Raw genomic sequence first — 115,343 nt, forward strand, 5'->3', positions numbered from 1 at the left:
CCTGATCGCCATCCCGCTGGTCCCCCGCGACCAGGCGCACCGCGAGCCCGAACCGGTCTCGACGGCCGACTGACCGCCGAGCGGACACTCACGTTCGCCGAGTGGACCGTCAGGTTCATCGAGTGGACCGTGAAACGCATTGAGCGGACATTCGATTGATCGAATGCCCGCTCAATGCAAACAGTTGTCCACTCGGCGCGCGTAAATGTCCACTCGGCGCGCGTAAATGTCCACTCGGCGCGCGTAAATGTCCACTCGGCGCGCGTAAATGTCCACTCGACGAACGTGAGTGTCCGCTCGGCGAACCTGACGGTCCGGTCGCGGAATCAGAGCGCCGCGCGGATCCGGGCGCCGATCTCCGACGTGCTGGCGGTCGAGTCGCCCCGGGACGCCAGGTCCGCCGCCACGGCGCTCTCCACGCGCTCGGCCGCCGCGTCGTCGCCCTGGTTGCGCAGGAGCAGCGCGACGGAGAGGATCGCGGCCGTCGGGTCGGCCTTGCCCTGCCCGGCAATGTCGGGGGCGCTGCCGTGCACCGGCTCGAACATCGACGGGTTGGTGCCGGTCGCATCGATGTTGCCCGATGCGGCCAGGCCGATGCCGCCACTGACCGCCGCTGCGATATCGGTGATGATGTCGCCGAAGAGATTGTCGGTCACGATGACGTCGAACCGGCCCGGGTCGGTGACCAGGTAGATGGTCGCCGCGTCGATGTGGCAGTAATCGGTTGCCACATCCGGGAATTCGGTGCCGACCTCGTTGACGGTGCGCTGCCACATGGAGCCGGCGAACCCGAGAACGTTGGTCTTGTGCACCAGCGTCAGCTTCTTGCGACGCTGCTGCGCCCGCTCGAATGCGTTGCGCACCACCCGCTCGATGCCGAATCGGGTGTTGACGCTGACCTCGGTGGCCACCTCATGCGGCGTGCCGACGCGGATCGCGCCGCCGTTGCCGGTATACGGACCCTCGGTGCCCTCGCGGACGACGACGAAGTCGATCTCCGGGTTGCCGGCCAGCGGCGACTGCACGCCCGGGTACAGCCGACTCGGCCGCAGATTCACGTGATGATCGAGCGCGAACCGCAGGTCCAGCAGGAACCCGCGTTCCAGGACGCCCGGCGGCACCGACGGATCGCCGATGGCGCCCAACAGGATTGCGTCGTGGTCGCGCAAGGCGTCCAGGTCGGCGTCGGACAGCAGCTCGCCGCTGCCGTGGTAACGCCGTGCACCGAAATCGAATTCGGTCTTCTCCACGCCCGGCTTGACGGTGTCGAGGACGGCGAGCGCCTCGGCGATGACCTCCGGCCCGATTCCGTCACCCGGAATGACAGCGAGCTTCACGACAGGTCCACCTGCTCGATCAGGCTGGCGGACACGGCATTTCCGACTGCGGCGACCACATCGACGGGCGCCTCGCGGTCGACGCGCAGCAGCACGGTCGCACCGTCGCCCTCGGCGTCCTGCGACAGGCCGGCGGCCTGGATGTCGATTCCGGCGTCACCGAGCAGCGTGGCGATCTTGCCGAGCGTGCCGGGCTTGTCGCCGTAGCTGACGACCAGGTTGCGGCCCTGCGCACGCAGATCGAAGTTGCGGCCGTTGATGTTGACGATCTTCTCCACCTCGGCCGGGCCGCTCAGCGTGCCGGCCACGTTCTGCGTCGAACCGTCGGCGAAGACGACCTTCAGGTCGACCAGGCTGCGGTGGTTCGGGCTTTCCGGGGCGGTGTTGACCTCGATGGTCACGCCGCGCTCCTCGGCGATGTTCGGGGCGTTGACGAAGGTCACCGGATCATCGATGACGGCCGTGAACAGACCGCGAACGGCGGCGAGACCGAGCACGTCGACGTTGCGGGCCGCGAGTTCGCCGCGAGCCTCGACCGTCAGTGAGGTCGGGGCCTGGCCGGCGAGTGCACCGGCCAGCACGCCCAGGCGGCGCACCAGCTCGAGCCACGGGGCGACCTCGTCGTCGACGGTGCCGCCGGCGATGTTGACGGCGTCCGGCACGAACTGGCCGGCCAGCGCCAGGCGAACGCTCTTGGCGACGTCGGTGCCGGCGCGGTCCTGCGCCTCGCTGGTGGATGCGCCGAGGTGCGGGGTCACGACGACCTCGGGCAGCTCGAACAGCGGGCTGTCGGTGCACGGCTCGGTCGCGAACACGTCCAGGCCGGCGGCGCGGACCTGGCCGCTCTTGATGGCGTCGGCGAGCGCCTGCTCGTCGATCAGTCCACCGCGGGCGGCGTTCACGACGACGACGCCCGGCTTGGTCTTGGCCAGCTGCTCGGCGCCGATCAGGCCGGCGGTCTCCGGGGTCTTCGGCAGGTGGATGGTGAACATGTCGGCGCGCGAGAGCAATTCGTCCAGCGTCACCAGCTCGATGCCCAGCTGCGCGGCCTTGGCCGGGGAGACATAGGGGTCATACGCGATGATCTGCGTTTCGAAGGCGGCGAGGCGCGCGGCGACCAGCTGGCCGATCCGGCCCAGGCCGACGACGCCCACGGTCTTGCCGAAGATCTCGACGCCGTTGAACTTCGAGCGCTGCCAGGTGTGCTCGCGCAGGGTCGCGTCGGCGGCGGGGATCTGCCGCACGGCCGACAGCAGCAGCGCGACGGCGTGCTCGGCGGCGGTGTGGATATTGGACGTCGGGGCGTTCACGACGATGACGCCGCGCGCGGTGGCCGCGGGCACATCCACATTATCGAGCCCGACGCCGGCGCGGGCGACGATCTTCAGCTTCGGCGCCGCGGCAAGGACCTCGGCATCGACCGTGGTCGCCGAGCGGACCAGGATCGCATCGACATCGGCGACGGCCTCGAGCAACTTCGGCCGGTCCGGGCCATCGACCCACCGCACCTCGACGTCGTCTCCCAGGGCGGCGACGGTGGACTCGGCCAGCTTGTCGGCAATCAACACGACGGGGCGGCTCACGATAGGTTCTCCTGTGATCAGCGAATGCGGTGAAATACGGCCCAGGTCTCGTCGTTGAGTCCGCTCCGGCCGCCCCTGAGTGTAGTGGTCGGCCATCCCCCGGGCTCTGCCCGCCCGGTGTGTTCGGGGACGCGCCGATATCCGCGCCGTCGTCACTCCCACCAGCCGCGATGACAGCATCCGCTCCAGTGAAGTGGAAATGTGACGTGCGTTACCGCTAGATTGCTTACTGCTTGTGCCGCCGGCCCCGACGGATTAGAGGTATACGACAAGATGCTGTCCACGATCATCAAGCGCGGAGCGATGAAGCGGATTGGGCTTCTCGCGGCCGCATCCGTGGTCGGCGCCACCACGATCCTGCTCGGCAGCGGTTCGGCCGCGGCCGCCGGCGGGCCGATCCCGATCGGCGGCGGGTCCGGGATCCTCATCACGCACGGTTCCAACTACACCAACGCCTGCACGGTGGCCACCATCGGCCACGACGCGGCCGGCGACCTGGTCGGGTTGACGGGCGCCCGCTGCGGCGGCGCCGGCCAGCGCGTGCTCTCCGAGGTCTGGCAGGACCGCGGCCGCATCGGCGTCATCACCTACTCCAACCCGGTGCTGAACTATGCGGTGATCAAGTTCGATCCCAACGTGGTCATTCCGGTCAACAGCGTCGGCGGGATCACCATCCGCGGTATCGATCCCGCACCGGGACCCGGCCAGATCGTCTGCAAGACCGGCCGCACCATGGGCACCAACTGCGCGTGGACCTGGCAGTCGGACGCCGTCGGCCACACCACCCAGCTGTGCGTCGCACCCGGCGACACCGGAGCCCCCGTGGTGGCCGGAGATCGCCTCGTCGGAATGGTCACCGGATTCGCCGTGCTGGCCTGCATCACCCCGGAAACCGGCACCAATATCGGGACCATCCTGAGCAACGCCGGGCGCAACGGGTCACTTGTCGGATTCCGGCCCATCGGGACATAACGACTCGGGAACTAATTACGCCGATCGCACATCACTCTCCGGGCGGACCGGCCGTCTCGCCGGTATCCTCAGCACCGCACCGACTGCACCTCGTGCAGCCTCAATAGATTCGAAGGACTACATGCGCACCAAACTGTCAGCCGTCCTGGCCGTCGTCGCCGCAATCGCCGCGAGCGTCTCGCTCGCGTTCGGCGCAGGCACGGCCACCGCCGCACCGTCGGTGGCAATCGGCGGCGGTTCGGGCATCCTGCTGCCCCTCGACCAGACCGATGACCTCGCCTGCACCCTGACCACCATCGGCCACGACAGCAGCGGGCGGCTCATCGGCCTCACGGCCGGCCACTGTGGCAACGCGGGCAGTGCCGTCTTCGCCGAGTACAAGCCCGGCGCCGGCCAGGTCGGCCGGGTCCGCTACTCCAACAGCAACCTCGACTACGCGGTGATCGACTTCGACAAGTCGAAGGTCGCCCCGCTGCGCACCGTGGGCGGCATCACCATCGCCGGGATCAACGCCAACCAGCCGCAGTTCCCCGCGATCGCCTGCAAGACCGGCCGGTCCACCGGCAACACCTGCGGCATCACCTGGTTCTCGGACGGCACGGCCCACTACACCCAGATGTGCGTCGATCACGGCGACTCCGGCAGCCCGGTGGTCGTCGGCAACCAGCTGATCGGCATGGTCAACGCGTTCTACTTCGTCGGCTGCTTCGGCCCGGAGACCGGCACCAATATCGGTCCGATCCTCGGCGACATGGGCGCCCACGGGATCCGCGGCTACCGCGTGGCCTAGCGCCTCCGGCTTCCGAAATCCGCGCCGCTTGCGTGGATCCGTGCCAGTTGCAACCGGCGCGGATCCGCATGAGTGGCGCGGATTTTCGTTTACAGCGATACGAAAGACGGCGGCCCCGAACGAATTACCGTTCGGGGCCGCCGTCTTCGGCTGCAGACTAGGCAGTCTCGGTGATCGGCCGGTCGACCCAGCTCATCAGATCGCGCAGCTTCTTGCCGGTGACCTCGATCGGATGCTCGGCGTTCTCCTTGCGCAGACCCTCGAGCTCCTTGTTGCCGCCCTCGACGTTGGCGACCAGGCGCTTGACGAAGGTGCCGTCCTGGATGTCGGTCAGGATCGCGCGCATGCGCTCCTTGGTGTCGGCGTCGATGACCCGCGGGCCCGACAGGTAGCCGCCGAACTCGGCGGTGTCGGAGACCGAGTAGTTCATCCGCGCGATACCGCCCTCGTACATGAGGTCGACGATCAGCTTGAGCTCGTGCAACACCTCGAAGTAGGCCATCTCCGGCGCGTAGCCGGCCTCCACCATGACCTCGAAGCCGGTCTTCACCAGCTCCTCGGTGCCACCGCAGAGCACGGCCTGCTCACCGAACAGGTCGGTCTCAGTCTCTTCCTTGAAGGTGGTCTTGATGACGCCCGCACGGGTACCACCGATGCCCTTGGCATACGACAGCGCCAGCGCCTGGCCCTCGCCGGTCGGGTCCTGGTCGATGGCGATCAGGGCGGGAACGCCCTTGCCGTCGACGAACTGCCGGCGCACGAGGTGGCCGGGGCCCTTCGGGGCGACCATGCCGACGGTGACGTTGGCCGGCGCCTCGATGAGCTTGAAGTGGATGTTCAGGCCGTGGCCGAAGAACAGCGCGTCGCCGTCCTTCAGGTTCGGCTCGATGTCCGCCTTGAAGATCGAGGCCTGCGCGGTGTCCGGGGCCAGCACCATGATCACGTCGGCCCACTCGGCGACCTCGGCCGGGGTACCGACCTGCAGACCGGCCTCCTGCGCCTTCTCCCGCGACTTCGACCCTTCCTTCAGGCCGATACGCACGTCGACGCCCGAGTCACGCAGGCTCAGCGAATGCGCGTGCCCCTGGCTCCCGTAACCGATCACTGCGACCTTGCGGCCCTGGATGATCGACAGATCGGCGTCGTCGTCGTAGAACATCTCGACTGCCACTTTGTTGTTCCCTTCTAGTTGAAAATCATTGGTGTATAGGAATTCGCGGTCTGTTACATCAGGCCCGCTCGCTTCGCTCCCGGCGCCTAGCGAGTCGCTGACATGTTCTTCGGCCCGCGACCGAGCGCCACGACGCCGGACTGCGCGATCTCCCGGATGCCATACGGATCGAGCATCCGCAGCTGCGCCTCCAGCTTGTCGGCGGTACCGGTGGCCTCGATCGTGATCGACTCGGGCGAGACGTCAATCACCTTGGCACGGAACAGATTCACGATGTCGATGACCTCGTTGCGGGTGCTCGCGTCGGCGCGCACCTTGATCAGCATCAGCTCGCGGGCGACCGACGCCTCCGGATCCTGCTCGACGATCTTGAGCACGTTGATCAGCTTGTTGAGCTGTTTGGTGACCTGCTCGAGCGGGAAGTCCTCGACCGCGACGACGATCGTCATCCGCGAGACGCCCTTGATCTCGGTGGCACCGACGGCCAGCGACATGATGTTGTAGCCACGTCGGGAGAACAGTGCGGACACACGCGCCAGGACGCCCGGCCGGTCCTCGACGAGCACGCTCAGCGTATGGGTACTGCTCACTGGTCTGCTTCCTCCCCGGCCGGCTGGCCGGCATCATCGGTGCGCGCGACGTGCGCCGTCGCGTGAATATTCGCCGGCGCCTCGTCCTCGTCGAACAGCGGCCGGATGTTCTGGGCCGCCATGATCTCGTCGTTGCTGGTGCCCGCGGCGACCATCGGCCAGACCTGGGCGTCGGCGCCGACGATGAAGTCGATGACGACCGGACGGTCGTTGATCTCACGCGCCTGGGCGAGCACCTCGGCAACGTCTTCCTCACGCTCGCAACGGAATGCGACGCATCCCAGCGCCTCGGACAGCTTGACGAAGTCCGGGATCATCCGCGAGTGCGTGGCCAGATCGGTGTTGGAGTAGCGCTCCTCGTAGAAGAGGGTCTGCCACTGCCGCACCATGCCCAGGTTGCCATTGTTGATCAGCGCGACCTTGATCGGGATGCCCTCGATCGCGCAGGTGGCCAGTTCCTGGTTGGTCATCTGGAAACAGCCGTCGCCGTCGATGGCCCACACCTCGGCCTCGGGCCGGCCCATCTTGGCGCCCATCGCGGCCGGGACCGCGTAGCCCATCGTGCCCAGGCCACCGGAGTTGAGCCAGGTGCGCGGGTTCTCGTAGCTGACGAACTGCGCGGCCCACATCTGGTGCTGGCCGACACCGGCGCAGTACAGTGCGTCGGGACCGGCAGCCTTGCCGACCTGCTCGATGACGAACTCCGGCGACAACATGCCGTCGCTCGGGCGGTCGTAGCTGAGCGGATAGGTCTTGCGAATCCCGTCCAGGTACTCCCACCATGCGGTCAGGTCGGGCGCCGGGGCGGTGGTCGCGCGCTCGTTGCGGATCGCCTCCACCAGCTCGCCGATGACGGCCTTGCAGTCGCCGACGATCGGCACGTCGGCCCTGCGGTTCTTGCCGATCTCCGCGGGGTCGATATCGGCGTGGATCACCTTGGCATCGGGGGCGAACGAATCGAGCTGACCGGTGACCCGGTCGTCGAAACGGGCGCCCAGCGTGACCAGCAGATCGGACTTCTGCAGCGCGGCGACCGCCGCGACGGTGCCGTGCATACCCGGCATGCCCAGATGCTGCCGATGGCTGTCGGGGAACGCGCCGCGGGCCATCAGCGTGGTGACGACCGGCATCCCGGTCAGCTCGGCCAGCTCCCTCAGCTCGTCCGATGCGTCGGCCTTGATGACGCCGCCGCCGACGTATAGGACAGGGGACGTCGACTCGGCGATCAGCCGGGCGGCCTCGCGAACCTGCTTGCCGTGCGGCTTGGTGACCGGCCGGTAGCCGGGCAGGTCGATCTGCGGCGGCCACGAGAACGTGGTCTGCGCCTGCAGGATGTCCTTCGGGATATCGACGAGAACCGCTCCGGGACGGCCGCTTTCGGCCAGATAGAACGCCTCGGCGATCGCCTTCGGGATCTCCTCACCCGAGCCGACCAGGAAGTTGTGCTTGGTGATCGGCATGGTGATTCCGGAGATGTCGGCCTCCTGGAAACCATCGGTGCCGATCAGCGACCGCGGCACCTGACCGGTGATCGCGACGACCGGGACCGAGTCCATCTGCGCATCCGCCAGCGGGGTGACCAGGTTGGTGGCACCCGGACCCGAGGTGGCCATGCAGACGCCGACCCGGCCGGTCGCCTGGGCGTAGCCGGTGGCCGCGTGCCCCGCGCCCTGCTCGTGACGGACCAGGACGTGGCGCACCTTCTGCGAATCCAGCAGCGGGTCGTAGACCGGCAGCACCGCACCGCCCGGGAGACCGAAGACCACGTCGACGCCGAGTTCCTCGAGCGACCGGACTACCGCCTGCGCACCCGTGCATCGCTCCGGCGCGACGGTGCGCGCAGCAGCCGGGCGTGCGCCGCCGGCATTCGTGGACTTCGGGTCGCTACCTGCCGACTGGCCCGGCTTGGGCGTCGCCGGCGGGTGGGCGGTTGGTGCACTCACGGCACGTTCCCTTCGGTTGCGGGTCTGACACTCGAGAAGAATTCTCTTGTGAGGCAGACCCGGGGGCTGGACAACAAAAAACCCCCGCCAGCAATTGCTGTCGAGGGTGGCGCGTCGATGCTTTCGGAGGTCGGGATACCCGATCAGGCGACGACGCGCCGACCGAGTACGAGAATCTCCTTGTTCATCACGTTGCAAAGGTAGGTCTGACCAGGTCGGGAAGTCAACTTGGCGATGACCGCATCCCAGTATTTGGGAAGTGCGACAATGGACCGGCTAGTGAAAGGGCGGTCCATGGCGACTGATCAAGACCAACGAGCTCAGGACGAGCAGCTGGAAGGCGACACCATCACAAACAGTGAAGGCACAGACACCGCAGACGAGTCGGTGCCGCCGGTACCGCTGCCTGCGACCTTCCGCCTCCCCAAGCTCTCGTACTTCTCGGTCGGGTTCACGCTGTTCGCCGTCTGGATCGTCGCCGGCGCCTCGGTCGCCTATCTCGGTTGGCTCTTTGTCCTTCCGGTGCTGCAGATCGCCTGGATGCTGCGGCTCAAGACGGTCATCACCGAGACCGGGCTCACCGCGGTATCGACCTTCCGCCGCCGCGATGTGACGTGGGATCAGATCACCGGGCTGCAATTCCGCAAGTGGGGTGCGGTGCGCGCGGTCCTCGTCGACAAGACGGAGGTCAAGCTCCCGGCGATCACCTTCCGCGACATGCCGCTGCTGTCGTCGGCGTCGCGCGGACGCATCCCCGACCCGTACGCAGCGGCCCGCGAGGCGATCGAAAAGCGCGACGCGAGCGGCGACGACGCCTGACGGCAGTTCGGCCGCGGGAATCGCGGGCCGCATTTGCGCGTTGCGCGCAGAGTAACCTCTATTTACCAGCCCCTACGCGCCTTCGTCGGCACGTAGTCGTTTGTCCGCCGCACTCGGGTGCGGAAAGGAGATTGTGATGCCACCGCTACGGTCCAGGACAACCACCGTCGGCCGCGAGGCCGCCGGTGCCCGCGCCCTCTGGCGCGCCACTGGAATGACCGATGACGATTTCGGCAAACCCATTGTGGCGATTGCCAATTCGTACACCCAGTTCGTGCCGGGCCATGTGCATCTGAAGAACGTCGGCGAGATCGTCGCCGAGGCCGTCGTGGCCGCCGGCGGCGTGGCCAAGGAATTCCACACCATCGCCGTCGACGACGGCATCGCGATGGGCCACGGCGGCATGCTCTACTCGCTGCCCAGCCGCGAGATCATCGCCGATTCGGTCGAGTACATGGTGAACGCGCACACCGCCGACGCCCTGGTGTGTATCTCCAATTGCGACAAGATCACCCCCGGAATGCTGAACGCCGCGATGCGCCTCAACATCCCGACGGTGTTCGTCTCCGGCGGCCCGATGGAGGCCGGCACGTCCGTCGTCATCAACGGCGTCGTCCGCCCCGGCACCGACCTCATCGATGCGATCTCCGCCTCCGCTGACAGCAATGTCAACGACAAGGAGCTCCTCGAGGTCGAGCGTTCGGCCTGCCCCACCTGCGGTTCCTGTTCGGGCATGTTCACCGCCAACTCGATGAACTGCCTCACCGAGGCCCTCGGTCTGTCGCTGCCCGGCAACGGCTCGACCCTGGCCACGCAGACCGCGCGCCGCGGCCTGTTCACCAAGGCAGGCGAGCTGATCGTCGACATCGCCAAGCGGTACTACAAGGACGACGACGAATCGGTCCTGCCGCGCGGCGTCGCCACCCGCGAGGCGTTCGAGAACGCGATGGCGCTCGACGTCGCCATGGGCGGATCCACCAACACCGTCCTGCACATCCTGGCCGCGGCACAGGAGGGCGAGGTCGACTTCGACCTGCACGACATCGACCGCGTCTCGCGGAACGTCCCGTGCCTGGCGAAGGTTGCCCCGAACTCGCCCAACTACTACATGGAGCACGTCCACCGGGCCGGCGGCATCCCCGCGATCCTCGGTGAGCTCAATCGCGCGGGCCTGCTGAACAGGAACGTCCACCCGGTGCACGCACCATCGCTCGAGGCCTACCTGGCCGACTGGGACATCCGCAGCGGCAGCGCGACCGACGAGGCCATCGAACTGTTCCACGCCGCCCCCGGCGGTGTCCGCACCACCGAGCCGTTCTCGACGTCGAACCGCTGGGAGTCGCTGGACACCGACGCCGCCGACGGCTGCATCCGCGACAAGGAGCACGCCTACACCGTCGAGGGCGGCCTGTGCGTCCTGCACGGCAACCTCGCGCAGAACGGCGCCATCCTGAAGACGGCCGGTGTCGACGAGTCGCTGTGGCACTTCCAGGGCCCGGCGCGCGTCGTCGAGAGCCAAGAGGACGCCGTGCACGCGATCCTGTCGAAGGAACTGCAGGCCGGCGAGGTGCTGGTGATTCGCTACGAGGGCCCCGCGGGCGGCCCCGGCATGCAGGAGATGCTGCACCCGACGGCGTTCATGAAGGGCACCGGCATGGGCAAGAAGTGCGGGCTGGTCACCGACGGCCGTTTCTCCGGCGGATCGTCGGGCCTGGTCATCGGCCACGCCTCCCCCGAAGCCGCGGCCGGCGGCGACATCGGCCTCGTGGAGAACGGCGACGAGATCCTGATCGACGTCAAGACCCGCACCCTGAAGGTCCTCGTCGACGACGCGACGCTCGCCGAGCGGCGCGCCAAGATGGAGGCCTCGGAGCACCCCTGGCAGCCGCAGAACCGCCAGCGGCCCATCACCAAGGCCCTGCGCGCCTACGCTGCCCTCGCCACCTCGGCAGACAAAGGCGCTGTCCGCCAGGTGCCGTAATGCGCTGATACACAGAGAGATCCGGCCCGGTCGAGTAGTCGACCGGGCCGGATCTCTCTGTGTGAACCGCGCTATCAGCCCATCGTCATCTTGGGTGCGTCGAGCGGGTTGGTCTTGTTGAAGATCAGCCAGATCAGGGTGATGACCACGAGGGAGCCGACGAAGAGGTACGGCGCGAACTTGCGCAGCCGACCACGCCACGGGAGAAAAGCGTCGGCGGCGAATGCGCCGGCGCCGGTGAAGATGAGCGCCGAGGAGCCGAGGACGAGCAGCCATTCGGTCTCGAGATCGCCGAAGTTGTAGCTCGACGCCATACCCAGTTTGGTCAACCAGGCGCCGACCATCACGGAGAGGAATCCGGCCGCCGCGACCTGGGTGAGCAGACCCAGCAGGATCGCCACTCCCCCGAAGAATTCGCCGAGGACGAGCAGCGTCGCCATGAGGTCGGGAACCCGCCAGTTGCCACCCATCATGTCGGTGAACTTCGAGATGCCGGGGCCACCGAAGGCGCCGAAGAGCTTCTGGCTGCCATGGTAGATCGCCGACGCACCGACCAGAATGCGCAGGAAGACCAGCCCGATGTCGAGATTGCGGTCTTTGATGTCGAGGTTCGTCATGCGATCAGGATCCTATACGGACCGCGGTCCGCACAAGTTGATGAGACAACCGTCACCGGACCGATACCCAGGTCAGCCGGTGGGATTGCCCGGCGAGTGGAACGGATTGGTGCCGTTGAACAGCAGCCACACGACCGCGGCAGCGGCGATCGCCACCACCAGCCAGGCCACGGAGCCGATCCACGGCCGGCGCGCCCACCCGCGTCCGAAATCGAGCGAGATGCGCCCGGGACCAGTCAGGATGACGGCGGCGGCGGCCGCGCACAGCAGCAGCTCGTACTCGATGCCGCCGTGCTGCGGGCGCCCGTCACGCACCGGATCGCTCGCGAAGAACCAGACGCCCCCGCTCAGGGTCGCCTTGTACGCGGCGGCGATGATCCAGGTGCCGAGGAGCGCCGAGCCGGCGATCGGCGTGGCCAGTCCGAGGATCAGTAGCAGGCCGCCGACGGACTCCGACAGCGCGCCGATCGTCGCCAGCGTCCGGGCCGCGTCGTGATTGAAGCCGATGTTGGTGTTCTGCTGGTTGATCAGGAAATCGCGGAAGCCGCTCAAATGCGGGCCGCTCCACCAGCCGAACAGCTTCTGCGTGCCGTGGATGACGCCGATCGCACCGACCGCCAACCGCAGCACCAGCAGTCCCAGGTCCTGCGTGCCTCGCCGCGATGCCTTGCGCGCTGCGTCGAGCTCGTCCCCCAGCCGACCGCGACCGGTGTCGAGGTCGGCGCCACGCGGTTCCGGCTCCCAGTCGTTGTCGATCGCCGCGGTGTCGGCCGCCCAGCTCGCCGAGGCCGGGTCGGCATACGGCTGGTCTTCGAGACTGCGCTCCCGGCGGCCGTATGCGCGGTGGAAGTCGTCGCGGTCGATCGGCATGCCGGTAGTCTCGGCTTCCGGATCGACCCGCCGGATGGCCGCCGTGTCCTCGTCGCCGATGCCGCCCGGGGTCGAGATTCTGGTCGTATCGGCGGATGTCCCGCTGGGGATCGCCGTCGTGGCACCCTCGGCATCGTCGGTCGACCGCTCGACACCGCGCGGCGGCGTTGCCTCGTCGGTCGACTGGTCGGCCGGGGGCTGCGGCCGGCGGTACGGGGTGAAACCGAGATCGCCCTCGTCCGTCCCGTCCTGATCCCGCTGATCGGCGGAACTGCCTGGTACCGACAGCGCTCCGGTCGGTTCGTCGAACGGGCTTCCCGCGGTCGACGAATCCGGCACGTCGGGGGTCTCCGACTTGTCCTTCCCGCTTTTACGACTCCACACGTCTGCACCATACGACGCAATCGACCACACAGCGGATACCCGGCCCGGCGCGCCTCATCAGTAGGCTGGCGGGCATGCGCAACGCCCGACTGACCGCTCTCGTCGTGGCGCTGCTGACGATCATCCTGGTGAGTACCAGCGCGTGCAGCTTCAGCAAGCAGGACCACGAGCGCGAGGCCGGCCCCTTCACCCCGCAGTTCTCGGGCGGACAGGCACCGGCGACCCCGACGCCGCCCCCGCCGACCTCCCGCGACAAGGGACCCTGCGCCGATCCCGACAACACCGTCATCATCACCTGCCTGGCAAGCACCGCCGCGGTCTATCCGGGCCCGTCGGCGCAGGACGCGTTCGTCGCCGAACGCACCACCGGAAAGGTGCTCTCGACGCTGCCCGGAACCTGGAAGCTGTTGACGCTGGCCCAGTTCGATGTCGACGCCTCGGGCGACGGCGGCCTGATGGATTTCGCGTTCTCGCCGACCTACAGTCAGGATCATCTGATCTACGCGTACATCACCACGCCGAGCGACAATCGGATCGTTCGGATCGCGCCCGGCGATGTCGCCAAGCCCATCCTCACCGGTATTCCGAAGGGCCCCACCGGCAATCTGGGATCGATGATGTTCGTCGGCGACCAGCTGGTGGTGGCGACCGGCGACGCCGGAAACCCCGGCGCCGCAAACGATCCGGGCTCGTTGGCCGGCAAGATGCTGGTCCTGGGGTCGATCAACGTCGGCTCGCCGGCACCGCCGCGGATCCTCGTCTCGGGACTGGGGAACTCCCCGGCGATGTGCCCGGAGGCCGATTCCGACAACTTCTACATCTCCGATCAGGCCGTGGGCGGCGATCGGCTGCAACAGATTTCGCTGCATGCCGACACCGCCTCCGGGAATGTCAGCGTGACCGGTCCGCCGAAGGTGCTGTGGACATGGCCGGATCAGCCCGGGGTCGCGGGTTGCGCCGCCGCCGGCGGCACGGTGATGGTGTCGGAGACCAAGACCCAGCGCATCGAATCGCTGGTTCCGCCGACCGACAAGAATCCGACCATGGAGGCGCCGAAGGTGGTGCTGGAGAAGCGCTTCGGCGCGCTCGGTCGCGGCGCGGCGGGTCAGGCCGGATTCGTCTTCGCCACCGTCAACAAGCAGTACGGAAAGCCGGGCAAGACCGACGACCGGGTGTTCATCATCCCGCCGAGCGCCGGCCAGACCGAGGATCGCGACTGAACGTCAGCTCTTCGTGAGCTCCTCCGCGAGCATCACGAGGATGCCGCTGGGGCCACGGAGGTACGTGAGCTTGTAGACATCCTGATACGTGGCCACGCCCCGCAGCGGATGGCAGCCATGCCGCGCGGCGATCGCGAGCGCGGCATCGATGTCATCGACCGAGAACGCGACCCGATGCATACCGATCTCATTGGGACGCGTGGGTTCGGTCTCGATCGCGTCGGGGTGGATGTATTCGAAGAGCTCGAGACGACCCTGCCCGTCCGGTGTCTGCAGCATCGCGATCTTCGCGTGGTTGCCGTCCAGACCCACCGCCGTATCGGTCCACTCGCCGCTGACGGTGTCGCGCCCCAGGACAGTGAGTCCGAGGTCGGTGAAGAAGGCGATGGCTGCGTCGATGTCCCGGACGGCGATACCGACATTCTCGAGTTTGATGGGCATGCGCGGCATGCTACCGAGCATCGCCGACCGGGACTGGCAACCAGCCATCACTCGTCTTCGACCGCATCCGGGCGCGCTGCTTCTCGATCTCCGCCGCGAGCTCGGTGCGGATGTCCCGCAGAGTCTCCCGCCGCCGATGCGGGTACTTCCGGAGCGTCGTGAACGTCGCGGCGAGCAGTCGAGGCGTCGTGAACAGCTTGGTCGAGGGAACGTCCCGGTTGATCACCTTCAGCAGCGTCGCTCCTCCGGTCGGGTCGTCGGCGATCCGCCGGAGGACCTCGCTGACCAACGGCGACGATGCTCCCGGCCGGCCCAGCTGCATTGCCAGCCAATACATGTCGTAGGAGCTCCGGTCGCGGGCGCGCCACCATTTCTTCGTGGCCTCGTCCTGCGCGAGGGCCGACCCGGTCGCCGACCCGATCGCCGCCGACAGCGACCTCGCCTGACACAGCGCGTCGGAGATTCCCTGTCCCGCGAAGAAGTCCTTGAACTGGCCGGCGTCACCGACCAACGCCCAGCCGGGCCCCGCGGACTCGCGAAAGTAGCTATGCCAGTTGGCCATCACGCGCAGGGGCCCATCACGCTCGGCGCCCCGGACGATGTCGTCGAGCTCGGGCCAGGACTTCAGGGCGTTGCGAAAATTGGCTTCGCGATCGCGATTGAAATCGCCCGCACGGTCGCAATCGACGCCGACCACCGCCATGTACAGGCCCGAGTCGGTCGGACTGGCCAGGAATCCAAGATCCCCTTTGCGGCCGAGGCGGATCCGGGGCTCCTGCGGACCGGCCGCAAAGTACCCCCAGATCGCTATCCGGCCGGCCGGCCGCGCCAGATATTCGCGCGCGCCGACGGATTTGGCCACCACCGAGCCCCGACCATCCGCACCGATCACGAGCCCCGCCTCGATCGGCCCGGTCGCGGTCTCGACGCCGACCACCCTGTCGGCGGACATCCGAACGCCGGCCACCCGGCATCCGGTTCGCACCTCGACGCCCGCGGATGCGGCCGCCTGCTGCAGCGCGTGATCGAGTACCGTCCGCCGGACATTCAGCCCTGGACATCGCAAATCCTCCGGGAGGGCAGCGTCGATCCGGACGTCGTCGTTCACAAAGCTGAGAGTGTCGAGCCGCGCCGCGCCGCGGGCCAGCACCGGATCCAGCACCCCGAGGTCGTCCAGGATCTCGACTCCCCGCGGCTGGATTACGTGGGTCGACGGCGTCTCGCTCGGAAACCTCGCCTTGTCGAGAAGGCAGACCCGCGCTCCCGCCCGCGCCAGGTATATGGCGAGCGCCGAGCCCGCGCACCGGCCGCCAACCACGACCACGTCGAACGACTCCATGCGCACTCTCCGCTCACCCAGAAACGAACTTACCACTGGTAAAACTAACGATGATCTGGGGACTTATCAATGGAAAGATTGTTCGGACAGTATTCTGAAACGATGACCGACGCCGACACCCGCAAGCCGTATCACCATGGCAACCTGCGCGCGGCCGCCGTCGCCGCAGCCGTCGCCGAGGTCGAGGAGGTCGGCATCTCGGCGGCGTCCATGCGTCGGATCGCCCGCCGGGCGGACGTCACACACGCGGCCCTCGCCCACTACTTCGTCGACAAGACCGGCCTGTTCACCGCTGTTGCCGCGGAAGGATTCAGACGCGCAGCGGAGACGATCGGCCCCGCCTCGACCGGTGAGAGGGCTTTTCTGACCGGAGGCCTGGAGTACGTACGGTTCGCGCTCGACAACCGAGGCTTCTACGAGGTGATGTTCCGGCCCGACCTCTGGCGAAGCAGCGACCCCGATCTTCAGCGGGCCAAGGCGGCGGCATTCGACGTCCTTTACGGTGCCGCGCGCAGGAGCCTCATCAGTACCCGCGACCCCGAGACCGTCACCGACGCCGACGTCGCGAGCCTCGTGATCACGGGCTGGTCGATGTCGCACGGCTACGCCACGCTTTTCGCCGCCGGCAACCTCGCCGATCGCCCCGAGGGCGACATCTTCCGCGGCGTCGAACTGCTGGAATCGCTGCTCGCTCGCGCTCGATGACATTGCCGCCGACACTTGTTACGAAATCGTCGGCCACGCGCTTTGCGCGCATTCCCCGGTAATTCCGCGAGTAGCGTCGGCCGGGTGAACGCATCCCAGTCAGCGCCGAACAACGCATACGACCTGATCATCGTCGGGTCGGGCAGCGGAAATTCCATCCCCGACAGTCGATTCGACGATTGGTCCATCGCCATCGTCGATCAGGGAACCTTCGGCGGCACCTGCCTGAATGTCGGCTGCATACCGACCAAGATGTTCGTCTACCCCGCCGACCGCGCCGCCGATGCCCGCGACAGCAGCCGCCTCGGTGTCGATTGCGGAGCCGTCGAGACCCATTGGGAGAAGATCCGCGACCGCGTCTTCGGGCGAGTCGACGCCATCGCGGCAAACGGCCTGCACTACCGACAGGACGATTGCGACAACATCGACGTCTATCAGCAGCATGCGCAGTTCGTCGCGCCACGCGACGACGACACCGGGCTCATCCGGCTGCGGCTGGCCGACGGGACGATCCTCGCCGCCCGGCGGGTGGTGCTGGCGGCCGGCTCCCGCCCGGCGGTTCCGCCGGCAATCGCCCACAGTGGCGCAACCTTCCACACGAACGACACCATCATGCGGCTGCCGCGGCTCCCCGAACACATCGTGATCGTCGGGTCGGGCGCCATCGCCGCCGAGTTCGCGCACGTATTCGGCGATCTCGGATCACGAGTCACCGTGGTCGCCCGCGGCGATCATTTTCTGCGATCGCACGACGAGACGGTGAGTGCGCGCTTCACCGAAATCGCCACCGCCCGCTGGGATGTTCGGTTCTCGACCGAGGTTGTCGGCGCATCGGATACCGACGACGGCGTCGACATCGAGCTATCCGACGGAAGCCGGATAACCGCCGACGTCATGCTCGTCGCCACCGGCCGCATTCCCAACGGTGACCGTCTCGACCTCGCGAAAGTCGGTCTCACGCTCGATGACTCGGGCCGGGTACCGGTCGACCGGTACCAGCGAACCGCCGCCCACAACATCTACGCGCTCGGGGACGTCAGCTCGCCGTACATGCTGAAACACGTCGCCAATCATGAATCGCGGGTCGCCGCACGTAACCTCCTCGACTACTGGGACTCGCCGACCGCCGTCACCGATCACCGTGCGGTCCCGGATGCCGTCTTCACCTGGCCGCAGGTCGCCGCGGTCGGGCTCACCGAGGCCCAGGCACGCGAGGCCGGACTCGATATCGCGGTGGCCGTGAAGGCGTATGGCGATGTGGCCTACGGATGGGCGATGGACGATAGCGAAGGGCTGTGCAAGCTCATCGCCGATCGACATACCGGCACACTGGTCGGCGCGCACATCGTGGGCGAACAGGCGTCCACTCTTATCCAGACGCCTACGACTGCCATGAGCTTCGACATTCCGGTCGCCGATCTGGCACGCGGTCAATACTGGCCGCATCCGGCGTTGCAGGAGGTCATCGAGAACGCCCTCTTGGAGCTGGGCCTCGACAACGCGGGCTGAACCCGCGCGCTGTTACTCGCAGGCCGCGAGGACGAGCTCCTTGACCCGGGCCGGATCAGCCTGTCCGCGAGTGGCTTTCATGACATCACCGACGATCTTGCCTGCGGCCTGCACCTTGCCGCTGCGGATCTTCTCGGCGATATCCGGATTCGCGGCCAGCGCCTCATCGACCGCCTTCTGCAGGGCCGAATCGTCGCGGACTACCTCGAGCCCGCGATCGGCGACGATCTGCTCCGGCTCGCCCTCGCCGTCGAGAACGGCGACGACGACCTGCTGCGCCAGCTTGTTGGTCAGCTTGCCCTCGTCGACCAGGCCGATCACGGTCGCCACCTGGCGTGGGGTGATCGCCAGCCCGGACAGCTCGACCTCCCGCGAATTCGCTTGCTGGGCAAGGAAAGAGACCCACCAGCTGCGCGCGGCCTCCGGCTTCGCGCCCGCATCGACGGTCGCGATGATCAGATCGATGGCGCCGACGTTCACCAGGTCGCGCATCACCTCGTCGGACACGCCCCACTCGGCCTGGATTCGCGCCCGGCGCACCCACGGCAGCTCGGGCAGCGTGCCCCGCAGCTCCTCGACCCATGCCGAATCGGGCTGCACCGGAACCAGATCCGGCTCCGGGAAGTAGCGGTAGTCCTCGGCGGTCTCCTTGCGGCGACCGGCCGAGGTACTGCCATCCGCCTCCTGGAAGTGCCGCGTCTCCTGGATGATCTCGCCGCCCGACTGCAGGACGGCGCCCTGCCGGCACATCTCGTACCGCACGGCCACCTCGACGCTCTTGAGCGAGTTGACGTTCTTGGTCTCGGTCCGGGTGCCGAATTCGCCTGCGTCCTTGGCCATCAGCGACACGTTCGCGTCGCAGCGCAGCGAGCCCTGATCCATCCGAACATCCGAGACGTCCAGCGCCTTGAGCAGATCGCGCAGTGCCGTCACGTACGCGCGGGCGACCTCGGGGGCGCGCTCGCCCGCACCGACGATCGGCTTGGTGACGATCTCGACCAGCGGCACGCCGGCCCGGTTGTAGTCCAGCAGTGAGTAGCTCGCCCCGTGGATACGGCCGCTGCCGCCCATGTGCAGCGACTTGCCGGTGTCCTCTTCCATGTGCGCGCGCTCGATCTCGACCCGCCACTCGGTGCCGTCGTCGAGCACCACGTCCAGGTAGCCGTCGAACGCGATCGGCTCGTCGTACTGGCTGATCTGGTAGTTCTTCGGCTGGTCCGGGTAGAAGTAGTTCTTGCGCGCGAACTGGCTGGACGGCCGGATCGAGCAGTTCAGCGCGAGGCCAATGCGGATCGCCGATTCGATCGCCTTGGCGTTGGCGACCGGCAGCGCCCCGGGGAAGCCGAGGCACACGGGGCACACCTGGGTGTTCGGCTCGGCGCCGAACGCGGTGGCGCAGCCGCAGAACATCTTGGTGACGGTGCCCAGTTCGACGTGCACCTCCATACCCATGACCGGGTCGAAGGCGGCGATGACGTCGTCGTAGTCCATGAGCTCGGCGGTCGCAGTCATGCCGACGAGTCTAGTGCCGCACCACCAGCCGATTGCAGTCGGTCACGCTGCTCAAACCGTGGGCATACGGAGGTGCGGTGGACGTAGTGTCAACCGCCGCCCGCTATGCCCACGGTTTGAGTAATGGCTCAACCGAAGAACGCCGCCGCATCTCGGTAACGAGACTCCGGCACCAGCTTGAGCTGCTTGGTCGCCTCGGCCAGCGGCACCAGGCCGATCTCCTCGCCGCGCAGGCTGACCATCATCCCGTAGTCGCCGTTGTGGGCGGCATCGGCGGCGTTGACGCCGAACCGGGTCGCCAGCACCCGGTCGAACGGCGTCGGCGTACCACCACGCTGCACATGACCGAGCACGGTGACCCGCACCTCCTTGTTGATCCGGTTCTCGATCTCGATCGCCAGCTGATGCGCGACCCCGGTGAACCGCTCGTGACCGAACTCGTCGACCCCGCCCTCCCGCAGCGACATCGCGCTGTCGTCGGCCGGCTTGGCGCCCTCGGCGACGACGCAGATGAAATGCTTCTCGCCCCGCTGGAAGCGCCGTTTCACCTGGCGACAGACCTCTTCGACATCGAAGGGCTGCTCCGGGATCAGCACCATATGCGCCCCGGACGCGATGCCGGAGTTCAGCGCGATCCAACCGGCGTGCCGGCCCATCACCTCCACCAGCATCACGCGCTGATGCGACTCGGCCGTGGAATGCAGCCGGTCGATCGCGCCGGTCGCCACCTCCAGCGCCGTGTCGAAGCCGAAGGTCAGGTCGGTGCAGTCGATGTCGTTGTCGATCGTCTTGGGCACCCCGACGACCGGTACCCCTTCGTTCGACAGCCAGGTCGCCGCGGTCAGCGTGCCCTCGCCGCCGATCGGGATCAGCACGTCGATCCCGTTGTCGTCCAACGTTTGCCGGATCTGGTCGAGCCCGACGCGAAGCTGATCCGGATGGGTGCGCGCGGTGCCGAGGATCGTGCCGCCCTTGGTCAGCAGGCGGTCGTTGCGGTCGTCGGCGGCCAGATGCACCCGGCGGTCTTCCAGCAGGCCGCGCCAGCCGTCGAGGAAACCGACCACCGCCGAGCCGTATCGCACCTCGCTGGTGCGCACGACCGCCCTGATGACGGCATTCAGCCCGGGGCAGTCGCCCCCGCCGGTGAGCACTCCGATCCGCATGAAACCCATTGTGGGCCCCCGCGGTGCACACCGCAGTCCATGCCGGACATCGTCATCGCACGCCGTGCTCGAAGGCGAACACCACCGCCTGGACGCGATCGCGCAGCTGCAGTTTGCCCAACACGCTGCTGACGTGGGTCTTCACCGTCTGCTCGGAGACGAACAGCTCACCGGCGATCTCGGCATTCGACCGGCCGTGCGCGACATGCTCGAGCACTTCGCGCTCGCGCGGGGTCAACGCCTGCAGCAACGGCGACGGTTCGGTTCGGGCCGGTCGGCGGCTGGTCATCTCGGCGATCATCCGGGCGGTGATCGACGGCGCCAACAGCGCATCCCCGGCCGCGACGACGCGGACCGCCCGCACCAGCTCGTCAGCCGGGGCGTCTTTGAGCAGGAATCCCGAGGCGCCCAGCCGCAGCGCCTCGTACACGTAGTCGTCGATGTCGAAGGTGGTTAGCATCAGCACCTTCGACGACACCTTCGCCGGGCCGGAGAGCAGTTCGCCGGTGGCGGCCAGGCCGTCCAGCACCGGCATCCGGACGTCCATGAGCACGACATCTGGTCGCAGTCGGCGCACGCCGTCGACCGCGGCGCGACCGTCGGGCGCGTCGCCGATCACGGAGAGGTCCGGCTGAGCGGCGAGCAGGGCCCCGAATCCCTGGCGCACCATGGCCTGATCGTCGGCGATGAAGACTGTCGTCGGCACCCGGCCAGCCTACGACTGCTGCGGCCGGGCCGGCAGGATCGCCGTCACCCGGAAGCCGCCGCCGTCGACCGCACTCGCCGACAACTGGCCGCCCACCGCGTGTGCGCGTTCGGTCATTCCCGTGATGCCATGGCCGCCAACGACTTCCAGGCTTTCGACGTCCGTGGCGGCTGCGGTGTTCGCGACCGCCAGATGCACCATGTCGCCGATGCGGTCGAGGGTGACCGATACCGATGCCCCCGGGGCATGTCGGGCCGCATTGGCGAGCGACTCCTGCACGATCCGGTACGCGACCAGTCCCGTCGCTTCCGACACCGACGACAACTCAACCGTGTGCCGATAGTCGACCGTGACCCCGGCACCCTGCGTGGAGGCCACCACATCACCGATGTCGTCGAGCCCCGGGCTGGGCGCGGTCTCCGGGGCGTCGGCGACGGCACCGTCGGGGCCGTACGTCGGTCGCAGCACGCCGAGCATCGCGCGCACCTCGTCGAGCGCCTCCCGGGCCACCCCCGCGATCGCCTCGAATTCTGCCACGGCCTCGTCACTGACACCGGCGATCCGGTAGCGCGCGGTCTGCGATTGCACCACCACGACCGACATCTTGTGCGCCACGACGTCGTGCAGGTCGCGGGCGATCCGGGCGCGCTCGGCGAGGATCGCGTTCTCCGACGAAACCGCCTCCGTACGTTCGGTTTCCGCGGCAAGATCGCTGCGGGAGCGGACGACCGCGCGCAGCAGTACCGCGAACACGACCAGCACCGACATCCCGGCGAACCAGCCGACCCGGGCACCATCCGGCGCCACGGCCGTCATCGTCAACGCGGACCCGATCCACACCGCCGGCACCATCGCCAGCGGTGCCCGCAGCACCGCCAGCGCGGTCAACACCATCAGTTCGATGATGTGCGGCACCTGGATTCCGAATTGATACTCGCCGACGGGGTCGAACGCGAGCCACATACCGATCGCCCCGACCACCGAGATCCCCCAGCCCAGCACCGGATTCGCCCAGGCCAGCGCTATCGGGAAGGCCACAATCGCCGCGATCAGCGGCCGCAGCGGCATCATCACGTCGTGCGTCTGCCCCATGGTGGCCCAGGTGACCGGGTACATCACCAGCAGCGCGATCGCGAAGAACACGATATTGGTCCGGCGCCGGAAGAATCCGCTGACCACCGGGTCGGCCGCGATCGGCAGCCGTCGGATCTCCGCGACGATGTCGCGTCCCAGCGTCCGCAGCGGCCGCGGCACCAGGACCCGCGAAAGAGTCTGTTTCACCCGATCCACGGTAGATGTCCCGCTCCACCCGGGCCTCATACTCGCGGGGGATATTCCGCCAATACCGGCGAGGTAGCCGCCGCCACATCCTCCCCACCGAGGGCCAGTCGGTATTCGCTCGGTCGCCCGATCCGGCCCGGCGCACTCGATTCCTAGCGTCGATCCCATGCGACCACGAGCAGCAGCCATGACGGCCCGAATAGTGTTGTGCACCTTCCTGATCCTCATCATCGCGGCGGTCAGCGCCCCGGTCGGCGCCGCCGCGGTGACCTTGGCACCGGCGACGAGCGACCTCCGAACACCGGCCGGTCGCGCGATCACCGCCCTGCTGTCCGACCATCCCGATCGGGCGATCGCGATGCTGCCCGGTGATTTCGAGCATCGGATCGGCTACCGACCGGTGCTCATCGACGGCACCCCGGCGAATCCGGACGGCGGCTGTTCGTCCCCGGTGCCGCTGCCCGGCCGGTTCGAACCACTGTGCAAGACACACGATCTCGGATACGACCTGCTGAGGTATGCCGGACTGACCGGCCAGCCGCTCGGCGGCTGGGCACGTAAAGGACTGGACGCGATGCTGGTCCGGCGTATGCGGGCGGTCTGTCACGATCCGCTGTGCCGGCAGTCGGCCGAGCTCGCGGAGATCGGGTTGCGGTTCAACACCTGGCGCCAGGACTCGGGGGTCCCGGTCGCCGAAACGCCGGTCGATCTGGTGACGACAACGGTCGGGCGAATTGCTCTGGCCGCGACGGGGTGGGTCCGATGATCCGTCTCCCGCATCCCGCAACCACCGCCGGCGCGATGGCCGGATCATGGATCGCGCTGGCGCCCAGCCTGTTACCGCGCTCGGCCGCGGTCGAGGCCGGAATACTGATCCTGCTCACCGCGATCGGAGCGCTGGCCGGCGGCGCGATCGCGCTGGCAGGTCCGCGGCGCTGGCGCCGGCTCGACGGTGGGTCCCGGCGATGGGCGCTGGGCATCGCGATGGGCCTCGGCATCGCGGGCGTCACGCAGGCCGTGCACTGGCAGAACGCCCTCCGAGCCGCGCTGCCGGCACCGCAGGTCGATGCCGGCTGGATCGCGGCCACCGCGATCGCACCGGTCATCACCCTCACGGTCGGCATGCTCGTCACCCACGCTGCCGCCGCAGCCGCGCGATGGTTGTGGGAGCGGCACCGCATGGTCACCGGTGCGATCGCCGCCGCGGTCGGCGTCCTGGCCGCCGCCGTCCCGGGCGTCGCCTCGGCCGCCACGACTGCGGCCGCACCGCACAGCACCGTCGCCGCGGACTTCCGGTCAGCGGCCGCGCGTCCGGGGTCGCTGCGCGTCTATGAGCCGATCACGTCGGCGCCGTACCCGGATCGGGCCCGGAATCTGGTGCGGCAGTGGGAATCGCGCGGCGGCATGCAGCGCCGAGCCGTGGTGATCGCGGTACCCACCGGATCGGGCTGGGTCGACGGCGACGCGCTGGCCGGGTTCGAGCAGCGGTTCGACGGTGATGTCGGGGTACTCGCCATGCAGTACGCCGACGAACCGAGCTGGCGCGCCTTCGTGGGCGGTACCGGGCCCGCGCGGGAGAGCTCGACGGCGCTCGCCCGCGCGGTGGTCGCCGCCGTGAAATCGACGGAACCGCACCATCGTCCGGCGGTCTACATCTACGGCCAGAGCCTGGGCGCGATCGGCGCCGACGCCGCCCGCAGCGCCGTCACCACGGACGGCGACGCGGCCGTGATCTGCCAGACCGTGCTCGCCGGACCGCCTGCAGGCACGGTGCGCCGCCACGATCCGGACACGCTCTACCTGCTCAACGGCAGCGATCCGGTGACGCACTGGCGGCCGTCAATCATCTGGTCGCCGCCGACCGACCCCGCTGCGGCCTCGCACGATCTGCCGCGGCCGCGCTGGCTACCGCTGGTGAGTTTCCTGAGCACCAGCGCAGACCTGTTGGGCGCGTTGTCCTTTCCTGCCGGACACGGCCATCAGTACGGGACCGAGCAGGGCACGCGGGTCCGCGGCTGCGCGGCTGGGGCACCCGGCCGCGGAGTGGTTCAGCCGATCGGGCCGCGGGCCGCCTCGTAGGCCGCACCCACCCGGTACAGCCGGTCGTCGGCCAGCGCCGGCGCCATGATCTGCAGGCCGACCGGCATGCCATCGTCCGCCGACGTGCCCGACGGCACCGACATCGCGCACACGCCGGCCAGGTTTACCGGCAGGGTGCACAGGTCGAACAGGTACATCGCCAGCGGATCGTCGGCCTTCTCACCGATGGTGAAGGCGGTCGTCGGCGTGGTCGGCGAGATCAGCACGTCCACCGACTCGTAGGCCTTGGCGAAGTCGCGCGCGATCAGCGTGCGCACCTTCAGCGCCTGGCCGTAGTAAGCGTCGTAGTAGCCGGCCGACAGCGCGTAGGTGCCGATGATGATGCGGCGCTTGACCTCCGGGCCGAAACCGGCGGCCCGCGTCGCGGCCATCACCTGCTCGGCGCTGTGCTCGCCGTCGTCCGAGACGCGCAGGCCGTAGCGCATAGCGTCGAAACGCGCGAGGTTGCTCGACACCTCCGACGGCAGGATCAGGTAGTAGGCGCCCAGCGCGTAGGTGAAGTGCGGGCAGGAGACCTCGACGATCTCGGCGCCGCGTTCCTTGAGCTGCCCGACAGCGGCGTTGAACGACGCCAGGACGCCCGGCTGATAGCCCTCGCCCTGCAGCTCCGTGACCACGCCCACCTTGACGCCGGAGAGATCCTGCTGCGCACCGGTTTTCGCGGCCGCAACGATATCGGGAATCGCGGCGTCGATGGAGGTCGAGTCGGCCGGGTCGTGACCGGCGATCACCTGATGCAGCAGCGCGGTGTCGAGCACGGTGCGGCCGCACGGGCCGCCCTGATCCAGCGACGACGCGCAGGCGACGAGGCCGTAGCGCGAGACGGTGCCATAGGTCGGCTTCACGCCGACGGTCGCGGTGACCGCCGCGGGCTGGCGAATCGAGCCACCCGTGTCGGTGCCGATCGCCAGCGGCGCCTGGTACGACGCCAGCGCGGCCGCGCTACCGCCACCCGAGCCGCCCGGGATCTTGGTGGTATCCCAAGGGTTTCGCGTCACCTGATATGCGGAGTTCTCGGTCGAGCTGCCCATCGCGAACTCGTCCATGTTGGTCTTGCCGAGGATCGGGATGCCGGCGCCGCGCAGCTTGCCGGTGAGCGTCGCGTCATACGGCGACATCCAGCCCTCGAGGATCTTCGACCCGCAGGTGGTCGGCGCGTCGGTGGTGGTGAACACGTCTTTGAGCGCGATCGGCACACCGGCGAGCGGCGACAGGGTCTCGCCGGCGGCGACGGCCTTGTCCACATCGGCTGCGGCCGCGAGCGCGGCCTCGGAGCCGACGTGCAGGAAGGCGCCGAGGTCGCCGTCGACCTCCGCGATGCGATCCAGATGCGCCTGGGTCGCCTCGACCGCCGACACTTCCTTGGCCGTGATCTTCGCGGCGAGGTCGCTGGCGTCGAGTCCGGTGATGCCCTCCGGACGGGCCGGCTGCTGTGCGGTCACTGCTCGTCTCCCAGGATCTGCGGAACCTTGAATCGCTGCTGCTCGACGGCCGGGGCGCCGGACAGCGCCTCGTCGGCGGTCAGGCAGGCACCGGCGACGTCCTCGCGGACGACGTTGGCCACCGGGACCGGGTGCGCCGTCGGCGGCACATCATCCGCCGCGACCTGCGCCACCGAGGAGACGTGACCGAGGATCGCGTCCAGCTGGGGAGCGAAATGGTCCAGTTCCTCGGTCGTCAATTCCAGGCGCGCGAGATGCGCCAGATGCGCTACCTCGTCTCGCGAAATCCCTGACACGGCGCAGCCCCTTTCGGCCCAGTGGTCTTGTCAAACTCGATCGGGCTCTGCTGCAGCCCGGCGGATCGCCATTCAGCCTAGTGGTCGGCTGTTCGGCCGATAGCAGCCCTGCCGTCCCTGCGTAGAAGCACTGCCGCCGGGCGGTGGTGTCGGTAGTCTTGTCGCCATGCTGATCGTGACCACCAACGATGTCCCTGGCTACCGGATCGCCGCCACATTCGGCGAATGCTTCGGCCTGACCGTCCGTTCCCGCAACGCGTTCTCCAATATCGGCGCGGGCTTCAAGGCGATGGCCGGCGGTGAGCTCAAGGGCATCACCCAGCTGCTGCATGACTGCCGTCAGGAGGCGTTGCAGCGGCTGGCCACCGAGGCCGGTCAGCGCGGGGCCAACGCCGTGGTGGCGTTCCGCTTCGAGACCACCGAGTACGGCGGGTCCGCGGTCGAGGTGTGCGCCTACGGCACCGCAGTCGGCATCGAGCCGATCGGCGGGGGCCCCGTCCCGCCCGCCGCGGTCAACCAGCAGGCCGGGCCGCCGCCCCAGATGACTCCGCCCCAGGGTCCGCCGCCGGGATACCCGGGCGGCCCGCACCCCCAGGGCGGCCAGCCCCAGGGCCCGCCCGCCCCACAGCAGTAGGCGGTGTCGTACCTACTACGCGTCCACCTGCAAGACCGCCCGGGCAGCCTGGGCCTCCTGGCAATGTCGCTGGGATCGGTCGGTGCCGACATCTTGTCGCTGGACGTCGTCGAACGCGGAGACGGCTACGCCATCGATGATGTGGTGGTCGAGGTGCCCCGGACATCGCTGCCGGACACCCTGATCACCGCGTCCGAGAAGGTCGACGGTGTCACCGTCGAATCGATCCGGCCGTATACCGGCGTGCTGGAGACGCATCGCGAGCTCGAGCTCATCGACCATGTGGCGTCCGCCGGCGCACAGCGACTGCAGGCGCTGGTGGACAACACTCCCCGCGTGCTGCGGGTGTCGTGGAGCATGATCGTCGCCCGCTCCGGTGGCGGGGTGCTGCAGCTCTTCGCCAGCCCGGCCGCGCCGGAGACGCCGCTGCAGCAGGCCGACTGGCTGCCGCTCGCCGCACCCACCGAGCTGGACGGATCGGCCGACTGGGTGCCGCAGACATGGCGTGACATCGACACCCGGCTCGCCGCGTCGCCGATCGGCGGCGGCGAATCCGGCACGGCCGAGAAGGCGCTGCTGCTCGGCCGACCGGGCGGACCGGAGTTCCTGCCGGCCGAGATCGCCCGCCTCGGCTATCTCACCCGAATCGTCTCGACCCTGATCGCCTGAGCCGGATCCCGCGGCGAGCTCATCGCCCGACCGCACACGGCCCGGCGTCTACTCGGCGTCGGGCTCCGGCGCGGCGTCCTCCTCCGGCTCGATCTCCGGAAGTTCGCCGGCCAGAAGGAGTTTGAAGCCGTCCTCGTCAAGGATCGGCACGCCCAGCTGCTCGGCCTTGGCCGCCTTCGACCCCGGGGCATCGCCGACGACCACGTAGTCGGTCTTCTTCGAGACCGAACCGGATGCCTTGCCGCCGCGGACGAGGATCGCCTCCTTCGCCCCGTCGCGGGAGAAGTCCTGCAGCGAGCCGGTGACCACGATCGTCTTGCCCTCGAGAGTCCGCTCGATCGATTCATCGCGCTCGTCGGCGGTGCGCACCCCGGCCGCCGTCCACTTGTCGACGATCTCCTGATGCCAGTCGACGGCAAACCAGTCGACGATGCTCTGCGCCAACGCATTTCCGACGCCGTCGACTTCGGCGAGCCTCTCGACGGTCGCCTCGCGGATGGCGGCGAGATCGCCGAATTCGGTGGCCAGCGCCCGCGCCGCGGCCGGGCCGACATGCCGGATCGACAGCGCCACCAGCACCCTCCAGAGCGGAGTGTCCTTGGCGGACTGCAGATTCGCCAGCAGCCGCTGACCGTTGGCCGAGAGCGCACCGTCCTTGGTGCGGTACAGATCAGTGCGCTGCAGATCGTCGGCGGTCAGCGCGAACAAGTCGCCCTCGTTGAAGATGACACCGGTACCAGGCGACCGGGAGCCGTCAGTCGCCGACTGCTCGGATGAACCGGCCGCGTCGACGGCTCCACTCGGGGAGCCCAGCAGCGCCGACGCACCCTCGTAGCCGAGCGCCTCGATATCGAAGGCACCGCGACCGGCCAGATAAAAGATCCGCTCCCGGCGCTGCGCGATGCAGGAATATGCGTTGGGGCAACGGATGTCGGCGTCGCCCTCCTTCTCGAAACGCAGCTCCGTACCGCATTCGGGGCAATGCGTCGGCATCACGAACTCGCGTTCGCTGCCGTCCCGGGTATCGACGACCGGACCCAGGATCTCGGGGATCACATCGCCGGCCTTGCGCAGCGTCACGGTGTCACCGATCAGGACGCCCTTGCGCTTCACCTCGGATGCGTTGTGCAGCGTCGCCGACGACACCGTCGACCCGGCCACGGTCACCGGCTTCATGTACGCATACGGCGTCACGCGACCGGTGCGTCCCACCCCGACCCGGATGTCGAGCAGCGTGGTGGTGACCTCCTCCGGCGGATACTTGTAGGCGATCGCCCACCGCGGGGCGCGACTGGTCGACCCGAGGCGCCGCTGAATGCCGAAGTCGTTGATCTTCACCACGATTCCGTCGATCTCATGCTCGACGTCGTGCCGGTGTTCGCCCCAGTAGGTGATCCGGTCGAGTACGGCGTCGGCCCCGCGCAGCGCCGCGGTATGCGACGACACCGGCAGACCCCATTCCGCCAGCGCGACATACGCATGGTGCAGGGTGTCGGGCGCCCAGCCCTCGATATGGCCGATGCCGTGACAGATCATGCCCAGCCGGCGCTGGGCGGTGATGGCCGGATTCTTCTGCCGCAGCGAACCGGCCGCCGAATTGCGCGGATTCGCGAACGGTGCCTTGCCCGCCTCCACCAGCGACGCGTTGAGCGCCTCGAAGTCGACGATGCGGAAGAACACCTCGCCGCGGACTTCGAGGACGGTCGGAATCGGAAAATCGTCGGTGGCCGTGAGCCGGTGCGGGATGTCGTCGATCGTCTTGGCGTTGAGCGTGACGTCCTCGCCGGTGCGGCCGTCACCGCGGGTCGCCCCGCGCACCAGCTCGCCGTCCCGATACACGAGATTGAGCGCGACGCCGTCGATCTTCAGCTCGCACAGGAACTCCGGCACGCTTCCGGCATCCTCGGACGTCTTGGTGATCCAGGAACGCATGTCGTCAGCGCTGAAGACGTTGTCCAGGGACATCATCCGCTGCAGGTGATCGACGGCCACGAAGTCGGTCGAGAACCCGCCGCCGACGAGCTTGGTCGGCGAGTCTGCCACCGCGAGTTCGGGATACTGCTCCTCGAGCCCCTCCAGCCGCCGCAGCAACGCATCGAACTCGCCATCGGTGATGATCGGAGCGTCTTTGACGTAGTAGCGGAACTGGTGATCGCGAACCTCGTCGGCGAGCTCGTTCCACTCCTGCTGGACCTGCGCATCCACTTCTGGCACGGACAGCAGCCTAGTCGGGATTGCCGACAGGCAGGAACGACATCTGCTCGTTGTTCAACCGAGCAGGCGCACCACGACGCCGTCGGCGAACCGGTAGGGCCGGGCTTCGATCAGGCCGGCCAGGACGCGCCGGAGCCGGGAGATCTCGGCGCGCACCGTGACGACGCGCGTCGGATCACCGAACAACGCCTGCGCAAGTTGTGCGGCCGATCTGCCGGCCGGGGCCGCGGCCAGCATCTCGAGGATCTGCGCGTGACGCGGCGACAGCGCGTGCCGCCAGGTGCCCCCGTCCCCAGCGACCACGACCTCGGCTGACCTGCCCGAGCGCACATCGAGGGTCACCGTCGTCGGCGACTCCTCGGCACGCGCACCGACCGGCTGCAACAGCCATCCGCCCGGCAGCGGATCGAGGAGGCAGCGTCCCAACTCCGGCAGCCAGGTCGTCGACTCATTCACCTGCGCCGGCAACGTGATTCGGCTGCGCGGCGCCATGTCGGACGCGGCGACCACCCAGCCGTCGACGTCGACCGCGACGCCCGGTCGGCCGAGCCGGGCCAGCATCGGCGACGCCAGCCTGCGCAATCGGTCGAGACCGAGCAGATGCGCCTCGCGCAGTTGGGATTCCGCGAGCCGCGCAACGGCCGCGACCAGCGCGACGGTCGTGGGATGCACCCCTGCGGCCGGCCCCGATACGTCGACCACGCCGAGTATCGCGCCGGTCCGCGCGTCCCGGATCGGGGCACCCGCACAGGTCCAGGCGTGGTGGCTGCGCACGAAATGCTCGGCCGAAAAGATCTGCACCGGCGCCCGGGCCGCCAGGGCCGTGCCGATCGCGTTGGTGCCGACCTGATGCTCTGCCCAGCCGGCGCCCGCAACGAAGCCGAGCCGGTCGGCCTGACCCAGCACGCGGGCCGATCCGTGCCGCCACAACACCCGGCCGTCCCGGTCGGCGACGACGAGGATGTTGTCGCCGCCGTCGATCAGTGGCGCCAGACCGGCGCCGATATCGTCGATCACCGCTTCGAGCCCCGATTCGCGACGCCGGCGATCGAGTTCGGACTCCTCGACGCGATCGCTCGGATCCGCATCGGGTCCCAGGCCCACCGCCCGCACCCGCTCCCACGACTCGCCGACAACGGTCCGCGGGCGCGCCGGCGGCCTGGCACCGGCCATCGTCGCGTCATAAACCCGCTCCAACAGCCGCGCGTATTCGCGGGGATCCTCCCCCGGTGCCACAGCGGTTTCAGCGGAATCCATCACGGCGGTCGTCCCTTCCGGGTTCGGACGGCGGCCGCCGAAGTCAGCGGCCTGCATCGCACTCTAAGCACCCCAACGTTGCAGAGCGTTGCATGCGACAACTCGTTGCAACCCCTCGCAACCCTTGTCGCGTCGGGCGTCAGAAGAGTGGTGTGGATCACAGCCATCCACCGGGACGCAAGGAGACGACCATGACCGTGACGCTCGAAGCCGATGTACAGGCCGGGCCGCAGCAGCGCGTCGAGACTTGGCTCGACCGCTTCGGGGCCGCGCTCGCGGCCCAGGACATCGCATCGGCCGCGAACCTGTTCTGCACCACCAGTTTCTGGCGCGACCTGGTGGCCTTCACCTGGAACCTGACGACGGTCGAGGGACGCGACGGGATCTCGGACATGCTCACGGAGCGCGTCGCCGATACCGTGCCGTCCGGATTTCGAACCAGCGAGCCCGCCACCGAGGAGGGCGGCGTGGTCAGCGCCTTCATCGAGTTCGAGACTCGTCTCGGCCGCGGCAAGGGCCATCTGCGGATCCGCGATGAAGACGGTGAAGACCGGGCCTGGACGCTGCTGACGACGCTGCGTGAACTCAAGGGATTCGAGGAAAGCCAGGGCGCGTCACGACCGCTCGGCGCGGTGCATGGCGCGCACAACTCCGCGCCCACCTGGGCGGAACGCCGGGAGGCGGAGGAGGCCGAACTCGGCCGCTCGGTGCAGCCGTACGTGCTGGTCATCGGCGGTGGACAGGGCGGCATCGCTCTCGGTGCCCGGCTGCGCCAGCTCGGCGTACCGGCGCTGGTCATCGACCGGCATGCGCGGCCCGGCGACCAGTGGCGGGGTCGCTACAAGTCGCTCTGTCTGCACGACCCGGTCTGGTACGACCACCTGCCGTACCTGCCGTTTCCTGCCAACTGGCCGGTATTCGCGCCGAAAGACAAGATCGGCGACTGGCTGGAGATGTACACGCGAGTGATGGAGGTGCCCTACTGGGGCTCGACCTCGGCGCTGTCCGCATCGTTCGACGACGACGCCGGGACCTGGACGGTCGAGGTCGACAAGGACGGCGAGAAGCTCACCCTGCACCCCGAGCAGCTGGTGCTCGCGACGGGCATGTCGGGAAAGCCGAATCGGCCGTCGTTCCCCGGAATGGATGTCTTCCGGGGCGAGCAGCAGCACTCCAGCGAGCATCCCGGTCCAGACGCCTACCGCGGCAAGCGGGTGGTGGTGATCGGCTCGAACAACTCGGCGCACGACATCTGTAAAGCGTTGTTCGAGAACGATGTCGACGTCACCATGGTGCAGCGCTCGTCCACACACATCGTGCGGTCATCGTCGCTGATGGAGCACGCCCTCGGCGACCTGTACAGCGAGCGCGCGGTGTCGGCCGGCATGACGACCGACAAGGCCGACATGACCTTCGCCTCGCTGCCGTATCGGATCATGCACGAGTTCCAGATCCCGGTATACGACAAGATCCGCGAGGTCGATGCCGACTTCTACGACCGGCTCACCAAGGCCGGATTCGAGCTCGACTACGGCGAGGACGGTTCGGGGCTGTTCATGAAATACCTGCGCCGCGGCTCCGGCTATTACATCGACGTCGGCGCCTCCGAGCTGGTCGCCGACGGATCGATCAAGCTGGCGCACGGCGACGTGGATCGGCTCACCGAGGACTCCGTGATCCTGTCGGACGGTACTGAACTGCCGGCCGATCTGGTCGTGTACGCCACCGGCTACGGATCGATGAACGGCTGGGCCGCCGATCTGATGGGTCAGGACGTCGCCGATCGGCTCGGCAAATGCTGGGGACTGGGCTCGGACACCGCCAAGGATCCCGGCCCCTGGGAGGGCGAGCAGCGCAACATGTGGAAGCCGACGCAGGTCCCGAACCTCTGGATGCACGGCGGGAATCTGCATCAGTCGCGCCACTACTCGCTGTACCTGGCACTGCAGCTGAAGGCGCGGTTCGAGGGGCTCGACACCCCCGTCTACCAGCTGGCACCGGTGCATCATCTGAGCTGACACCCGCCGAGAATCGGACAACGGGTGCGGCATCGTCCTAGTCTAGGACGATGCCGCACCCGATCATGTTCGAGGACGACGATCCCGTACTCGCCCGGCTCCGCACGATCGCGCTCGCGTTCCCCGACGCCACCGAGCAGGTGGCGCACGGTCGGCCGACATTCCGCTGCGGCAAGCAGTTCGGCGTCTACGGCGGCGGCGTCAAGGGCGGCCACAACAGCTACCCGGCCGGCCTGCTGTTCAAGGCCGACCCGGCGGAACAGCAAGCACTGGAACAGGATCCGCGGTTCTGGGTCCCCGCCTACTACGGCGCCTACGGCTGGCTGGGCCTCGACCTGGCCGTGAAGCCGGACTGGTCGGAAGTGGTCGAGCTGCTCGATGCCAGTTACCGCCAGATCGCGCCGAAGCGCGCGCTCGCCCGGCTGGACGCGGGAGAGGGCCCGACCGGCTAGTCGTCGGCCAGCAGTTCGGCTACCGCCATCCGGCCCGCCAGCACGAGTTCGGCCGGCGCGAGCCGCCATCCCCAGGCCTCCAGGCGGCTGAAATACGGCGCCAGTCCGGCCATCTCGCCGTGCTCCCAGGATCCGGTCGAGATCGTGAATTCGAAGGCGCCGACGATCATCGCCAGCACTGCCCGACGCGGGCTCGGCACCCGCGGCGCGAGCAGGTGGATGTCGACATCGCGCGGCTCCGCATCGAGCCCCAGAATCTCCGCCGTCAGCGCCAGGCTCGCGGGCGACACCTCGGCCGCCATGGTGGTCATCGCGGTGGCGACGAATTCGTCACTCTCGGGCGGATCCGGCTGCGCGACAAGGATTTGCCGCAACCATGCCCGCCGTGCGTCTCGGACGGCCGACTCCTGGGCTCGAATCGCGGCGACGGTACGCCAGTTCGATGAGACCGATTCCGCCGACCACACGCGGGTCGCCTCCCGGCCGCGCGGCGCGCGCGACTCCCGAAGCTCGTCGCTGTCGATGGGCCGTCCACCGGACGAGATGTACCGGGCATGCAGGTCGAGGCCGTACGCGCCGGCGAGATCGGCCAGCTTCCATTCCGGCCGCCACAACCGGCACACCGAACACTGAACGGACCGACTGTCCGGGTCGGTGCGGAAGTACAGGACTCCCAGTATCTCGCGGTCGAATCGACCGCCGGCCACGCCCACCGACCAGCCCGCGAGTCCCGGCACCGCGCGCGAGACATCGAGCAGCAGATCATCGACCGTGGCGTCGGCCGCATAGGTCCAATGCTCTTCATGGCTGACGACATCGTCGCCCATGGCGACCGAATCGCGGTCGAACCGGACCCGGATGACGTCGTCCACCTGCGAATCCGATCCCTTCCACGGCACGAATTCATGCAGCCCGTATCGCATTGCGGTCTCCCGGTTCGACGCCTCGGGTCGTCGAGATCTCCGAGTCTTCGACGTCCTTGGTACCACGCGCGCCGTGCCGTCGACCTGACTCGTGGTTCGTTCGACCGATGGCTACGCCGAGCGCGAGCGGGCGGTGAACCACCGGCGACGATGCCTCGCCGGTGCCGGCACGGTGGCGGTCAGCCGGCCGAATGCCTCGCTGAACTCGACCAGTGCGCGGCGGTCTTCAAGGTCACCCGCCACGGTTCCGGTGCTGTCCCGGCCGCGATAGCCGCCGTAGACCTCGATCGGCACCTCGGTGCCATCGGTGACCGCGAGGGACTCCCAGCACAGCGGTAGGCACTGCGCCGAAACCCGACGACCGTCGAAGACCAGCACGATCTTCGATGTGAACCGCGTTGTCACCGCGCACAGATCCTCGGCGACCTCACCATCGAGCCCGCCCCGCGCAATGAGGAGATCGAGATACACCGGGCACTCCCCTCAACTGGTTGTCTCGGACGCTACTCCGGCACGCGGTCGTTCTCTAGAGCGCCGACGGATCGTCGGCGAACGCGGCGGCCGCCTGCGAACACAGCCGCAGTGCGTGGGCGGCCCACTGCGGATCGGCGCCCGCCAGCCCGCAGGCAGGTGTGACGATCACCTGGCGGGCCAGGACGTCCCGGCTCAGCCCGATGCCGTCGAGGGTACGAACCAGCGGCTCGACGACGCGCTCGACCGGCAGCTCAGCGACCGGCCGACCGGTGGGCACCAGACCGGCGACCAGGGTGCGGCCTGCGTCGAGATACTGCCCGAGCTCGTCCCAGGCCGCCTCGCCGATCCGCGAGAAGTCGACGCTCAGGCCGTCGAAGGTGTTGTTGTGCAGCAGTTCCCACGGGACTTCGGCGCCGCAGTGGTGCAGGATCGCGGGCCTGCCGACGTGGGCGACGAGCTCGCTCAGGGCCTGCGCCACATCCGGTGCGGGGATCGGCGGGTTGACATCGAGTCGGGTCAGCGGGGTGATCCGGCCGGCGATCACCCGGTCGACCAGCGGTTCGTCGAGCTGGATCACCGCGGCGGCGCCGAGGCGCCGTTCCAGATCGGCGGCGACCGCCGCGAGACCTTCGGCCAGTGACCCGAGGACGTCGTTCCAGGCGCCCCGATCGTGCACCAGCTTGTGGCCGCCGCGCAGCGCGACGGCGCCGGCGAGCGTGAACGGTCCGCAGGCGGCGATCTTGCACGGCTGTCCGCTGCCGATCAGGCCCGATCGATGCCAGGCCTCTTCGAGCGCATCCAGATCGGCGGACAAAAATCCCTTGGCCCGCTGCGTGATTCGGCTATTCGCCGCGCTCAGCTGGTAGTCGTTGCCGACGAGATCCAGTGACATGTCGACGAGGAAGGCCGCCGACCGACCGATCATGTCCGCGCCGGGACCGCGGGCCGGTAGTTCGGCCACATGACCGAAACCCAACTCCCCCACAATGATCGACGCCGACTCGGCCGGGTTCTCGCCCGGCATCGATCCGACACCGCTGGCCATGCCGGCCGGCAAGGCCGCCATCAGTGCGCGGCGGTGACGTCGATGCGACTGCTGCCGATCACCCGGTCGCCCCGGATGTCGTCCGCGGCGTACAACACCGCGGCCTGCCCCGGTGCGACCCCGGTCAAAGGCTCCCGCAAAGTGATTCGCACGCGATCGGCTCCGATCGGCTCCGCGAGCGCCGGCGCCAATCCACCATGGGCACGCACCTGCACGGTGCATTCGAATGGATCGTCCGGAATCTGCCCGCTGGTCCAGTTCGCCTTGACCGCATCGATCCGGGTGACCTCCAGATGCTCCGCCGATCCCACCGTGACGGTGCCCGCCGCCGGGTCGATCGCGGTGACATACCGCGGCTTGCCGTCGGTGGCCGGCGCCTCGATGCCGAGGCCCTTGCGCTGGCCGATCGTAAAGCCGTGCACGCCTTCGTGCTCGGCGAGCTTGGCGCCGGTGTCGGCGTCGATCACCGCGCCCGGCCGGATCCCGATGCTGGCGCCGAGAAACGCCTGGGTGTCACCGGTCGGGATGAAGCAGATGTCATGCGAGTCGGGCTTGTTCGCGACCGCCAGCCCGCGCCGCTCGGCCTCGGCCCGGATCTCCGGCTTGGGCGTATCGCCCACCGGGAACATGGCGTGCGCCAACTGATCCGCCGTCAGCACGGCGAGCACATAGGACTGGTCCTTGTCGCCATCGACGGCCCGGCGCAGTTCGCCGTCGGCGAGCCGTGCGTAGTGGCCGGTGGCGAGCGCATCGAAGCCCAGCGCCCGCGCGCGCTCGGCCAGCGCCGCGAACTTGATCTTCTCGTTGCAGGTCAGACACGGATTCGGCGTCTGCCCCACGGCGTAGGCGGCGACGAACTCGTCGATCACGTCTTCCTTGAAGCGGTCGGCGAAATCCCAGACGTAGAACGGGATTCCGAGGACATCGGCGGCCCGGCGGGCGTCGTCGGCGTCCTCCCGGGAGCAGCAGCCGCGCGATCCCGTGCGCAGCGTGCCCGGCGCGGTCGACAGGGCCAGATGCACCCCGACCACCTCGTGCCCGGCATCGACGGCCCGCGCCGCGGCGACGGCCGAATCCACCCCACCACTCATCGCGGCCAACACCCGCATCAGATGTCACCCGCCGCTCGGACGACCTCGGCCGTCGCGCGTCCGGCACCCGAAGCGCCGCCGGCCATTCCGGCTGCCCGGGCCCGGTCGACGACCTCGCCGATCACCTCGCCGACGCGGTCGACATCGGCGACGGTGGTGCTGGGCGCCAGCGAGAACCGCAGGGACCCGCGGGCATCGCCCCGGGTGCGGCCCATCGCCAGCAGCACATGGCTCGCCTGCGCCACCCCGGCGGTGCACGCCGACCCGGTCGAGCATTCGATTCCGTTGGCGTCCAACAGCATCAGCAGCGAATCGCCCTCGCAGCCGGGGAAGCTGACATGCACCACACCCGGCAGCCGCAGCGCCGGATCGGCCGGACCGTTCACCTCGGCGCCGGCCGCCGACAGCACGCCGACCAGCCGATCGCGCAACCGCGCGACCGATGCCGTCGACTGCGGCAGCTCCGCCACGGCCACCTCGAGCGCCGCCGCCATCGATGCCGCGCCCGCGGCATCCGGTGTGCCAGAACGGATATCGCGCTCGTGTCCGCCCCCGTGCTGCAGTGGCGTGCAGTCCACGTCACGGCGCAGCAGCAGCGCGGCCACGCCGTGCGGACCGCCGAACTTGTGGGCCGCGATGCTCAGCGCCGCCAGCCCGCTCGCCGCGAAATCGACCGGCACATGACCGGCCGCGGCGATGGCATCCGAATGCATCGGGACCTCGAATTCGGCCGCGATCGCCGCGAGCTCGCCGATCGGCTGCAGCGTCCCGACCTCATTGTTCGCCCACATGATGCTGATCAGCGCGGTCTCATCGGCATGGACCGCCAGCTCGGCGCGCAGCGCGCCCGGGTCGACGAACCCTGCCGAGTCCACCGGTAGATAGGTGACCTGCGCGCCCTCGTGCCGTTCGAGCCAGCCGAGCGGATCGAGCACCGCGTGATGCTCCACGGCAGATGTGATGATCCGGTGCCGGCGCGAATCGGCGAACCGGCGCGCCCAGTAGATCCCCTTGACCGCGAGGTTGTCGCTTTCCGTGCCGCCGCCGGTGAAGATCACCTCGGACGGACGCGCACCGATCGACCGCGCGATCGACTCGCGCGATTCCTCCAGCAGACGGCGGGCGCGGCGGCCGCTGCCGTGCAACGACGACGCATTCCCGGTCTCGGTCAGCGCACGCGTCAAGACCTCGACGGCTTGGGGAACCATCGGGGTCGACGCGGCATGGTCCAAATAGACCGGGGCTGGTGCAGACATACCGGTCCAGAATAACGACAGCTCAACCGCGTCGTATTCCGCGGTGATCACCCCGACGATCAGGGTGATTCAGCGCACCACCTGACCGACGGCGAGAACGCCCCGCGGGTCGTGCTGGCGGGCCAGTGCGGCGAGCCAGGCAACGGTGTCGTCGTCGTAGCAGGTACGGATCACCGCCGGGTCCGCGCTCGACACGAAGTTCGGCATCCGGCCGCCCGTCGCCCAGGGCCGCATGGCGTCGACCAGCCGATCGGCGTCGGCGACCACGGCCTGCTCGATCGGCCGCACCAGCACCCCGACGGTGTGCAGGTTGTATGCCGCGTCGCGATGACAGTAGGCGCTGTGAACAGCCGGTTCGTCCGCGAGGGCGCCGCCCAGCTGACGCAACTCGACCATCAGCAGGGTCGTGGCCGCGTCCGGTCCGGCCTGCCCGACCAGGGTCTGCACCGCTTCGTCGGTCAGCTCGCCCAGCAGCATGCCCGCCTCGTGCACCGGCATCGGATCGACCGGGTCGGCGTGGATCGCCCCGATCGCGGCATACGGCATCGGTCCCACGGCATCCAGGATCGGCGCCGCCACCGACCGGATCGACGCCAGCTCGGCGGCGGCCGCTGACGCAGGCGCGACGCTCGCATACCGCACCGCGACGGTGAACCGCCCCGCGAGCATCGGCGGTACGCCCGGCAGCTCCGGCAGCCGCATCAGCGCCACCGACGTGGACGCGGAGCGGGACAGCGTCGGCGCCCAGACGCGCCAGGCGTCGAGCACCACGGCGGCATCGGCACCGTCGAAATAGATCGCTCCGGCGTACATCTCGGACAGCTCCGGCAGCTCGATCACGACCTCGGTGATCAATCCCAGCGTCGCCTTGCCGCCCCGCAGTCCCCAGAACAGCTCGGCGTTCTCGTCGGGCGCCGCGCGCCGGATCACACCATCGCCGGTGACGACCTCGAAGGACCGGACGTAGTCGGCCGAGAGCCCGAAGGTCCGCACCAGCGGGCCGACCCCGCCACCGCTGAGCAGCCCGACGACGCCGACACCGGGGGCCGATCCGCAGACGGGCGCCAGACCGTGCGGCGCGGCGGCGTCGATCACCTGCTGCCAGCGCACACCGGCACCGACCCGCGCGGTCCGGTCCGCCGGATCGACCTCGCAGGTGTCGAGAGCGCCGGTGCGCACCAGCAGCGATCGACGATCCGTATCGATCGCCGCATGGCCCGTGGCCCGGACCCCGACCGTCATCCCGTGCTCGCCGGCGAACGCGATCACCGCGGCCACGTCCCGGGCATCGGCGACGTCGATCACCGCCGTCGGCTCGTTCACCGCGGTCACATTGAATCCGACTGTGTCGTAACCCGTTTCGCCGGGCCCATAGACAGCGCCGCGGATCTTCGCGCGGAGCCCATCGAGATCGGCGAGACGGTTGAAGTCGGTGAGATGCTGCTGGTAGGTCATCGTGGTCCTTGCCTTCGGGTAGTGGTGACCGCCCGATCACAGAACCGACCGGGCCGCTGCCCACACCCTCGCAACGGCCGCTTGGCGTGACCTTGGCTCCGCCTTGAAATCGCTATCGTCGCCGGCCCGGCACGACCAGGCGATGCACGATCAGCGGGCGCGGGCCGCCCGCGCCGCGTCCACGACTGCGGACAGTTCCATCCGCCCGGCCTGCGTCTCGATGTCGACGAGTTCGGCCTCCCGTCCGGGCCCGAGGTCCGACCGCACGGCCGCGACCAGCCGGCACTTCAGGAGATCCGGCGCGCCACCGGTGTATTCGCACAGCTCCCTCGCCCGCTTCAACGCCTCGTCACCGTCCGCGTCCTGGCCGAGCAGATAGTGCAGTTGGGCGAGCACGAGATCGACCGGGCCGACGCAGCCCACTTGACCCACCGTCGCGATGTACCCGCGGAACGGGATCAGATAGTCGATGAATCGCGGTGCCCAGTCGGCCATGTCTAGTTCGACGACGATGTTGGCGAGGATCACCGCCTGCGCGAGCGACGTCCAGACCATCGGCTGGGAGTGCGCGATCCAGGCCGTCACCATCGCGCGGGCCAGCTCATCGTCGCCGTGGTCGCGGGCTACGATCGCGACACCCGACGCGAGCAATACCGCCACCCGGTTTTCCGGGGCGACCGTCACCGCCGCCCTGGCCCAGCCGATCCGATCGCCCCGCTCGATTCCCAGCACGTCGTCGCCGATCTCGTCGAACAGGCCGCGCTGTGTCGCCATCGCCATCGTGGCCAGCGCACCCGACCCGGCCACGTACAGCTCGGTCTGGCGATGCACCGCGATGGCGGTGCCGAGATGAGAGCGGGCGAGATCGAATTCGCCGCGCCACACCGCGAGCGCCGCCTGCATCCATCGAAGCTGTGCGCGCAGAATCGGCAATCGCATACGTTCACTGCCGGCGATGCCGCGCCGCAGGTGGTGCTCGGTCGCCTCGATGTCGCCGAGCGTCATCGTCGCCATCGTGATCACCGAGTCGGTGATCACCAGATCGACCGGTGAACCGACGTGCGGCAGCTGCTGGATCGCGCGGGCGAGATCCATGGTCTCCTGCGCCCGATCGGCCGCACCCGCATAGGTGATGAGCCGAGCGAGCATGACATCGGCGGATACGTCCGGATCGTCCAGCGATTCGGCCAGCGCCTCGGCTCTCGCCAGGTAGTCGGCCGGCACGGCGGCGTCCGGGTGGTAGCAGTGTCCGATCGCCAGCGCCCCCAGCACACGCGCGGCGCTCGCGGGATCATCGACGACGCAGGCCTCTGCATCGGCCAACACCCCATGCAGCGAACTGATCTCGGCGGTCGGCGCGATCCACGGCCAGCCGCCGCCGGCGCGCACCAGGGCACTGGCGAGGCGGCCGGCGGTCGCGGTGCCCCCAGCCCGGATCGCCTCACCGAGCCGGGCTTCGACGGTGTCGAGGACCAGCTGGACGCGTCCGGCGCGCGACTGCGCACCGAGCATGTCGATGAGCAATCCGTCCCGCACGGCGACGTCCTGGTCGGCCTGCGGCAGAGATTCGTAGGTCCGCAGCGCCGACTGCAGCCAGTAGGCGGAGTTCTCCGAATCCCACCGCGCCGTCGCCTCGGCCGCCGCCGCCCGGCAGGCCTCGATCGCCTCCGAGGTCTCGACGATCGGCAGCGCGGCCAGCAGATGCCCGGCCCGGCGGGCCGTCACATCCTGTCCCCCTTGTTCTTTCAATATCTCCGCCACCCGAAGGTTGATCCGGCAGCGGCGCAGTGGGCGGATCGACGCCATCGCCTCCTCGCGCAGCAGCGCGTGCCCGAACACGGTTCGGCGACGGCCCGGCTCGGCGACCACGATGCGCTCGTCGGCCGCCTCGTCGAGGCAGTCGGCGATGCTCTCGAGGTCGCGGCCCATCACCTCGGCGACCAGTCGCGGATCGATCTCGTCGCCGATCACCGACGCATAGCCGACGACTTCGAGCACCGCGGGATCGAGCGAGGCCAGCCGGCGGTCCAGCACCGACCGCACCGCGGCCGGAATCACCTCGCGCCGTTCCGAACTCGGCAGTCGCGCATATTCGGATACGTACAGCGGATTGCCGCCGGTGCGGTCGAACAGCATGTCGACTTCGTCCACCGCTACATCGGCGCCGGCGACCTGTTCGACGAGCAGCCGCACCTCGTCCCGGCGCAATGCCGGCACGGTGATCACCCGACCGACGCGCACGAGCGCCGCGCGCAGGCGTTCGACCGCGGGCTCGATCTCTTCTTCGCGGACCGTGACGATCATCCGCAGCGGGCAATCGCGCGTCGTGCCCGTCAGGTACACGAGCAGGCCGAGCGACATCGGGTCGGCCCACTGCACGTCGTCGATGATCACGGTCAGCGGTTGCTGCCGGGCGGCCGACTCGATCAGCGACTGCACCCGCTCGTATACAGCGAAGCGAGCCCCGTCCGCGTCCGCGTCGGCGGGCACCGACAAGACGTCGGCCGGGTCGGCGGCGAGGTCGCGGCACAGCTGGCGCAGCGGCCACCACGCGGGCAGCCCGCCGGCATCCGGGCAGCGGATCCAGACGACTTTGTCACCGGCCGCCGCCGCGATCCGCGCGGCCTCTTGGGCGAGCCGGGTCTTGCCGATGCCGGCGGGGCCGGACAGCGCCAGCCACCCCGCGACGGCCCGATCGGCCTCCAAGAACTCTCGGACCGAACGCATCTCGGAGTCGCGGCCGACCAGCGACCCGACCGCGTCGTCGATCGCCGCCGTCACCGGCGCATCCGCGACGTCGACGGCGATCGCCGGCTCGGCCGCCACTGATACCGTCGTCGAACCGGACCAGTGCGGCTCGCGCGGCCACGCGGCGATCTCCGGATCATGACGCAGGATCGATCCCTGCAGCTCGCGCAGCTCCGTTCCCGGATCGAGTCCCAGCTCCGCGTCCAATGTCTCGGAATGCTCGGTGAAAACGCTGAGCGCCTCGGCGCCCCGACCGGCCCGATAGAGCGCAAGCATGTGCAGCCACACCCCGCGTTCGCGCAACGGATCCTCGCCCCGCAGCGCGGCGATCTCGGCGAGGGCGGCACCGGTGTCGGCCGCCGCGAGCAGCGCCGTGATGTGTGCCTCGGCAACGGCCCGCCGGGTCTCGGTCAGGGCAGAGGCTTCGATGGCGACCCAGTCCTGGTCGCCGGCGTCCTGCAACAACGGACCGCGCCACAACCGCAGTGCGGTCTCGCTCAGCTCGCGTGCCGCGTCCCAGCGCTGTTCCTCGGTCGCAGCCCGCACCTGCTTCGCCAACGCGCCGAACTCCAGCATGTCCACTCGGTCGTCGGCCAGGCTCAATCGATACCCCGGCTTAACCCGCTCGATCGGCGACCGGTCGCCCGCCTGATCGCGCAGGGCCCGCCGCAGGTTGGAGATATACGCCTGCAGGCTGGTCGACGCGGCCGGTGGCGGAGACTCGCCCCACACGGCATCGACGAGACGATCGGTCGACACCACGGCGCCGCGGGCGAGTACCAGCGCCGACAGGACGACCCGCTGCTTCGGCGAACCGAGATCGACCGGGACCCCGTCCTGCCGCACCTCGAGCGGTCCCAGCATCAGGAACTCGCGCATCGAACCCCCTTGTCCGGCTAGCCCGGATTGCCCGGAACGAATAGGGGCACAGTGTACTTCCCGCCCGGGCACTTTCCATGGGACGATCCCCGATCGCATCAACCACGACGGACAAGACTCGTGCGCGTCTCGGCCACGGTCCGCACCGGCGGGGCCGCCAGCGCGCCGTCGTCGGTGGTCGCACGCGCCGATCGCATGGCGACCACGACCACCAGGGCGCCGCACACCGCGATGATGCAGCTGGTCCACAGCGCGGCGCGGAGGCCATCGACATAGGCGGTCGGCGAGCCGCCCTGCAGCACCGACTGCGCCGGGAACAGCGCGCCGAGGGCCGCGACACCGAGCGCGATGCCGGCTTGCCGGAAGACGTCGTTGATTCCGGCGACCAGGCCGGCGTCGTCCCGCCGGTTCTCCGCCAGCACCACTCCGCTGATCACCGGATTGAACAGTCCCGCGCCGATCGATGCGACCACGAAGCCCGGCACCAGGACCCAGCCGCTGGAATCCGGCTCGGCGACCGTCATCCAGAGGAGCCCGGCGGCGACCGCCAGCATCGCCAGCGACAGCAGGATCCACGGACGGATCCGGCCGATAAGTTGGCTGGTGAGTCCCGCGACCATGAACATCGCCAGCGTTCCCGGCAGGTAGACGAGGCCGGCCTTGATCGCCGACATGCCCAGCACGCCCTGCAGGTAGATCGTCACGTAGACGAAGCACGCGAACATCGATGCCGAGATCGCGAAGGTCACCATCTGTGCGCCCGCGAACGACGCGCCCGTGAACATGCCCAGCGGCAGCATCGGCTCTGCTACAACGGATTCGGCCACCAGAAAGGCCAGCAGGGCGGCGACGGCCAGCGCGAACACGGCCACCGTGCGCCCGTCCGACCAGCCGCGGGCGTTGGCTTCGATGAAGCCATAGGTGAGCACCCCCAGACTGACGGTGGCGGTCACCTGCCCCCAGTAGTCGTTGCGGCGCGGCGCACTGCTCCGCGATTCGTCGACCCATCGCGTCCCCACCAGCATGAGCACGCCGACCGGGATGTTGATCTGGAAGATGGCACGCCAATCGAGCAGTTCCGTCAACGCGCCGCCCAGCAGCGGCCCGATCGCGAAGGATGCACCGATCGTCGCGCCGTATGCGGCGAGCGACTTCGTCCGTTCGGCCGAGCCGGGAAACGCGTGCGACAGCAGGGCCAACGATGTCGCGAACAGCAGTGCGGCGCCGAGGCCCTGGGCGACGCGTGCCGCGTTGAGCATCACCATCGTCTCGGCTGCTGCGCATATCACCGAGGCGACGGTGAAAATGATTGCCCCGATGATGAATACGTAGCGTCGGCCGACGCGATCAGCCCAGGCGCCCGCGCTGAGCACCACGGTCGCCAACGCCAGTGTGTAGCCGTCGATCACCCACTTCAGCGCGCCCATCCCGGCATCGAACTCACGCGTGATCGCCGGTATCGCTGTGTTGACGATCGCGATGTCGAGCATCAGCATCGCCGTGGCCACACAGACCACTGCAAGCGTAATACGCTGCCCAACAGTAAATTTCGAGGTTTCCGCCCCGGAGTGAACGCCAGTGCCCGTCATGATTCCGCCATTTCTGTCGATCCATCAGTGACGACAGGATGGCCACGGGCGCTTGGAGCCCCCTTGCGGTCGGCTTGCCGACCGGCTCGTCAGGCCGCCGCGGCGCCGCCGCCTCGCAGATGTCTGACGAAGAAGCGGGTGTCGATCCGGTCGACCGGCACCGTGAAATGACTGCCCGGGAACGCGTGCAGCGTCTTGTCCAACGAACCAAACTCGCCGAACAATGTCAGGCCCGAGTCGCGATCGATCTCGTCGTCGTCCCAGGGCAGCAGGAATTCGATCGGAATGCTGACCTGGCGGGCGGCCCGGATGAGTTCGTCGTACACGAATACGCCGCCGAAGATCGCCGCTGTGATGCGAGGGTCGACCGCAGCCAGCGGGATTCCGATCGCGCTCGCAAGAGTCATTCCCGAGTACCCGATGGGGCCGCCGTCGCCGATCTCGGGAAGTCGGGTCAACGCGTCGATCGTCGCGCGCCACTCCGGCACGGCCCGGTCGGCGAGCGAGGCGTTGTAGGCGGCGATGGTCGACGCCATCGATCGGCCCGCGGCACGGTCGGCGAACATCGCCTCGACCCACCGCTGGTCCTCGGTGGATCGCGGGCGGTCGCCGTGGCCCGGCGCATCGATCGCGGCCACCGCGAACCCGTCGTGGAGCACCGCGTCGCGGGCCCGCCCGACCAGCCTGGCCGATCGTTTGTGCAACCCGCCGCCATGACCCATGAGGACGAGCGGGGTACCCGGCGACGCCGATTCCGGTGACCACAGCACCCCGGGAACGTCGTCGATCAGAAAGTCGCGCTCGACGATGCCGTCGGCGATCGCCTGCGTGGTGAAAAGTGAAGTGTGCATTGGGTTGTGCCTTTCGAAGAATTCATGAGAGGCACTCCCTGCGACCTAGGCCGGTCGCGAGATCGTGAACTCGGAAGGGAGTACCCACGGGGATACGTTGCTCATGGGTCTCACCTCCAGCACGTCACGTCACGAACTACGGGAAAGCGTAGCCACCTCATCCGGGACTGGCGAAGCATTTATCGGCCCCCGCCGATCGACGCCGAGCACCACGCGTTCGCACCGGTCGGCGAGCTCGCGCCTATCCCCCGCCGGCAGTTCCAGTTCGTGGATCCGCACGCGCACCGTGATCGATGGGGCCGCCAGCACGCGGCGCAGGGTGTCGCCCAGGCCGTCGTCACCGATGAATCCGGCCTCGGCAGCCGCCGAACCATCGCGATGGTGGTAGCTGACGGTGATCGGCAGCACCGGCACCGCGGCGATCGTGGCCGCCTCGAAGAATGCCGGGTGAAAGCGGCCGGCGCCGCGATGGACATGCCCTCCGCGATCGACGCCGGGCGCGCCGCAGAAAGTGGTGCCTTCGGGGAACACCGCGACCGACTCATGCAGCTGCAGCCGACCGGTCACCGCGTGGACCGTGGCGGGCAGATCCCGCAACGACTGCCGGCGCAGCGGAATGATGCCGAATCGGCGGCAGAGGAAGCCGGTCGCGGCCGACTCCACCACCTCCGCCTTCGCCACGAACCGGGCCGGGACCACCGCCGCGATCGCCGCGATGTCCAGGAAGGACACGTGATTGGCGACCACCAGGCCGACACCGCGCCCGGCGAAGGGCCGCTCGTCGACCACCTCGATCCGAACTCCGAGCGCGGCCAGCAGCCGTGCTGCGGCGCGGCGCGCGAACCGCCGACGCACGACACCCGGCAGCGGGGCGACCATCACGGCCAGCGCGAGCAGCCAGCCCGCCGTCGCGACCAGCCGGACGACGCGACCGCAGCGCGCGATCGCCGACACCCGCGCCTGCGGCGCGATGCAGCCGTCGCCGCAAGCACTCACCGGAAACCAGCCATGAACGGGTACGAGCGCCGGCGCGGACATCAGATACTGCGCTCCGCAGCGAGGGCCGCCGATTGCAGCCGCTGCACATATCTCTCGTTGGCAGTTCGTCGGTCGAGCAGCGTGACGAAGTCGGCCACGCCGAAGTCCGGATCATGGCCCGGTTCGCCGCAGATCACCGCGCCCATCCGCAGATAGCCGCGCAGCAGCGGCGGGAACTTCAGCAGCCGCGGCGGCTCGATGTCGTCCAGGCGTCGACCGTCGAGCACCACCCGCCGGTGCGGAAACACCTGCCACGGCGCCTGGTGGCGATCGCGGACGTAGTCGCGCAGTCCTCGAACCTGCTCGCCCGGCACGTCCGCGGGATCGACCTGAACGGGGACCGACGTGCAGCCGGCGAGGTAGCGGTAGCCGGTGACGTCGAGGTAGCGCACGATGCCCGACCACATCAGGGCGAGCACGCTGCCCGAGCGGTGCCCGGCCGCGACCGTCGCCCGGCCCATCTCGACCAGCTGCGGCGCAATGGGATCCAGCTCGGCGATGTCGAATTCCGTTGCGGTGTAGAGGCCGCCGGCCGCGATCGCGCCGGGCGGCGGCAGCATGCGGTAGCAGCCGATCACCTCGCCGGTGGGCTCATGCCGGGCGATCAGGTGATCGCAGAACTCGTCGAAGCGGTCGATGTCGCGGCCATCGGTGACACCGGCCATCGCCGACTCGTATCCGGGTTCGGTCGCGAAGACCTGATAGCGCAGTCGCTGCACCGCGGCGATGTCGTCGGGTGCGGTCGTCAGCTCGAGCCGATAGTCACCCGCCTGCGCGAGCACCCGGTCGGCTGCTGTCGTTTCTGTCAAGAAAACGGTCATGCGCTAGGTGTATCGACCGCGTCGGACTGCGGGACCTACGGCGGGTTTCGTGTCCTCACCACCATCGTGAACACCCTCGACGGGTTGGTGAACACCTCTCGAATCGTTTGCCCGCCGCTCGCACAGGTGAACCCGGGCGAAACCGGGGACAACAAAACCCTGGGTCCGACAAACGGCGGTCTCCGACAGCAAAACGGCCCCCGAGTGCGCACTCGGGGGCCGTTCTGTTGACGCTCAGTCAGCGCATCACTTGCGCTTCTTGACCTCTTCGGTCAGCTGCGGCGCGACGTTGAACAGGTCGCCCACGATGCCGTAGTCGGCGATCTCGAAGATCGGCGCTTCCTCGTCCTTATTGACGGCGACGATGGTCTTCGACGTCTGCATGCCGGCGCGGTGCTGGATGGCGCCCGAGATGCCCAGGGCGACATACAGCTGCGGCGACACGGTCTTGCCGGTCTGACCGACCTGGAACTGGCCCGGGTAGTAGCCCGAGTCGACGGCCGCACGCGAGGCGCCGACGGCGGCACCCAGCGAATCGGCGAGCTCCTCGACGACCGAGAACTTCTCGGCGCTGCCGACGCCGCGGCCACCGGAGACGACGATCGACGCCTCGGTCAGCTCCGGGCGGTCGCCACCGACATTCGGCTCGGCCGAAGTGATCTTGACGGCATTCTCGGCCGGGGCCGGAACCTCGACGTCGACCTTCTCGCCGGCGGCAGGCTGCGGGTCGGCCTCGATGCCACCCGGACGGACGCTGATCACCGGGGTGCCCTTGGCCTGGGCCTCGACGATGAACGCACCACCGAAGATCGAGTGGACGCCGACGCCGCCGTCCTTGACCTCGATGACGTCGGCGAGGACGCCCGAGCCCAGGCGTGCGCCCAGGCGACCGGCGATCTCCTTGCCGTCGGCGTTCGCCGGGACCAGGATGCCGGCGGGGCCGACCTGCTCGGCCAGCCCGGACAGCACGTCCACGGCCGGGGTGAGCAGGTACTGGCTCACGACGTCGGACTCGGCGGCGTACACCTTCTCGGCGCCGGCGGCCTTGAGGCCCTCCAGCAACTTGTCGGTGGTGCCCGGGGCGGCCACGACGACCGCGCTCGGGGTGCCGAGGGCACGGGCGGCGGTGATCAGTTCGGAGGTGACCTTCTTCAGCTCACCATCGGCGTGCTCGACGAGCACGAGTACTTCTGCCATTGCTATTGCTCCTGAAAGTTCTGAGATTGAGGGATACGGATGTCGGTCGCCAGATCAGATGATCTTCTGGCCCACCAGGAACTCGGCCAGCTTGACGCCGCCGTCGCCCTCGTCGACAACCTTCTCGCCCGCGGCCTTCGGCGGCTTCGGGGTGGAACTCAGGACGGTGCTGCCGGCGTTCGCCTGCCCGACCTCGCCCGCCTCGACGCCGATGTCGGCGAGCGAGAGAACCTGGATCTCCTTCTTCTTCGCGGCCATGATGCCCTTGAAGGACGGGAACCGCGGCTCGTTGATCTTCTCGGTGACGCTCACGATGGCCGGCAACGTCGCCTCGAGGCCGAAGATGCCCTCGTCGGTCTCGCGCTCACCGGTCAGCTTGTCGCCCTCGACCGTCAGCTTGCGCAGGTGCGTCAGCTGCGGGAGTTCGAGGTACTCGGCGATGATCGCCGGCACCGCGCCGACCCGACCGTCAGAGGCCTCGTTGCCGGCGATGACCAACTCCACGCCCTCGATGGTGCCCAGCGCGCGGGCCAGCACCCAGGCGGTCTGGACGGTGTCCGAACCGGCCATCTGATCGTCCTGGATGTGGACGGCTTTGTCGGCGCCCATGGACAGGGCCTTGCGGATTGCGTCGGTGGCCTTCTCCGGGCCGACGGTCAGGATGGTGACCTCGCCGCCGTTGGCTTCCTTGATCTGCAGCGCCTCTTCGACCGCACGTTCGTTGATTTCGCAGATCACCGGATCGATGTCACGGTCGAGAGTGAAATCCGCGTTGAGCTTGCGCTCGGAGTTCGTGTCGGGAACCTGCTTGATCAGCACGACAATGTTCGTCATGGGTCTGCGTCGACCTCCTAGTAGTGGTGGGCCTCGGGGCGAGCGTCCCGGACCGCTGCATATGGGCGGACGGGACACCAAAGCGGCCCGACCGGATCGTTTGGAACTTACCGGCCGGTAAGTATTCCATCGCCACCCATCACTGTAGCGGGTGCGTTATCTGCGTCTACCAGGTGATGCGCGACTTTCACCACAGGCCCGCCCGCCGGCCCGAAGACAACCACCGGGTGAACGTGTTACAGAACCCGGTTACGCTCGCTGTGATGACTGACGACACCACCCTGGCACTCACCGGCGAACGTACCGTTCCCGGGATCCCGGAGGAGAACTACTGGTTCCGCCGGCACGAGGTCGCCTACGAATTCATTCTGGAGCGCTGCCGCGGCCGCGACGTCCTGGAGGCCGGCTCCGGCGAGGGCTACGGCGCCAACCTGCTGTCGACCGTCGCCGGCTCGGTGACCTGCGTCGACTACGACGAATCGGCCGTGGCGCACACCCGCGCGCGCTACCCGCACGTCCGCATCGAGCAGGGCAACCTGATCGATCTGCCGCTGCCCGACGCATCGGTCGATGTCGTCGTCAACTTCCAGGTGATCGAGCATCTCTGGGACCAGGACAAGTTCATCGCCGAGTGCGCCCGCGTGCTCCGTCCCGGCGGCGAGCTGCTCATCAGCACGCCCAACCGGATCACCTTCTCCCCCGGCCGCGACACCCCGCTCAACCCGTTCCACACCCGCGAGCTCAGCGGCGCCGAGATGACGGAGCTGCTGGTCGGCGGCGGCTTCACCGTCGACCGCATGCTCGGCGTGCACCACGGCCCGCGGCTCACCCAGCTCGACGACAAGTGGGGCGGCTCGTTCATCGACGCGCAGATCCAGCGCGCCCTCTCCGGCGAACCCTGGCCGACCGACCTCACCGCCGACGTCGCCGGGATCACGACCGCCGACTTCTCGATCCTCGAACCGGACATCGACGCCAGCCTCGACCTGCTGGCCATCGCCAGACGCAGCTGAGACCGTCGTGACTGCCCCCACACGATCCGGCCCGCCCCGATCCGACCCCCCGAGCCGGTCCGACTCAGTACCCGGGATGTTCACCCTGGTGCTGCACTCGCACCTGCCCTGGCTGGCCAACCACGGCCGCTGGCCGGTCGGCGAGGAGTGGCTCTACCAGTCGTGGGCCGGCTCGTATCAGCGCGTGTTCGCGGTCCTGCGGGGCCTGGCCGCCGACGGGTTCACCGACCAGATCAGCCTCGGCATGACGCCGGTACTCGCGGCCCAACTCGACGACCCGCACTGCCTGGCGTCGATGCATCAGTGGCTCGGCGACTGGCAGCTGCGCGCCCGCGAGGCGGCACAGATGCGCACGACCGACGCGGCGCCCGGCACCGCCGGCACGCCGGAGGCGCTCAATGTCCTCGGTCATCACGAGCATCGCGCCGCCGCGGCCGCGCTGCGCGATTTCGAAACCCGTTGGCGTCATGGCGGTTCCGCCGCGCTGCGGTCGGTTGTCGATGCCGGCACGGTCGAGGTGCTCGGCGGGCCGCTCGCCCACCCCTTCCAACCACTGCTGGACCCGCGGCTACGGCGCCTGTCGCTGCACGAGGGGCTGGCCGACGCGGATCGGCGGATCGGAACGCGGCCGACCGGCATGTGGGCGCCCGAATGCGCTTACACCCCGGGCATGGAACGCGGCTACGCCGAGGCCGGGGTCACCCACTTCATGGTCGACGGCCCCTCGCTGCGCGGCGACACGTCGCTCGGCCGCCCGGTGCGGGATTCTGATGTCGTCGCCTTCGGCCGCGACCTGCAGGTCAGCTACCGCGTCTGGTCGCCCAAGTCGGGATACCCGGGCCATCGTGACTACCGCGACTTCCACACCTACGACCACCTCACCGGCCTCAAGCCCGCCCGCGTCACCAGCCGCACCACCGACGGCCCGGACAAGAAGCCGTACGACCCCGATCGCGCCGCGGCCGCCGTCCGCGAGCATGCCGCCGACTTCGTCGCCAGTGTCCGCGATCGGCTGATCTCCGAGAGCGAGCGCATCGGCCGCCCGGCGCACGTGATCGCCGCCTTCGACACCGAGCTCTACGGACACTGGTGGCATGAGGGGCCGCAGTGGCTCGATCAGGTGCTGCGTGCACTGCCGGAGGCCGGCGTCACGGTGGGCACGCTGAAAACCGCACGGGCGCAAGGGTTCGTAGGCGAGCCCGTGCAGCTTGAGGACTCGTCCTGGGGATCGGGCAAGGACTGGCGCGTCTGGAACGGACCCCAGGTGGCCGATCTGGTGCAGCTGAACGCGGAGGTCGTCGAGACCGCGCTGGCGACCATCGACAAGCGTCGGCAGAACATCGCCGGAACCACCGGGCGCGACCGGGTCAGCGATCAGATCCTGCGCGAGGCGCTGCTGACGGTCTCGTCGGACTGGGCCTTCCTGGTCAGCAAGGACACCGCCGCCGGGTACGCCCGCGACCGCGCCCATAAGCATGCGCACGCGACCCGCGAGATCTGCGCGGCGGCCGACAGCGGCCGCGAGCACACCGCACGCACGCTGGCGGCCGGGTGGTCATCCGCCGACAATCTGTTCGCCGGCCTGGATGCTCGGCGGCTCGATCTGGACGTCCATGACCACAGTCAAGGGAGCACGCGATGAAGATCCTGATGGTGTCGTGGGAGTACCCACCGGTCGTGGTCGGCGGCCTGGGCCGGCACGTGCATCAGCTCGCGGTGCATCTGGCGGAGATCGGGCACGACGTGGTGGTGCTCTCGCGCCAGCCGTCCGGCTCCGACGGCAAGACGCATCCGCCGACCGATCGCCACGTCGAGGGCGTGCGCGTCATCGCGATCCCGGAAGATCCGCCGCATTTCGATTTCGGCGAAGACATGATGGCCTGGACCCTCGGCATGGGGCATGCCCTGGTGCGGGCCGGCGTCCGACTGCGCGCGCTCAACGAGATTCCCTCCGAGCTGCCGAGCTCGGCGCAGGCTGAGCCCTGGATCCCGGACGTGGTCCACGCACACGACTGGCTGGTGGCGCATGCGGCGATCGCCCTGGCCGAATTCTTCGACGTCCCACTGGTTTGCACGATCCATGCCACCGAGGCCGGCCGGCACAGCGGCTGGGTGAGCGGCCGGGTCAACCGGCAGGTGCACTCGGTCGAGTGGTGGCTGGCCGCCGAATCCGATGCGCTCATCGCCTGTTCGGAATCGATGCACGACGAGGTCAGCCGGCTCTTCGGACCGGACCTGGCCGAAGTCCACGTCATCCACAACGGCATCGACCTGGACGAGTGGCCTTTCAATCACGAACGCCCCGGCGGCGGCCCGCCGCGGCTGCTGTTCGCCGGTCGGCTCGAGTACGAGAAGGGCATTCAGGATGCGATCGCGGCCCTGCCGGCGATCCGGCGCACCCACCCGGGAACGACGCTGTCCGTGGCCGGCGACGGCACCCAGCTGGAATGGCTGACCGCCGAGGCGCACCGACACGGCGTCGCCGACGCCGTCCACTTCATCGGTCGGGTCACGCACGACAAGCTGCTCGCGCTGCTGCACGACTGCGACGCGATCGTGCTGCCGAGCCGCTACGAGCCCTTCGGCATCGTAGCCCTGGAAGCTGCGGCGACCGGCGCCCCGCTGATCACCTCCACCGCGGGCGGGCTCGGTGACGCCGTCGCCGACGGCGTGAGCGGGCTCAGCTTCGAACCGGCGGACGTGACCGGTCTCGCCACGGCCGTGCGGCGGGTGCTCGACGACCCGGCCGCCGCCGCGGCACGTGCACTCACCGCCCGCGAGCGGCTGGTCGACTTCACCTGGGATCGCGCCGCCGAGCGGACCGAGCAGGTGTACCTCGGCGCCAAGCGGCGCATCCGCCAGCCGATCGGCCGGCCCGACATCATCGAACGACCGCTGCCCGAGCGCGACCCGAGCCAGCCGCCGGCGACGGAGCCAGTCGACTTCGCGGGGTCGTCCGACCAGATGTAATTCACGCCACTTCTGCGTGACGACATCGGCGTTCGGTCGCCGGAATGCGCTGAATGTCGCGATTTGTGCATCGCACCTGCCCACTCACCGGCGCGCGTGGCGAAAGCACGGCGAAACCGATGGCACCCTGTAAAGAACAGATCGAGAGGAATAGAGTGACCGAGGACTCGCCACGTCCGAGGCGCCGGCGCGCCAAGGACGTTCTGGCTGAGGCGCAAGCGGCCCATCGAGTGCCCCTGGAGCAGCAGCCGGGCACCTCTGAGGCGGCTCCGGAGGCAGATCCGCCCGCGCCGATCGAGTCGTCCGGTCCGCCGCCCTCTGCTCCCCCGCCATCGCGGACGCCGCCCCCGGCGCCGGTCCCACCAGTACCGCCGGCTCCACCTGTCCCATCCGCACCGCCCACCGCAGCCGTGCCGCCCGTCCCATCCGCACCACCGACCGAGCCGGTCGAGGCAGCGCCGGCCGCGCCATATGCGCCCCCGGCCCCAGCACCGACCCCGCCCCCGACAGCGGAGACCGAGTCCCTGCCGCCCCGGACCCGCCGCGCCGCGAAGCCGGTCCGAATGGCGGCGACCCGCCCGCCCCGCCGACCGGGCGGCTCCGGCCGCTGGGCGCTGCGCAGCATCGTCGCCGTCGCAACCGTGGCGGTGCTGGTCGCCACCGGCGTGAGCTGGACCATCTACCGGCACTCGACAAGCGGGTTCACCCGATCCGGCGCGCTGGCCGGCGGGCCGACCTCCAAGCACGGCGACCAGAACATCCTCGTCATGGGACTCGACAGTCGCCTCGACGAACACGGAAACCCGTTGCCGCAGGCGATGTACGACGCCCTGCATGCCGGGAGCGCCGACGACGGCGGCATGAACGCGAACGTTCTGATGCTGCTGCATGTCCCCGGCGACGGGTCCAAGGCGACCGCGATCTCGATCCCCCGCGACGACTACGTCAATCTCGACGGCTGCCCGAGCAACAACTGCCAGGGAAAGATCAAGCAGGCCTACGGATTCGCCTACGCCGAGAAGCGCCAGAGCCTCAGCGCGCAGGGCGACATCAGCCCGGACGACCTGGAGAGCCAGTCCCGCGAGGCCGGCCGCAGGTCGGAGATCGCGACCGTCCGGCAGTTCCTCGGCAATGTGCCCATCGACCATTTCATCGAGGTGACACTGGCGGCGTTCTTCCAGGTCGCCGAGGTGGTGCAGCCGATCACCGTGTGCCTCAATCAGGACACCTCGGACAGCTATTCCGGCGCCCGATTCCACAAGGGAGTGCAGAAGATCAATGCCTCGCAGGCGATGGCCTTCGTCCGCCAGCGCCGCGATCCCAACCCCGATCTGAACTTCACCGACCTCGATCGCGATCGTCGACAGCAGGCGTTCGTCATCTCGCTGATGCAACAGCTGACCAAGAACGGAACGCTGACGAATCTCGGCCAGATGAATCGGCTGCTGAACGTGGCCAAGGCCAACATCGCCTTCGATGACGGCTTCGACCTGGTGAAATTCGCCACCACGTCGTCCAACCTCACCGGTGGCAACGTCACCTTCTTCACGCTGCCGATCGATCATTTCGGCGCGAACGAGAACGGCGAAGACGTCAACTTCGTGAACCTGCCGCAAATCCACTCGATCGTCCGGCAGGTCCTGGGCCCCGACGCCGTCGCCCCGGAAACCAGCACCAGCAGCACGAATACCGCTGCCCCGCAGGCGATCACCGGCGCCGACGGAAAGGTGCTCAACGTCGTCAACTCGTCCGGCGAGAACGGCATGGCCGCCCAGTACGAGGAGTTGCTCGCCGCCCGCGGCTTCACCCGGGGTTCCGCGTCGACCGGTTCGACGATCGACTCGACCACCCAGGTCGAATACGGCAGCGGCGCGCAGGGCCCGGCGACCGAGCTCGCGCAGATGCTCGGCGGATCGGTCACCGCGGAGGCCGACACGAGCCTGGAGCCCAACTCGGTGCGACTGATCATCGGAACCGATCTGCCGGACGCGTCCGCGCTCGGCCAGAGCAGCACTACCAGCTCCGAATCCGACGACACCGACTCCAGCACCGGGCCGACCGACCCCAACGCCACCGAATCCGTGTCCGCCCCGTCCGGGCCGGCACAGATCGTCAACGGAACCGGGACGGGCGCGAACGCCCCGGCGCCGACCGATCTGGTGAACCTGACGAACACTGCGAGCGTGCCATGCGTGAAATGACCCCGACCGCCACCCGGCGGCGCAGCCCGAACACCCGCATCAAACGCGGCCTGGCAGCGGGCGGCGCGCTGGCCGCGGTGACGCTGCTGGCCACCGGCTGCCTGGGCCTGAACACCCCGAATGTGGACATCCCCCAGGGCGTTCCGCCGGGTGCGGGCGCCGCCGTGCCGTACCTGCACATCAACGCTCCCGGCCGCACCGCCGATCAGCTCGCCGACTGGGCCCGCCCCATCTCGGCCGGCACCGGCATCCCGTTGCTGGCGATGGAGGCATATGGCAACGCCGCGGAGATCCAGCGCCAACAGCATCCCGAATGCGGGATCACCTGGACGACGATCGCCGGCATCGGTTCGGTCGAGAGCAAGAACGGCACCTACCACGGCGCCGAGATCGCGGCCGACGGTCACGTGTCACCGCCGATCCGCGGGGTGCCGCTGGACGGCACCGGCGGCAACATGTCGATCTCCGCCTCCGACGGCACCACGCCCGCGCAGGCGATGGGCCCGTTCCAGTTCATCCCCGAGACGTGGCAGCGTTTCGGCGTCGACGCCAACGGTGACGGCAAGGCCGACCCGGACAACATCGATGACGCGGCACTGACGGCGGCGCGCTACCTCTGCGTGTCCGGCGGAGACCTCACGTCCGCGACCGGCTGGGTCCGGGCAGTGCGGATCTACAACAACTCCGACGCCTACGTCCGCGAGGTCGCCTCGCGAGCCAATGCCTTCTCGGTAGGCGTCGCCTATTAGCCGAGAGGACTGCCTACTGCGGGTCCCTCCCCGACAGGGCGACCAGGCGGTCCAGCGCCGGCGCATCGTCGCCGACATCGACGCGCGGCGCGAATGCCTTTCCGGCGCCCTGGAAGTCGGGCGTGAGCATGCCCGGCGCGAATGCCAGCGAGGCTTCGAGCCCGTCGGTGGCGGGCTCCCAGACGACGCCGGCGGCTCGCGCAAGGTCCCAGCCGTGCACCTGGTACTCCCACAGGATCATCGAGGCGGCCATGTCGCCGGGCATCCCTGCGTCGCCGATGTTCAACGGATGCGCGAGTGCGGCCGGCAGGACCTCCCGCAGTCGCGCCGCGGCCTGTCGAACCTGATCGGCACCGCTGCCCTCGACGGTCACACTGTCCGCGTCGCTGCAGCGGTGGTCGTCGGAGGTGAAGCCGTCGGTGAATGCCGTGAGCCAGCCGACCACATGCGCGCGAAGCGTCTGAAAGTCGTAGTCGGAGCACGGAGTCGGGGCGGTCGGTGGGGTGTCCGCCGCCCGGTCGAGGAGGTCGGCGAGCTGATCGAGAACGCGGAGCAGGGCTGTTGACGTGTCCATGTGGTCGACGTTACGAGCCTGGCCGACGCCCGTATTGAAGATTCGCGACAGTCGGCCGATTACGTGGCCGCCATACCGCTAGCCTTCGGCGACCTGGCTCTTCTCGGCCGCCGCCTTCTTGCGCTCGATGTCGGCGAGGGCCCGCTCCAACTCGGCACGCTGCGCCGCGGAGCTGTCCCACGTCTCTTTGCGGTTCTTCACCACGCGAGCGGGCGCACCGACGGCGATCGAATAGTCCGGGATGTCCCCCTTGACGACCGCGTGCGCCGCGAGCACGCAGCCCCGGCCGACAGTGGTGTTGCGCAGCACCGACACCTTCGCCGCGATCCAGGTGTCCGGGCCGATCCGCACCGGACCCTTGACGATGCCCTGGTCCTTGATGGGCACGTTGATGTCATCCATCCGGTGGTCGAAGTCGCAGATGTAGCACCAGTCGGCGACCAGCGTCGACGCGCCGATCTCGATGTCGAGGTAGGTGTTGACGACGTTGTCCTTGCCGAAGACGACCTTGTCGCCGATCCGCAGCGATCCCTCATGGCAGCGGATCGCGTTGCCGTCCCCGATGTGCACCCAGCGACCGATCTCCAGCCGCGACAATTCGGGGGTGGCGTGAATCTCCACGCCGCGGCCGAGGAACACCATGCCGTGCAGGATGACGTGCGGGTTGGCCATCCGGAACCGCAGCAGCCGCCAGTACCGCACCAGATACCAGGGCGTGTACGCGCGATTGGCCAGCACCCAGCGCAGGGACGCGAGCGTCAGGAACTTCGCCGGCTGCGGGGCCATCGGCACCGAGTGCGTGCCCCGGCCGGCGATCGTGCGGCCCGGCACGAGCTGGCGGCCGGCCAAACCGGCCCGCCACCGTGAGCGGAGCGACGCGTTCCACATGCTGGTCATGGCTGATCACAATATCCGGATACGCCGCTGCGACAGCGCCGCGGGTGCTCGCGATAGGCTCAGCTGACCGCAGCGGCCCGCGCCTCGGGCTGATTCGTCCGACGAACAGGAGTCTCGTGCTGGTCGGCAGCGTTTCTCAGCCCAACACGGCGTCGCGGATTTCTCGCCGCAAGACAGCGTTGCAGGTCGTCGTCGCGGCCGCGGCACTCAGCCTCGGCGTCGCCGCCTGCTCGAGCGGCATCTCGAACGTCGAGTCGCATGCCAGCTCCGGATGGCCCAGCTACGGCGGCACCGACGGCAATGCGAACTTCGCCACCGCCAAGGTCCCCGGCGATCTCGCGCTGAACTGGTCGCGGCCGACCGGCGGACCGATCTCCGCGCCACCGGTGATCTCCGGCAAGAACGCGATCGGCGTCACCGCCGACACCGAGAACGGCTGCAACACCTTCTATTTCGATTCGGCCGACGGCCGCAAGCTCTACTGCAAGCGCATGGAGGGCGGCGCCCAGCTGTCGTCGCTCCTGCTCGACCAGTACGACAACGCCTATGTGGGCGTTCCCGGGACCTTCTTCGGGCTCAACACCACCGGCGCGGTGCGCTGGCAGACGCCGACCGTCGGGCTGGCGCTGTCGGCCAAGTTCGCCGGACCGGCGACCGTGCTCGCGGTGACGCAACAGGGTCAGATTCAGCTGATCGACGCCCAGACCGGACGCCTGCAGGCCGCGCCGGTCACGCTGCGCACCGATACCGACGCCTCCAACCCCGGCAACGGGCTCGGCGATTGCGTCGACAACGGACCGCACTGCCCGGTGCCTGCGGCCCCCGCCGTCGACACCGAGCGCCAGCGGTTCTATCTGAACTTCTGGCCGCAGGGAAAGATCGCGTCGCAGGTGCGGGCGTTCGACTACTCGGAGATCAAGGGCACCAAGACCATTCGGGACGCCTGGACCGCCGACATCCCTGGCGGCGTGATCGGCAGCCCGGTGCTCTCGCCCGACTCCTCGACGCTGTACATCTACAACCGCCTCGGCAGCCTGTATGCGGTCGACGCCGCCAACGGCAAGCAGCTGTGGAACTACAACGTCGGCGGCTACGGCATGGGCACGATGGCCGTGTCGTCGAAGGGCACCATCGTCCCGACCGGCGTCCTCGGCGCACCGCTGGTGGCGATCAAGGACGACGGCAACAAGGCGACGGCGCTCTGGCACCGCGACGACCTGCACACCGCGTCGACGGCCACCCTGCTGTCGAACGGCACCGGCTGGGTCGCGGTGCGCGATGCCGGCAAGGACACACTCTCGCTCGTCGAGTTCGACGCTGCCACGGGTGCCACCAAACGCACTCTACCGCTGCCGGATTCGCTGGGATATGTCACCGGCATCGCCGTGTCCAGCGGCGGCGACCTGGTGGCGACCACGCAAATCGGCAACGTTTACCAGTTCAGCGTCCGGTGATCGGCCGGCCCGTCGGGCCGGTCCCCTCGGCGCGCTGTCCGGCGTCGCAGATGTAGACGGTCGGCCGATCGCCGATCCGCGCGACCACCAGTGTCATCGACCGAGTACCGGCCGGCTTCAGCTGACGACGCAACTGATCGGGGTCGATATCGACGCCGCGAACGGTGATCTCCAGGGTGCCGCAATCGAGTTGCGCCAACCGTTTTCGCAGCGGCTTGGCCGACAGCCGCATCTCCTCCAGCACCGGCCACCCGCGGGCGCCGGGCGGCAACGCGTCTCCGGTGAGATAGGCCAGGTGCGGATCGAGTTGCCAGAGGCCGTGTCGATGCGCGTAGTGGCGGACCAGCCCGGCCCGCACCACGGCGCCGTCCGGGTCGACGATCCAGCGACCCGGCGCATCGGCGCCGACGTCGTCCGGCTCAGTGTCATCGACTTCGAAACCGCTTCCGTCGCTGCGGACCACGGTGGCGCGCCGCCCCGCCATGCCCGGTAGGGTCCACAGGCAGACCTCGCGCACGCCCCCGTCCAGTGAGATCGCCTGCACCTGTCCGGTGAAGCCGTGTTCGTCGCGCAGCAGCGAATAGTCCACCCCGGGAGCACATTTCACGACCGCCAGCCGCCCGCGAAGCACACCGAGCAGGTCGGGCAGCGGCGGCCGCGTGTCCGACATTCGGAATGTGCGCCGGGCGCCCGCACGTCGCCCCGGGTCGGCGATGACCACATCCGCACGGGAGGTTGCGGTGAGCGCATCGGCCCGCAGCAGCGCCGCGCCGGGCACGTTGTGCCGCGCCATCGCGAGCCGAACATCGTCGAGGTCGGAGCCGAGGACCCGCCCCAAGTCCGGCTGGCACAGCAGCGAATCCAGCTCGGTGCCAACCGAACACGTCACGTCGTGCACGCTGGCCCCGGGACAGCGGCGGGCCAGTTCCTGCGCGCGCAGCCGGGCCACGGCATCGGCGGTGGCCTGCTGCGCCGCATCTTCGGTGAGCAGCCAGTCGGCCGCGGCGGCCACGCGCGGCGCCAGGGCCCGCCGGGCGAGCACGGTCGCCGTCAGCGCCCCCTGCTGTCCCGGATAGGCCTGCGACAGTCGCTGCACGTCACCGACCATCGTGTCGGGCCGCAGCGCCAGCTCCGCCGTCGCTTCCAGCGCGGCCGTACCGTCGGCGCCGGCCAGGAAGGCGACGTCCTCGTGGGTGAACTGGTACGGCACGGGCTCAGCGTATCGGGCCGGCTCGCGGCGCACCCAATAACGAAATCCGCGCCACTTCCGTGGATTCGCGCCGGCTGCAGGCGGCGCGAATCCGCAAAGGTGGCGCGGATTTCGGAAAGAAGTCGATTACTCGGGCTTGGTGCCGGTGATCATCGCGTTGTAGAAGAACTTCGGCGGCACGAACTTACGCAGAATGTTCTCGTCGACCCAGGACAGGCGACGCCAGCCGGCGAACGCGAACTTGCCCCAGCCCCAGCCCAGCTTCTCGGCCGGCACGGCGGCCTCGAAGGTGCGCACAGGCCACCCGAGCATCGCCGCGGCGAGCTCCTCGGTGGCCGACTTCACCTGCACCGCACCAGCATTGGTCGCCATGCGCTCCAGGTCAGCCGGGTCGAAGGTATGGATGTCGACAACGGCCTCCAGTGCGGCGGCACGCGAGGACTCGTCGAGCTCCTCCTGCGGACGACGCCACGAGCTCAGCGGGCCGAGCTTGGTGATGTTGGTGGTGGCGTACCAGGTGCCGCGCGAGAGCCAGCGGGCGTAGAAGTCGCCGATGGTGGTCGGCTCGCCGGCGAACACGAAGCGGCCACCCGGCTTGAGCACCCGGATCACCTCGCGCAGCGACTGCTCTACATCCGGGATGTGGTGCAGCACAGCATGTCCGACGACCAGGTCGAAGGTGTTGTCCTCGTACGGAATGGTCTCGGCGTCGGCCACCCGGCCGTCCACGTCGAGCCCGAGCTTCTCGGCGGTGCGCAGCGCGACCTTCACCATGCCCGGCGAGAGGTCGGTGACCGAGCCCTTGCTGGCCACGCCGCTCTGCATCAGGTTCAGCAGGAAGAAGCCGGTGCCGCAACCGAGTTCGAGAGCACGGCCGTACGGCAGCGGCTGATCGCCGGCGACGGCGTCGAAGCGTCCGCGCGCGTAGTCGATGCAGCGCTCATCGAAGGAGATCGACCACTTGTCGTCGTAGCTCTCGGCCTCCCAGTCGTGGTACAGCACCTGGGCGAGCTTGGTGTCGTTGTAGGCCGCCTCGACCTGTTCGGCGGTGGCGTGCGGGTTCGGCGCCGGATCCACGGAGGTCTCGGTGCCGTTCTCGGTTGTGGTCACTCTTCTGCTACTTCCTGATTACCGGTGAGCTGGGCTCACTTGCCCGTGAACTGAGCCTTGCCCGGCCCGTTGTCGATGAATGATTGCATTCCGATGCCGCGATCCTCGGTCGCGAACAGTCCGGCGAAGAGATGCTGCTCGATCTTCAGCCCGGTGTCGAGGTCGGTGTCCAGGCCCTCGTCGATCGCGGCCTTCGCGGCGGCCAACGCGATCGACGCGGCGCCGGCGAACTGTCCGGCCCACTTCAGCGCGGCGTTGTACACCTCGTCAGGTGCCACGACCTCATCGACCAGGCCGATCGCGAGCGCCTCCTCGGCGCCGACGAAGCGGCCGGTATAGACCATGTCCTTGGCCTTGGAGGGGCCGACCAGCCGCGCCAGCCGCTGCGTTCCGCCGCCGCCGGGGATGACGCCCAGCAGCACCTCGGGCACGCCCAGCTTGGCGTTGTCGCCGGCGATGCGGCGATCGGCGCCGAGCGCGACCTCCAGGCCGCCACCGAGCGCGTAGCCGGTCACCGCGGCGACCGTCGGCTTCGGGATCTCGGCGATGGCGCTCAGGCCGCCCTGCAGCTCAGCGGCCACTTTCATCATGTCGACATACGACATGTCGTTCATTTCCTTGATGTCCGCGCCGGCGGCCAGCACCTTCGGGCCGCCGTAGACGATCACGGCCTTGATCGCGTCGTCGGTGCTCGCGGTGCGCGCGGCGTCCGCCAATTCGTTCTGGACCTGCCGGTTCAGCGCATTCATCGGCGGACGGTTGATCAGGATCGTTCCCACACCGGGATGTTCGGGATTGGTCTCCAGGGTCACGAATTCGGCCATGCAGGCAGGCTACCGGCCGGGTGGCAACATGTTCTAGCCGGGACTGTTGGCCTCCTCGACGGCGACTCCTCGTATGCAGTGCAGACAACGAGACAGTATTCCTGTCGCCGGATCGTCAACTGCATCCTGCGCAGACGCGCATACGCCGAGTTTCTCGGCGGCAATCCGCGGCCGACACGCTCGATCAGATCATCGAACTCACTGCGGCCTTGCGGCCCGCGGTCGCCGAGATCAACGGCCAAGAGCCTGAGCAGACCCGATCCACCCTTAATGTGGCGGTCCCTGACGACCGGGGGCCGCCCGGATGGTTGGCCGCAGTTCAAATGCGGCGACGGCGGGTTCCCCGGCTCGAGTCGGTGACATCCAAGATGGCCGACTGTTCCTCCCTGTGCGGTGGGGCCACCCGCAACAGGTGCATATAGTTTGTAGCGCACAGTGACAAAACATTGGGTATTGTCATTTAGCGCGACTTGTGTTTCCCTGATGTAGCCGTTGTTAGACAGCCCACATTGAGGTGTTACGCATGAGTGTTCTCGATCAGGTCCGCACGAAGGCCGAAGCGACGATTCCGATGGAGCGCCTGATCAAGGGCATGCATCTGTACCAGAAGGCCAAGGCGCGGGTGAGTGGCGACAAGCCGCCCGTCTTCATCGAGGAACCGATCCCCGATGTCGACCGCGTTGCGCTGACCGACATCGACATGAGCAACCCGTTCATGTGGCGGCAGGGACAGTGGTTGCCGTACTTCAAACGACTGCGGGACGAGGCCCCGGTCCACTTCCGTGCGTCGAGCGAGTTCGGTCCGTACTGGTCGGTGACGCGGTACGACGACATCATCGCCGTGGACAAGGACTTCGAGACGTTCTCCGCCGAACCGCAGATCGTCATCGGCGATCCGCCTGAGGGCTTGGACATCGAGATGTTCATCGCGATGGATCCGCCGCGTCACGACCAGCAGCGCAGTGCCGTCCAGGGGGTCGTGGCTCCCCGCAATCTCGAGGAATTCGAGGGGCTGATCCGCTCGCGCGTGCGAGAAGTACTCGACGACCTGCCGGTCGGCGAGCCGTTCGACTGGGTGGACACGGTCAGCATCGAGCTCACCGCCCGGATGCTTGCCACCCTGCTCGATTTCCCATACGAGGAGCGCCGCAAGCTCGTTTACTGGACCGAGGTGTCCGCCGCGGGCGCGTCCACGACCGGCGGTCCGAGCGATATCGAAGCGATGTGGCAGGCCTCCGCCGACATGGCGAAGAGCTTCAGCGCACTGTGGCACGACAAGGCGGCTCGTCTGGCCGCCGGGGAGAAGCCCGGGTTCGACCTGATCACGCTGATGCAACGGTCCGAGGACACCAAGGATCTGATCAACCGTCCGATGGAGTTCCTCGGCAACCTCATCCTGCTCGTCGTCGGCGGCAACGACACGACCCGCAACTCGATGTCGGGTGGAGTCCTCGCGCTCAACCAGTTCCCCGACGAATTCGAGCGCGTCAAAGCCGATCCGAGCCTGATCCCGAAGATGGTCAACGAGATCATCCGCTGGCAGACTCCCCTGGCCTACATGCGCAGGATCGCTACGAAGGACACCGTGCTCAACGGTCAGTTCATCCGCAAGGGCGACAAAGTCGTGATGTGGTACGCGTCGGCCAACCGCGACGAGCGCACGTTCGAGAACCCCAACGACTTCATCATCGACCGACCCAACGGACGCAACCACCTCTCGTTCGGTATCGGGGTCCACCGCTGCATGGGCAGCCGCCTGGCCGAACTGCAGCTCAGGATCCTGTGGGAAGAGCTGCTCGCGCGGTTCTCCGACATCGAGATCGTGGAGGAACCGGAGTACCTGCAGTCGAACTTCGTCCGGGGTTACACCAAGATGATGGTCAAACTCACCCCGATCGGTCAGGAACCGCGCCCGCGGGAGGAACGAGGAGTGGTCGGCCGGGCGATCCTTGCCCCTCGAGACCCGCAAGCCGCACGACACGGAGCCCGCGACGGTTGGATCACGAGCACCGCCGAGACCGAGATCGACCTGCAGGTCCAGGCCAGGCGACCCGCGGCCGAGGGGATCGTCGAACTCACACTGTCCGACCCGTCGGGAACTCAGCTTCCGTCCTGGACCGCCGGTGCGCACATCGACCTGGTTCTCAGTCCGTCACTGACGCGGCAGTACTCCCTGTGCGGCAGCACGACGGACGAGTCGTCGTGGAAAGTCGGCGTTCTGCTCGACCCGAACAGCCGCGGCGGGTCGGCATTCGTCCACGAGAACCTGGCCGAGGGCACGACGGTGCGGGTACGAGGCCCGCGCAACCATTTCCCACTGGTTGCCTCGCCGCGTTACCAGTTCATCGCCGGCGGCATCGGCATCACCCCGATTCTCGCGATGATCGAGGCGGCGCAGGCGCGTGGGGCGCAGTGGAGCCTGCTGTACGGTGGCCGGTCGCGTGCGTCGATGGCGTTTCTCGACAGACTCGAAAGCGATGGCAGGGTGACGATCTGGCCGCAGGACGAGATGGGCCTGCTCGATCTCGACGCGGTCCTCGGCACGCCGCAGTCGAACACCTTGGTGTACTGCTGTGGTCCAGGCGCACTGCTCGACGCGGTCGAGGAGGGGTGTGCGTCGTGGCCCGACGGCAGCTTGCACCTCGAGCGGTTCGCGGCGAAGAAGGTCGTTGTCTCCGATGACGCGTTGGACTCGTTCGAGGTCGAATGTGCGCGGTCGGGCGTGACCGTGACCGTTCCAGAAGACAAGACGATCTTCGAGGCCGTCGAGGAGGCCGGTGTCGCCGTGCTGGGCTCGTGCATGGAAGGGATCTGCGGGACGTGCGAGGTCGACGTTCTCCACGGCACGCCCGATCACCGTGACTCGGTCCTGTCCAAGTCCGAACGAGAGCGAGGCGCCACGATGATGCCCTGCGTCTCCCGTTCGCTGTCTCAGAGGCTGGTGCTTGACGTATGAACGCCTACCCCCGGGACTGCTGGTATGTCGCCGCCACCTCCGACGAGGTCGGCGACGGCCTGACGGCCCGACGCATCCTTGGACACCCGGTTCTGATGTTCCGCACCTCTGACGGATCGGTGGTCGCCCTGGAAGACCGCTGTGCACATCGGCCCTATCCACTATCGGCCGGCCACCGCGAGGGCGATCTGGTGGTCTGCGGCTACCACGGGTGCACCTATGACGGGACAGGGCGCTGCGTACGGGTACCTTCGCAGGACAGCCCACCGTCTGGCGCCCAGGTGCGCGCGTATCCCATCGTCGAGCGCGCACCGTTCGTCTGGATCTGGACCGGCACGCCTGGGGGCGAACGACTACGGCCGCCGCCGGCGACCCCGTGGCTTCAGGACGACGGCTGGAGCAGCGTGGGGGAGCTGCGCGATGTCGACGCCAGCCTGCTGCTGTTGCACGAGCACTACCTCGACCTGACCAACGTGTTCGCGATGCATCCTGAGATGGTGCCGCCGGGTATCGAGGCGCTGCCCCCGCTCGAAGCGGTCGAAGTGTCGGAGGTGTCGGTGTCCTATGTCCGCGAGCTGCCCGGCGCGCCGCTGGCGCCGTGGGAAGCCCAGGTCTCGGGGCTCGACACCGTCGAGTTGTTCTCTCGAACGGAGACGGGCACGTTCGTGACGCCCGGCCTGCACAAGCAGACCTACGCCATCACCGGCGCCGATGGAGCGGAGCTCGAGATGGTGCGAACACACGGTCTCACGCCCAAGTCGCCAACGTCGACGCATGTCTTCTTACAGATATCGTGGCGCGGTTCGGCCGTCCCCGACGCGGGTGCCCGATTGGCCGCGGTCTTCCACGAGATGGCCAACCGCGACTTCGCCGTGCTCGAGACCATGCAGCGTTGTCTCGATGAGGACACGACACCGCGGCGCTATCTGAACGTCAAGGCCGATCGCGCTGCGATCTTCGCTCGACGGATCATGCAGTCCATGATCGAGGAGGAACGCGGCCGTTAGTGCACGGCCCGCATGATCCGATCGACCGCTTCGTCGATCGTGACGGTCGGCTGCAACAGGTGGCTCAGGGTCAACCGGACCATCGTGTCCACGGTGCCTGCGGACACCCTGTCGCCGACGGTGGCGGAGATTGCGGAGGTCGCTTGGGTCAGGACGGCCTCGGGCCGAACCGTCAGCAGGGCGAGTAGCTCCGGATCGTGTCCGGGGCGCAGGACCGCGGTGAGCACCGCATTGGTCTGGCCGTATTCCAGCGCGTAGCGGGCCGCCGTTCCCAGGCCGTCGGTGATGGAGTCCGGATGGACGGCGATGCCCTCGCGCACGCGAGCCACGAACCGCTCGACCTCGCGCGACACGACCGCCTCGCCGAGCTCTGATTTGGTGCCGACCTCCTTGTAGAGGCTTTGCCGAGGAACACCCGAGAGTTGGGCGACCCGAGTCATGCTCAGTCGGTCCCACCCATTTTCGGTGATGATCGCGACGGCGGTGTCGAGGATCCGCTCGAGGCGGATGGCCCTGAGTTCGTCATAGAAGGCCGGTCCGCTCACATTCCCCAGCTTACGACACGCTATCGATGCTTGTCGCATTGGGCGACAACAGCAGATTAGATGTCGAACAAGACGGCCGAACGTCACGCGGGGCGCACAACCAACCTCTAAATCCGCAATCTCTTTCACCGACCCTATTTGGGTGTCGCGAGCGCGAAGGGCAGGACCGCCGAGGCGCCCGCCTGCCGCAGCGCGCGAGCCGCCAGGGTGAAGGTCCAGCCGGTGTCGGTCAGGGCATCTACCAGCAGAATCGGGCCATCGACGGCCGAGATGTCGGGCACGTCCCAGGAATCGATCAGCCCGGCCACCCGATACGCCGAATTCGCCGCCGACACCGCCGGCAGCCCCGGACGGCGGCGCATCACCCCCAGGTCGTCCAGCCGACCGACCTCGCCGAGCCGGGCGGCGAGGGTTTCGACGAGCTGGTCGTGCCCGGTCGACTCCAGCGCCAGCACCGCAACCGGTCGCTCGTCCCACTGCCAGGCCGCCAGCACCTGTACGCAGGCCTGCACCGTCTCGTCGGGAATCGGCTTGTCGCCGTCGAGCAGCTCCCGCAGCCGCCGGCCCCAACCGAGGTCGGCCAGGCGGCCCAGGACCCGCCCGGTCGCCGGACCGTCGGCGATCTTCCCGGACAGTTCGATGCCGAGGCTGCCCATGCCGGTCGGCCACTGCTTACGCGGCGGCAGATCGATGCCCGGACGCTCCAACCGCTCGCGGGTGCGGCTCAGCGAATCTCCGTCGACGACGACCTCGCGATGCTCGCCGGTGCAGTTGTCGCAGTGCCCGCAGGGCGCGATGCCCACCCCCGACTCGGGCGCCACCGCCGGATCGTCGAGCTGGCGGCGCAGGAACTCCATGCGGCACATGGTGGTTCGCTGATAGTCCAGCATCGCCTGCTGCTCTCGCTTGCGCGCCTCGTCCAACCGCCCGTAGCGCTCGGCGTCATACGACCAGGGCTCGCCGGTGGCGATCCATCCGCCGCGCACCCGTCGAACGGCGCCGTCGACATCGAGGACCTTGAGCACCATCTCGAGCCGGCTGCGACCGAGTTCGACCATCGGCTCCAGCGCCGCGGTCGAGCGCGGCTTCTCGCCGTCGAGCGCCTCGATCACCGCGTGCACCACCGACTCCGCCGGGAACGCGACCGAGGCGAAGTACTCCCAGATCCGCCGGTCCTCCTGACCCGGCAGCAGGATCGCCGGACACAGCTGCTGCGCGGCGCGACCGGCACGGCCGACCTGCTGGTAGTACGCGATCGGCGAGGACGGCGCTCCGAGATGCACGACGAACCCCAGGTCCGGCTTGTCGAAACCCATCCCCAGCGCCGAGGTTGCCACCAGCGCCTTGACCTCGTTGGCGAGCAGCGCCCGTTCCATATCCTCGCGCTCGCCGGGATCGGACTGGCCGGTGTACGCCCGCACGGCGTGCCCGCGGGCGCTCAGCAGGTCGGCGAGGTCATGCGCGGCCGACACCGTCAACGTGTAAACGATCCCCGACCCCGGCAGCTCCGCGAGCGCGTCGGCGAGCCAGGCGGCGCGATGCACGGGATCGTCGATCGTCGTGACCGACAGCGCCAGCGAGTCGCGCTCCAGCGTGCCGCGCAGCACCAGCGCCTCGCCCTCGCGGACGTCGAGCTGGGCCGCCACGTCGGCGACGACGCGATCATTGGCGGTCGCGGTGGTCGCGAGCACCGGAATGTCCTGCCCCAGTTCACCGATCAGCGTCTTGATGCGACGGTAGTCGGGACGGAAGTCATGGCCCCAATCGGAGACGCAATGCGCCTCGTCGACGACCACCAGGCCCGCGTCGGCCGCCAGCGACGGCATCACGTTGTCACGGAAGTCAGGGTTGTTCAGCCGCTCGGGACTCACCAGCAGCACGTCGACGTCGCCATCCGCCACCCGCTCATGGATCTGGGTCCACTCGGTCATGTTGCCGGAGTTGATGGTTTCCGCCCGCACCCCTGCCCGGCGGGCCGCGGCCACCTGGTTGCGCATCAGCGCCAGCAGCGGCGACACGATCACAGTCGGGCCGCGACCGGCCGCGCGCAGCAGTTTGGCCGCAATGAAATACACCGCGGACTTACCCCAACCGGTGCGCTGCACCACCAGCGCGCGGCGGCGCTGCACCACCAGCGCCTCGATCGCGGTCCACTGATCCTCGCGCAGCGCCGCATCGGGACCGGCCAGCGCGCGCAGCAGTTCTTCGGCATCCTCGCGGACGGTCTGTGCCTGCGTCATGCACCCATCCTGCCGCACGGCCCCGACACGTGTTCGCCCGCAAGAACGCCGCCCCGATGGCTGCGGCCCAACTACCCTGTGTCCATGGCAGATTCCGTGGAGTTGCAGGTCAGGTCACGTACGATCCGGCTGTCCAGCCCGGACCGCGTCTACTTCCCGGCGCGCGGCGAGACCAAGCTCGATCTGGCCAACTACTACATCTCCGTGGGCGACGGCATCGTGCGCGCGTTGCGCGACCGCCCCTGCATGCTGCACCGGTACCCGAAAGGTGTTGCCGGGCAGAAGGTCCATCAGAAACGCATCCCGGCCGGAGCGCCCGACTGGCTCGAGACGGTCAACATCTACTTCCCCCGGTTCGGCCGCACCGCCGACGAGGTGTGCGTCACCGAGCTCGGTTCCGTCGTCTGGGCGGTGCAGATGTCGACAGTCGAGTTCCACCCCTGGAACTCGCGGCGGTTCGACGTCGAGCGACCCGACGAGTGGCGCATCGATCTCGACCCGATGCCCGACTGCTCGTTCGACCGTGTTCGCGGCGCCGCGCATATCGCCCAGGAAGTGCTGGACGAGTTGGGAATTCGCGGATTTCCGAAGACCTCCGGCGGCTCGGGTCTGCATATCTACGTGCGGATCGAGCCGGAATGGGAGTTCCACGACGTCCGTCGTGCGGCGTTGGCGTTCGCCCGCGAGGTCGAGCGGCGCAATCCCACCGAGATCACCACCACCTGGTGGCGCAAGGATCGCGACCCCACGACCGTGTTCGTCGACTACAACCAGAACACCCGCGACCACACGATCGCCAGCGCCTACTCGGTGCGCGGCAATCCCGAGGCCACGGTGTCGACGCCGATCACCTGGGACGAGATCGACGACGTCGTGCCGCGCGAGTTCACGATCGCGACCGTGCCGGAGAGATTCGCGCGGCTCGGCGACCTGCATGCCGACATCGACGACCGCGCCTATCGGCTGGACACTCTGCTGGAATGGGCCGATCGCGACGAGGCGAACGGCGAGCCCTCCGCCGAGTCCGCCGACGACTGACCGCGCCATTCCGGAGGCGGGTCAGGCGCCACCGCTCGCCGGCCGAGTCCGCTTCCCGTAACGCTTTTCGAACTTCTGCACCCGGCCGGTCGCGTCCAGGTTGCGCTGGGTTCCCGTCCAGAACGGATGCGACTCCGAGGTGACGTCGACGACGATCAGCGGATAACTGTTGCCGTCCGACCACTCGATGCTCGAGGTCGACGTGGCGGTCGACCGGGTGAGGAATGTCGAACCGGTCGATGCGTCCTTGAATACCACCGGGTGGTAGTCCGGGTGGATGCCTGGCTTCATTCTTATTCTCCGTTGATTGATTGATCGAACAGCTGCCGGTCTGCCGAATCCGTGTCGCTGCAGGGCTCTTCGTGAAACTGACCGAAAGGATCTGAGTAGCGCAGCCATTGCCGCTGCCCGAGCGCGTACTCGACGTCGGTGAGCAGCGCGCCGGCCAAGGTGGCCCGAATGATTTCCGGGTCGGCCTGATGCGCCAACACCAGCAGGTAGGTATGCCGATCGCCGTGCACGGGGTCCCAGTTCGCCTCGGCCAGCACTCGCCGTCCGGCGTCCTGCGATTGTCGTTCGACGTCCGACATCGCGGCCAGCCAACGGCCACCGGCGGCCACCCGCAAGCCGCCGCCCGCACTCTCCAGCCACAACGCCTCGTCCGGCTGGGATGCGACCCACAACCGGCCGCGGGCGCTGATCACCCCTTCCAGCAGCACGTCGATCGCCTCGTGCAGCCTCTCGGGATGAAAAGGCCTGCGCGCCACGAACTCCACCAACTGCACGCCACAGTCCGACGTCAGCGGGGGCTGGCCGCGCAGCAGCGGTTCGTGCGCGTCGAACACCCTGCCTCGGCGAGCGTCGGCCGGCACCGCCTCCAGGAATGCCTCCACGAGCGGCCTGGTCAGCGGCCGCTCCGGTAGTTCGAGCAGCATCGGCGCCACCGGATTCAATCGGCCCAGCGCGGCAAAGGTCCGCGCGTCATCCCACGTCCGCGACGGCGCGGTGCCGGACGCCACGATCGCGTCCGCGAAGTCCACCTGCCCGACGACGACCTGCGCCAACGTCCGCTCGTCGGCATCCTCCGCGATCAGGCCCGCCTCCACGAGCGTCTCATCGCCGCCGGCATGGGCCAGCCAGGAGCCGACATCGACGCAGGCGATGACCGCCTGGATGCGAACGTCGGCACCGGCCGGTGCGTCCGGGTAACCGACCATGTCCGCGACCACATGATGATTCACGGCGAAGCACAACGGTTCCGGCTCGATGGCCGGATCCAGCTCCAGGACGATCCGGTCGACCCCCTCGCGCCGCGCGAGCCGCCGCAGAAACGGAAGCAGGTCGTGTTCGAGAGTGCAGGAGACGCACCCGTGGTCCAGATCGATCCACTCCACCTGCACATCTGCGCCCGCGGTAACCGGTCCACCTACGCGGACGGTGCGCACCACCACTCCCTGCGCCACAGCACCGAGATCGTGTCGCACCGCCACGGTGCCCGGTGCCAGAAGCCCGTCAGTCACCCGGCCGACAGCCGAACCATCAAGTCCCGCAACCAGAATCACCGGCACGCGGTTGTCTGCTGACACGACAGCCACCTCCTAATCGACAATCATTTTCATTAAACCCTCCGGCAAGTGTACAGTCTTATTGGCAATCGTTTTCAATAAGACTTCAGGGAGGGCCGGTGGCCAACTACTGCCAGCTGATGGGGCGGCGGCCCGGATTCGGGAACCACGTCTCGCATTCGCAACGCAAGACCGCGCGTCGCTGGAACCCCAATCTGCAGCAGCGTCGCTACTACCTGCCGAGCGAAGGACGGGTGGTGGCGTTGACCCTGTCCACCAAGGCGATCAAGACGATCGATCGCATCGGCATCGACGCCGCCGTGTCCCAGATGCGTCAACAAGGAGAGAAGATCTGATGTCGGCCAACGACATTCGTCCCATCGTGAAACTCCGGTCGACCGCGAACACCGGGTATACCTACGTGACCCGGAAGAACCGACGGAACAATCCCGACCGGTTGGTGCTACGGAAATACGATCCGATCGTTCGCCGCCACGTCGAATTCCGTGAGGACCGCTGAGATGGCCAAGAAGTCGAAGATCATCCGCAACGAACACCGGCGGGAGCTGGTCGCCAAGCATGCGGCCCGGCGCGCCGAGCTGAAAGCGATCGTCCGATCGCCGAGTTCGACCGGCGAGCAACGCGCCGCGGCCGCGTCCGCGCTGCAGAAGCTTCCCCGCGACTCGAGCGCCACCCGAATCCGCAACCGCGACACGATCGACGGTCGGCCCCGCGGCTACTTCCGCAAGATGGGCCTGTCCCGTATCCGCCTGCGCGAGTTGGCCCATCGCGGTGAACTGCCCGGCATCAGCAAGTCCAGCTGGTGAGCCGCCCCACCGCATATCGAAGAATCGAAGGATCCCCTTGAGCAACAACAGGAAACGCCGACCGATCGTCGCCGGCACCGCGAAGCCGAAGGCGAATCTGTTCGTCGAGCTCGGTATCGAGCGCGTCGACTACAAGGACGTCGCCACCCTGCGCCGCTTCCTCTCGGCGAGCGGCAAGATCCGCGCCCGCCGGGTCACCGGGCTGTCGCCGCAGCAACAGCGGCAGGTCGCGACCGCGGTCCGCAACGCCCGCGAAATGGCCCTGCTGCCCTACGGTGCGGGCGGCTCCTGAGACTGGAGGTGCAGCCACCCTTGCCGTCGCCGACGAGCATGAGCCGATCAGGCAGGACCGTTCACCTTCGTCATCCGCCGCGATCCGGAGTTCACCTTCCATGACTGGCCGCGATACTGTGCGGTCCGCGGATCGGTACGATCGTTCAGGAAGTACCAGTCCATCTGCGCCGCAGCGGATGTGACCGTCAGGACCGCATACCCGTGCGCATCGGTATCGACCCACCGCGCGTGATTGTTGGTCGCCTGCAATGCGGCCGACGCGACGCCGCCGACGAGCGAATGCTCGGGCAACGAGACGGTGTCGTCCAGGTTGTTCGACGTGACCGAGGTGACGACGAACTCCGTGGCGACCGTGCCTGCGCCCGGGTAGTTCGCCGGGGATCGCGGAACGTCGTTGGCCCACGACATGTGGATGTCGCCGGTCAGGAAGACGACGTTCTTCTTGCCGGCGTGGTCGATCGCATCCAGGAGTGTCTGCCGGTCCTTGACGTAGCCGTCCCACTGGTCGCCGTTGAACGCAATGCCGTTCTCCGGGACACCGATGAGACTGGTGATCGCCTTGGTACGAGCCGGATCGAGCGGCGGCAGCAGGATCGGTGCGATCATCACCGAATTGCCGATCAGCTGCCTCCGGGTGGCCGACGTGGTGATGCCGCCCGTGACCCACTCCATCTGCCGGCGGCCCATGATGGTGCGCTTCGGATCGTCCGCCTCGGGTGAGAAGCGGGCCGCTTCCCTGTCGCGGTAGGTGCGCAGATCGAGCATGTTCAGCTCGAGCAGGTTGCCATAGGCAAGGCGCCGATAGATGTGCCGGTTGTCGGCGGTGACCGTCGGGCGAACCGGCATCCATTCGTAGTAGGCCTGATCGGCGTGGGCCTTGCGCGGTATCCATGGACCCTGCGACGGCTCGTGATTCTCGGCGCCACGCTTCCACTGATTGTCGGCCACTTCGTGGTCGTCCCAGGTGGCGATGAACGGGTGCTGCGCATGCGCCGCCTGTAGATCCGGGTCGGTCTTGTACTGACCGTGGCGAATTCGGTAATCGGCGAGCGAGACGATGTCGTGCCGCGGTGCATGAGTGCGGACCGAACCGTGCTTCCCTCCGTACTCCCCGGCACCGTATTCATAGATGTAGTCGCCGAGGAAGACGACCGCGTCGAGGTCGGTGCGCGCGGCCAGAAAGCGGTAGGCGCCGAAGTACCCGGCCTCCCAGTTGGCGCAACTGGCGACGCCGAAGCGAACCTTCGACACCTCCGCGCCGGCGGCCGGAGCCGTCTTGGTGCGGCCGATCGGCGACACGGCGCCCGCGGCCGGGCCACTCGTGATGCGGAAGCGGTACCAGTACAGTGTCGCGGGATGCAGGCCGGACACGTCCACCTTGACCGTGTGGTCCGGCGATGCGTCGGTGGTGGTCGAACCCGACGCGAGTATCGATCCAAACCCCTTGTCGGAAGCGATTTCCCAGACGACGGCCGAGGCAGCGCCGCGCCTGGACCCGGGCACCGCGTCAGCGGTGGGAGTCACGCGGGTCCACAGAATGACGCCGCCGGGGAGCGGATCGCCGGACGCCACGCCGTGCCGGAACGCGCTCGGCGCGGCGGTCGCCCGAGCCGCCGTCAGGCCTGCCGCGACGGGCAGTCCGATGGCGACGGCGCCGGCTCCCGTGGCGCCCATGAAGCGACGACGGGTGAACGAAACGGGAGTCGCTGAGTCAGACATAGCGGTCAACATCCCACAGCCACGTGTCCCATTGGTTAACAACTCCGCAACGCCGAACGGTGCACGTACCGGCCGATGTTCGGTCGTGGTCGACGTAACGAGCAGCCGCCCGCCGATGACCGTTTTGTGCGAAACTCCCCGCATGACTCGCAACGGCCGATCTCCGGTCAGCAACCATCCCAACCGCCGCACTTTTCTCGCCGGAGCCGCGGCCGCCGGCACCGCCGTGACCGCGGGCGCCGTCATCGCGGGCACGCCTGCCGCATCTGCCGCAGCGCGTTATCCGTTGCCGCGTGGCGCCGAAACGCTGCGCGTCCTGGTCACCGGTGACTCCGGGACCGGCGACCGGGCGCAGTACGCCGTGACCGACGCAGCCCGCAGACTGCACCGAGCGCACGGGTTCGACATCGCGCTCGGGCTCGGCGACAACATCTACGAGGCCGGCCCGAACGGTCCGGACGACATCCAGTTCCTCACCAAGTTCGAGAAGCCCAACGCCGGCCTCGACTTCCCGTGGCTGATGACGCTCGGCAACCATGACAACAGTTCCGTCTTCCCCGGCGACGGCGGCTGGCTGCTCCGGGGCGACGACGAGGTGAAGTACCACGCCCGCTCACGCCGCTGGTACATGCCCGCGCGCTACTACTCCGTCGCGCTCGGCGTCGCCGACTTCTTCATCGTCGACCTGCATCCGTTGGCCGCGTACATCCCTCCGATCCTGTCACCGGAATGGGAGGCGGGCGGGCACTACATGACTCGCCAGAGTCGCTGGCTCGACCAGGCCCTGCGCACGTCGACGGCGCCGTGGAAATTCGTGTGCACTCACCACCCATATGCGAACAACGGGCCGCACGGTCCCGCCGGCACCTACGACGGGTTGCCTGCACCGCTGGGTGGTCAGGCGGCGAAGGACTTCATCGAGCGCCACATCGCCGGCCGGGCACAGTTCCTGCTCTCCGGACATGACCACAGCCAGCAGGTGCTGGAGAACGTCGGCGGACTCAAGGGCACGCGCCAGATCGTTTCGGGCGCTGCGGCCAAGTCGGTGCACAGCGCGTCGACGAAGCGGTTCCGCGCACGCTACGAGAACTACCGGGACACCGGGTTCATGACGCTCGACATCAATCCGAACAGCGTCGCCCTCACCGCGTTCGAGGTTCCGGCGAACGGCGCTGTCCGCCAGGCGTTCTCCACCACCTACCGCCGCTGAGCCCGACGCCGCACAACCGGGCGTCCGCACAACCAGACATCACCTGCGTTGTGCGGAAAGAGGTTTCACTCGCCGCCGGAGATGTAATGCTCCTGGCCGTCGAAGTCGACGGCGACGCCGGCGTCGGTCACCTTGAGCGTCGGAATGATCGACTCGATCGTGCGCGGCGCCGCGAGCAGGTCGGCGACCGTGTCGAACTTCGTGATCTCGCGCAGCTGGGTCCAGGTCGGCGGCAGCAGCACGTGCTTGCCGGCCTCGAAGTCGGCGATCGCCGCCGCACCGGTCTGCCACAGGGTTTCAGCGGCCTCGGAGGTGCGCCCGTCGGCGTGCTGGCCCGCCGGTAGGGCGGCGACGAAGAATCGGGTGTCGTAGCGGCGCCGCTCGCCCAGCGGCGTGGTCCAGCGCGCCAGCGGCCGCAACAGGTCGGCACGCAGCGAAAGACCCTCGGCAGCAAGGAAGTCCGCGAGCGAGATGCCCTTGTCGACCAACGCCTGACGCTGCGCCTGCAGCGGCGCCGGATCGGCCAGCGTACCGTCGGCCCGCCCCGCGAGGAGCACCCCGCATTCCTCGAAGAGTTCGCGCACCGCGGCGGCCACCAGGGCCTGAGCCGTGGCCGCATCCGCCACGAATTGCTCTGCCCACCACGCCGGTTCGGGGCCGGTCCACGCGATGTCGGCCTGGCTGTCCCGTGGATCGACGCCGCCGCCCGGGAACACCGTCATCCCCGGCGCGAACGCCATCTGCGGCACCCGCTTCTGCAGGAACACCTCGATCCCCCCTGAGGCATCCCCCCTCGCTCCGCTCGACCGACCGTCGCGCACCAGCACCACGGTCGCCGCGTCCCGGATCGGCACCGATTCCGGATCCTCTGCCAATGCGTAGCGACTCATCGCGCCCTCCTGTGCGATCCGGCTCGGCGGGCCCGCCGAGCGAAGTATCGGCCGTCCACCTGGTCGAGCGCGATCGACTGACGGAACGCCTCCGACAGGTTGTCGGCGGTCACGACGTCGTCGATCAGGCCCTGCGCCACCACTTCTCCGTCGTTCAAAAGCATTGCGTGCGTGAAGCCTTCGGGGATCTCTTCCACATGGTGGGTGATCAGCACCGTGGCCGGGGCATCAGGATCGGCGGCCAACTCACCCAGCCGGGCGACCAACTCCTCGCGGCCGCCCAGATCAAGACCGGCGGCCGGCTCGTCCAGCAGGAGTAGTTCAGGATCGGTCATCAGGGCGCGGGAGATCAGGACGCGTTTGCGCTCGCCCTCGGACAGGGTGCCGTAGACGCGGTCGGCCAGATGTTCGGCACCCATCGACTCAAGCGTTTCGACCGCCTGACTCCTGTCGACCTGCTCGTACTCCTCGCGCCACCGCCCCAGAACCGAATACCCGGCCGAGATCACCAGATCGCTGACGAGCTCGTCCGGCGGAATCCGGTCGGCCAGCATCGACGACGTCACGCCGATGCGGATCGCGAGTTCGCGAACATCGGTGTGGCCCAGCACTTCTCCGAGAATGTGCGCGGTACCCGACGTCGGATGCGTCTCGGCGGCCGCCATGCGCATCAGCGAGGTCTTGCCGGCACCGTTGGGGCCGAGCACCACCCAGCGCTCGTCCAGCTCCACCTGCCAGTTGATCGGTCCGACGAGACGCTTACCGCCGCGGCGCAGCACGACATCGCGGAAGTCGATCAGCAGATCCGGATCGGGCGCGACATCCCCCGCAGCGTTCTCGGCAATAGGCACGACACCCATGTTGCCTGACCTGCCGCGGGGTCGAGCCTCCGCCCTCCCGGAACCGGACTACTGCTGCGTCAATTGCCCCAGCACTTGTTGCGCGAGGCCGAGGCCTTTCGAGATCGCGGCCTGGTCGGCGGCAACATCCTGCGGATCGAGCGGAGCCTGCCCGGTGGTCGAAGGATGACCGGCGCCCCACTGTCCGTAGCTCGCCTTGAGAATGTCGTTGACGTCGACGCCCACCCCGGCCACCTTGTTCGCGTTGATCACGCTTTGCCGCAGGTGCGCCGCCGGATGCACGTAGCCCTGCGGAGTACCCCAGCCGTGCTGCCAATAGAAGCTGCCCAGGCCGGCCTGCACCAGCGCATCGATCGTCGGCGAGTTCGCGTAGACGCCGACCCGACCGTGTCCGAGCACCGATTCCCAGCCCTTGATGTAAGGAATCACCACGGTGAGAATCTGCTCGGTCGACGGATTCGCGTCGATGCTGGCGTAGATCGGCGCCGTATCGGGGCCGCCGACCGCCTTGTGCTGAGCCAGCCCCCGCTGCGCATGCTGCACGCCGCCGGCCAACCCGCCCATCCAATCCTGGTTCGTGGTGTCGCCGTATTCATAGTTGCTGACGATGGCCAGCCCGGCCGCCTGCAGCTGTTGCGCCTCACTGGCCTGCATGGGTTTGCCGACTGCCCAGGTGGATTGGGGCAGATGGTCGGAGACATAGCGGATCGCACCGACGGCTCCGGACGCCTTGAGATCGGATGCCTGCAACACGCCTGCGGAGTAGTCCAGAAGCACCCCGAGCGAGCCGGGCGTCTGCGGGCTGATCGTGTCGGCCGACGCCGATGCGGTGCTGCCGATCGACATTGCCACCGCGCCGCCGATCCCCGCGAGCGCAGATATTCGCAGCATGTCACGTCGATTCACAAGCATGACATCGACTATCGCCAATTAACCTGAACACCACCAGGCCCAACAGCCACAATGTGGTCACGATTGAGCGTCGGGCCTACTGCTGCGTCAGTTGCCCCAGCAGCTGCTGCGCCATCCCCATGCCTTCTTGAATCCCCTGCTGCACGAGCGGATCATCCAGCGAGCCCGGGGAGACCTGCGAATCGACCTTCGTCTCGCCCGGCTGCGTCGGCGCCGTGTTGTTGCCCGCCGACGACCACTGGCCGTACTGCGACTTCAGGATGTCATTGATGTCGACGCCGACGCCACCGACGTTGTCGTCGTCGATGGAGCTCTGACGGATATGCGCGGCCGGATGCACGTAGCCCTGCGGCGTTCCCCAGCCGTGCTGCCAGTAGAAGCTGCCCAGGCCGGCCTGCACGAGCTTGTCGATGGTCGGCGAATTCGCGTAGACGCCGGTCCGCTGATGCCCGATCACCGATTCCCAGGCCTTGATGTACGGGATCACCTGGTTGGCGATCTGATCGGCGGACGGGTTGTCGTCGATGCTCACGTAGATCGGCGCGGCATCCGGACCACCCGCGGCCTTGTGCAGCTCCACGCCGCGCTGCGCGTGCTTGATGCCGGCGTCATGTCCGCCCAGCCAATCCGACGTACTCCCCTTGCCGAACTGATAATTGCTCACCACCTGCAGGCCTGCGCCGGTCAGGTCCGTGGCCTCGCTCGCCTGGATCGGTTTGCCGAGCATCCATTGACCGTCGGGACGTCGGTCCGAGACGTACCGGATCGCGCCCAGCGCTCCCGACGCCTTGAGATCGGCCGACGAGATGACGCCGGCCGCATAGTCCAAGAGGACACCGAGGGAACCGGGGGTACCCGGCTTGATGGTGTCGGCGGCCGCGATCGCGGTGCGACCGAACGCCAATGCAGCCGCGCCGCCGATACCGGCGAGCGCAGACATGCGGAACAGTTCACGACGAGTTACGACCACGATGTCCACTATTGCCGAATCACTTCAGGCACACTAGCCACAGCAGTCACATCTCGATTACGATTGCGACTCCGGCCGCCCTACCAGCGGAAATACCGCTCCCACCACCGGAAATACTGCTACGCGGGCGTCGGCCGCAAACCGTACTCGTGCGCCACCAACTCGATCGAGCGCAGCCACACCGTCCGATCCGGCGCGGCCGGGACCACGATCAACTCGTCGGCGTCGGCATGCGCGCGGAACTCGTCCAGATAGGCCCGGACCTGCGGCCCGGTGCCCACCGCGCTGTACTTGGTCATCTGCGAGACCTGCCGCCCGGCCGGCGATTCGTAGAGTTCACGCGCCTGCTCGTCCGTCATCTCCACGCCGCGGCCGAGCAAGGCCTTGGTGCGTTCGACGCGGGCCCGCAGCACCTGCTCCTCGGCGGCCGCGGCATCATCGGCGGCGACCACGTTGACCGCGGCCAAGACGTACGGCTCGGACAGCTGTGCCGACGGGCGGAAGTCCGCGCGGTAACGGCCAACCGCGGCGTGCAGTGCATCCGGCGCGAAATGCGACGCGAACGCATACGGCAGGCCCAGGACCGCGGCCAGCTGCGCACCGAACAGCGAGGAACCCAGGATGTACAGCGGCACTTCGGTGCCCTCTCCAGGGACCGCCCGCACCCCCGGCACGATCGACTGCTCGCCGAGGAACGCCTGCAGTTCCTGCACGTCCTCCGGAAAACGATTGGCCGAGTGCATATCCCGCCGCAGCGCGAAGAGTGTCTGCTGATCGGTGCCCGGCGCGCGACCCAGACCGAGATCGATGCGCCCGGGATACAACGACGTCAGCGTGCCGAACTGCTCGGCAATGGTCAGCGGCGAATGGTTCGGCAGCATGATGCCGCCCGAACCGAGGCGAATGCTGCTGGTGTGCGCGGCGATATGGCCGATGACCACCGCGGTCGCCGACGATCCGATACTCGGGAAGTTGTGGTGCTCGGCGTACCAGATACGGCGATAGCCGAGCCGTTCCGCCAGTTGGGCCAGCTCGACACTCGCCGCCAGCGCCTGCGCGACACTCTCTCCCGGACCTATTCGCGCCAGATCGAGAATGGAGATCGGCGGCGAGTCGGGATCGGTACTGGTAACGGTCACGATGTGGTGCAACCATTTTCGCGCCGCCCCTATTCCGGCGACCGAACAATCACGCCCGCCGAGTGGACAACCCTGCCCAGCGGATGGACACGGCGTAGGGTCAAGGCCATGGCGCGAATCGTGATCATCGGGGGCCACGGCAAGATCGCACTGCTCGCTGCACCGCGGCTGATAGGCGCGGGGCACGAGGTCACCTCGATCATCCGCAATCCCGACCACGCGGCGGATGTCGAGGACACCGGCGCGACGCCGCTCATCGCCGATGTCGAGAACATGACCACCGATCAGATCGGCACCGCGATAGCCGGCCACGACGTGGTCGTGTGGTCGGCGGGCGCGGGCGGCGGCAACCCGGAACGTACCTACGCGGTCGACCGGGACGCGGCGATCCGCACGATCGATGCCGCCGTCGACAAGGGCGTCGATCGCTTCATCATGGTGTCGTATTTCGGTGCCGCGGTGAATCATGGCGTTCCGCAGTCGAATTCGTTCTTCCACTACGCCGAGGCGAAGGCCGCGGCGGATGAATACCTGCGCGAATCGGCACTGCGGTGGACGATCCTGGGCCCCAGCACACTCACCCTCGACCCGCCGACGGGACTCATCGAGACGGTCCCGCCGATCAGCAGCGGCAAAGTCACCCGCGGCGACGTGGCCTCCGTGATCGCCGCGGTCGTCGATCGCGATGACACGATCGGCCAGTTCATCCGGTTCAACAACGGCGATACCCCGATCGCCCTCGCATTGGGCTGACCGCCGGCTAGCCGCGCTCGGCGATGACAGTGATCGACCCGGGCTCGATCTCGGTGAAGCCGGCATCCCGCACGGCCGCGGTCTCGGACCGCGATTCCCGCGTCAGCAGATCCGCCCACTGCGCCTCGGTCGCCGTCCGCACCGACAGCGGGCAGCCCGCTGAAAACCATTGCCGCGCCTGATCGTCGGTCAGCAGCCGGACGGCCAGCATCGAGCCGTGTCCGGCCTGCGCCGCCGCCTTGCCGACGGTCATAGCCAGATGCGGGTTGATCCACAGCCGCACCGGCACCTCGCCCGGCGGGCCGGGCTCGTCGGCCGGTAGATCGGTCCCCTCGATCTGCAGGCGGGAGATCCGCTTGTCGACGTCGGTCACCGGCGACGGCACGATGGCCCGCACGGCTGCGCCACCGGCATCCACGGTGACACCCGGAACCGACTGCGCCGCTTCCCAATGCGCGCCGCTGCGGGCCCGCCGCGCGATCTTGCGAATGCTGATGCCGCACCAGGTGTCCAGCGCCGTCGTCCACGGACCGTCGCCCCCGGCGCGTTCATCCAGGCAGAGGAGGATCGCCGCGCGCGCCGCGGACTCCAGAACCGCGGTCCGCGACGGCGGCTGCGCCTTCGGCAGGTGCAGAACCATCGGCATCGCCCAGATGACGTCCGGATCCGGGTCGGCCGCCCCGAGCCGGTCATGCAGGCGATCGTAACGTTCGCCGAATGTCAGGTCCGGCAACATCATTCGATGGGGACGCGACGCAGCGTGCCGTCCTCGATGTCGGCTGCCTCGATCTCGTCGCGGGTGACGCCCAGGATGAACAGCACCGCATCGAGATACGGGTGCGACAACGCGGCGTCGGCGACCTCCTGCAGCGCGGGCTTCGCGTTGAACGCGATCCCCAGGCCCGCGGCGGTCAACATGTCGATGTCGTTGGCGCCGTCGCCGACCGCGATCGTCTGCTCCATCGGCACGCCGACCTGGTCGGCGAATTCCTTGAGCGACGACGCCTTTGCGGCCCGGTCGATCACATCGCCCACGACCCGGCCGGTGAGCTTGCCCTCGGCGATCTCCAGCGTGTTGGCGCGAACGAAGTCCAGCTCCAGCTCGTGCGCCAACGGATCGATCACCTGACGGAATCCACCCGACACCACGCCGCAGTGATATCCGAGTCGGTGCAGGGTCCGAATCGTGGTGCGCGCACCCGGCGTCAGCTCCAGCGATGCCGCCACCTCGTCGATGACGGAGGCGTCCAGTCCGGCGAGGGCCTTCACCCGCTCGTGCAGCGACTGCGAGAAGTCGAGCTCGCCGCGCATGGCCGCCTCGGTGACCGCGGCGACCTCGGCCTCCTTGCCTGCGTGAGCCGCCAGCATCTCGATGACCTCGCCCTGGATCAGGGTGGAGTCGACGTCGAAAACGATGAGCCGCTTGGCGCGACGGGCCAGGCCGGCACGCTCGACCGCGACGTCGACCGCGTGTTCGGCGGCCACCGCCGCGATCGCGGACCGCAGTTCGAGATCGTCGGCGCCGCCGCCGGGAATCGTGATCAGCAGCTCGAGCCCGGTCAGCGGGTAGTCCGCGATGCCGTGGATCGAGTCGATGTTGCCGCCGATCCCCGCCAACGCGCTCGCGAGATCGCTGAAGGCCCGCGCCGTCACCGGATTTCCGAGGATCACCACCGCATGGGTGGAGACGACGCGCTCGCCGAGCGTCGGCCCGACCGAGATGCTGACGTCCACGCCGATCGACGCCATCGCCTGTTCGATGACGTCCTGCAGCTCTTCGCTGTCCCCGGGTGCACTCACCAGCACGCCGAGGGTGAGCCGGCCGCGGATCACGACCTGCTCGACGTCCAGGAGATCAACCTGATGCCGGGCGAGAACGCCGAGCAGCACCGAGGTGACGCCGGGCTGGTCCGGACCGGTGACCGTGATCAGCACGGTCTTTGCCGAGGCCCCCACGCGTGTCAGATGGCTTGCGTGATCAGCGGATCAGTGTCCGCCACCGGGGCCCACGTGGGCCTCGGCACGCATGCGCTCCACCATGTGCGGGTAGTGCAGCTCGAACGCCGGCCGCTCCGACCGGATACGCGGCAGCTCGGTGAAGTTGTGCCGCGGCGGCGGGCAGCTGGTGGCCCACTCGAGCGAGTTGCAGAAGCCCCACGGATCGTCGACCGTGACGACCTCGCCGTAGCGGTAGCTGCGGAAGACGTTCCACAGGAACGGCAGGGTCGAGATGCCGAGGATGAAGGCACCGGTCGTCGAGATGACGTTCAGCGTGGTGAAACCGTCCGACGGCAGGTAGTCGGCGTAACGACGCGGCATGCCCTCGGCGCCCAGCCAGTGCTGCACCAGGAAGGTGGTGTGGAAGCCGATGAAGGTCAGCCAGAAGTGGATCTTGCCGAGCTTCTCGTCCAGCATGCGACCGGTCATCTTCGGGAACCAGAAGTAGATGCCCGCGTAGGTGGCGAACACGATGGTTCCGAAGAGCACGTAGTGGAAGTGTGCGACGACGAAGTACGAGTCGGACAGGTGGAAGTCCAGTGGCGGCGAGGCCAGCAGCACGCCCGTCAGGCCACCGAAGAGGAAGGTGACGACGAAGCCGACGGAAAAGAGCATGGGTGTCTCGAAAGTGAGATGCCCCTTCCACATCGTGCCTATCCAGTTGAAGAATTTCACGCCGGTGGGCACCGCGATCAAGAACGTCATGAAGGCGAAGAACGGCAGCAGCACCGCGCCGGTGGCGTACATGTGGTGCGCCCACACCGCGATGGACAGCGCGGCGATCGACAGCGTCGCGTAGACCAGACCGTTGTAACCGAACAGCGGCTTACGACTGAACACCGGGAAGATCTCCGACACGATGCCGAAGAATGGCAACGCGATGATGTAGACCTCGGGGTGCCCGAAGAACCAGAACAGGTGCTGCCAGAGGATCACACCACCGTTGGCCGGGTCGTATAGATGCGCGCCGAATTGACGGTCGACCTCCAGGCCCATCAGGGCCGCGGTCAGCAGCGGGAACGCGAGCAGGATCAGCACCGAGGTGACCAGGATGTTCCAGGTCATGATCGGCATGCGGAACATCGTCATACCCGGGGCGCGCAGACACACGACCGTGGTGACCATGTTGACCGCACCGAGGATGGTGCCCAGACCGGAGACGCCCAGGCCCAGGATCCACAGGTCGGCGCCGGCGCCCGGCGAGTGGATGGCGTCGGTCAGCGGGGTGTACGCGGTCCAACCGAAGTCGGCGGCACCACCCGGCGTCAGGAAGCCGCCGATGGCGACCGACGAACCGAAGATGAAGAGCCAGAAGCTGAAGGCGTTCAGGCGCGGGAACGCGACGTCCGGCGCACCGATCTGCAGCGGCAGCACGACGTTGGCGAAGCCGATGACGATCGGGGTCGCGTACATCAGCAGCATCACGGTGCCGTGCATCGTGAACAGCTGGTTGAACTGCTCGGTCGACAGGAACTGCAGACCGGGGTGTGCCAGCTCGGCACGCATCAGCAGTGCCATGAGACCGCCGATGAGGAAGAACGCGAAGCAGGCGACCAGATACATGATGCCGAGCATCTTGTGGTCGGTAGTGGTGATCATCTTGTAGATGAACGACCCCTTGTGCCCCGGCTTGGTCGGGTACGGCCGGGTCGCCACCGCTACCGGTTTGGGCTCTACCGCGGTCACTGATCCTCCTGCAATCCTGCAGCGCTCTCACGCTGGGTCGCTCTGCGCTGATGCGCCGTGTAGTCCTGCCGCGCTCGCGCACCGTTTCGAAGACAGCGCACAGGCGTTGGGATGATCCTAAACCTTCCGACCCGCCGATTCCGAGTGGGTCCTACGAACTGTCGTACTGAATTTGCGACGACCGCTGGTGCTAGCGTGAGCGGCACCGTAAATCTGCAGTCAGGAGCGAGTGGTCACGTGGCGCGACCCCCTTTCATTGCACGCAGTCATATTGCACGCGGCGTAGGCGTGTTGGCGGTGACGTTGAGCGCGTTGACGGCGGCCGCCTGCGCCGGTTCCGGCGGAACCGTGCCCGGTGAGGAGACCATCTCCAAGACGCCGACCCGCGTGGCGTCGGTCGATATCGCCAACTCCAATCGCGACACCGGCAAGACCTGCCGGGCGGCCACCGACGCCGATCCCGGCGCGCCGGATCCGCAGCGAATCCTGGTGACCGATGTGTCGCTGCTGGATGCGCTGTGCGGGTTGGGCATTCAGTCCCGCGTCGTGGGCACGGCCACCGTCGCCGGCGCCGTCCCGGCGGGACTCGACTACCTCGGACCATGGGTCGGCGGCGTCGCCAAGGTCGGCGACCAGGGCGCGATCGATGGCGCCAAGGCCGCTGCGACCGATCCCGACGTGGTGCTGAGCGTGGGATCCGACCCGGTCGCGGACCAGGTCAAGGCTCGTTCGGTGGTCATCGCCCCGAAGCAGAGCTGGGAGGACACCTTCCTGGCGGTGGCCCGCGGCGTCGGCCGTGGACAAGCCGGCCAGGAACGCCTCGACGACCTCAACCGGATCACCAAGGACATCGGCCGCGGCATCGACGCCGCGCATACCCAGGCATCGATGGTCCGATTCGGCAAGGACGACGAATTCGTGCAGGGCACGGCCCCGTTCGCGGCCCAGATGATGACACTGCTCGGGGTGCAGCGGCCGGCCGTTCAGCGGGTGCCCGGCCCCATCGAGGTGACCGACAAGAACTTCCACGACGCCGACGCCGACATCATCTATGTCAGCTTCGCGGCTGCGGACGAGAGCTACGGCAAGAAGGTGCTCACCAGCGGTCGGTGGCTGGACATGGGGGCACCGAGCTGGAAGCGGGTGTTCATCGTCGACGACGCGCTCTGGTTCGGCGCGGGCGGCCTGGCCGCCGCCTGGTGCGTCGTCCAGGACATCCAGTACACCCTCAACTCCGCTTCGTCGTAATTGTCCGTATTATCGGGGCGTTTTCCCGAAATGCGGTGTCCGCCAAGGGGTAATAAGCGTCACAGAATGATGCCGAAGTCGCTGAACGGCTTTGGTCGGTCCTTTACTTTCTCGTTACGATAGCCAACGAGTGGAACCACACCGGTCCGCCCCGCGTCGTAGCAGTGCGTTCCGGGTCCACCGGGGACGATTCGCGAGAAGGAGGGCCGATATGTACTACGAGTTCGACAAATCGATCCTCTACGCGACCGGCGACGACGCCGATTACTGGTTCATCGACCCGCCGACCTTCACCGATCCCGACGCGCAGCCGGCCGATGTCGTCGTCCGCGGCGCCGGTGATGACGCCCATTTCCACAAGCGGCAGGACTGAAGCCGCCGCTCAGACCAGGCCGGCGAGCCGATACAGCACCAGGGACCCGGCGACCGCCGCGTTGAGGCTGGCTCCGCGGCCGACCATCGGAATCTCGACGACCTCGTCGAGCAGATCCATCACGTCGTCGGGAATCCCGCGGTGCTCGTGACCGAGGACGACCACGGTCCGCTGCCGGGCCGGTTGCAGGTCCCCCAGCCGGATCGCACCGGTCGCGAGTTCGACGCCGAGAAGTGTCGCTCCCCGATCACGTTCGCGGGCAAGCCAATTGGCCGGATTTCCGGTGCGGTGGATACACGACGGTCCCGGCAACGTATTTCCCTTGCGCAGAGCCCGCGACACCCAATCGTGCGGCGGCACGGCCATGCAGGCGCCCACGGCGTCACATGTCCGGAGCAGCGTTCCGAGATTGGCACCGGTCTGCGCCCAGAGCGGCGCAACTATCAGGTGTCCCCAACACGAGTGACCACGTGGGCGGCGACTTGCCCGCAGCTCGTCCGGCGTGCGGACGCTATAGCGGGTCATCAACGACGATGAGGCGCGGCGCCCCTTTCCGTGTGAATCATGCGGACGACACTAGCCGTACGGAAGCGGCCATTCAATGCTTCGATCCCGGCACCGGGTCACTTGCCGGGCCAGCCGGGGGCCGCCGGGATGTACCCGTCGACCACCGCCTTCTGCAGCTGCGCATGGTCCCGATCGTTCTGGTCGGCATAGGCGATCGCGAAATCCACCAGCGCGTCGGCCACCCGGCCGGATGAGCCCAGATACGCATCGATCACCGCCGGGTCGCCACTGCGCGCGTGCGCGCGTGCCAGGACGTGCCCGCAGGCCGACGCGAACTGCCGCAGCCGCGGCGCGATCTGTTCGCCGTCCGGAATCACCTTGCCGTCCCGGAACTGCCGCACGTAGTAGTCCATGCCGTCGATGGACGTCCAGCCCACCAGCATGTCGGTGGCACTCTGAATCATCCTCTGGCCGTGGATGACTCGTGATCCATGGTTGGGGTAGATGCTCGGCCCGAGGAACTGCTCGTAGACCGACGGGCCGGCCTGCTTGATCTGCAGGAAGACCGGATCGCCGGTGCGGCGTTCCTCGTTCAGCGCGAGGAACACCCGCATGCCGACGCTGCCGACGCCGACCACCTGCTGCACCGCGTCGACCAGATCGAACCGCGACCACAGCGTGGAGATGTGGTCGGGCACCGAGCGGTGATACTGCTCGATGATCTGCTGCAGCTGTGCCTCGTAGTCGCTGAGAGCGTGCGTGCGATACGGCGGGTCCTCGGTGATGACCCGTTCCCCATCGACCACGTCCGTCAGCTTCTTGAAAGCGCCACGGCTGGAACGCTTTGCGGCGCGTCTCTCGATCGCTTCGTCGAGTTGGTGGTCGCGATCATCGGCGGTGTAGGCGATCAGCTGGTCGGTACTGACGCTGTCGTACCAGATGTCGAGTTCGGGCCAGGTCGCGTATTTGCCGATCCACTCCCGGTATCCCGCATACCCGCTGCGCACCGCGGCCTTGGCGCGTTTCTCGGAGAGGCCGTTGGCCCGCGACAGCACCACCAGGGACGCAAGGAATCTCTTGAGATCCCATTCGAACGGGCCGGGGAGGGTCTCGTCGAAGTCGCGGAGGTCGAAAGCGAGATTGCGCTCGGGCGTGTTCCAGAGCCCGAAGTTCAGCACATGCGCGTCGCCGCACAGCTGGACCTTGATGCCGGTATGCGGCGCCGACGCCAGGTCCGCGGCCATGACCGCGGCCGCGCCGCGATAGTAGGTCCACGGCGAGTGAGCCATCCGGCCGTGCCGCAGCGGCAGCAGCCGTTGATCTCGAATCTCGTTCTGCGCCAATATGGTTTCCAGCGCGTCATGCCCGCGGGTCGCCGGGTCCCACTCCCCCAGCGTCCGGCGTGGCACCCGCTTACGACGGGCGCGGCCGTCCACACTGTCGACCGGATACCCGCGCGCATCGGTGACCGCATCCCCCTGCCATACATTCATCACGCCATTATCGGCGTCAGGACCTCGCGGCGAACAGCTTTCGGGGACGCTCGCGCACGGTCGCCTCATTCAGGTCGTGGCGACGTGGCGTCAGCAGGTCGTCGACGGTCACCAGCCCGACCACGGCGCCGTCCGCGGAGACCACCGCGGCTTCCCGACGTCCCGATTCGGCCATCACGTAGGCCGCGTGCCGCAGGGTGTCCCGCGGTGCCAGCGTCGCCACCGGCTCGGCCCGTCGTGCCCGCGCCAGGCTGTCCGGATCATGTTGCGCCACATCGCCGCAGAAGAACGTCTCCAGCGGATCGGTCGAGTAGTCGCGGGTGAGATGCAGCCCGCGCCGGGCGATCTTCTCGGTCAGCACCGACCGGCGCAGCACCAGCACCGAGATCGCATACGCGGTCGCGGAGGCGATCAGCACCGGCAGCGCGGCCGACCAGGCCTGCGTCAGTTCGAGGGTGAACACCACCCCGGTGATCGGCGATCGCATCACCCCGCCGACGACGGCGGCCAGTCCCAGCATGGCCCAGAATCCGGGGAACACCGTGGGCATGCCCATCCCGACCGCGGCCCCCAGCGCGCCGCCGATCATGAACACCGGCGCCAGCACGCCGCCGGAGGTGCCAGAACCCAGCGACAACGACCAGATCAGGGTCTTCACGATCAGGATGCCCACGATCAGCGATGTCGTCGCCCGACCGGTGAGCAGCTCGTCGATCACGTCGTAGCCGACGCCCAGCGCCCGTGGCTCCACCAGACCACCGAGCCCGATGATCAGGCCGCCGATTGCCGGCCACCACATCCAGTGAAACGGCAAGCGGCCGAACATGTCTTCGGCCCGATACACCAGCCACGTCGCCGCCACGGCCACGATCGCGCCGCAGCAGCCGATGAGAATGGCGAGGGCGTCGATGTCGGCATGCGGATGCACGCCGAGGGTGCTCACCGGGAAGATCGCCGCGGTACCCAGCAGCGGCCCGCGCACGGCGGTCGCCACCGCCACCGCGGCGACCACCGGGACCAGGCTCCGCGGCCGCCACTCGAACAGCAGCAATTCGACCGCCAGCAGCACCGCGGCCAACGGGCTGTTGAACGTCGCCGCCATGCCCGCCGCCGATCCCGCGACCAGCAGCGTCTTCCGCTCGTCCGCGGTGAGATGCAGATGCTGCGCCACGATCGATCCGACCGCGCCGCCGGTCATGATGATCGGCCCCTCGGCGCCGAACGGTCCACCGGTTCCGATGCTCACGGCGGCCGAAACCGGCTTGAGTACAGCTACTTTCGGCTCAACGATGCTGCCCCGAGTGAGGATCGATTCGATCGCCTCGGGCATCCCGTGTCCGCGGATCTTCTCCGAACCGAAGCGGGCCATGAGGCCGACGATCAGCCCGCCGGCGATCGGCACGCACAGGATCAGCCACCAGGGGTGATGGGTGGCGCCCGGGGAGACCAGATGCCACGACCACCGTCCGTAGAAGCACAGATTGGTGACCACGCCGATCAGCCTCAGCAGCACCCAGGCGGCCAACCCGCCCAGCGCGCCGACCGGCAGCGCGATGGCTGCGATGAGCAGCATCCGTCGATCGACGAGGAAGTCGCCCAATCGGTCTCGCGTGTCCTCCGGGGTCACCGGCCGACCAGCGGCGGCATATCCGCCGACTCGGCCAGGGCGTCGTGCAGCTCCGACAGCCCCTCGACGAGGCCGGCTCGCAGCGCCGGGTCCAGTCGCCCGAGGGCGTCCCGGAACACCCGGGCCCGCCGCTCCACGACCGCCTCCACGGTGTCGCGCCCGGCGTCGGTCAGCGACAGCATGACGACACTTCGATTGTCCGGATTGATATCTCGCGCCACGTGGCCGGAACCGACCAACCGGTCGGCGAGTCGAGTGATGGACGAACCGGACAACCCGAGCGCGGACGCGAGCGCGCCGCAGGAGGCCGAGCCGCGGTCGTCGATGGCGAACATCAGCCGCATCTGCGGCAACGTCACCTCGGACGCCTCATCGAGCGTGGCGGTCGCGAATGCCACCAGGTCCCGGGTGGCCGTCAGGAGAACGTCTACGTCCGCACGAGAAACATTTGTCATGCGACAAGTATTGCATGGAAACAATGCCCGCTGCAGGTCGTCCGAGGGGTGTCAGCTCCGCGCGCGCAGGAACTCCCCGGTGCGCCGGACGCCGTGATCGGCCGCGGCCTCGCCCCGCCCGAACACGTACCGGCCGTTGACCAGCACGGCCCGGACCGCGTCGTCGTTGCGGTTGACCATGCGAGACAGGTTGTCCCACTCGGTGATCGGCGATTCACTGTAGGAATCGAGCGTCGCATCGAGATGCTCCGGATCGATCACCACCACGTCGGCACGGTCGCCGACCCGCAGATGTCCGGCGTCGAGACCGTACCAGTCGGCCAGCTCTCCGGTCAGCCGATGCACGGCATGTTCGACCGTCATGAACGGCGTACCGGTCTGCTCGGCATCGTGCACGCGGCGCAGGAATCGCAGCCCGAAGTTGTAGAACGCCATGTTCCGCAGGTGCGCGCCGGCGTCGGAGAAGCCCAGCTGCACGCCGGGGTCGGCGGCGAACTTGTTGAGCACCTTCTCGCGGTGATTGGAGATCGTGGTGCGCCAGCGCACCTTGCTGCCATGCTCGACCACCAGGTCCAGGAAGGCGTCGACCGGATGCACGCCGCCCCGATCCACCCCGACCTGCCCGAAGGTCTTGCCGATGACCGACTCGTCCGGGCATTCCACGATCTCGGCGTCGAAGAAGTCGCGATGCCACACCCGCGGGCCGTACTTCTTGTCGTAATCCTTGCGGAACCAGCGCCGGTAGTCCTCGTCGGCGAGCAACGCCTGCCGCTCCTCGATCTGGTTCGACAGATGCAGAGCCGCTGCACCAGAACCGAATTCCTCGAACACGGGCAGATCGATACCGTCGGAGTAGACCTCGAACGGTACGGGAAGATGCTGCCAGCGGAAGTCGGCGCCGAGCTTGTTGAGCACCTTGGCGATCACCGGGAAGATCTGCGCGATCGCCGGGATTGCCTTGATATCGGCGGCCGAGAGCAGGCTGACCTTCAGCTTCGGCCGGCCGATGCCCAGGCTGCTGCAGGCCATCGACACCAGGCTCTGCGGCTTCGCCACATCCGGTCCGCCCTGCAGCGCGCGCTTGCGGCGGCGCAGAATCGCGTTGAGCCGACGCCGTTCGCTGCGCGTGGCGTAGGTGGACGGCAGGGTCCGCGAGCGGCAGACGTCGCCGTCGAGCTTGTCGAACAGCAGCTGCTGCGACGACATTCCGACGAAACCCTCGTCGAGCGCCTCGGTGAGCATCCGCTCCATCTCCGCGAGATCGCGCTCCGTCGGCGTGATGTCGTAGCGGGTGGCGCGTTCCAGCCCCATCTGGGCCACCCGTATGTCGGAATGCCCGATGAATGCGGCGACGTTGGGCCCCAACGGATATTCCTCCAGCGCCGACACGAATTCGGCTGCGCTGCCCCATCGCTTGTGTCGATCGAGCGTCCCGACGACATGCTGGCGCGGGATCGCCTCGACCCGGCCGAAAAGGTCGCCGGCCTCGCATGGGTCGACGTGCAGGGTCGACAGCGAGCACGATCCGAGCAGGATCGTGGTCACGCCATGCCGCACCGACTCGGTCAGCGCCGGATTGGCGAGCACCTCGATGTCGTAGTGGGTATGGATGTCGATGATGCCGGGGATCACCCACTGACCGTGCGCATCGATCACCTCGCCGGCGCGCTCGGCGGCCAGCGGAGCGGCGCTGACCTCGACCACCCGGCCGTCGCGAATACCGATGTCGCGCACCGCGGATTCGCGGCCCGTGCCGTCGAACCAGCGGCCGCCGGCGATGATCGTGTCGAGTGGCTCGGTATCCATGGTGACTCCCTCTCGTCTCATGACGCCCCCAGTGAGGTCAAGTTCGCATAGTTCGATATCTCCCAGCCGCCGTCGACCATCAGCGACGTGCCGGTGACATAACTCGCGTCGTCGCTGGCCAGATACAGGCACGGCGCGGCGATCTCGTCCGGCGCGGCCGCCCGGCCCATCGGAATGCGTTCCAAGAACATATTTTTGGCCGGTTCGAAGCCCATCACCGGCGCCACCAGCGGCGTATCCACCAGGCCCGGCAGCACGGCGTTGACCCGGACTCCGGCGGGCGCCAACTCCAGCGCCGCGTTCTTGCTGAACATCTCGACCCCGGCCTTGCCCGTGGAGTACGGGCTGCCGCCGACCATCGGAATGTGCGCGTTCAGCGATGCGACGTTCACGATCGCCCCGCCGCGACCCTGCGCGACCAGCTGCCGCGCCTCATGCTTGACGCACAGGAACACCGCCTTCTGCACCAGGTCGACCGTGAAATCCCAGTCGTCCGCGGCCAATTCGGTGATCGGACCGTAACGCGATGCCCCCGCGACGTTGAACGCCAGGTCGATTCCCGAGTACCGCTCGACGCCCGCGGCGATCGCCGACGACACCGCGTCCTCGTCGGTCACGTCGGCCGGCGCGGCGAGAAAGGCGTCGCCGAATTCGCCCGCCATCGCCACGAGGGCGTCCTCAGCGATATCGAGACCGACGACGGTCGCGCCCTCGGCAATCAGCCGCCGGGCGATCGCTGCGCCGATGCCCGACGCGGCGCCGGTGACGACAGCGGTCTTGTCCGCGAACCGTCGTGCGAATAAATCGCCTAGGTCATCGGACACGTCAGATCTCGACCTTGGTGCGGATGGTCTTGCCGGTTGCGTTGCGGGGCAACGGATCCGTGGTCACGCGCCAATGGGCAGGCACCTTGAAGTGGGCCAGTCGCTGCCCGACGAACTCGACCAGTTCCTGCTCGGTCACCTGCTGCCCCGATTCCACCACCACAACCGCGCCCACCGCGCTGCCGAGATCCTTGTCCGGCACGCCGATAACCGCGCATTCGGCGACGGCCGGATGCTCGTCGATCACCTGCTCGATCTCGACCGGGTAGACGTTCTCGCCGCCGCGCAGAATCAGATCCGAGCGCCGGCCGGTGAGGTAGAGCTGGCCGCCGCGGACGGTGCCGTAGTCCCCGGTCAGCAGCCAGCGGTCCGGGGCGAACGTATCCGCGGTGGCCGCCTCGTTGTTCCAGTACCCCAGCATCACGTTGGCGCTCTGCGTGCAGACCTGTCCCTCGACACCCTCCGGCACGGGATTGCCCTCCGGGTCGCGGATCTCCATCTTGACCCCCGGGATCGTGGAGCCCAGACTGCCGGGATTCGCCGCCAGCTCCATCGGGTTGGCCACGGTGATCGCTCCGGACGACTCGGTCATGCCGTAGCTGTCGACCAGCGACGATTCGGCGACCGGCAGCTTCTCGCGCAGCTTCTGCTGTACCGCCGTCGAGGTCGGCGCCGCCGAGAGCGCGAGTGCGGTCATCGACGACAGGTCGAAGCGTTCGATGTTCTCGACATCGATGATCCGCTGAGCCATCGTCGGCACGACGGCCCACGTCGTGACCTTTTCTTTCTCGATCAGCGCCAGCGCCCGCTCGGCATTGAACGAGCCCTGGTAGATGACCACCGCGCTGCCGGTCGCCAACCGCGGCACGATGAGGTTGTGCAGGCTCGCGACGTGAAACAGCGGGCCGGTCAGCAGATACCGCCGATCCGACGGAATCGCGGCGTCCGGGTCCTGGCCGGAGAACGCGGCCAGCAAGGCATCGGAGAACCGGTGGTAGTTGATGACCGCGATCAGGTTGCGGTGGCTGTGGACAACGCCTTTCGGGCGCCCGCTGGTGCCGCTGGTGTAGAGGATCACCGCCGGGTCGTCCTCGTCGACATCGGCGAGTTCCAGTGGTGCACCGGCGAATTCGTTGATGAGTGCCGGGATGCCCTCCTCCATGGAGAGGACCGGAACGTCGGCCCCGAGTTCGGTGAGCTGGGCCACCCGCTTGGCGTCGGCGATGATCACCTTCGGGCCCGCATTCTCGATCCCGTAGGCCAGCTCCGGCCCCACCCACCAGGCGTTGTAGCCGACCACGATGGCACCCAGCGTCTGCGCCGCCCAGAAGGACTCGATCCACTCGACGGTGTTCGCGCCGGCGATCCCGACCCGATCGCCCTTCTCGATGCCGTACCGATCCTTCAGCGCCTTCGCGAGAGCAGCCACGGCCGCCAGGTGCTCGGTGTACGAGAGCCGCGCCGAATCGGTGACGAGATAGTCGCGGTCACCGAACTGCGCCGAATCGGCCAGCACCGCGCCGAGTGATCGCTCGCGGTGGATCGCCACCGGCAGACGGACGCCGAGCACCTCTTCCTCCTGCATCTCGAACCGGGTGCCGGGACCGGTCAGGCGGGCATTCACCGCGGCGATCATCTGCTGTACGTCGTTGGACTGTGTCATTGGTGTCTCCTCATGTCTGGAACTGCCGGTAGGTGCGCAATCGAGTCGGTCTGCTGGCCGGCTATGGAACGAGGACGGCGCGGCCGCGAATTTTGCCAGCTTCCAGGTGGTCCAGGGCTGCCCTTGCCTCACGGAGTGGGAACTCTTCTGTGGCGACCGTCACTTTTCCGGCCTTTGCGAGCTCGATCACGTCGATCAGGTCGGACCGGGTGCCGCCGTACGACTTGCGCACCGAGGCGCCCCACGGCCAGCCCGGCCCCCCGGCCGGCTCGGCCGTCACCCCCGGTGTGCCGCCGCCGAGCCCGATCATCCGGTAGGCCCCGTTGGGTGCGACGGCCGCCACGGACATCTGCGCCGTCGCGTCCACGCCGACGAAATCCAGCACGACGTCGGCGCCGCGGCCGCCGGTCATCGCCAGGATCTCGGCGGCGGTATCCGGGCCGGACTCCAGCGCGGCGTCGGCACCGCAGTCGGCCGCCAGTTGCAGCTGGCCGGCGCCGACGTCGACCGCGACGACCCGAACCGGGCTGATCGCCTTGAGGATCTGCACCGCGACGTGGCCCAGTCCCCCGACCCCGATCACCACCACCGTGCCGCCCGGCCGAAGATGTTCTCGCACACCGGCGATCGCGTGCATGCTGGTGAGTCCCGCGTCCGCGATCGGCGCGGCCTGCGTGACATCCAGATCACCGATCGGCACGAATGCGCGCGCCGGCACGACGACGTAGTCGGCCATCCCGCCGTCGGGCCCCAGCCCCGGGCACGGCGGCATCGCCGTCCGGCCCGCAGCCTCGCAGACATTCTCGTTGCCGCTCACACACTCCCGGCACACCCCACACGACCAGCACAGGTACACCACCCCTCGATCGCCATCGGCGATTCCGGCGACCTGTGAACCGACTGCCGCGACCGTGCCCGCGATCTCGTGCCCGAGCGTGAGCGGCTCCTCTCGCATCTTCACCGGGAAATGCAGTAGATGCAGATCCGAATGACAGATTCCGGCCGCACCCACTTTGATCAGCACCTCGGTCGGGCCGACCGACGGGATCGGGACCTGCCGGATCTCGACCACGCCGGGGTCGGTCAGCTGCAGCGCGCGCATGGTGTCCACGGCGTTCACCGCTCGCCGAAGGTGGCGGCGAGATACGCGGTCGCCCGGTCCGAACCGATGAGGCCGGGCGCCATGCGGTTCATCGCATAGGCGAACGTGAGATCCCGGTCGAGGTCGTTCACGACGAACGATCCGCCGATGCCGGCCCACCAGCAGATGCGCCGGTCCGGGAGCATCGGAACGGTATCCGCATGCGGCAGCCCGTACCCGGTGCCGAACTTGAGCGGGGTGAGAATCGCGAGGTCGACGCCGTCGGACTGGACCGCGAATATCTCGTCGATCGTCCGGTTGGAGAGCCACTGCCTGCCGTCGCGCCGACCACCGCCGGCCACGATCGACTGAATGCGCGCGATCGATCGGGCGTTGCCGTGACCGTTCGCGGCACCGATCTCCGCCTGGCGCCAGGCCGTGTCGGAGGTGCGCGCGTAGTCGAGGATCGGACTGGTCACGCTCTTGACCAGAATGCTGTCCTCCCCCATCAGCGACCAGTCGATGTCGAGAGCAGGCGGCGGCACCAGCGGCGCGATCCGGCCGAACTCGCTCGCCGGGGTGCCGATATGGAAATCGGCGTCCAGCGGCCCGGCGATCTCCTCGGCGAAGAACGTCCCGAGCGAGCGGCCGTCGACCCGGCGGATCAGCTCGCCGATCAGGTGCCCGTAGTTCAGCACGTAGTAGCCGGACGCGGTGCCCGGCTCCCACCAGGGCTCCTGCGCCGCCAACCGCGCCGCCGCCGCGGGACCGTCGTAGATGTCCTCGAGTTCGATCGGCTTCTCCCAACCGGACACGCCGGAGGTATGCGACAGCAATTGCCGAGGGGTGATGTGCTCCTTGCCATTACGGCCGAACTCCGGCCAATACGTGGCGACCGGCGCGTCCAAGTCGATCTGTCCGCGATCGACCAGCAGCAGCGCGGAGAGGGCGGTCATCGTCTTGGTGATGGAGAAGACGTTGACGATGGTGTCTCGCTGCCACGGAGCGGTACGGGCTTCGTCGACATGGCCGCCCCACAGATCGACCACCAATTCGCCGCCCTGAACCACCGCGATCGACGCGCCCAGTTCTTCCCCGGCCGCCAGCTGCTCGTCGAAAGCGGTTCGCAGCGATGCGAATTCGTCGCCGCAACTGCCCTGCACAGCGTTCTGTTCGATACTGGTCATCAGACGGCCGCCGCCTGCTCGGCGTTCGCGCGCGCCGGTACCGGGACCGAAAAGCCCTGGGCCGCAGCCCTCTTGCGACCCCGCTCGATCTCCTTGCCGATATCGCGGACATAGGGGTCGAACTCGACCTGGATGGTGTGCCGCGGCGAGTCGTAGTAGCGCCCCAGGTACTTCTGCTCCTCCGCAGAGATCGTGTCACTCATCTCCGACGGCGTCGGCAGCCGGTACTGGCCGGTCAGGTACGCGGCGAGCAGCTTGCTCTGCTGCTCGGCGAAGTTCACCAGCGTCGGCATCGGCTGCGCCAGCCCCATGTACACCAGGTTGTCGATGCCCGGCTGGAACATTCGCTTGTAGAGGGGCAGTCGATTCTTCTCGTCGGGCACCAACGCCGGCTCGTCGAAGAACGGGAAGCTGATGTGATAGCCGGTGGCACAGACGATCACATCCGCCTCGATCTCGGTGCCGTCGACGAATCGCACCGTGTGCCCGTCGAGTTCGGCGATCGCCGGCTTGAAGTCGATGTCGCCGGAGCCGGCCCGGCCGAGGAACTCCCCGCTGGCCGACGGATGCGCCTCGAACGGCTGGTGATCGGGTTCGGGCAGCCCGTAGTTCGACATGTCGCCGAGGTTCTTGCGGACGAATCGTCGGGTCAGCGCGAGCGACAGCTTGCGCGGGATCCAATGCGGGACAACAGTCTTGTCGCCCGCCATGCCGTTGACATACTTCGGCAGCACCCAGACGCCGCGGCGCGCCGACACGGTCAGCCGCTCGGCGAGGAAGCGCTGCGACAGCTCGGATGCGATATCCAGACCCGAGTTCCCCATTCCGACCACGATGACCCGCTTGCCGCGCATGTCGATCGGATCGAACGGGTCGTTGTACGCGTGGCTGTGGATCAGCTGGCCGGCGAACCGACCCGGATAGTCGGGCGTGCGCGGGTCCCAGTGGTGGCCGTTGCAGACGGCGACCACGTCGTACCGCCGGGTCTCACCGGTCGACAGCGTGACGGTCCAGGTGCCGTCGGGCCGCCGCTCGGCGCGCTCGACCTTGGTGTTGAATTCGATGTCGTCGCGCAGCCCGAAATGGTCGACGTAGTCGATGAAGTACTGGTGCAGCTGCGAGTGATGCGGGAAGTCCGGCCAGTCCGCGGGCACCGGGAAGTCTTCGAATGCCAAGCGCCACTTGGATGTATCGATGTGCAGGCTCTGGTAACAGGCCGACATGCCGTTCGGGTTGCGGTAGTACCAGTTGCCACCGACCTCGTCGGACGCCTCGAAGCAGTCGAACGGGATGCCGTGCTGCTTCAGCCGCTTCGCGGTCGTGATTCCCGACGGCCCGGCGCCGATCACGCAGACGGTCGGCAGGGTGGTGCTGGCGCTCATTGCACTCTTTTCTTCGATTCAGACTTCTTCGGTCCGGGTGACTCAGGTCATACTTGCAATTCACTGACACTGTGTCAAGTGAATGGACGTATAGTTCATTGAGTGGCGCGGCGGCGCGCGCCCGCGACCGACCACGTGAGAAGGTGGAATCGTGACGAGACCAACCCCGTCCGCGCGGCGCCGCGGGGCGCTCCGGGAAGAGCAGAAACGAGCAACGCGCAGCAGGCTGATCGAGGCCGCGCGCATACAGTTCGCCACCCGCGGGTACGCGGCCGTCACCATCGACGACATCGCATCGGATGTGGGCTGCAGCCGCGCGACCTTCTACCTGCACTTCCCCGGCAAAGTCGACATCCTGCGGGCGGTCAGCGAGAACGACGTCCAGAGCGCCGTCGAGTTCTACGCGACCCTCGACGCCGTGCTGGCGACCGGATCACGAGATGCCTTCGCCCGCTGGCTGACCGATGCCACGGCATGGTTCGACACCCACAAGGACATGCTCGCCGCCTGGAATCAGGCGACCGCGCTCGAACCCGAATTCACCGCCACCGCGCGCGAAGGGCTGCACGCGCTGCCCGAAGCGATGCCGCGTTATCTGGCGCGCTGGCCCGAGGATCAGCGCGAAGAGGCCCGGCTACGCATCGAGCTTCTCGTCGCGCAGCTGGAACGATTCTTCGCCCGCTGGGCCCTGTACGGCACGATCGAGGTGCCGCGGGAGACGGCGGTCGAGGTGCTCACCGACATCTGGTTCCCGGCCCTCGCCGCCCCCGATGTCTCGTAAGCATCGCTACATGTCGCGGACGGCAACAGTTGGTGAACAACCACTGAACCACTGATGAAACCGCTTGTGGGGCACCGGATCACCGGTTTGCAGATCAGTGACGGTTCTCTATGGTGATCCCCGTGAACACCATTGCACGTACTGCAACCACCATCGCCGCCGCGGCCGGCCTGGCCGGTGCCGGCCTCGCCGCCGGCGCCGCGGTCGCCACCGCCGCTCCCGGGCCGGCGCCCACGCTGATGTCGTTCGGCAACACCGTGTGGGTGTACGGGCTGGGCGGCTGCCAGGGCTCGGTCAAGACCCAGATCCTCACCGACCCCGCCAAGAAGGGCCAGGCGACCATCGTCGTCACCCCGCAGGGCGCGAACTCGCCGGGCTGCCAGGCCGACCTCACCACATCCTGGATGGTTCCCCGCCAACCGTTCACCGGCCAGCAGACCAACCGGGTCGCCGTCACCGGCTCCAAGCCGACGCAGTTCACCATCAACCCCGGCTCGGGTTACGCGGTGATCGGCTTCGCCACCGGCGGTCAGACCCCGGTGCAGTCGTACATCAGCGTGCCCTGATCTGCTCCAACCACAAGCACAGCGGCGCAGGATGATTCCTGCGCTGCTGTGCTTTTCGGTTGGCGTGCTTCGGTCTGCCGGGTTAGAAGTCCCAGTCCTCGTCTTCGGTGTTGACGGCCTTGCCGATCACGTAGCTCGAGCCGGAACCCGAGAAGAAGTCGTGGTTCTCGTCCGCGTTCGGCGACAGCGCCGACAGGATCGCCGGGTTCACATCCGTCTCGTCGCGCGGGAACATCGCCTCGTAACCGAGGTTGTTCAGGGCCTTATTCGCGTTGTAGCGCAAGAACTTCTTGACGTCCTCGGACAGGCCGACCTCGTCGTAGAGCGACTCGGTGTAGTCGGTCTCGTTGTCATAGAGGTCGAACAGCAACTCGAAGGTGTAGTCCTTGAGTTCCTGCCGGCGCTCGGGGGTCTGCACCTCCAGGCCGCGCTGGTACTTGTAGCCGATGTAGTAGCCGTGGACGGCCTCGTCGCGAATGATCAGGCGGATCAGGTCTGCGGTGTTGGTGAGCTTGGCGCGCGACGACCAGTACATCGGCAGGTAGAAGCCGCTGTAGAAGAGGAAGGACTCGAGCAGCGTCGAGGCGACCTTGCGCTTGAGCGGGTCGTCGCCCCGGTAGTAGTCCATGACGATCCGCGCCTTGCGCTGCAGATTCTCGTTCTCCTCCGACCAGCGGAAGGCCTCGTCGATCTCCTTGGTGGAACACAGCGTCGAGAAGATCGAGCTGTAGCTCTTCGCGTGCACCGACTCCATGAATGCGATGTTGGTGTACACCGCCTCCTCGTGCGGGGTCACCGCATCCGGGATCAGCGACACCGCGCCGACCGTGCCCTGGATGGTGTCCAACAGCGTCAAACCGGTGAAAACCCGCATGGTGAGCTGCTTCTCGTGGTCGGTGAGGGTGTTCCACGAGGGGATGTCGTTGGACACCGGCACCTTCTCCGGCAGCCAGAAGTTGCCGGTGAGCCGGTCCCAGACCTCAGCATCCTTGTCATCCGGAACGCGGTTCCAGTTGATCGCCGATACCCGGCTGACGAGCTTGATCGGCGAACCATCAGCAGGGCTGTGAGAGGTGGTCGACATCGGGTTCCTCACGGATCTATCGGGGTCGGTTAGATAGTGACCAATCTAGGCGTTCGCCGCCCCCGATTGGGGATCGACACTCCTCAATTTTCTCCCGTCGACCACAAGATGTGGTGGATGTGACGCAAGTCGATCCCCAGATCATGGATCAGAGGGCGGCGGCGAAGTAGTGACCTGCCGCGATGTCATCAAGCAGCCCCGCACCGGTCGGTCGCCACCCGAGCCGCTGTTGCGTCAACTCACTGGAGGTGGGGTTGTCGAACCCGGCGAAGTCCTTGAGGAAGCCGAGGTATTTCTCGGCCTCGTCGGGTCCGACGCTGATCGCCGACACCCCGAGCCCCTTCCCGATCGCCTCAGCGATATCGCGGAACGCGATGCCACTCTCCGCGACACCGTGCAGGCGGCTGCCGCCGGGCGCCGACTCCACCGCAAGCCGATACAACCGGGCGGCGTCCAACGTGTGCACCGCCGGCCACCGGTTGGCGCCGTCACCGATGTACGCCGAATGCCCGTGCTGCCGGGCGAACTCGATCAGTGTCGGCACGAACCCGTGGTGATCGAGATCGCTGTGCACGGTCGGCGCCAGGCGAACCACCGATGACCGCACGCCGCTGTCGGCGAGACCGATCACGAAATTCTCGGCATCCACACGAGGACCGGCCGGCAGCTCGACGTCCTCCGTCGCCGGGTCCAACCCGGTGCCCGCCAGCGCCAGCGATCCTGACGTGCCGACGAACGGCTTGTCGGAGTTCCGGAGTCCGTCGGCGAGCGCCGTGATGGCGCGCATGTCCGCGTCGATCGCGCCCAGGTACTCACCCGTTCGCATCAGCTCGTGCTTGAACGCCAGATGAATAACGCCATCGGACGCCACCGCCTGCTCCCGCAGGAGATCGGTGTCGTCCAAGTCGCCCTGCACGACCTCCACCCCCTTGTCCGCCAACGCCTTCGCCGATGATTCCGAGCGCGCCAGACCGATGACGCCGTGCCCCGCGGCAAGCAATTCGTCGGTCACGGCCGCACCGATGTGCCCGGACGCGCCGGTGATGAAGATCTTCATGGTGATGTCTTTCTGGTCGAGTGATGTCAGAACCTGACATCACTCACCATACGCCTGATGTCACAAACTGTCATCACCTCTATGATCACTTCATGGCCCGCTGGGAACCCGATGCACATGGCCGCATGACCGCGGCGGCGATCACGCTGTTCACCGAGCACGGGTACGACAACGTGACGGTCGCGCAGATCGCCGCGGAGGTCGGCGTCACCGAACGGACTTTCTTCCGGCACTTCACGGACAAGCGCGAGGTGCTCTTCGACAGGTCGAACACCATGCAGAACCGGGTGGTCGGGCTGATCGAATCGGCAGCGCCCGGCGACCCGTGGACGATCACCATCGATGCGTTTCGCGAGATGTCCGATGACCTGTTCAACGGACTGCACGCGCGTTCGCGGCAACGACAGCGCATCATCGAATCGTCGGGCGAACTCCAGGAGCGCGAGCTCCTCAAGATGGCCGCGTTGACCACCGCGATCACCCAAGCCCATCTCGAACGTGGTTGCGATGCAAAGACTTCCGATCTCGTCGCGCGGGTCGCCGCCTCCGTGTTCAGCGCCGGCTTCCGGCGCTGGGTCCACGGATCAGGAAGACTGTCGGACTCCATCGCCGAGGTCGACGTCGAGCTGCGCGCCCTGATCGCGCGCCCCGGAAGCACGGCGGGCTAGCTGCGAGGCCGTACATTCGGCCGGAACAGCCACCACTGGGAATACACTTCACTGCCATGCCCAACGCGCCGGGGAGTCGATACATCTACGCGCTCGTCGGGCTCCTTGTCGTGATGTTCCTCGGCGAGATGACGATGCATTTCACCCACAACACGTGGACGCGCTGGATCGTCACCCTCATCGCGCTCGCCGCCACCGCGCTGGCGTTCGCGGCCGGCATGCGGCCGCGGGACCTGGGCCTGTCGCGCGGCGCGGCCGCGGTCGGCGCCCGATACGCGGTGGTGATCATCGTGGTCGTCATCGCCGCGATCGCGGTCGGCCTGCTGATCCCGCCGATCCGCGTCCTCTTCCGCAACGACGCGTACAAGCACCTGGACTCCGCTCTGCTGTCAGCGTTCGTCCTGATCCCGCTGCAGACCGTGATTCCCGAGGAACTCCTGTTCCGCGGCATCATCACCGGAACCCTGCTGCGCCGGCACTCCGCCCGATTCGCGATCGGCGTCCAGGCGGTGCTGTTCGGGCTGTGGCACGTGGTCTCGTCGACCGGGCTGTCGTCGGGCAACGCAGGAATCGGCTCGGTGGTCGGCGGCGGGACGGCCGGCATGCTGCTCGGCATCCTCGGCGCGGTCGCATTCACCGGCGCGGCCGGAGTGGTGCTCGGCTGGGTGCGCTGGCGCACGGACAGCCTGCTGCCGAGTATTGCGCTGCACTGGGCGGCCAACGGGGCGGGTGCCGTCGCCGCGGCGCTGGCCTGGCAGCTCAGCTGACCGACTACTAGGTGACGTGGACCAGATCGAGGATCTTGGCCGTCGCCGCCTGGTCGCCGAAGACCTGCACGTCCGATAGCGGCGTGCGATGCCAGACCGCGAGCAGCAGATCGGACACGCCGGCCCTGAGCGCGGCGTCGGCCTTGGAATGCGCACGGCTCCAGTCGATTCCGTCCGCGGTGAGCGCCAGCGACCATTCCCCGCCGTCGATGTCGTCGGCGTGCAGGTGCATGGTCATCCCGACCATGTCGGCGGGAATACCGGGCCCGAGCCCGAGGAACCGCGGCACGAACAGCTCCAGCCATTCGTCGATGCCGTCCGCCGCGAGTGCGGAATCGATAGGCCGCTCGTCGCCAGGCCGGATCGCGGTGTCGAGGTCGTAGCGGTGCATCGCGGTCTCCTGCGCCTGGCGCCGGCACCAGAATCCGACGGTTGCATCGCCGACGAAGGAGCGAACGGGCTCGGCTGGGTCGCGGTCGGTCAGCTCGGCGACGATGGCATCGAGATTCGGCCGGTACCAGTCCACCAACTCCTGCCCGCTGAGCTCATGCTGGTTGACCCGCGGCTCGTCGGTCGTCCCGAGGAATGTCCGACGAACCCAGCGATGCACGCCGCCGAGATGCCGAATGAGTTCGGCGACATCCCACTCCGGGCAGGTCGGCACCGGCCGGTCGAGCGCATCGACCGGCACCGACGCGAACGTGTCACCCTCGCTGCGCAACGCCGACAACCACTGCTCCGGGCCGATGTTCGTCATCTCACCATCATGGCTCGCGCTGAAACCATGGGACATACGGGCCCTCGCGACGCATAGCTCCTCCGGCGGCTGTATGTCCCATGGTTCCAGCAGGCTCCGGGTACGGCATGCTGGAACCATGCCCGACACGCAGGGTCCGACGCATGAGCTGCCGATGTTCCCGCTGGGAGCGACACTGCTGCCCGGCGAGCCGTTGCCGTTGCATGTATTCGAGCCGCGCTACCGCGAACTGGTGCAGCGGTGCCTGGCGACGGACCGGCGGTTCGGCGTCGTGCTGATCGAGCGCGGCAGCGAGGTCGGCGGCGGCGACGTGCGCACCGATGTCGGCACGGTCGCCGAGATCGTCGACCACACCGCCATGGGGCCCCGGCGATTCGCCCTGTCGTGCCAGGGGATTGCGCGCATCCGGGTCGCGGAGTGGCTGCCGGATGCCCCATTCCCGCGCGCGGCCGTCACCCCCTGGCCCGACCCGACCTTCGATGGCGACTGGCCGACCGAACGCGACTGGGTCGTCGCCGCGCGGGAGGAACTGCTCGACCTGTGGCGCGAACTCGCCGACCGTGCGGAACGCCGGGCGCCGGAGCCCGCGCCGCTGGCCCTGCCCGACGACCCGTCGGAATGCTCGTTCGCGCTGGCCGCCGCGCTGCCGATCTCGCAATCGGACAGGCACCGCGCCCTCACCGCATCCAGCATCGGCGAGCGCTGCGCGATTCTCGTCGAGGCATCCGCGGATGTTGCTGCGGCCCTGCGATTTCGGCTGCAGTAGTTCAACCTACGTCTTATCCACCCACAGATCGGCGCCGTCGTCGCCGTCGGACGAGCAGAACATGCACGGATCGTCCCGCTCACTCCCGTAGTCGGCATACCGAGTCAGCGCGCCGACCGCATCCTTGGCCGTCTGCGCGTCCATCACGGGCCCAGCGGGTCCGCTGAATGGCCGCAATGGCGCGACACTCAACTCGAACGGCTTCTCCGGCCGAGTCGGCGGCGTGATGTCGCCGATGGCGCGGCCATCGATGAACAGCGTGAATAGGTCGTGCTCCGGGAAGCCCCAATTCAGCCGAAGCACCCACCACTGCCGATCGTGTCGCGCTGCATACGGGAAGTACCGATATCCGGTCCACCTCCATGTCGGCCGCACCGACAGGGGGCTATCCGACGCCCGGTGCACCGACGGGCTCCGACGTGGCCAGCGCGCTGATCATCGAAATATCACAGCACGCGGCCCCGGCTTCCTCAAGCGGATCGCTCAGCACCGATAGACCCCACCCACGGCGACGTCCCCCACCCGATTTCCGGTGGGGGACGTCGCCGCGTTCAGGGTTTGTCGGTAAGCGCTACAGCATGCAGCTGACGCAGCCCTCGACCTCGGTGCCTTCGAGGGCCATCTGCCGCAGGCGGATGTAGTAGAGGGTCTTGATTCCCTTGCGCCAGGCGTAGATCTGCGCCTTGTTGACGTCACGGGTGGTGGCGGTGTCCTTGAAGAACAGCGTCAGCGACAGGCCCTGGTCCACATGCTGCGTGGCGGCGGCGTAGGTGTCGATGATCTTCTCGTAGCCGATCTCGTACGCGTCCTGGTAGTAGTCCAGGTTGTCGTTGGTGAGGTACGGCGCCGGGTAATAGACGCGACCGATCTTGCCTTCCTTGCGGATCTCGATCTTCGCGGCGACCGGGTGGATCGAGCTGGTCGAGTGGTTGATGTAGCTGATCGAGCCGGTCGGTGGGACCGCCTGCAGGTTCTGGTTGTAGATGCCGTGCTCGGCAACCGCGGCCTTCAGCTCACGCCAGTCGTCCTGGGTCGGGATATGAATCCCCGCCTGGCCGAACAGATCCCGGACCTTCTCGGTCTTCGGCTCCCACGGCTTCTCGGTGTACTTGTCGAAGAACTCGCCGCTGGCGTACTTCGAATCCTTGAAGCCGGCGAAGGCCTTGCCGCGCTCCCGGGCGATCTTGTTCGACGCCCGAATCGCGTGGTACAGCACGGTGTAGAAGTAGATGTTGGTGAAATCGACACCCTCATCGGAGCCGTAGTAGATCCGCTCGCGCGCCAGGTAGCCGTGCAGATTCATCTGCCCGAGGCCGATGGCGTGAGAGTCGTTGTTGCCCTTTTCGATCGAGGGCACCGAGGTGATCGACGTCTGATCCGACACGGCGGTCAAGCCGCGGATCGACACCTCGATGGTCTGCCCGAAGTCCGGCGAGTCCATCGTCTTGGCGATGTTCAACGAACCGAGGTTGCACGAGATGTCCTTGCCCACCGCGGAATACGACAGATCATCGTTGAACGTCGACGCCGTCGACACCTGCAGGATCTCCGAGCACAGGTTCGAGTGGGTGATCTTGCCGGCGATCGGATTCGCCTTGTTCACCGTGTCCTCGTACATGATGTACGGGTAGCCCGACTCGAACTGCAGCTCGGCCAGCGTCTGGAAGAACTCGCGAGCCTTGATCTTGGACTTGCGAATCCGCTTGTCCTCCACCATCTCGTGGTACTTCTCGGTGACGTTGATGTCGGCGAACGGCACCCCATAGATGCGCTCGACGTCATAAGGGCTGAACAGATACATGTCGTCGTTGTTCTTGGCCAGCTCGAACGTGATGTCCGGGATCACGACGCCGAGGCTGAGCGTCTTGATCCGGATCTTCTCGTCGGCGTTCTCACGCTTGGTGTCGAGGAACCGGTAGATATCCGGGTGATGCGCATGCAGGTACACCGCGCCGGCGCCCTGGCGGGCACCGAGCTGGTTGGCGTAGCTGAACGAGTCCTCGAGCAGCTTCATGATCGGGATGACGCCGCTGCTCTGGTTCTCGATCTTCTTGATCGGCGCACCGTGCTCGCGAATATTGCTGAGCAGCAACGCGACTCCGCCGCCGCGCTTGGACAGCTGCAGCGCCGAGTTGATCGACCGACCGATCGACTCCATGTTGTCCTCGATGCGCAGCAGGAAGCACGACACCGGCTCGCCGCGCTGCTTCTTGCCCGAGTTGAGGAAGGTCGGGGTGGCCGGCTGGAAGCGACCGTCGATGATCTCGTCGACCAGCTGCCGGGCGAGCACGCGGTCACCGTCGGCCAGGGTCAGCGCCACCATGCAGACGCGGTCCTCGAAACGCTCCAGGTACCGCTTGCCGTCGAACGTTTTCAGCGTGTAGCTGGTGTAGTACTTGAACGCGCCGAGGAAGGTCGGAAAGCGGAACTTCTTGGCGTACGCCGCGTCGAACAGATCCTTGACGAACTGGCGGTCGTACTTGTCCAGAACCTCTGGCTCGTAATAGTTCTCCTCAACCAGGTAGTCGAGCTTCTCGTCCAGGTTGTGGAAGAAGACCGTGTTCTGGTTGACGTGCTGCAGGAAGTACTGATGCGCCGCTTCACGATCCTTGTCGAACTGGATCTTGCCGTCGGCGTCATACAGGTTGAGCATCGCATTGAGCGCGTGATAGTCCAGCTCGTCCGAATCGTGCCCCGACGGGCCGACGTTCGTGCCGGTGCGGGCGCCTGATGCGTTCTCAACACTCGTTGCTGTTGGCGACACTACTGATCTCCCTGTCTTGCCGGATATTTCACTGTCTTGCTGGATGTTTCGCTGCCGATTAGTGCTCGGTATTCAGTTGCTCGGAGAAGGAGGCCAGTCCTTCGCGAACGCGCATCACATCGTGTTCAGTACCCATCAATTCGAACCGATACAGATAGGGCACTCGACACTTCGCCGCGATGATGTCCCCTGCGTAGCAGAACTCTTCGCCGAAATTGGTATTCCCCGCCGCGATCACGCCGCGGATGTGGGAACGGTTGGTCGTGTTGTTGAGAAATCGAATGACTTGCTTCGGGACGAACCCCGACTTCGCCGGATCGGTGATCTTGCCCCCGCCGTAGGTGGGAGTGATGAGGACGAAGGGCTCATCGACGAGAAGCTCGCCCTGGACCGGGATACGCCGGGCGCGCAGTCCGAGCTTCTCGACGAACCTATGCGTGTTCTCCGAGACCGACGAGAAGTAGACCAGTAGGAGCACTTCCCCACGCTCCACCGTGGCTACCGCGCCGGTGGCCGCTGTCGCGGCGCCGCCCGCGGGCGGCGGGGCCGGCTCTTCGTGCATACCGACCTCCCTGGCTCCGGTCAGGCGGCCTGCGCGGCGAGCGACTTGATGCGATCGGGACGGAAACCCGACCAGTGATCGTCACCGACCACGACGACCGGCGCCTGCAGATAACCGAGCGCCATCACGTAGTCGCGAGCGTCGGAGTCCTGGCTGATGTCGACGACCTCGTACTGCAGGCCATGCTTGTCGAGCGCCTTGTAGGTGGCATTGCACTGCACGCAGGCAGGCTTGGTGTAGACGGTGATAGTCGCAACAGAGGTGCTCACTGGTAAGACCTTTCGTCGAGCTGAGGACATCAGTTTTCCGGACCTATCCGACACGTTCGCCGGCCCCGACGACCCTTTGGGCGTTCTTGCAGATCGTGGATCTGCGTCCCGCTCTCCGCCACACCAACTCTACGGTTTCCGTAGGGCTTGCCGGTCCTCGAAACACTACACCTAGTGTCCGACAAGTCCAGCCACCACAAGGACTTGCGAATAACATTCATGAAACTCGCTGGTCGCAGGCTCACCCGGGCGTGTCGCTCGGGCGTGTCGTAGATCACAAAAAGCCCCGCTGATGCGCTTTCGCGCACCATCGGGGCCAGATGTAGGAGCGTGTCGACTACGCGGCGACGACCTCAGCCGCGACGAGTTCCTCGACGGCGCCGCGGAGCAGATCGATGACGCCGGGCACATCGGCGACCGGAGTACCCGTGGTGACCTCGGCGGGCAGCTCGACGGACAGCTCCTCGACGACCTTCGCGCCGGCCACGCCGAGCGAGCGGCGCGTGTCGTCCTTGGCCCACTTTCCGCCGAAGCGGCCGATCGCCGAGCCGATCACACCGGTCGGAGTGCCGGCCAGCGCCCCGGCGCCATAGGGCCGCGAGCCCCAGTCGATCGCGTTCTTGAGCACCGCGGGGATGGTGCCGTTGTACTCCGGGGTGACGATGAGCACGGCGTCGGCGGCGCCGACCGCCTCGCGGAACTTCGTCACCGCGGCCGGCAGCTCACCGTCGCCCGGCGCCACGTCGACGTCCTCGTTGTAAAACGGCAGGTCGCCGAGGCCGTCGTAAACACTCACGGCGACGCCGGCCGGCGCGTTCGCGGCCAGCGCTTCTGCCAGGGCACGGTTCACCGACGCCGCCCGCAGGCTTCCGACCAGAACAAGTACCGACTTCGAATCACTCATGAGCTTGCCTTTCGCATAGATATCGTGGCCGCTGCGGCCCGCATACCCCAAGTTCAATTCGGACTGGGGTCCGGATATTCCCGATCGGCGGTCAGACTACGATCAACCTGTGTCCGAGGCCGCCGAACAACCGACTACGCCCGAACTGCTGTTCGGGCGCAGCGCATGCGAGCGCGCCGACGCGGCCCGCAACCGCGAGGCGCTCCTGCAGGCTGCCCGGAAGCTGATCACCCGGGACGGCGTCGAGGATCTGTCGATGGACACCCTCGCCCGCGAGGCCGGCGTCGGCAAGGGCACCGTGTTCCGCCGCTTCGGCAGCCGCGCCGGACTGATGCTCGCGCTGCTCGATCACGACGAGCAGGAATTTCAGCAGGGCTTCATCACCGGCCCCCCGCCCCTGGGTCCGGGCGCGCCGGCACGGGATCGACTGCTGGCATTCGGCCGCGCCCGACTGAACTTCGTGCAGACGCATGTCGACGTCCTGTCATCCGCGGACTCCGAGGGCGCCGGATTCGGCCATCCCGCCTACCAAGCGTCCGCAATGCATGTACGAATGCTTTTGCAGCAGTTGGGGTTCGACCGACCCAACGAACTTCTGGTGCTCAGCGTCCTCGCTCCGCTGCAGGCGCACGCGGTGCAGCATCTGCTGTCCGGCGGCGCCTCCCTCACCCACCTCGCCGACCAGTGGGACCAGCTGGTCGACAGCCTGCGCCCGCCACCCGCCGACTAGTTCCGCTGCCGCGGGAGCTCGAATACCGCACCCGCGGCATCGGGCTCGATGCCGTCGTGGCTGACCAATGCCGCGGCTCGGGAGAGAATCGGCCCGGCGGGCAGTAGCGACACCACCGCCCAGGGCACCGGCGCCGGCCGCTCTCCCAGCCCCAGGATCGCCCCCGCATGCGGGTCGGAAACCCCGTGCCGCACACCCGAATCCGTCACGTAGAACAACGACTCGGCGCGCGGCGAATCCGGGACCGAGCCGGTCACCTGGACGTACCGCCCCGTACCCGGCGGCACGTAGACCTGATCCACCCCCGGTCCCGGCCCGTCGGCCGAGGAGGGCCGCACCGCCGTCGAACCGGCGGGCAACGGCAGCCCACGACCAAGCAACAGCGTGCCGACGCCGGGCCGATCGTCGCCGCGCTCCCAACCCAGGCAGGTCACCACCTCATCGAGGGGTGCCACCTTGGGCGCGGTCGACGGAAAGTCCTGCACCGCAAGATGGTTCACGATCGGCAGACCCGCCACCGCCGCCGGCGCGATCGACGGGACTTCCGATGCACCCGCCGAGTCGGCGCTGCGGACCAGTTCCGCCGCGAGCCGCCCGACCCGTTGCACGCCGTCGGCGAACGCCACATAGAAGTCGGAGTCGCCGCCGACGCCGCTCACCCGCACCACCGACCCGACGCCGACACCCGGATGCCGCAACGCGGCGGGGGCGCCGCGTCCGACGATCCCCGGCACCACGATGGGCGGCACCTCCCGAAATGCGTTGAGCAGTCCCGCGCTCACCGGCCGCGGCAACACGCCCTCGAGCCGCAGGATCTTTCGCACTGCCGGATCGGCGAGATCGACCCGCGCCCGACGATCCCCGAACAGCAGGTAGGTCCGCTCGCCGCCATCGGCATCCGGTGCGACGTCCGCGCCGGATATCCGCACCAGCACAGCCTCATTCGCGCCAGCCGGCCGAACCCGCTCATTCAGCCGCGGCCGGGTCCCGAGCACGGCGAGGTTGACCGTTCCCGAAGCAGCGCTGCCGGACAGCGTGTCGCACACCGCCCAGGACGAGCGGTCGCCGCCGGTGGGACCGGGCAGCGCCGCCGGAGCTCCGGGAATGCCCAACAACGGGCCGCGCGGATACGACCGCAACTTCTTGTCGCCGACCAGCTTCGGCGATTCGGCGGAATTCGTCACCAGCCGCGCCGACGCAAGATTGAGCGCGGGATGCAGTGTGCCGTCGACCACGACATAGAGCGCTCCGCTGCCGCGGGCCGCGACGATATGCGCGTCGCCGACCGTGCCCTGCGGCCGGATCAGCCCGTACACGGCGCAGCCGGCCAGCGCGAGGATCGCCAGCACCAGCCCGACCGCGAACGCCCGACCCTGAGCCCGCATCGGGTCGTGCAGCATTCGCGGATCCCATCGGACCAGCGCGTGCTCCAGGCGGCGCACGATGAATCGGTACCCGTTGACCTGGGCGGCTGTCGTCAGCTTCGCCGGCACGGCTCCCCTTTCGCCAGGGGGCGGTGCCCCGTTGAACCACCGCCCGCATGCCGGGCTAGCATATCGGGCAATTCGGACATCGATCGAAGGGGTCGAAATGCCCAGTGACCGTCGGATGCCAAATACGCGCGTGCCCGGTGTCCGCCAGCTCGTGATCCTCGAGATTCTCACCGCGACCGCGGCAGGAGCCGCGATCGGTCTGAACGCCCCGTGGTGGGCCGTTGCGCTCGCCGCGATGACCACGATCGCCCTCGGCATCGCCGGCACGCCGATCGCCCGCACCCTCCGGGCACGCTCGGCCTTCCTGCTACGCGGCCGGCTCCCGGATACACCGATGACGGGTCCCACCGTCGAGGTCGCCACACCGGACGGTCCGATCGGCACGCGCTGGAACGGCACCACCGTCGCCACCGTGATCGCCATCGACGCATCGGGGCCGTCGATCGCGGCGATCAGCCCGCATGGCCGGCCCGGCGATCGGTACGGCGGTGCCCAGCGGCCGCTGCCGCTCGATCTGATCGCTGACTCGTTGCGCCAGCCCGATATTCGTCTGGCGTCGATCGACGTGATCTCGCATGCCCGACGGCTGCACCCGCACAGCCCGCTGGCGAAGGTGTATCACCGCATCGTCGGTCCGCTGCCCGTCGCCGCGCACCGAGCCACCTATCTGCTGCTTCGGCTCGACCCGCACGACAACCCGGCCGCGGTCGCCCGACGCGGCGGCGGCACCGCCGGGACGCATCGAGCCGCGACGCTGGCCACCCGGCGCCTGGTGCATCGGCTGCGCGATTCCGGATACCGCGCGCGCCCGTTGAACGCCGCCGATGTCGACCGAGCCGAACTCGATCTGCTGGACGGCCAGCACCCGCGAAAGCTGTCGGAGGATCTCGGCTCGATGGCATCCGGAGTGCGCCGTACTGCCACGTATTCCATAGCGCCCGAGGCGATTCCCGAGATCCTGGCCACCTGCTGGGCGGTCCCGGCCGACACCACCTCGCTGACGCTGACCCTGGCGCCCGCTTCCGGCGAACGCATCACGATCAGCGGTCTTCTCCGGCATACTGCGACCGGCGACCTGCCGGACGCCGGTCCCGGCGCGCACCGACTGTTCGGGCGGCAACGGCATGCGCTCGCCGCCTCGTTGCCGGGTGGCCCGGACCCCGTCGATCTGCCACCGGGCCGCATCGTCTCCCGCTCCGATCTCGGCGTGCTGTCGCTGGCGCCCGGCGGCTGCGGGCAGCTCCTGGGCGCCCACCCGACCGGCGCCGCGGTGTTCGCGCCGATCTTCGGGCCGGCCGTGGCCACCGTTTCGGTGACCGCCGATATCTCGTTGATCCGCCAGATCGTGGTGCGCGCCATAGCGATCGGCGCCCGCATCGTCGTCCACACCGACCGACCGGATCGGTGGCTGCCGCTGGCCGCATCGATCGGCGACAGCCAGTGGTTACGGATCACCACTGCCGAACCCGCCCGGAGCCCATTCGATCTGGTCGTGCTGGACGGCATCCGACCGGGCAGTACGGGTTCGGGCACAACGGCATTCGCCCCGACAGTCCTGACGGTCACGACATCCGATGGGCCGGCCGCGGATCTGCGCATCACGCAGAACAGCGGCACCGCACAGGATTTCGTGGTCACCGCGAACGGACACTCGGTGCCGGTCACGATGGTCACCACAGGCGACGAGCGGGCATGGTTCGTCGGCCCCGACGACGCGGCCGACGAACTCGTACTCGCCGCCGAACGCGCCTAGCCGATCATGCCGGGACGGGCACGATTCCGCGGAAGAACACCGCGCGCGCCGACGATGCCCGCACCACCACGTCGGGGTCGCCGTCGGCCAGCCAGACTGCCGCGCCGGACCGCACGGTCAGCGTTTCGGCGGTGCTGCGCAATTCGATCGCGCCCTGCACACAGACCAGGATCTGCGGGCCGGGCATGTCGAACGAGATCGATTCCGGCCGAAGCATTCCGGTGCCGTCCAACTCGATTCGCGACATCCGGAACTCGGGGACGGAGGTCTCGTAGATCTGCTCGGCACCCAGTTCGGACACCCGCGGCGCCAGATCCTCGGGCCGCACCGGGTGAAAATCGAGGACCTTTAGCAACTCGGCGACATCGACATGCTTCGGCGTCAGGCCACCGCGGAGGACGTTGTCGGAGTTGGCCATGATCTCCACGGCCGATCCGCTGAGGTAGGCATGCAGGTTGCCCGCCGACATGAATATCCCCTGCCCCGGATTCAGATGGATCCGGTTGAGCAGCAGGGCGGCGAGCACCCCCGGGTCGCCGGGATAGGCCTCACCGAGCTGCAGGACCGTCTTCAGTTCCGCGGCGAAGCGGGTCTCGCCGCGGCCGAGATAGGCGACGGCGCCGTCGAGAACGGCCGGGACCAGCCTGGCCAGCAGCGCCTCCGGCAGGGTGATCCAGGTGGTGAACAGCGCCCGCAGCCCCTGCGAATCTGGTTCTCCGGCAATCATTCCCAGGTATGGGTCGAGTTCGGCGACCTGCAGCAGCCGCAGCAGTTCTATCGTTTCGGCGGGCTCCCGGAAGCCGGCGAGCGCCTCGAACTCGGTCAGGGCGACCACCAGCTCGGGCTTATGACTGTCGTCGCGGTAGTTGCGCTCAGGTGCGTTCAACGCGATGCCGGCGGCGTTCTCGCGGGCGAAGCCCTCCCGGGCCTGCTCGCTGCTCGGATGGGC

General features: G+C 68.0%; 102 protein-coding genes and 3 pseudogenes (1 of these 105 running past the window's edge). 37 read left to right on the forward strand and 68 right to left on the reverse strand.

The features are described 5' to 3' along the window. Window positions 1–326: 326 nt before the first annotated feature. Window positions 327–1,337: a 3-isopropylmalate dehydrogenase gene (locus tag G341_RS0109750; protein WP_018178946.1), complete on the reverse strand. Its 1,011-nt coding sequence runs from the start codon at window positions 1,335–1,337 to the stop codon at window positions 327–329. Further along, the gene (gene serA / locus G341_RS0109755) at window positions 1,334–2,920 is read right to left on the reverse strand and encodes a phosphoglycerate dehydrogenase (protein WP_245556958.1); all 1,587 of its coding nucleotides are present in this window, start codon (window positions 2,918–2,920) and stop codon (window positions 1,334–1,336) included. The genes G341_RS0109750 and serA overlap by 4 nt, the downstream gene beginning before the upstream one ends. A gap of 273 nt (window positions 2,921–3,193) precedes the next feature. Here serA and G341_RS0109760 point away from each other — a divergent pair, with 273 nt between their 5' ends. Together G341_RS0109760 and G341_RS0109765 are read left to right on the forward strand one after the other, a co-directional pair. Next, the gene (locus G341_RS0109760) at window positions 3,194–3,892 is read left to right on the forward strand and encodes a chymotrypsin family serine protease (protein WP_018178948.1); all 699 of its coding nucleotides are present in this window, start codon (window positions 3,194–3,196) and stop codon (window positions 3,890–3,892) included. A 121-nt stretch (window positions 3,893–4,013) separates the two neighbouring features. Next, a complete protein-coding gene (locus G341_RS0109765; RefSeq protein ID WP_018178949.1) occupies window positions 4,014–4,682 on the forward strand; it encodes a chymotrypsin family serine protease in 669 nt (222 codons plus the stop codon). Between the two features lie 157 nt (window positions 4,683–4,839). Here the strand turns inward: G341_RS0109765 and ilvC are convergent, their stop codons facing one another. The 3 genes from ilvC to G341_RS0109780 form a co-directional block, all read right to left on the reverse strand. Beyond that, complete coding sequence (gene ilvC / locus G341_RS0109770; protein ID WP_187329176.1) at window positions 4,840–5,841, reverse strand: ketol-acid reductoisomerase; 1,002 nt, start codon at window positions 5,839–5,841, stop codon at window positions 4,840–4,842. 98 nt (window positions 5,842–5,939) lie between these two features. Further along, entirely contained in the window at window positions 5,940–6,443 is a 504-nt protein-coding gene (gene ilvN / locus G341_RS0109775; protein WP_018178951.1) for an acetolactate synthase small subunit, read from the reverse strand. Then, complete coding sequence (locus G341_RS0109780; RefSeq protein WP_018178952.1) at window positions 6,440–8,386, reverse strand: acetolactate synthase large subunit; 1,947 nt, start codon at window positions 8,384–8,386, stop codon at window positions 6,440–6,442. Before G341_RS0109780 ends, ilvN begins: the two co-directional genes overlap by 4 nt. Window positions 8,387–8,680: 294 nt before the next feature. On the opposite strand from G341_RS0109780, the gene G341_RS21655 reads away from it, so the two are divergent. Next, window positions 8,681–9,205: a PH domain-containing protein gene (locus tag G341_RS21655; RefSeq protein WP_018178953.1), complete on the forward strand. Its 525-nt coding sequence runs from the start codon at window positions 8,681–8,683 to the stop codon at window positions 9,203–9,205. Between the two features lie 136 nt (window positions 9,206–9,341). Beyond that, window positions 9,342–11,186 carry a dihydroxy-acid dehydratase gene (ilvD, locus tag G341_RS0109790; protein WP_026303476.1) on the forward strand — a complete coding sequence of 615 codons (1,845 nt, stop codon included), beginning with the start codon at window positions 9,342–9,344 and terminating at the stop codon, window positions 11,184–11,186. A 74-nt stretch (window positions 11,187–11,260) separates the two neighbouring features. Here the strand turns inward: ilvD and G341_RS21660 are convergent, their stop codons facing one another. Together G341_RS21660 and G341_RS0109800 are read right to left on the reverse strand one after the other, a co-directional pair. Next, window positions 11,261–11,803, reverse strand: coding sequence for a DoxX family protein (locus tag G341_RS21660; protein WP_018178955.1), 543 nt, complete (start codon window positions 11,801–11,803; stop codon window positions 11,261–11,263). 72 nt (window positions 11,804–11,875) lie between these two features. Next, on the reverse strand, window positions 11,876–13,057 hold the full coding sequence (locus G341_RS0109800) for a DoxX family protein (protein WP_026303477.1): 1,182 nt from the start codon (window positions 13,055–13,057) through the stop codon (window positions 11,876–11,878). 74 nt (window positions 13,058–13,131) lie between these two features. Between G341_RS0109800 and G341_RS0109805 the strand changes: the two genes are divergently transcribed. Beyond that, complete coding sequence (locus G341_RS0109805) at window positions 13,132–14,277, forward strand: PQQ-dependent sugar dehydrogenase (RefSeq protein ID WP_018178957.1); 1,146 nt, start codon at window positions 13,132–13,134, stop codon at window positions 14,275–14,277. Window positions 14,278–14,280: 3 nt separating this feature from the next. On the opposite strand, the gene G341_RS0109810 is transcribed toward G341_RS0109805, so the two are convergent. Together G341_RS0109810 and G341_RS21665 are read right to left on the reverse strand one after the other, a co-directional pair. Further along, window positions 14,281–14,718 carry a VOC family protein gene (locus tag G341_RS0109810; RefSeq protein ID WP_026303478.1) on the reverse strand — a complete coding sequence of 146 codons (438 nt, stop codon included), beginning with the start codon at window positions 14,716–14,718 and terminating at the stop codon, window positions 14,281–14,283. 10 nt (window positions 14,719–14,728) lie between these two features. Then, window positions 14,729–16,057, reverse strand: a complete 1,329-nt coding sequence (locus G341_RS21665) for an NAD(P)/FAD-dependent oxidoreductase (protein WP_018178959.1) — start codon at window positions 16,055–16,057, stop codon at window positions 14,729–14,731. 102 nt (window positions 16,058–16,159) lie between these two features. Between G341_RS21665 and G341_RS0109820 the strand changes: the two genes are divergently transcribed. Both G341_RS0109820 and G341_RS0109825 read left to right on the forward strand, forming a co-directional pair. Continuing rightward, complete coding sequence (locus G341_RS0109820; protein ID WP_018178960.1) at window positions 16,160–16,762, forward strand: TetR/AcrR family transcriptional regulator; 603 nt, start codon at window positions 16,160–16,162, stop codon at window positions 16,760–16,762. Between the two features lie 84 nt (window positions 16,763–16,846). Further along, complete coding sequence (locus tag G341_RS0109825; protein WP_018178961.1) at window positions 16,847–18,271, forward strand: mycothione reductase; 1,425 nt, start codon at window positions 16,847–16,849, stop codon at window positions 18,269–18,271. Between the two features lie 12 nt (window positions 18,272–18,283). Here G341_RS0109825 and gatB read toward each other — a convergent pair whose 3' ends face one another. The 4 genes from gatB to G341_RS0109845 all read right to left on the reverse strand — a co-directional run bounded on the left by gatB (window position 18,284) and on the right by G341_RS0109845 (window position 22,933). After that, window positions 18,284–19,783, reverse strand: coding sequence for an Asp-tRNA(Asn)/Glu-tRNA(Gln) amidotransferase subunit GatB (gene gatB / locus G341_RS0109830; RefSeq protein ID WP_018178962.1), 1,500 nt, complete (start codon window positions 19,781–19,783; stop codon window positions 18,284–18,286). Between the two features lie 128 nt (window positions 19,784–19,911). Continuing rightward, window positions 19,912–20,946, reverse strand: coding sequence for an ATP-dependent 6-phosphofructokinase (locus tag G341_RS0109835; protein WP_026303479.1), 1,035 nt, complete (start codon window positions 20,944–20,946; stop codon window positions 19,912–19,914). 52 nt (window positions 20,947–20,998) lie between these two features. Further along, a complete protein-coding gene (locus G341_RS0109840; protein ID WP_018178964.1) occupies window positions 20,999–21,652 on the reverse strand; it encodes a response regulator in 654 nt (217 codons plus the stop codon). Window positions 21,653–21,661: 9 nt separating this feature from the next. Beyond that, the gene (locus G341_RS0109845) at window positions 21,662–22,933 is read right to left on the reverse strand and encodes a sensor histidine kinase (RefSeq protein WP_162140709.1); all 1,272 of its coding nucleotides are present in this window, start codon (window positions 22,931–22,933) and stop codon (window positions 21,662–21,664) included. A 166-nt stretch (window positions 22,934–23,099) separates the two neighbouring features. Here G341_RS0109845 and G341_RS0109850 point away from each other — a divergent pair, with 166 nt between their 5' ends. Beyond that, window positions 23,100–23,699, forward strand: coding sequence for a hypothetical protein (locus tag G341_RS0109850; RefSeq protein WP_026303481.1), 600 nt, complete (start codon window positions 23,100–23,102; stop codon window positions 23,697–23,699). After that, complete coding sequence (locus tag G341_RS0109855; RefSeq protein WP_026303482.1) at window positions 23,696–25,012, forward strand: alpha/beta-hydrolase family protein; 1,317 nt, start codon at window positions 23,696–23,698, stop codon at window positions 25,010–25,012. The genes G341_RS0109850 and G341_RS0109855 overlap by 4 nt, the downstream gene beginning before the upstream one ends. Here the strand turns inward: G341_RS0109855 and gatA are convergent. Continuing rightward, window positions 24,982–26,475, reverse strand: coding sequence for an Asp-tRNA(Asn)/Glu-tRNA(Gln) amidotransferase subunit GatA (gene gatA / locus G341_RS0109860; protein ID WP_018178968.1), 1,494 nt, complete (start codon window positions 26,473–26,475; stop codon window positions 24,982–24,984). The genes G341_RS0109855 and gatA overlap by 31 nt on opposite strands. Continuing rightward, entirely contained in the window at window positions 26,472–26,771 is a 300-nt protein-coding gene (gene gatC, locus G341_RS0109865; RefSeq protein WP_018178969.1) for an Asp-tRNA(Asn)/Glu-tRNA(Gln) amidotransferase subunit GatC, read from the reverse strand. The genes gatA and gatC overlap by 4 nt, the downstream gene beginning before the upstream one ends. Window positions 26,772–26,937: 166 nt before the next feature. Here gatC and G341_RS21670 point away from each other — a divergent pair. After that, window positions 26,938–27,255, forward strand: a pseudogene (locus G341_RS21670) (YbjQ family protein); the annotation flags it as partial. A gap of 213 nt (window positions 27,256–27,468) precedes the next feature. Continuing rightward, on the forward strand, window positions 27,469–28,074 hold the full coding sequence (locus G341_RS0109875) for an ACT domain-containing protein (RefSeq protein WP_018178971.1): 606 nt from the start codon (window positions 27,469–27,471) through the stop codon (window positions 28,072–28,074). 48 nt (window positions 28,075–28,122) lie between these two features. Here G341_RS0109875 and ligA read toward each other — a convergent pair whose 3' ends face one another. Together ligA and G341_RS0109885 are read right to left on the reverse strand one after the other, a co-directional pair. After that, window positions 28,123–30,279 carry an NAD-dependent DNA ligase LigA gene (gene ligA, locus G341_RS0109880; RefSeq protein WP_018178972.1) on the reverse strand — a complete coding sequence of 719 codons (2,157 nt, stop codon included), beginning with the start codon at window positions 30,277–30,279 and terminating at the stop codon, window positions 28,123–28,125. A 63-nt stretch (window positions 30,280–30,342) separates the two neighbouring features. Then, a complete protein-coding gene (locus tag G341_RS0109885; protein ID WP_018178973.1) occupies window positions 30,343–31,602 on the reverse strand; it encodes a GAF domain-containing protein in 1,260 nt (419 codons plus the stop codon). A 134-nt stretch (window positions 31,603–31,736) separates the two neighbouring features. Here G341_RS0109885 and G341_RS0109890 point away from each other — a divergent pair, with 134 nt between their 5' ends. Together G341_RS0109890 and G341_RS0109895 are read left to right on the forward strand one after the other, a co-directional pair. Further along, the gene (locus G341_RS0109890) at window positions 31,737–33,563 is read left to right on the forward strand and encodes a flavin-containing monooxygenase (RefSeq protein ID WP_018178974.1); all 1,827 of its coding nucleotides are present in this window, start codon (window positions 31,737–31,739) and stop codon (window positions 33,561–33,563) included. A 50-nt stretch (window positions 33,564–33,613) separates the two neighbouring features. Beyond that, window positions 33,614–34,015: an MmcQ/YjbR family DNA-binding protein gene (locus tag G341_RS0109895; protein WP_018178975.1), complete on the forward strand. Its 402-nt coding sequence runs from the start codon at window positions 33,614–33,616 to the stop codon at window positions 34,013–34,015. Here the strand turns inward: G341_RS0109895 and G341_RS0109900 are convergent. The 13 genes from G341_RS0109900 to G341_RS0109960 form a co-directional block, all read right to left on the reverse strand. Continuing rightward, window positions 34,012–34,938: a hypothetical protein gene (locus tag G341_RS0109900; RefSeq protein WP_018178976.1), complete on the reverse strand. Its 927-nt coding sequence runs from the start codon at window positions 34,936–34,938 to the stop codon at window positions 34,012–34,014. The two genes, G341_RS0109895 and G341_RS0109900, sit on opposite strands and share 4 nt — an antisense overlap. Before the next feature lie 111 nt (window positions 34,939–35,049). After that, window positions 35,050–35,409, reverse strand: a complete 360-nt coding sequence (locus G341_RS0109905) for a hypothetical protein (protein ID WP_018178977.1) — start codon at window positions 35,407–35,409, stop codon at window positions 35,050–35,052. A gap of 55 nt (window positions 35,410–35,464) precedes the next feature. Beyond that, window positions 35,465–36,478 carry a uroporphyrinogen decarboxylase/cobalamine-independent methonine synthase family protein gene (locus tag G341_RS0109910; RefSeq protein WP_018178978.1) on the reverse strand — a complete coding sequence of 338 codons (1,014 nt, stop codon included), beginning with the start codon at window positions 36,476–36,478 and terminating at the stop codon, window positions 35,465–35,467. After that, window positions 36,478–37,566, reverse strand: a complete 1,089-nt coding sequence (gene mnmA, locus G341_RS0109915) for a tRNA 2-thiouridine(34) synthase MnmA (RefSeq protein ID WP_018178979.1) — start codon at window positions 37,564–37,566, stop codon at window positions 36,478–36,480. Before mnmA ends, G341_RS0109910 begins: the two co-directional genes overlap by 1 nt. Beyond that, window positions 37,566–38,804 (reverse strand): cysteine desulfurase family protein, encoded by a 1,239-nt coding sequence (locus G341_RS0109920; protein WP_081622505.1) that lies wholly within the window; start codon window positions 38,802–38,804, stop codon window positions 37,566–37,568. The genes mnmA and G341_RS0109920 overlap by 1 nt, the downstream gene beginning before the upstream one ends. Before the next feature lie 69 nt (window positions 38,805–38,873). After that, a complete protein-coding gene (locus tag G341_RS0109925; protein WP_018178981.1) occupies window positions 38,874–40,259 on the reverse strand; it encodes an FAD-binding oxidoreductase in 1,386 nt (461 codons plus the stop codon). 150 nt (window positions 40,260–40,409) lie between these two features. After that, the gene (locus tag G341_RS0109930) at window positions 40,410–43,886 is read right to left on the reverse strand and encodes an ATP-binding protein (RefSeq protein WP_018178982.1); all 3,477 of its coding nucleotides are present in this window, start codon (window positions 43,884–43,886) and stop codon (window positions 40,410–40,412) included. 98 nt (window positions 43,887–43,984) lie between these two features. Next, the gene (locus tag G341_RS0109935; protein WP_081622495.1) at window positions 43,985–45,475 is read right to left on the reverse strand and encodes an MFS transporter; all 1,491 of its coding nucleotides are present in this window, start codon (window positions 45,473–45,475) and stop codon (window positions 43,985–43,987) included. Between the two features lie 89 nt (window positions 45,476–45,564). Next, on the reverse strand, window positions 45,565–46,326 hold the full coding sequence (locus tag G341_RS0109940; protein ID WP_018178984.1) for a dienelactone hydrolase family protein: 762 nt from the start codon (window positions 46,324–46,326) through the stop codon (window positions 45,565–45,567). A gap of 129 nt (window positions 46,327–46,455) precedes the next feature. Beyond that, the gene (locus tag G341_RS21675) at window positions 46,456–47,322 is read right to left on the reverse strand and encodes a lysophospholipid acyltransferase family protein (protein ID WP_245556959.1); all 867 of its coding nucleotides are present in this window, start codon (window positions 47,320–47,322) and stop codon (window positions 46,456–46,458) included. Between the two features lie 41 nt (window positions 47,323–47,363). Further along, window positions 47,364–48,185 carry a GNAT family N-acetyltransferase gene (locus G341_RS0109950; protein ID WP_018178986.1) on the reverse strand — a complete coding sequence of 274 codons (822 nt, stop codon included), beginning with the start codon at window positions 48,183–48,185 and terminating at the stop codon, window positions 47,364–47,366. 246 nt (window positions 48,186–48,431) lie between these two features. After that, entirely contained in the window at window positions 48,432–49,382 is a 951-nt protein-coding gene (locus G341_RS0109955) for an electron transfer flavoprotein subunit alpha/FixB family protein (RefSeq protein WP_018178987.1), read from the reverse strand. Between the two features lie 54 nt (window positions 49,383–49,436). Continuing rightward, entirely contained in the window at window positions 49,437–50,216 is a 780-nt protein-coding gene (locus G341_RS0109960; RefSeq protein ID WP_018178988.1) for an electron transfer flavoprotein subunit beta/FixA family protein, read from the reverse strand. Window positions 50,217–50,479: 263 nt separating this feature from the next. Here G341_RS0109960 and G341_RS0109965 point away from each other — a divergent pair, with 263 nt between their 5' ends. The 5 genes from G341_RS0109965 (at window position 50,480) to G341_RS0109985 (ending at window position 57,149) form a co-directional block, all read left to right on the forward strand. Further along, complete coding sequence (locus G341_RS0109965; protein WP_018178989.1) at window positions 50,480–51,229, forward strand: class I SAM-dependent methyltransferase; 750 nt, start codon at window positions 50,480–50,482, stop codon at window positions 51,227–51,229. A 76-nt stretch (window positions 51,230–51,305) separates the two neighbouring features. Next, the gene (locus tag G341_RS0109970) at window positions 51,306–52,871 is read left to right on the forward strand and encodes a 1,4-alpha-glucan branching protein domain-containing protein (protein ID WP_018178990.1); all 1,566 of its coding nucleotides are present in this window, start codon (window positions 51,306–51,308) and stop codon (window positions 52,869–52,871) included. Continuing rightward, window positions 52,868–54,199, forward strand: coding sequence for a glycosyltransferase family 4 protein (locus G341_RS0109975; RefSeq protein WP_018178991.1), 1,332 nt, complete (start codon window positions 52,868–52,870; stop codon window positions 54,197–54,199). The genes G341_RS0109970 and G341_RS0109975 overlap by 4 nt, the downstream gene beginning before the upstream one ends. 563 nt (window positions 54,200–54,762) lie before the next feature. After that, window positions 54,763–56,400, forward strand: a complete 1,638-nt coding sequence (locus G341_RS0109980) for an LCP family protein (RefSeq protein ID WP_018178992.1) — start codon at window positions 54,763–54,765, stop codon at window positions 56,398–56,400. Then, window positions 56,397–57,149, forward strand: a complete 753-nt coding sequence (locus tag G341_RS0109985) for a lytic transglycosylase domain-containing protein (RefSeq protein ID WP_018178993.1) — start codon at window positions 56,397–56,399, stop codon at window positions 57,147–57,149. The genes G341_RS0109980 and G341_RS0109985 overlap by 4 nt, the downstream gene beginning before the upstream one ends. Before the next feature lie 13 nt (window positions 57,150–57,162). Here the strand turns inward: G341_RS0109985 and G341_RS0109990 are convergent, their stop codons facing one another. Continuing rightward, window positions 57,163–57,723 (reverse strand): TIGR03086 family metal-binding protein, encoded by a 561-nt coding sequence (locus tag G341_RS0109990; protein WP_018178994.1) that lies wholly within the window; start codon window positions 57,721–57,723, stop codon window positions 57,163–57,165. Between the two features lie 78 nt (window positions 57,724–57,801). Then, on the reverse strand, window positions 57,802–58,509 hold the full coding sequence (locus tag G341_RS0109995) for an acyltransferase (protein ID WP_051092736.1): 708 nt from the start codon (window positions 58,507–58,509) through the stop codon (window positions 57,802–57,804). 227 nt (window positions 58,510–58,736) lie between these two features. On the opposite strand from G341_RS0109995, the gene G341_RS0110000 reads away from it, so the two are divergent. After that, window positions 58,737–60,074, forward strand: a complete 1,338-nt coding sequence (locus G341_RS0110000; RefSeq protein ID WP_018178996.1) for an outer membrane protein assembly factor BamB family protein — start codon at window positions 58,737–58,739, stop codon at window positions 60,072–60,074. On the opposite strand, the gene G341_RS21680 is transcribed toward G341_RS0110000, so the two are convergent. From G341_RS21680 to G341_RS0110015, 3 genes are all read right to left on the reverse strand, one after another. Continuing rightward, window positions 60,061–61,284, reverse strand: a complete 1,224-nt coding sequence (locus G341_RS21680; protein WP_051092719.1) for a class I SAM-dependent methyltransferase — start codon at window positions 61,282–61,284, stop codon at window positions 60,061–60,063. The genes G341_RS0110000 and G341_RS21680 overlap by 14 nt on opposite strands. Before the next feature lie 126 nt (window positions 61,285–61,410). Beyond that, window positions 61,411–62,394, reverse strand: a complete 984-nt coding sequence (locus tag G341_RS0110010) for a class I SAM-dependent methyltransferase (RefSeq protein WP_018178998.1) — start codon at window positions 62,392–62,394, stop codon at window positions 61,411–61,413. 35 nt (window positions 62,395–62,429) lie between these two features. Next, window positions 62,430–63,218, reverse strand: coding sequence for an enoyl-CoA hydratase/isomerase family protein (locus tag G341_RS0110015; protein ID WP_018178999.1), 789 nt, complete (start codon window positions 63,216–63,218; stop codon window positions 62,430–62,432). Between the two features lie 523 nt (window positions 63,219–63,741). Between G341_RS0110015 and G341_RS0110020 the strand changes: the two genes are divergently transcribed. Both G341_RS0110020 and G341_RS0110025 read left to right on the forward strand, forming a co-directional pair. Further along, window positions 63,742–66,174 (forward strand): cytochrome P450/oxidoreductase, encoded by a 2,433-nt coding sequence (locus G341_RS0110020; RefSeq protein WP_018179000.1) that lies wholly within the window; start codon window positions 63,742–63,744, stop codon window positions 66,172–66,174. Then, window positions 66,171–67,181, forward strand: coding sequence for an aromatic ring-hydroxylating oxygenase subunit alpha (locus G341_RS0110025; RefSeq protein ID WP_018179001.1), 1,011 nt, complete (start codon window positions 66,171–66,173; stop codon window positions 67,179–67,181). The genes G341_RS0110020 and G341_RS0110025 overlap by 4 nt, the downstream gene beginning before the upstream one ends. Here the strand turns inward: G341_RS0110025 and G341_RS0110030 are convergent. Beyond that, window positions 67,178–67,726, reverse strand: coding sequence for a TetR/AcrR family transcriptional regulator (locus G341_RS0110030; RefSeq protein WP_018179002.1), 549 nt, complete (start codon window positions 67,724–67,726; stop codon window positions 67,178–67,180). The genes G341_RS0110025 and G341_RS0110030 overlap by 4 nt on opposite strands. 134 nt (window positions 67,727–67,860) lie before the next feature. Continuing rightward, entirely contained in the window at window positions 67,861–69,966 is a 2,106-nt protein-coding gene (locus G341_RS0110035) for a RecQ family ATP-dependent DNA helicase (RefSeq protein ID WP_018179003.1), read from the reverse strand. Window positions 69,967–70,050: 84 nt separating this feature from the next. On the opposite strand from G341_RS0110035, the gene ligD reads away from it, so the two are divergent. After that, entirely contained in the window at window positions 70,051–71,004 is a 954-nt protein-coding gene (gene ligD, locus G341_RS21685) for a non-homologous end-joining DNA ligase (RefSeq protein WP_018179004.1), read from the forward strand. Between the two features lie 21 nt (window positions 71,005–71,025). Here the strand turns inward: ligD and G341_RS0110045 are convergent, their stop codons facing one another. Both G341_RS0110045 and mrf read right to left on the reverse strand, forming a co-directional pair. Continuing rightward, complete coding sequence (locus G341_RS0110045) at window positions 71,026–71,295, reverse strand: type B 50S ribosomal protein L31 (RefSeq protein WP_018179005.1); 270 nt, start codon at window positions 71,293–71,295, stop codon at window positions 71,026–71,028. Window positions 71,296–71,297: 2 nt separating this feature from the next. Next, entirely contained in the window at window positions 71,298–72,590 is a 1,293-nt protein-coding gene (gene mrf / locus G341_RS0110050; protein WP_051092739.1) for a ribosome hibernation factor-recruiting GTPase MRF, read from the reverse strand. Window positions 72,591–72,688: 98 nt separating this feature from the next. Between mrf and rpmB the strand changes: the two genes are divergently transcribed. From rpmB to rpsR, 4 genes are read left to right on the forward strand one after another with little or no spacing between them, the layout of a single operon-like run. Continuing rightward, window positions 72,689–72,925, forward strand: a complete 237-nt coding sequence (rpmB, locus tag G341_RS0110055; protein ID WP_018179007.1) for a 50S ribosomal protein L28 — start codon at window positions 72,689–72,691, stop codon at window positions 72,923–72,925. Next, on the forward strand, window positions 72,925–73,089 hold the full coding sequence (rpmG, locus tag G341_RS0110060) for a 50S ribosomal protein L33 (RefSeq protein ID WP_018179008.1): 165 nt from the start codon (window positions 72,925–72,927) through the stop codon (window positions 73,087–73,089). The genes rpmB and rpmG overlap by 1 nt, the downstream gene beginning before the upstream one ends. Before the next feature lies 1 nt (window position 73,090). Then, entirely contained in the window at window positions 73,091–73,396 is a 306-nt protein-coding gene (gene rpsN / locus G341_RS0110065) for a 30S ribosomal protein S14 (RefSeq protein WP_018179009.1), read from the forward strand. Window positions 73,397–73,433: 37 nt separating this feature from the next. After that, window positions 73,434–73,688 (forward strand): 30S ribosomal protein S18, encoded by a 255-nt coding sequence (gene rpsR / locus G341_RS0110070; protein ID WP_018179010.1) that lies wholly within the window; start codon window positions 73,434–73,436, stop codon window positions 73,686–73,688. Window positions 73,689–73,735: 47 nt separating this feature from the next. Here the strand turns inward: rpsR and G341_RS0110075 are convergent, their stop codons facing one another. Continuing rightward, a complete protein-coding gene (locus tag G341_RS0110075) occupies window positions 73,736–75,409 on the reverse strand; it encodes an alkaline phosphatase D family protein (RefSeq protein WP_155826911.1) in 1,674 nt (557 codons plus the stop codon). A gap of 142 nt (window positions 75,410–75,551) precedes the next feature. Between G341_RS0110075 and G341_RS0110080 the strand changes: the two genes are divergently transcribed. Next, the gene (locus G341_RS0110080; RefSeq protein WP_018179012.1) at window positions 75,552–76,619 is read left to right on the forward strand and encodes a metallophosphoesterase; all 1,068 of its coding nucleotides are present in this window, start codon (window positions 75,552–75,554) and stop codon (window positions 76,617–76,619) included. A 65-nt stretch (window positions 76,620–76,684) separates the two neighbouring features. On the opposite strand, the gene G341_RS0110085 is transcribed toward G341_RS0110080, so the two are convergent. From G341_RS0110085 to G341_RS0110105, 5 genes and pseudogenes are all read right to left on the reverse strand, one after another. Next, window positions 76,685–77,509, reverse strand: coding sequence for an NUDIX hydrolase (locus G341_RS0110085; protein WP_018179013.1), 825 nt, complete (start codon window positions 77,507–77,509; stop codon window positions 76,685–76,687). Continuing rightward, a complete protein-coding gene (locus tag G341_RS0110090) occupies window positions 77,506–78,369 on the reverse strand; it encodes an ABC transporter ATP-binding protein (protein ID WP_018179014.1) in 864 nt (287 codons plus the stop codon). Before G341_RS0110090 ends, G341_RS0110085 begins: the two co-directional genes overlap by 4 nt. A gap of 177 nt (window positions 78,370–78,546) precedes the next feature. Further along, a pseudogene (locus G341_RS0110095) lies at window positions 78,547–79,281 on the reverse strand (DUF1906 domain-containing protein); the annotation flags it as partial. Window positions 79,282–79,513: 232 nt separating this feature from the next. After that, a pseudogene (locus G341_RS21690) lies at window positions 79,514–80,221 on the reverse strand (DUF1906 domain-containing protein); the annotation flags it as partial. Window positions 80,222–80,370: 149 nt separating this feature from the next. Then, on the reverse strand, window positions 80,371–81,390 hold the full coding sequence (locus G341_RS0110105; RefSeq protein ID WP_026303490.1) for an LLM class flavin-dependent oxidoreductase: 1,020 nt from the start codon (window positions 81,388–81,390) through the stop codon (window positions 80,371–80,373). A 108-nt stretch (window positions 81,391–81,498) separates the two neighbouring features. Between G341_RS0110105 and G341_RS0110110 the strand changes: the two genes are divergently transcribed. Next, window positions 81,499–82,143 carry an SDR family oxidoreductase gene (locus tag G341_RS0110110; RefSeq protein ID WP_018179018.1) on the forward strand — a complete coding sequence of 215 codons (645 nt, stop codon included), beginning with the start codon at window positions 81,499–81,501 and terminating at the stop codon, window positions 82,141–82,143. 7 nt (window positions 82,144–82,150) lie between these two features. Here G341_RS0110110 and G341_RS0110115 read toward each other — a convergent pair whose 3' ends face one another. From G341_RS0110115 to ctaD, 3 genes are read right to left on the reverse strand one after another with little or no spacing between them, the layout of a single operon-like run. Next, window positions 82,151–82,879, reverse strand: coding sequence for a peptidyl-tRNA hydrolase (locus G341_RS0110115; protein WP_018179019.1), 729 nt, complete (start codon window positions 82,877–82,879; stop codon window positions 82,151–82,153). Beyond that, a complete protein-coding gene (gene serB / locus G341_RS0110120) occupies window positions 82,879–84,099 on the reverse strand; it encodes a phosphoserine phosphatase SerB (protein ID WP_018179020.1) in 1,221 nt (406 codons plus the stop codon). The genes G341_RS0110115 and serB overlap by 1 nt, the downstream gene beginning before the upstream one ends. 30 nt (window positions 84,100–84,129) lie before the next feature. Further along, window positions 84,130–85,740 (reverse strand): aa3-type cytochrome oxidase subunit I, encoded by a 1,611-nt coding sequence (gene ctaD / locus G341_RS0110125; RefSeq protein WP_425402070.1) that lies wholly within the window; start codon window positions 85,738–85,740, stop codon window positions 84,130–84,132. Between the two features lie 384 nt (window positions 85,741–86,124). Between ctaD and G341_RS0110130 the strand changes: the two genes are divergently transcribed. Together G341_RS0110130 and G341_RS23775 are read left to right on the forward strand one after the other, a co-directional pair. Beyond that, window positions 86,125–87,075 (forward strand): ABC transporter substrate-binding protein, encoded by a 951-nt coding sequence (locus tag G341_RS0110130; RefSeq protein ID WP_162140710.1) that lies wholly within the window; start codon window positions 86,125–86,127, stop codon window positions 87,073–87,075. Between the two features lie 211 nt (window positions 87,076–87,286). After that, window positions 87,287–87,448, forward strand: a complete 162-nt coding sequence (locus G341_RS23775; RefSeq protein WP_018179023.1) for a hypothetical protein — start codon at window positions 87,287–87,289, stop codon at window positions 87,446–87,448. A gap of 9 nt (window positions 87,449–87,457) precedes the next feature. Here the strand turns inward: G341_RS23775 and G341_RS0110140 are convergent, their stop codons facing one another. From G341_RS0110140 to G341_RS0110185, 10 genes are all read right to left on the reverse strand, one after another. Further along, window positions 87,458–87,973: a TrmH family RNA methyltransferase gene (locus G341_RS0110140; RefSeq protein WP_026303493.1), complete on the reverse strand. Its 516-nt coding sequence runs from the start codon at window positions 87,971–87,973 to the stop codon at window positions 87,458–87,460. A gap of 98 nt (window positions 87,974–88,071) precedes the next feature. Further along, window positions 88,072–89,448, reverse strand: coding sequence for a DUF2252 domain-containing protein (locus G341_RS0110145; protein WP_018179025.1), 1,377 nt, complete (start codon window positions 89,446–89,448; stop codon window positions 88,072–88,074). Between the two features lie 16 nt (window positions 89,449–89,464). After that, entirely contained in the window at window positions 89,465–91,075 is a 1,611-nt protein-coding gene (locus G341_RS0110150; protein WP_018179026.1) for a chloride channel protein, read from the reverse strand. Continuing rightward, window positions 91,072–91,530 (reverse strand): MarR family winged helix-turn-helix transcriptional regulator, encoded by a 459-nt coding sequence (locus tag G341_RS21695; RefSeq protein ID WP_081622498.1) that lies wholly within the window; start codon window positions 91,528–91,530, stop codon window positions 91,072–91,074. Before G341_RS21695 ends, G341_RS0110150 begins: the two co-directional genes overlap by 4 nt. A gap of 51 nt (window positions 91,531–91,581) precedes the next feature. Further along, complete coding sequence (locus G341_RS0110160) at window positions 91,582–93,336, reverse strand: N-acyl-D-amino-acid deacylase family protein (protein ID WP_026303494.1); 1,755 nt, start codon at window positions 93,334–93,336, stop codon at window positions 91,582–91,584. A gap of 17 nt (window positions 93,337–93,353) precedes the next feature. Then, the gene (locus G341_RS0110165; protein WP_018179029.1) at window positions 93,354–94,160 is read right to left on the reverse strand and encodes an SDR family NAD(P)-dependent oxidoreductase; all 807 of its coding nucleotides are present in this window, start codon (window positions 94,158–94,160) and stop codon (window positions 93,354–93,356) included. A 1-nt stretch (window position 94,161) separates the two neighbouring features. Then, window positions 94,162–95,823 carry a steroid-24-oyl-CoA synthetase gene (casG, locus tag G341_RS0110170; RefSeq protein WP_018179030.1) on the reverse strand — a complete coding sequence of 554 codons (1,662 nt, stop codon included), beginning with the start codon at window positions 95,821–95,823 and terminating at the stop codon, window positions 94,162–94,164. A gap of 61 nt (window positions 95,824–95,884) precedes the next feature. Continuing rightward, complete coding sequence (locus G341_RS0110175) at window positions 95,885–96,925, reverse strand: NAD(P)-dependent alcohol dehydrogenase (protein ID WP_026303495.1); 1,041 nt, start codon at window positions 96,923–96,925, stop codon at window positions 95,885–95,887. 14 nt (window positions 96,926–96,939) lie between these two features. Beyond that, window positions 96,940–98,091, reverse strand: coding sequence for a serine hydrolase domain-containing protein (locus G341_RS0110180; RefSeq protein ID WP_018179032.1), 1,152 nt, complete (start codon window positions 98,089–98,091; stop codon window positions 96,940–96,942). Next, window positions 98,091–99,473: a flavin-containing monooxygenase gene (locus tag G341_RS0110185; RefSeq protein ID WP_018179033.1), complete on the reverse strand. Its 1,383-nt coding sequence runs from the start codon at window positions 99,471–99,473 to the stop codon at window positions 98,091–98,093. Before G341_RS0110185 ends, G341_RS0110180 begins: the two co-directional genes overlap by 1 nt. Window positions 99,474–99,624: 151 nt before the next feature. Between G341_RS0110185 and G341_RS0110190 the strand changes: the two genes are divergently transcribed. Then, window positions 99,625–100,254, forward strand: a complete 630-nt coding sequence (locus G341_RS0110190; protein ID WP_018179034.1) for a TetR/AcrR family transcriptional regulator — start codon at window positions 99,625–99,627, stop codon at window positions 100,252–100,254. A 122-nt stretch (window positions 100,255–100,376) separates the two neighbouring features. Then, a complete protein-coding gene (locus tag G341_RS0110195) occupies window positions 100,377–100,820 on the forward strand; it encodes a hypothetical protein (protein ID WP_155826914.1) in 444 nt (147 codons plus the stop codon). Window positions 100,821–100,902: 82 nt separating this feature from the next. Here the strand turns inward: G341_RS0110195 and nrdF are convergent, their stop codons facing one another. Together nrdF and G341_RS0110205 are read right to left on the reverse strand one after the other, a co-directional pair. Then, the gene (gene nrdF, locus G341_RS0110200) at window positions 100,903–101,904 is read right to left on the reverse strand and encodes a class 1b ribonucleoside-diphosphate reductase subunit beta (protein WP_018179036.1); all 1,002 of its coding nucleotides are present in this window, start codon (window positions 101,902–101,904) and stop codon (window positions 100,903–100,905) included. Between the two features lie 148 nt (window positions 101,905–102,052). Beyond that, window positions 102,053–102,961: an SDR family oxidoreductase gene (locus G341_RS0110205; RefSeq protein WP_018179037.1), complete on the reverse strand. Its 909-nt coding sequence runs from the start codon at window positions 102,959–102,961 to the stop codon at window positions 102,053–102,055. 92 nt (window positions 102,962–103,053) lie between these two features. Here G341_RS0110205 and G341_RS0110210 point away from each other — a divergent pair, with 92 nt between their 5' ends. Both G341_RS0110210 and G341_RS0110215 read left to right on the forward strand, forming a co-directional pair. Continuing rightward, on the forward strand, window positions 103,054–103,629 hold the full coding sequence (locus G341_RS0110210; protein WP_026303496.1) for a TetR/AcrR family transcriptional regulator: 576 nt from the start codon (window positions 103,054–103,056) through the stop codon (window positions 103,627–103,629). Between the two features lie 56 nt (window positions 103,630–103,685). Next, window positions 103,686–104,396: a CPBP family intramembrane glutamic endopeptidase gene (locus G341_RS0110215; protein WP_043451179.1), complete on the forward strand. Its 711-nt coding sequence runs from the start codon at window positions 103,686–103,688 to the stop codon at window positions 104,394–104,396. 7 nt (window positions 104,397–104,403) lie between these two features. Here the strand turns inward: G341_RS0110215 and G341_RS0110220 are convergent, their stop codons facing one another. Continuing rightward, window positions 104,404–105,153, reverse strand: coding sequence for a maleylpyruvate isomerase family mycothiol-dependent enzyme (locus G341_RS0110220; protein WP_245556960.1), 750 nt, complete (start codon window positions 105,151–105,153; stop codon window positions 104,404–104,406). A gap of 118 nt (window positions 105,154–105,271) precedes the next feature. On the opposite strand from G341_RS0110220, the gene G341_RS0110225 reads away from it, so the two are divergent. Beyond that, window positions 105,272–105,919 (forward strand): LON peptidase substrate-binding domain-containing protein, encoded by a 648-nt coding sequence (locus tag G341_RS0110225; protein WP_018179041.1) that lies wholly within the window; start codon window positions 105,272–105,274, stop codon window positions 105,917–105,919. A gap of 6 nt (window positions 105,920–105,925) precedes the next feature. Here G341_RS0110225 and G341_RS0110230 read toward each other — a convergent pair whose 3' ends face one another. From G341_RS0110230 to G341_RS0110250, 5 genes are all read right to left on the reverse strand, one after another. Next, window positions 105,926–106,294 (reverse strand): hypothetical protein, encoded by a 369-nt coding sequence (locus tag G341_RS0110230; protein ID WP_245556961.1) that lies wholly within the window; start codon window positions 106,292–106,294, stop codon window positions 105,926–105,928. Window positions 106,295–106,490: 196 nt separating this feature from the next. Then, window positions 106,491–108,683 (reverse strand): class 1b ribonucleoside-diphosphate reductase subunit alpha, encoded by a 2,193-nt coding sequence (nrdE, locus tag G341_RS0110235; protein ID WP_018179043.1) that lies wholly within the window; start codon window positions 108,681–108,683, stop codon window positions 106,491–106,493. 58 nt (window positions 108,684–108,741) lie between these two features. Further along, window positions 108,742–109,245 (reverse strand): class Ib ribonucleoside-diphosphate reductase assembly flavoprotein NrdI, encoded by a 504-nt coding sequence (gene nrdI / locus G341_RS0110240; protein ID WP_018179044.1) that lies wholly within the window; start codon window positions 109,243–109,245, stop codon window positions 108,742–108,744. Window positions 109,246–109,265: 20 nt separating this feature from the next. Further along, the gene (locus tag G341_RS0110245) at window positions 109,266–109,514 is read right to left on the reverse strand and encodes a redoxin NrdH (RefSeq protein ID WP_018179045.1); all 249 of its coding nucleotides are present in this window, start codon (window positions 109,512–109,514) and stop codon (window positions 109,266–109,268) included. Between the two features lie 337 nt (window positions 109,515–109,851). Then, window positions 109,852–110,418 (reverse strand): NAD(P)H-dependent oxidoreductase, encoded by a 567-nt coding sequence (locus tag G341_RS0110250; RefSeq protein WP_043451250.1) that lies wholly within the window; start codon window positions 110,416–110,418, stop codon window positions 109,852–109,854. Between the two features lie 109 nt (window positions 110,419–110,527). Here G341_RS0110250 and G341_RS0110255 point away from each other — a divergent pair, with 109 nt between their 5' ends. After that, entirely contained in the window at window positions 110,528–111,148 is a 621-nt protein-coding gene (locus G341_RS0110255; protein WP_018179047.1) for a TetR/AcrR family transcriptional regulator, read from the forward strand. Here G341_RS0110255 and eccB read toward each other — a convergent pair. Further along, complete coding sequence (gene eccB, locus G341_RS0110260; protein ID WP_018179048.1) at window positions 111,145–112,641, reverse strand: type VII secretion protein EccB; 1,497 nt, start codon at window positions 112,639–112,641, stop codon at window positions 111,145–111,147. The genes G341_RS0110255 and eccB overlap by 4 nt on opposite strands. A 115-nt stretch (window positions 112,642–112,756) precedes the next feature. On the opposite strand from eccB, the gene eccE reads away from it, so the two are divergent. After that, window positions 112,757–114,394, forward strand: a complete 1,638-nt coding sequence (eccE, locus tag G341_RS0110265; RefSeq protein ID WP_162140711.1) for a type VII secretion protein EccE — start codon at window positions 112,757–112,759, stop codon at window positions 114,392–114,394. A gap of 4 nt (window positions 114,395–114,398) precedes the next feature. On the opposite strand, the gene manA is transcribed toward eccE, so the two are convergent. Continuing rightward, window positions 114,399–115,343 carry the 3' portion of a mannose-6-phosphate isomerase, class I gene (gene manA / locus G341_RS0110270; protein WP_018179050.1) on the reverse strand. Its footprint extends 285 nt past the window's final position, so the window shows 945 of its 1,230 coding nt (coding positions 286–1,230); the start codon falls outside the window, past its right edge; its stop codon occupies window positions 114,399–114,401.

The organism is Jongsikchunia kroppenstedtii DSM 45133 (assembly GCF_000380485.1).
GTDB classification, from domain to species: Bacteria; Actinomycetota; Actinomycetes; order Mycobacteriales; family Mycobacteriaceae; genus Jongsikchunia; species Jongsikchunia kroppenstedtii.

Bases quoted from the DNA above. Each gene is read 5' to 3' on its own strand.
- G341_RS0109765 (WP_018178949.1), top strand. From the start codon at position 4,014: ATGCGCACCAAACTGTCAGCCGTCCTGGCCGTCGTCGCCGCAATCGCC.
- G341_RS0109940 (WP_018178984.1), bottom strand. From the start codon at position 46,326: ATGCACACTTCACTTTTCACCACGCAGGCGATCGCCGACGGCATCGTC.
- G341_RS0110020 (WP_018179000.1), top strand. From the start codon at position 63,742: ATGAGTGTTCTCGATCAGGTCCGCACGAAGGCCGAAGCGACGATTCCG.
- casG (WP_018179030.1), bottom strand. From the start codon at position 95,823: ATGACACAGTCCAACGACGTACAGCAGATGATCGCCGCGGTGAATGCC.
- G341_RS0109970 (WP_018178990.1), top strand. From the start codon at position 51,306: ATGTTCACCCTGGTGCTGCACTCGCACCTGCCCTGGCTGGCCAACCAC.
- G341_RS0109975 (WP_018178991.1), top strand. From the start codon at position 52,868: ATGAAGATCCTGATGGTGTCGTGGGAGTACCCACCGGTCGTGGTCGGC.
- G341_RS0109960 (WP_018178988.1), bottom strand. From the start codon at position 50,216: ATGACGAACATTGTCGTGCTGATCAAGCAGGTTCCCGACACGAACTCC.
- G341_RS0110025 (WP_018179001.1), top strand. From the start codon at position 66,171: ATGAACGCCTACCCCCGGGACTGCTGGTATGTCGCCGCCACCTCCGAC.
- G341_RS0109955 (WP_018178987.1), bottom strand. From the start codon at position 49,382: ATGGCAGAAGTACTCGTGCTCGTCGAGCACGCCGATGGTGAGCTGAAG.
- G341_RS0109850 (WP_026303481.1), top strand. From the start codon at position 23,100: ATGCGACCACGAGCAGCAGCCATGACGGCCCGAATAGTGTTGTGCACC.
- G341_RS0109980 (WP_018178992.1), top strand. From the start codon at position 54,763: ATGGCGGCGACCCGCCCGCCCCGCCGACCGGGCGGCTCCGGCCGCTGG.
- G341_RS0110215 (WP_043451179.1), top strand. From the start codon at position 103,686: ATGCCCAACGCGCCGGGGAGTCGATACATCTACGCGCTCGTCGGGCTC.
- G341_RS0110090 (WP_018179014.1), bottom strand. From the start codon at position 78,369: ATGGGTGTCGTGCCTATTGCCGAGAACGCTGCGGGGGATGTCGCGCCC.
- G341_RS0109820 (WP_018178960.1), top strand. From the start codon at position 16,160: ATGACCGACGCCGACACCCGCAAGCCGTATCACCATGGCAACCTGCGC.
- G341_RS0110140 (WP_026303493.1), bottom strand. From the start codon at position 87,973: ATGACCCGCTATAGCGTCCGCACGCCGGACGAGCTGCGGGCAAGTCGC.
- G341_RS0110225 (WP_018179041.1), top strand. From the start codon at position 105,272: ATGCCCGACACGCAGGGTCCGACGCATGAGCTGCCGATGTTCCCGCTG.
- G341_RS0110160 (WP_026303494.1), bottom strand. From the start codon at position 93,336: ATGGATACCGAGCCACTCGACACGATCATCGCCGGCGGCCGCTGGTTC.
- G341_RS0109935 (WP_081622495.1), bottom strand. From the start codon at position 45,475: ATGACGGGCACTGGCGTTCACTCCGGGGCGGAAACCTCGAAATTTACT.
- G341_RS0110075 (WP_155826911.1), bottom strand. From the start codon at position 75,409: ATGTCTGACTCAGCGACTCCCGTTTCGTTCACCCGTCGTCGCTTCATG.
- ilvD (WP_026303476.1), top strand. From the start codon at position 9,342: ATGCCACCGCTACGGTCCAGGACAACCACCGTCGGCCGCGAGGCCGCC.
- G341_RS0110180 (WP_018179032.1), bottom strand. From the start codon at position 98,091: ATGACCAGTATCGAACAGAACGCTGTGCAGGGCAGTTGCGGCGACGAA.
- G341_RS21660 (WP_018178955.1), bottom strand. From the start codon at position 11,803: ATGACGAACCTCGACATCAAAGACCGCAATCTCGACATCGGGCTGGTC.
- G341_RS21665 (WP_018178959.1), bottom strand. From the start codon at position 16,057: ATGGAGTCGTTCGACGTGGTCGTGGTTGGCGGCCGGTGCGCGGGCTCG.
- G341_RS0110080 (WP_018179012.1), top strand. From the start codon at position 75,552: ATGACTCGCAACGGCCGATCTCCGGTCAGCAACCATCCCAACCGCCGC.
- G341_RS0109995 (WP_051092736.1), bottom strand. From the start codon at position 58,509: ATGGCCCCGCAGCCGGCGAAGTTCCTGACGCTCGCGTCCCTGCGCTGG.
- G341_RS0109925 (WP_018178981.1), bottom strand. From the start codon at position 40,259: ATGACCTACCAGCAGCATCTCACCGACTTCAACCGTCTCGCCGATCTC.
- G341_RS0110210 (WP_026303496.1), top strand. From the start codon at position 103,054: ATGGCCCGCTGGGAACCCGATGCACATGGCCGCATGACCGCGGCGGCG.
- G341_RS0109835 (WP_026303479.1), bottom strand. From the start codon at position 20,946: ATGCGGATCGGAGTGCTCACCGGCGGGGGCGACTGCCCCGGGCTGAAT.
- gatB (WP_018178962.1), bottom strand. From the start codon at position 19,783: ATGACTGCGACCGCCGAGCTCATGGACTACGACGACGTCATCGCCGCC.
- G341_RS0110045 (WP_018179005.1), bottom strand. From the start codon at position 71,295: ATGAAGCCAGGCATCCACCCGGACTACCACCCGGTGGTATTCAAGGAC.
- rpmG (WP_018179008.1), top strand. From the start codon at position 72,925: ATGTCGGCCAACGACATTCGTCCCATCGTGAAACTCCGGTCGACCGCG.
- ligD (WP_018179004.1), top strand. From the start codon at position 70,051: ATGGCAGATTCCGTGGAGTTGCAGGTCAGGTCACGTACGATCCGGCTG.
- G341_RS0109895 (WP_018178975.1), top strand. From the start codon at position 33,614: ATGCCGCACCCGATCATGTTCGAGGACGACGATCCCGTACTCGCCCGG.
- G341_RS0110250 (WP_043451250.1), bottom strand. From the start codon at position 110,418: ATGAGTGATTCGAAGTCGGTACTTGTTCTGGTCGGAAGCCTGCGGGCG.
- G341_RS0109930 (WP_018178982.1), bottom strand. From the start codon at position 43,886: ATGCGCGAGTTCCTGATGCTGGGACCGCTCGAGGTGCGGCAGGACGGG.
- G341_RS0110015 (WP_018178999.1), bottom strand. From the start codon at position 63,218: ATGGCCGAATTCGTGACCCTGGAGACCAATCCCGAACATCCCGGTGTG.
- G341_RS0109950 (WP_018178986.1), bottom strand. From the start codon at position 48,185: ATGACCGTTTTCTTGACAGAAACGACAGCAGCCGACCGGGTGCTCGCG.
- G341_RS0109885 (WP_018178973.1), bottom strand. From the start codon at position 31,602: ATGCAGGCCGCTGACTTCGGCGGCCGCCGTCCGAACCCGGAAGGGACG.
- G341_RS0109920 (WP_081622505.1), bottom strand. From the start codon at position 38,804: ATGTCTGCACCAGCCCCGGTCTATTTGGACCATGCCGCGTCGACCCCG.
- mnmA (WP_018178979.1), bottom strand. From the start codon at position 37,566: ATGCGGGTGTTGGCCGCGATGAGTGGTGGGGTGGATTCGGCCGTCGCC.
- G341_RS0110220 (WP_245556960.1), bottom strand. From the start codon at position 105,153: ATGACGAACATCGGCCCGGAGCAGTGGTTGTCGGCGTTGCGCAGCGAG.
- G341_RS23775 (WP_018179023.1), top strand. From the start codon at position 87,287: ATGTACTACGAGTTCGACAAATCGATCCTCTACGCGACCGGCGACGAC.
- G341_RS0110145 (WP_018179025.1), bottom strand. From the start codon at position 89,448: ATGAATGTATGGCAGGGGGATGCGGTCACCGATGCGCGCGGGTATCCG.
- G341_RS0109990 (WP_018178994.1), bottom strand. From the start codon at position 57,723: ATGGACACGTCAACAGCCCTGCTCCGCGTTCTCGATCAGCTCGCCGAC.
- eccE (WP_162140711.1), top strand. From the start codon at position 112,757: ATGCCAAATACGCGCGTGCCCGGTGTCCGCCAGCTCGTGATCCTCGAG.
- G341_RS0109875 (WP_018178971.1), top strand. From the start codon at position 27,469: ATGTCGCTGGGATCGGTCGGTGCCGACATCTTGTCGCTGGACGTCGTC.
- G341_RS0110085 (WP_018179013.1), bottom strand. From the start codon at position 77,509: ATGAGTCGCTACGCATTGGCAGAGGATCCGGAATCGGTGCCGATCCGG.
- G341_RS0109965 (WP_018178989.1), top strand. From the start codon at position 50,480: ATGACTGACGACACCACCCTGGCACTCACCGGCGAACGTACCGTTCCC.
- G341_RS0109810 (WP_026303478.1), bottom strand. From the start codon at position 14,718: ATGCCCATCAAACTCGAGAATGTCGGTATCGCCGTCCGGGACATCGAC.
- G341_RS0109985 (WP_018178993.1), top strand. From the start codon at position 56,397: ATGACCCCGACCGCCACCCGGCGGCGCAGCCCGAACACCCGCATCAAA.
- G341_RS0110205 (WP_018179037.1), bottom strand. From the start codon at position 102,961: ATGAAGATCTTCATCACCGGCGCGTCCGGGCACATCGGTGCGGCCGTG.
- G341_RS21695 (WP_081622498.1), bottom strand. From the start codon at position 91,530: ATGACAAATGTTTCTCGTGCGGACGTAGACGTTCTCCTGACGGCCACC.
- G341_RS0110110 (WP_018179018.1), top strand. From the start codon at position 81,499: ATGGCGCGAATCGTGATCATCGGGGGCCACGGCAAGATCGCACTGCTC.
- nrdF (WP_018179036.1), bottom strand. From the start codon at position 101,904: ATGTCGACCACCTCTCACAGCCCTGCTGATGGTTCGCCGATCAAGCTC.
- G341_RS0110115 (WP_018179019.1), bottom strand. From the start codon at position 82,879: ATGTTGCCGGACCTGACATTCGGCGAACGTTACGATCGCCTGCATGAC.
- G341_RS21655 (WP_018178953.1), top strand. From the start codon at position 8,681: ATGGCGACTGATCAAGACCAACGAGCTCAGGACGAGCAGCTGGAAGGC.
- ctaD (WP_425402070.1), bottom strand. From the start codon at position 85,740: ATGATCACCACTACCGACCACAAGATGCTCGGCATCATGTATCTGGTC.
- G341_RS0109855 (WP_026303482.1), top strand. From the start codon at position 23,696: ATGATCCGTCTCCCGCATCCCGCAACCACCGCCGGCGCGATGGCCGGA.
- rpsN (WP_018179009.1), top strand. From the start codon at position 73,091: ATGGCCAAGAAGTCGAAGATCATCCGCAACGAACACCGGCGGGAGCTG.
- G341_RS0110175 (WP_026303495.1), bottom strand. From the start codon at position 96,925: ATGCGCGCGCTGCAGCTGACCGACCCCGGCGTGGTCGAGATCCGGCAG.
- nrdI (WP_018179044.1), bottom strand. From the start codon at position 109,245: ATGCACGAAGAGCCGGCCCCGCCGCCCGCGGGCGGCGCCGCGACAGCG.
- ilvC (WP_187329176.1), bottom strand. From the start codon at position 5,841: ATGTTCTACGACGACGACGCCGATCTGTCGATCATCCAGGGCCGCAAG.
- G341_RS0109805 (WP_018178957.1), top strand. From the start codon at position 13,132: ATGCGCAACGCCCGACTGACCGCTCTCGTCGTGGCGCTGCTGACGATC.
- G341_RS0110185 (WP_018179033.1), bottom strand. From the start codon at position 99,473: ATGAGCGCCAGCACCACCCTGCCGACCGTCTGCGTGATCGGCGCCGGG.
- G341_RS0109900 (WP_018178976.1), bottom strand. From the start codon at position 34,938: ATGCGATACGGGCTGCATGAATTCGTGCCGTGGAAGGGATCGGATTCG.
- G341_RS0109890 (WP_018178974.1), top strand. From the start codon at position 31,737: ATGACCGTGACGCTCGAAGCCGATGTACAGGCCGGGCCGCAGCAGCGC.
- G341_RS0109910 (WP_018178978.1), bottom strand. From the start codon at position 36,478: ATGGCGGCCTTGCCGGCCGGCATGGCCAGCGGTGTCGGATCGATGCCG.
- G341_RS0109760 (WP_018178948.1), top strand. From the start codon at position 3,194: ATGCTGTCCACGATCATCAAGCGCGGAGCGATGAAGCGGATTGGGCTT.
- G341_RS0110035 (WP_018179003.1), bottom strand. From the start codon at position 69,966: ATGACGCAGGCACAGACCGTCCGCGAGGATGCCGAAGAACTGCTGCGC.